The organism is Streptomyces solicavernae, from assembly GCF_029968095.1.
In the GTDB taxonomy this organism is placed as follows: Bacteria; Actinomycetota; Actinomycetes; order Streptomycetales; family Streptomycetaceae; genus Streptomyces; species Streptomyces solicavernae.
Genome location: NZ_JASCIR010000005.1, coordinates 115,041 through 230,383 on the forward strand (window position 1 = coordinate 115,041; position 115,343 = coordinate 230,383).

The 115,343-nt window shown below is 70.8% G+C and carries 90 protein-coding genes, 3 pseudogenes and 1 riboswitch (1 of these 94 only partly in view); of the genes and pseudogenes, 26 read left to right on the plus strand and 67 right to left on the minus strand.

The window, feature by feature from the left end; translation table 11 throughout:
- Window positions 1–291: 291 nt before the first annotated feature.
- From QIS99_RS08710 to QIS99_RS08725, 4 genes are read right to left on the minus strand one after another with little or no spacing between them, the layout of a single operon-like run.
- Window positions 292–1,539 carry a TIGR02679 family protein gene (locus QIS99_RS08710; protein ID WP_282512101.1) on the minus strand — a complete coding sequence of 416 codons (1,248 nt, stop codon included), beginning with the start codon at window positions 1,537–1,539 and terminating at the stop codon, window positions 292–294.
- A complete protein-coding gene (locus QIS99_RS08715) occupies window positions 1,530–5,648 on the minus strand; it encodes a TIGR02680 family protein (RefSeq protein ID WP_282512102.1) in 4,119 nt (1,372 codons plus the stop codon). The genes QIS99_RS08710 and QIS99_RS08715 overlap by 10 nt, the downstream gene beginning before the upstream one ends.
- The gene (locus QIS99_RS08720; protein WP_282512103.1) at window positions 5,645–6,880 is read right to left on the minus strand and encodes a TIGR02678 family protein; all 1,236 of its coding nucleotides are present in this window, start codon (window positions 6,878–6,880) and stop codon (window positions 5,645–5,647) included. The genes QIS99_RS08715 and QIS99_RS08720 overlap by 4 nt, the downstream gene beginning before the upstream one ends.
- On the minus strand, window positions 6,877–8,439 hold the full coding sequence (locus QIS99_RS08725) for a TIGR02677 family protein (RefSeq protein ID WP_282512104.1): 1,563 nt from the start codon (window positions 8,437–8,439) through the stop codon (window positions 6,877–6,879). Before QIS99_RS08725 ends, QIS99_RS08720 begins: the two co-directional genes overlap by 4 nt.
- A 198-nt stretch (window positions 8,440–8,637) precedes the next feature.
- On the opposite strand from QIS99_RS08725, the gene QIS99_RS08730 reads away from it, so the two are divergent.
- Complete coding sequence (locus QIS99_RS08730; protein WP_282512105.1) at window positions 8,638–11,928, plus strand: AAA domain-containing protein; 3,291 nt, start codon at window positions 8,638–8,640, stop codon at window positions 11,926–11,928.
- 194 nt (window positions 11,929–12,122) lie between these two features.
- On the opposite strand, the gene QIS99_RS08735 is transcribed toward QIS99_RS08730, so the two are convergent.
- From QIS99_RS08735 to QIS99_RS08750, 4 genes are all read right to left on the minus strand, one after another.
- The gene (locus QIS99_RS08735; RefSeq protein WP_282512106.1) at window positions 12,123–12,752 is read right to left on the minus strand and encodes a HutD/Ves family protein; all 630 of its coding nucleotides are present in this window, start codon (window positions 12,750–12,752) and stop codon (window positions 12,123–12,125) included.
- Window positions 12,753–12,795: 43 nt separating this feature from the next.
- Entirely contained in the window at window positions 12,796–15,561 is a 2,766-nt protein-coding gene (locus QIS99_RS08740; RefSeq protein WP_282512107.1) for an aminotransferase class I/II-fold pyridoxal phosphate-dependent enzyme, read from the minus strand.
- Entirely contained in the window at window positions 15,554–16,768 is a 1,215-nt protein-coding gene (gene hutI, locus QIS99_RS08745) for an imidazolonepropionase (protein WP_282512108.1), read from the minus strand. Before hutI ends, QIS99_RS08740 begins: the two co-directional genes overlap by 8 nt.
- 131 nt (window positions 16,769–16,899) lie before the next feature.
- Window positions 16,900–17,025: a hypothetical protein gene (locus QIS99_RS08750; protein WP_282512109.1), complete on the minus strand. Its 126-nt coding sequence runs from the start codon at window positions 17,023–17,025 to the stop codon at window positions 16,900–16,902.
- A gap of 203 nt (window positions 17,026–17,228) precedes the next feature.
- On the opposite strand from QIS99_RS08750, the gene QIS99_RS08755 reads away from it, so the two are divergent.
- A complete protein-coding gene (locus QIS99_RS08755; protein ID WP_282512110.1) occupies window positions 17,229–17,507 on the plus strand; it encodes a hypothetical protein in 279 nt (92 codons plus the stop codon).
- Between the two features lie 87 nt (window positions 17,508–17,594).
- Here the strand turns inward: QIS99_RS08755 and QIS99_RS08760 are convergent, their stop codons facing one another.
- The 4 genes from QIS99_RS08760 to QIS99_RS08775 all read right to left on the minus strand — a co-directional run bounded on the left by QIS99_RS08760 (window position 17,595) and on the right by QIS99_RS08775 (window position 21,731).
- Entirely contained in the window at window positions 17,595–17,987 is a 393-nt protein-coding gene (locus QIS99_RS08760) for a type II toxin-antitoxin system death-on-curing family toxin (protein ID WP_282512111.1), read from the minus strand.
- Window positions 17,984–18,178, minus strand: coding sequence for a ribbon-helix-helix protein, CopG family (locus QIS99_RS08765; RefSeq protein WP_282512112.1), 195 nt, complete (start codon window positions 18,176–18,178; stop codon window positions 17,984–17,986). Before QIS99_RS08765 ends, QIS99_RS08760 begins: the two co-directional genes overlap by 4 nt.
- A 90-nt stretch (window positions 18,179–18,268) precedes the next feature.
- Window positions 18,269–19,600 (minus strand): class I SAM-dependent RNA methyltransferase, encoded by a 1,332-nt coding sequence (locus QIS99_RS08770; protein ID WP_282512113.1) that lies wholly within the window; start codon window positions 19,598–19,600, stop codon window positions 18,269–18,271.
- Between the two features lie 79 nt (window positions 19,601–19,679).
- Window positions 19,680–21,731, minus strand: a complete 2,052-nt coding sequence (locus tag QIS99_RS08775) for an APC family permease (protein WP_282512114.1) — start codon at window positions 21,729–21,731, stop codon at window positions 19,680–19,682.
- Window positions 21,732–21,969: 238 nt separating this feature from the next.
- Between QIS99_RS08775 and QIS99_RS08780 the strand changes: the two genes are divergently transcribed.
- Both QIS99_RS08780 and QIS99_RS08785 read left to right on the plus strand, forming a co-directional pair.
- Window positions 21,970–22,638 (plus strand): potassium channel family protein, encoded by a 669-nt coding sequence (locus QIS99_RS08780; protein ID WP_282512115.1) that lies wholly within the window; start codon window positions 21,970–21,972, stop codon window positions 22,636–22,638.
- A complete protein-coding gene (locus QIS99_RS08785; protein ID WP_282512116.1) occupies window positions 22,638–23,306 on the plus strand; it encodes a potassium channel family protein in 669 nt (222 codons plus the stop codon). Before QIS99_RS08780 ends, QIS99_RS08785 begins: the two co-directional genes overlap by 1 nt.
- A 129-nt stretch (window positions 23,307–23,435) precedes the next feature.
- Here QIS99_RS08785 and QIS99_RS08790 read toward each other — a convergent pair whose 3' ends face one another.
- The 7 genes from QIS99_RS08790 to QIS99_RS08820 all read right to left on the minus strand — a co-directional run bounded on the left by QIS99_RS08790 (window position 23,436) and on the right by QIS99_RS08820 (window position 30,090).
- Entirely contained in the window at window positions 23,436–24,167 is a 732-nt protein-coding gene (locus QIS99_RS08790; protein WP_282512117.1) for a DUF3159 domain-containing protein, read from the minus strand.
- Between the two features lie 3 nt (window positions 24,168–24,170).
- Window positions 24,171–24,569, minus strand: a complete 399-nt coding sequence (locus QIS99_RS08795; RefSeq protein ID WP_282512118.1) for an OB-fold nucleic acid binding domain-containing protein — start codon at window positions 24,567–24,569, stop codon at window positions 24,171–24,173.
- Between the two features lie 111 nt (window positions 24,570–24,680).
- Window positions 24,681–25,370, minus strand: coding sequence for a response regulator (locus QIS99_RS08800; RefSeq protein ID WP_282512119.1), 690 nt, complete (start codon window positions 25,368–25,370; stop codon window positions 24,681–24,683).
- A 56-nt stretch (window positions 25,371–25,426) separates the two neighbouring features.
- Window positions 25,427–27,970 carry an ATP-binding protein gene (locus tag QIS99_RS08805; RefSeq protein ID WP_282512120.1) on the minus strand — a complete coding sequence of 848 codons (2,544 nt, stop codon included), beginning with the start codon at window positions 27,968–27,970 and terminating at the stop codon, window positions 25,427–25,429.
- 215 nt (window positions 27,971–28,185) lie between these two features.
- Window positions 28,186–28,962: a DUF3710 domain-containing protein gene (locus QIS99_RS08810; protein ID WP_282512121.1), complete on the minus strand. Its 777-nt coding sequence runs from the start codon at window positions 28,960–28,962 to the stop codon at window positions 28,186–28,188.
- Between the two features lies 1 nt (window position 28,963).
- Window positions 28,964–29,509, minus strand: coding sequence for a dUTP diphosphatase (gene dut / locus QIS99_RS08815; protein ID WP_282512122.1), 546 nt, complete (start codon window positions 29,507–29,509; stop codon window positions 28,964–28,966).
- On the minus strand, window positions 29,506–30,090 hold the full coding sequence (locus tag QIS99_RS08820; protein ID WP_282512123.1) for a PaaI family thioesterase: 585 nt from the start codon (window positions 30,088–30,090) through the stop codon (window positions 29,506–29,508). The genes dut and QIS99_RS08820 overlap by 4 nt, the downstream gene beginning before the upstream one ends.
- A 57-nt stretch (window positions 30,091–30,147) precedes the next feature.
- On the opposite strand from QIS99_RS08820, the gene QIS99_RS08825 reads away from it, so the two are divergent.
- Window positions 30,148–30,609 carry a DUF3093 domain-containing protein gene (locus tag QIS99_RS08825; protein WP_282512124.1) on the plus strand — a complete coding sequence of 154 codons (462 nt, stop codon included), beginning with the start codon at window positions 30,148–30,150 and terminating at the stop codon, window positions 30,607–30,609.
- Window positions 30,610–30,711: 102 nt separating this feature from the next.
- Here QIS99_RS08825 and QIS99_RS08830 read toward each other — a convergent pair whose 3' ends face one another.
- The 4 genes from QIS99_RS08830 to QIS99_RS08845 all read right to left on the minus strand — a co-directional run bounded on the left by QIS99_RS08830 (window position 30,712) and on the right by QIS99_RS08845 (window position 34,400).
- Complete coding sequence (locus tag QIS99_RS08830) at window positions 30,712–31,788, minus strand: hypothetical protein (protein WP_282512125.1); 1,077 nt, start codon at window positions 31,786–31,788, stop codon at window positions 30,712–30,714.
- A 14-nt stretch (window positions 31,789–31,802) separates the two neighbouring features.
- Window positions 31,803–32,099, minus strand: a complete 297-nt coding sequence (locus tag QIS99_RS08835) for a DUF4193 domain-containing protein (protein WP_282512126.1) — start codon at window positions 32,097–32,099, stop codon at window positions 31,803–31,805.
- Window positions 32,100–32,491: 392 nt separating this feature from the next.
- The gene (locus QIS99_RS08840) at window positions 32,492–33,739 is read right to left on the minus strand and encodes a sensor histidine kinase (protein ID WP_282512127.1); all 1,248 of its coding nucleotides are present in this window, start codon (window positions 33,737–33,739) and stop codon (window positions 32,492–32,494) included.
- A gap of 7 nt (window positions 33,740–33,746) precedes the next feature.
- Entirely contained in the window at window positions 33,747–34,400 is a 654-nt protein-coding gene (locus QIS99_RS08845; RefSeq protein ID WP_282512128.1) for a response regulator transcription factor, read from the minus strand.
- A 307-nt stretch (window positions 34,401–34,707) separates the two neighbouring features.
- Between QIS99_RS08845 and QIS99_RS08850 the strand changes: the two genes are divergently transcribed.
- Window positions 34,708–34,869, plus strand: coding sequence for a hypothetical protein (locus QIS99_RS08850; protein ID WP_282512129.1), 162 nt, complete (start codon window positions 34,708–34,710; stop codon window positions 34,867–34,869).
- Between the two features lie 149 nt (window positions 34,870–35,018).
- On the opposite strand, the gene QIS99_RS08855 is transcribed toward QIS99_RS08850, so the two are convergent.
- Together QIS99_RS08855 and QIS99_RS08860 are read right to left on the minus strand one after the other, a co-directional pair.
- The gene (locus QIS99_RS08855; RefSeq protein WP_282512130.1) at window positions 35,019–35,837 is read right to left on the minus strand and encodes an inositol monophosphatase family protein; all 819 of its coding nucleotides are present in this window, start codon (window positions 35,835–35,837) and stop codon (window positions 35,019–35,021) included.
- Between the two features lie 13 nt (window positions 35,838–35,850).
- Complete coding sequence (locus QIS99_RS08860; RefSeq protein WP_282512131.1) at window positions 35,851–36,981, minus strand: ferrochelatase; 1,131 nt, start codon at window positions 36,979–36,981, stop codon at window positions 35,851–35,853.
- 118 nt (window positions 36,982–37,099) lie between these two features.
- On the opposite strand from QIS99_RS08860, the gene QIS99_RS08865 reads away from it, so the two are divergent.
- The gene (locus QIS99_RS08865; protein WP_282512132.1) at window positions 37,100–38,374 is read left to right on the plus strand and encodes an MFS transporter; all 1,275 of its coding nucleotides are present in this window, start codon (window positions 37,100–37,102) and stop codon (window positions 38,372–38,374) included.
- Window positions 38,301–39,662, plus strand: coding sequence for a D-arabinono-1,4-lactone oxidase (locus tag QIS99_RS08870; RefSeq protein ID WP_282512133.1), 1,362 nt, complete (start codon window positions 38,301–38,303; stop codon window positions 39,660–39,662). Before QIS99_RS08865 ends, QIS99_RS08870 begins: the two co-directional genes overlap by 74 nt.
- Window positions 39,663–39,677: 15 nt before the next feature.
- Here the strand turns inward: QIS99_RS08870 and QIS99_RS08875 are convergent, their stop codons facing one another.
- Window positions 39,678–40,931, minus strand: a complete 1,254-nt coding sequence (locus QIS99_RS08875; protein WP_282512134.1) for a hypothetical protein — start codon at window positions 40,929–40,931, stop codon at window positions 39,678–39,680.
- A gap of 527 nt (window positions 40,932–41,458) precedes the next feature.
- On the opposite strand from QIS99_RS08875, the gene sepH reads away from it, so the two are divergent.
- A complete protein-coding gene (gene sepH / locus QIS99_RS08880) occupies window positions 41,459–42,586 on the plus strand; it encodes a septation protein SepH (protein ID WP_282512135.1) in 1,128 nt (375 codons plus the stop codon).
- A 133-nt stretch (window positions 42,587–42,719) separates the two neighbouring features.
- Here sepH and QIS99_RS08885 read toward each other — a convergent pair whose 3' ends face one another.
- On the minus strand, window positions 42,720–43,571 hold the full coding sequence (locus QIS99_RS08885; protein ID WP_282512136.1) for a sulfurtransferase: 852 nt from the start codon (window positions 43,569–43,571) through the stop codon (window positions 42,720–42,722).
- 245 nt (window positions 43,572–43,816) lie between these two features.
- On the opposite strand from QIS99_RS08885, the gene QIS99_RS08890 reads away from it, so the two are divergent.
- Window positions 43,817–44,590 (plus strand): VOC family protein, encoded by a 774-nt coding sequence (locus QIS99_RS08890; RefSeq protein WP_282512137.1) that lies wholly within the window; start codon window positions 43,817–43,819, stop codon window positions 44,588–44,590.
- A gap of 59 nt (window positions 44,591–44,649) precedes the next feature.
- Here the strand turns inward: QIS99_RS08890 and QIS99_RS08895 are convergent, their stop codons facing one another.
- From QIS99_RS08895 to QIS99_RS08910, 4 genes are all read right to left on the minus strand, one after another.
- Window positions 44,650–45,300: a thymidine kinase gene (locus QIS99_RS08895; RefSeq protein WP_282512138.1), complete on the minus strand. Its 651-nt coding sequence runs from the start codon at window positions 45,298–45,300 to the stop codon at window positions 44,650–44,652.
- 58 nt (window positions 45,301–45,358) lie between these two features.
- Entirely contained in the window at window positions 45,359–46,564 is a 1,206-nt protein-coding gene (locus tag QIS99_RS08900; protein WP_282512139.1) for an alkaline phosphatase family protein, read from the minus strand.
- The gene (locus QIS99_RS08905; protein WP_282512140.1) at window positions 46,564–47,181 is read right to left on the minus strand and encodes a DUF5998 family protein; all 618 of its coding nucleotides are present in this window, start codon (window positions 47,179–47,181) and stop codon (window positions 46,564–46,566) included. Before QIS99_RS08905 ends, QIS99_RS08900 begins: the two co-directional genes overlap by 1 nt.
- 109 nt (window positions 47,182–47,290) lie before the next feature.
- Window positions 47,291–50,272, minus strand: coding sequence for a bifunctional acetate--CoA ligase family protein/GNAT family N-acetyltransferase (locus QIS99_RS08910; protein ID WP_282512141.1), 2,982 nt, complete (start codon window positions 50,270–50,272; stop codon window positions 47,291–47,293).
- A gap of 272 nt (window positions 50,273–50,544) precedes the next feature.
- On the opposite strand from QIS99_RS08910, the gene QIS99_RS08915 reads away from it, so the two are divergent.
- A complete protein-coding gene (locus QIS99_RS08915) occupies window positions 50,545–50,826 on the plus strand; it encodes an HPr family phosphocarrier protein (protein ID WP_184565564.1) in 282 nt (93 codons plus the stop codon).
- A gap of 177 nt (window positions 50,827–51,003) precedes the next feature.
- On the opposite strand, the gene QIS99_RS08920 is transcribed toward QIS99_RS08915, so the two are convergent.
- From QIS99_RS08920 to QIS99_RS08935, 4 genes are all read right to left on the minus strand, one after another.
- Window positions 51,004–51,723: a GntR family transcriptional regulator gene (locus QIS99_RS08920; RefSeq protein WP_282512142.1), complete on the minus strand. Its 720-nt coding sequence runs from the start codon at window positions 51,721–51,723 to the stop codon at window positions 51,004–51,006.
- Window positions 51,724–51,902: 179 nt separating this feature from the next.
- The gene (locus tag QIS99_RS08925) at window positions 51,903–52,697 is read right to left on the minus strand and encodes a M23 family metallopeptidase (RefSeq protein ID WP_282512143.1); all 795 of its coding nucleotides are present in this window, start codon (window positions 52,695–52,697) and stop codon (window positions 51,903–51,905) included.
- Between the two features lie 14 nt (window positions 52,698–52,711).
- Window positions 52,712–52,873, minus strand: a riboswitch (cyclic di-AMP (ydaO/yuaA leader).
- Window positions 52,874–53,116: 243 nt separating this feature from the next.
- A complete protein-coding gene (locus QIS99_RS08930; RefSeq protein WP_282512331.1) occupies window positions 53,117–54,484 on the minus strand; it encodes a M16 family metallopeptidase in 1,368 nt (455 codons plus the stop codon).
- A gap of 17 nt (window positions 54,485–54,501) precedes the next feature.
- Complete coding sequence (locus QIS99_RS08935; protein WP_282512144.1) at window positions 54,502–55,881, minus strand: M16 family metallopeptidase; 1,380 nt, start codon at window positions 55,879–55,881, stop codon at window positions 54,502–54,504.
- Between the two features lie 430 nt (window positions 55,882–56,311).
- Here QIS99_RS08935 and QIS99_RS08940 point away from each other — a divergent pair, with 430 nt between their 5' ends.
- Window positions 56,312–58,765: a DNA gyrase/topoisomerase IV subunit A gene (locus QIS99_RS08940; RefSeq protein ID WP_282512145.1), complete on the plus strand. Its 2,454-nt coding sequence runs from the start codon at window positions 56,312–56,314 to the stop codon at window positions 58,763–58,765.
- A gap of 2 nt (window positions 58,766–58,767) precedes the next feature.
- Here the strand turns inward: QIS99_RS08940 and QIS99_RS08945 are convergent, their stop codons facing one another.
- Window positions 58,768–59,868, minus strand: coding sequence for a CobW family GTP-binding protein (locus QIS99_RS08945; RefSeq protein ID WP_282512146.1), 1,101 nt, complete (start codon window positions 59,866–59,868; stop codon window positions 58,768–58,770).
- Between the two features lie 822 nt (window positions 59,869–60,690).
- Between QIS99_RS08945 and QIS99_RS08960 the strand changes: the two are divergent.
- The 3 genes and pseudogenes from QIS99_RS08960 to QIS99_RS08970 all read left to right on the plus strand — a co-directional run.
- Window positions 60,691–61,641, plus strand: a pseudogene (locus tag QIS99_RS08960) (sucrase ferredoxin); the annotation flags it as partial.
- A 353-nt stretch (window positions 61,642–61,994) separates the two neighbouring features.
- The gene (locus QIS99_RS08965; protein WP_282512333.1) at window positions 61,995–63,605 is read left to right on the plus strand and encodes an ATP-binding protein; all 1,611 of its coding nucleotides are present in this window, start codon (window positions 61,995–61,997) and stop codon (window positions 63,603–63,605) included.
- On the plus strand, window positions 63,602–64,321 hold the full coding sequence (locus QIS99_RS08970) for a response regulator (protein ID WP_282512147.1): 720 nt from the start codon (window positions 63,602–63,604) through the stop codon (window positions 64,319–64,321). The genes QIS99_RS08965 and QIS99_RS08970 overlap by 4 nt, the downstream gene beginning before the upstream one ends.
- 149 nt (window positions 64,322–64,470) lie before the next feature.
- On the opposite strand, the gene QIS99_RS08975 is transcribed toward QIS99_RS08970, so the two are convergent.
- The 3 genes from QIS99_RS08975 to QIS99_RS08985 all read right to left on the minus strand — a co-directional run bounded on the left by QIS99_RS08975 (window position 64,471) and on the right by QIS99_RS08985 (window position 69,152).
- Complete coding sequence (locus QIS99_RS08975) at window positions 64,471–66,243, minus strand: solute symporter family protein (RefSeq protein ID WP_282512149.1); 1,773 nt, start codon at window positions 66,241–66,243, stop codon at window positions 64,471–64,473.
- Window positions 66,240–66,749, minus strand: a complete 510-nt coding sequence (locus QIS99_RS08980) for a DUF485 domain-containing protein (protein WP_282512150.1) — start codon at window positions 66,747–66,749, stop codon at window positions 66,240–66,242. Before QIS99_RS08980 ends, QIS99_RS08975 begins: the two co-directional genes overlap by 4 nt.
- A gap of 282 nt (window positions 66,750–67,031) precedes the next feature.
- Complete coding sequence (locus QIS99_RS08985; RefSeq protein WP_282512152.1) at window positions 67,032–69,152, minus strand: DNA gyrase/topoisomerase IV subunit B; 2,121 nt, start codon at window positions 69,150–69,152, stop codon at window positions 67,032–67,034.
- A 468-nt stretch (window positions 69,153–69,620) separates the two neighbouring features.
- On the opposite strand from QIS99_RS08985, the gene QIS99_RS08990 reads away from it, so the two are divergent.
- Window positions 69,621–69,851 (plus strand): DUF7455 domain-containing protein, encoded by a 231-nt coding sequence (locus tag QIS99_RS08990; RefSeq protein ID WP_282512153.1) that lies wholly within the window; start codon window positions 69,621–69,623, stop codon window positions 69,849–69,851.
- Window positions 69,852–70,143: 292 nt separating this feature from the next.
- On the opposite strand, the gene QIS99_RS08995 is transcribed toward QIS99_RS08990, so the two are convergent.
- Window positions 70,144–71,004, minus strand: a complete 861-nt coding sequence (locus tag QIS99_RS08995; RefSeq protein ID WP_282512155.1) for a S1 family peptidase — start codon at window positions 71,002–71,004, stop codon at window positions 70,144–70,146.
- Window positions 71,005–71,294: 290 nt separating this feature from the next.
- Here QIS99_RS08995 and QIS99_RS09000 point away from each other — a divergent pair, with 290 nt between their 5' ends.
- Window positions 71,295–71,606, plus strand: a complete 312-nt coding sequence (locus QIS99_RS09000) for a hypothetical protein (RefSeq protein ID WP_282512157.1) — start codon at window positions 71,295–71,297, stop codon at window positions 71,604–71,606.
- A gap of 56 nt (window positions 71,607–71,662) precedes the next feature.
- Here QIS99_RS09000 and QIS99_RS09005 read toward each other — a convergent pair whose 3' ends face one another.
- Window positions 71,663–71,884 carry a hypothetical protein gene (locus QIS99_RS09005; RefSeq protein WP_282512159.1) on the minus strand — a complete coding sequence of 74 codons (222 nt, stop codon included), beginning with the start codon at window positions 71,882–71,884 and terminating at the stop codon, window positions 71,663–71,665.
- 179 nt (window positions 71,885–72,063) lie between these two features.
- Here QIS99_RS09005 and QIS99_RS09010 point away from each other — a divergent pair, with 179 nt between their 5' ends.
- From QIS99_RS09010 to QIS99_RS09020, 3 genes are all read left to right on the plus strand, one after another.
- Entirely contained in the window at window positions 72,064–72,816 is a 753-nt protein-coding gene (locus tag QIS99_RS09010; protein ID WP_282512161.1) for a DUF6879 family protein, read from the plus strand.
- Window positions 72,817–72,835: 19 nt separating this feature from the next.
- Window positions 72,836–73,693: a helix-turn-helix domain-containing protein gene (locus QIS99_RS09015; RefSeq protein ID WP_282512163.1), complete on the plus strand. Its 858-nt coding sequence runs from the start codon at window positions 72,836–72,838 to the stop codon at window positions 73,691–73,693.
- A gap of 209 nt (window positions 73,694–73,902) precedes the next feature.
- On the plus strand, window positions 73,903–74,160 hold the full coding sequence (locus QIS99_RS09020; RefSeq protein ID WP_282512165.1) for a hypothetical protein: 258 nt from the start codon (window positions 73,903–73,905) through the stop codon (window positions 74,158–74,160).
- A 688-nt stretch (window positions 74,161–74,848) separates the two neighbouring features.
- On the opposite strand, the gene QIS99_RS32310 is transcribed toward QIS99_RS09020, so the two are convergent.
- The 13 genes from QIS99_RS32310 to QIS99_RS09080 form a co-directional block, all read right to left on the minus strand.
- Window positions 74,849–75,031, minus strand: coding sequence for an HNH endonuclease (locus QIS99_RS32310; protein ID WP_408909508.1), 183 nt, complete (start codon window positions 75,029–75,031; stop codon window positions 74,849–74,851).
- 284 nt (window positions 75,032–75,315) lie between these two features.
- Window positions 75,316–76,521: a phage major capsid protein gene (locus tag QIS99_RS09025; protein WP_282512167.1), complete on the minus strand. Its 1,206-nt coding sequence runs from the start codon at window positions 76,519–76,521 to the stop codon at window positions 75,316–75,318.
- A 247-nt stretch (window positions 76,522–76,768) separates the two neighbouring features.
- Window positions 76,769–77,080, minus strand: a complete 312-nt coding sequence (locus QIS99_RS09030) for a hypothetical protein (protein ID WP_282512169.1) — start codon at window positions 77,078–77,080, stop codon at window positions 76,769–76,771.
- A 318-nt stretch (window positions 77,081–77,398) separates the two neighbouring features.
- A complete protein-coding gene (locus QIS99_RS09035; protein WP_282512171.1) occupies window positions 77,399–77,584 on the minus strand; it encodes a hypothetical protein in 186 nt (61 codons plus the stop codon).
- Between the two features lie 297 nt (window positions 77,585–77,881).
- Window positions 77,882–79,108, minus strand: coding sequence for an AAA family ATPase (locus QIS99_RS09040; protein WP_282512173.1), 1,227 nt, complete (start codon window positions 79,106–79,108; stop codon window positions 77,882–77,884).
- Between the two features lie 143 nt (window positions 79,109–79,251).
- Entirely contained in the window at window positions 79,252–79,455 is a 204-nt protein-coding gene (locus tag QIS99_RS09045; protein WP_282512175.1) for a helix-turn-helix transcriptional regulator, read from the minus strand.
- A gap of 596 nt (window positions 79,456–80,051) precedes the next feature.
- Window positions 80,052–80,327, minus strand: coding sequence for a hypothetical protein (locus tag QIS99_RS09050; protein ID WP_282512178.1), 276 nt, complete (start codon window positions 80,325–80,327; stop codon window positions 80,052–80,054).
- Window positions 80,328–80,625: 298 nt separating this feature from the next.
- Window positions 80,626–81,531: a tyrosine-type recombinase/integrase gene (locus QIS99_RS09055; RefSeq protein ID WP_282512180.1), complete on the minus strand. Its 906-nt coding sequence runs from the start codon at window positions 81,529–81,531 to the stop codon at window positions 80,626–80,628.
- A 114-nt stretch (window positions 81,532–81,645) separates the two neighbouring features.
- The gene (locus QIS99_RS09060) at window positions 81,646–83,199 is read right to left on the minus strand and encodes an RNA polymerase sigma factor (RefSeq protein ID WP_282512182.1); all 1,554 of its coding nucleotides are present in this window, start codon (window positions 83,197–83,199) and stop codon (window positions 81,646–81,648) included.
- A 673-nt stretch (window positions 83,200–83,872) separates the two neighbouring features.
- Complete coding sequence (locus QIS99_RS09065) at window positions 83,873–84,760, minus strand: FadR/GntR family transcriptional regulator (protein WP_282512184.1); 888 nt, start codon at window positions 84,758–84,760, stop codon at window positions 83,873–83,875.
- A 174-nt stretch (window positions 84,761–84,934) separates the two neighbouring features.
- On the minus strand, window positions 84,935–86,806 hold the full coding sequence (locus QIS99_RS09070) for an ABC transporter ATP-binding protein (RefSeq protein ID WP_282512186.1): 1,872 nt from the start codon (window positions 86,804–86,806) through the stop codon (window positions 84,935–84,937).
- Between the two features lie 445 nt (window positions 86,807–87,251).
- Entirely contained in the window at window positions 87,252–88,004 is a 753-nt protein-coding gene (locus QIS99_RS09075; protein ID WP_282512188.1) for an NUDIX hydrolase, read from the minus strand.
- A 96-nt stretch (window positions 88,005–88,100) separates the two neighbouring features.
- On the minus strand, window positions 88,101–89,729 hold the full coding sequence (locus QIS99_RS09080; RefSeq protein ID WP_282512190.1) for a DUF4192 domain-containing protein: 1,629 nt from the start codon (window positions 89,727–89,729) through the stop codon (window positions 88,101–88,103).
- Between the two features lie 132 nt (window positions 89,730–89,861).
- Between QIS99_RS09080 and QIS99_RS09085 the strand changes: the two genes are divergently transcribed.
- Both QIS99_RS09085 and QIS99_RS09090 read left to right on the plus strand, forming a co-directional pair.
- On the plus strand, window positions 89,862–92,033 hold the full coding sequence (locus tag QIS99_RS09085) for a RecQ family ATP-dependent DNA helicase (protein ID WP_282512192.1): 2,172 nt from the start codon (window positions 89,862–89,864) through the stop codon (window positions 92,031–92,033).
- A 221-nt stretch (window positions 92,034–92,254) separates the two neighbouring features.
- Window positions 92,255–92,809: pseudogene (locus tag QIS99_RS09090) on the plus strand (hypothetical protein); the annotation flags it as partial.
- Between the two features lie 669 nt (window positions 92,810–93,478).
- Here the strand turns inward: QIS99_RS09090 and QIS99_RS09095 are convergent.
- The 6 genes and pseudogenes from QIS99_RS09095 to QIS99_RS09120 all read right to left on the minus strand — a co-directional run bounded on the left by QIS99_RS09095 (window position 93,479) and on the right by QIS99_RS09120 (window position 98,621).
- Window positions 93,479–94,201, minus strand: coding sequence for a hypothetical protein (locus QIS99_RS09095; RefSeq protein ID WP_282512194.1), 723 nt, complete (start codon window positions 94,199–94,201; stop codon window positions 93,479–93,481).
- 70 nt (window positions 94,202–94,271) lie between these two features.
- Window positions 94,272–94,976 carry a ribonuclease HII gene (locus tag QIS99_RS09100; RefSeq protein WP_282512196.1) on the minus strand — a complete coding sequence of 235 codons (705 nt, stop codon included), beginning with the start codon at window positions 94,974–94,976 and terminating at the stop codon, window positions 94,272–94,274.
- A 435-nt stretch (window positions 94,977–95,411) separates the two neighbouring features.
- Window positions 95,412–96,317, minus strand: coding sequence for an ADP-ribosylglycohydrolase family protein (locus QIS99_RS09105; protein WP_282512197.1), 906 nt, complete (start codon window positions 96,315–96,317; stop codon window positions 95,412–95,414).
- Window positions 96,318–96,464: 147 nt separating this feature from the next.
- Window positions 96,465–97,262: pseudogene (locus QIS99_RS09110) on the minus strand (NAD(P)/FAD-dependent oxidoreductase); the annotation flags it as partial.
- 75 nt (window positions 97,263–97,337) lie between these two features.
- The gene (locus tag QIS99_RS09115; protein WP_282512198.1) at window positions 97,338–97,997 is read right to left on the minus strand and encodes a histidine phosphatase family protein; all 660 of its coding nucleotides are present in this window, start codon (window positions 97,995–97,997) and stop codon (window positions 97,338–97,340) included.
- Between the two features lie 18 nt (window positions 97,998–98,015).
- Entirely contained in the window at window positions 98,016–98,621 is a 606-nt protein-coding gene (locus tag QIS99_RS09120) for a YdbC family protein (protein WP_282512200.1), read from the minus strand.
- Between the two features lie 155 nt (window positions 98,622–98,776).
- Here QIS99_RS09120 and QIS99_RS09125 point away from each other — a divergent pair, with 155 nt between their 5' ends.
- Window positions 98,777–99,307, plus strand: a complete 531-nt coding sequence (locus QIS99_RS09125) for a TerD family protein (RefSeq protein ID WP_282512202.1) — start codon at window positions 98,777–98,779, stop codon at window positions 99,305–99,307.
- A gap of 140 nt (window positions 99,308–99,447) precedes the next feature.
- Here the strand turns inward: QIS99_RS09125 and QIS99_RS09130 are convergent, their stop codons facing one another.
- On the minus strand, window positions 99,448–102,342 hold the full coding sequence (locus QIS99_RS09130; RefSeq protein WP_282512204.1) for a vitamin B12-dependent ribonucleotide reductase: 2,895 nt from the start codon (window positions 102,340–102,342) through the stop codon (window positions 99,448–99,450).
- A 162-nt stretch (window positions 102,343–102,504) separates the two neighbouring features.
- Window positions 102,505–103,041 carry a transcriptional regulator NrdR gene (nrdR, locus tag QIS99_RS09135; protein WP_282512206.1) on the minus strand — a complete coding sequence of 179 codons (537 nt, stop codon included), beginning with the start codon at window positions 103,039–103,041 and terminating at the stop codon, window positions 102,505–102,507.
- A gap of 504 nt (window positions 103,042–103,545) precedes the next feature.
- On the opposite strand from nrdR, the gene lexA reads away from it, so the two are divergent.
- On the plus strand, window positions 103,546–104,331 hold the full coding sequence (gene lexA, locus QIS99_RS09140) for a transcriptional repressor LexA (protein ID WP_282512208.1): 786 nt from the start codon (window positions 103,546–103,548) through the stop codon (window positions 104,329–104,331).
- A 341-nt stretch (window positions 104,332–104,672) separates the two neighbouring features.
- Here lexA and QIS99_RS09145 read toward each other — a convergent pair whose 3' ends face one another.
- The 3 genes from QIS99_RS09145 to QIS99_RS09155 all read right to left on the minus strand — a co-directional run bounded on the left by QIS99_RS09145 (window position 104,673) and on the right by QIS99_RS09155 (window position 110,122).
- On the minus strand, window positions 104,673–106,661 hold the full coding sequence (locus tag QIS99_RS09145; protein WP_282512210.1) for an ATP-dependent DNA helicase: 1,989 nt from the start codon (window positions 106,659–106,661) through the stop codon (window positions 104,673–104,675).
- Between the two features lie 40 nt (window positions 106,662–106,701).
- Window positions 106,702–108,657, minus strand: a complete 1,956-nt coding sequence (locus QIS99_RS09150; protein ID WP_408909509.1) for an IucA/IucC family protein — start codon at window positions 108,655–108,657, stop codon at window positions 106,702–106,704.
- A 64-nt stretch (window positions 108,658–108,721) separates the two neighbouring features.
- The gene (locus tag QIS99_RS09155; protein ID WP_282512214.1) at window positions 108,722–110,122 is read right to left on the minus strand and encodes an aminotransferase class III-fold pyridoxal phosphate-dependent enzyme; all 1,401 of its coding nucleotides are present in this window, start codon (window positions 110,120–110,122) and stop codon (window positions 108,722–108,724) included.
- Window positions 110,123–110,630: 508 nt separating this feature from the next.
- On the opposite strand from QIS99_RS09155, the gene QIS99_RS09160 reads away from it, so the two are divergent.
- Window positions 110,631–111,866: a trypsin-like serine peptidase gene (locus QIS99_RS09160; protein WP_282512216.1), complete on the plus strand. Its 1,236-nt coding sequence runs from the start codon at window positions 110,631–110,633 to the stop codon at window positions 111,864–111,866.
- A gap of 250 nt (window positions 111,867–112,116) precedes the next feature.
- Window positions 112,117–113,316: a trypsin-like serine peptidase gene (locus tag QIS99_RS09165; RefSeq protein ID WP_282512218.1), complete on the plus strand. Its 1,200-nt coding sequence runs from the start codon at window positions 112,117–112,119 to the stop codon at window positions 113,314–113,316.
- 150 nt (window positions 113,317–113,466) lie between these two features.
- Here the strand turns inward: QIS99_RS09165 and hflX are convergent, their stop codons facing one another.
- Both hflX and QIS99_RS09175 read right to left on the minus strand, forming a co-directional pair.
- Window positions 113,467–114,984, minus strand: a complete 1,518-nt coding sequence (hflX, locus tag QIS99_RS09170) for a GTPase HflX (RefSeq protein WP_282512220.1) — start codon at window positions 114,982–114,984, stop codon at window positions 113,467–113,469.
- A 172-nt stretch (window positions 114,985–115,156) separates the two neighbouring features.
- Window positions 115,157–115,343: the final stretch of a M1 family metallopeptidase gene (locus QIS99_RS09175; protein WP_282512222.1), read on the minus strand. It continues 1,394 nt past the right edge of the window; only the last 187 of its 1,581 coding nucleotides appear in the window; the start codon falls outside the window, past its right edge; the stop codon is at window positions 115,157–115,159.

Consider the following 115,343-nt stretch of genomic DNA (forward strand, 5'->3'; position numbering starts at 1 on the left):
GAGCGTGTCCGGGTGCCGGGATCCGCTTCGGGAACCCGGCACCCGGGCTCTCCCCCGTTTCCGCCCACAGCCATCTTGACGCGCCCCATACGCCCACCGCATTGCCGGAACCCGGCAGTCTTTACGCGCTGTTGATGCCGGATACCGGCCCGCATGATTCGGCGCCGGGCCGGCACCATCCGCGCAGTCAGAAATAACTGCAGGTCAGCACCTATTTGCGGCGGTTCTGAGCGAGCTCCAGACCCATGCACCGTAAACCGAGCGGCACCGCCGGCCAGGCGATGCGCACCGTCACACCAGGTCGGACAACAGCTCGTCGAGAACCGTCTCCTCCTCGACCCGGATGCCGAGTTCCATGAGCGCTGCGGACAGCTCCGGGTCCCAGGGGGCCTCTGCCGGGCGGCCGGTGAGTGGCGGACCCGTCGGGCCTCTGAGCGCCGCGGCCCGATATTCGGCGGTCGTGAAGCGCCACGGGTGCCAGGGGACGCGGCGCAGGAGAACAGAGGCGATGCGCAGCCCGCCCCAGTCGAAATCACCGTGGTAGTGGAGCCTTGCGCCACCCTCGTGAAGGTGTTGCAGGAGGGCGAGAGCGGCGGCGGACGGCTGGCCCTGCAGACAGACCAGCGGCGAGCAGTCCCGTCCGTGGGTATCGGCCGCCGCCCCGAGCACGGCCGGGTTCTCACATACGTGAACAACCTCAGCGGTGGGGGCCGGCGGACGACGGATGAGCTGCCGCAGGGTCAGGACGGCGGGTTCCCCCGTCTCGGCCATCCAGTCCAGGGCAGGGGTGCCCCGCAGGTTCAGGGCGAGGACGGTCGAGGACAGCTCGTCGCGCAGCAGACCCGCCGACGCCCAGGCATCCCGTCGCCACTGGGCGCCGGCCCCGTCGGGGAATCCGGTCAGCGCGCGAATACCGGACAGGGTGACGGTGGCCAGAGCGGTACCGTCGTCCAGCGCGTGGGCGCTGTCCAGGACACGGGCGGCGAAGGCGGGCACGGAGACCGCCGGGTCGGCGGGCAGGGCACGCAGGACGGTCGCGCTGTGGCTGAGCAGGAGCCCGGCGGCTGTCGGGGTCCCTGCCAGACGCCGCACCAGGCCGTCCCCGCGGAGGCGCACGACCCAGGCCTTCAGGGCCGGGCGTTCCTCGGCCAGCTCGTCGACCGGGGCGAATGCCTCCTGCCAGGCGTCCTCCTCGGCCCTGCGGGCGGCTCCGAGGAGGGTGACCGGTCCGGTGAGCGCGGTGATCGCCTCGGCGAGCCCGTCCGGACTGATGCCCGACCGGCGCAGCACGGCATCCACCGCTTCCAGACGCACGGTCAGGGAACGGCCGCCCCCGGGCACGCGGCCGAGCAGCCGTTCGGCCGCGCGCCGCTGGTCCGGGGTGGGCCTGGTCAGGGTGACGGCGCCGGTGAGCGGCTGCTCGGCCGCCAGACGCCGGCGTACCCGCTCCACTAGCCAGGCGAACTCGGGAACCCCGAGCAGACGACGCAGTCGTACCGCGTCGACCGGGGCCGCTCCGGTGCCCGCTGTCAGCTCCACAAGGGCTCCGGGCTGCCGGGCACGGTCGTATCGGCCGCTGAAGTGTTCCGGACCGGGTCATCGCGACGCACCCGCCGCATGCCGTCCCACTCCCATCGCGTGACCAGTACGGCCGCCACATCGTCGATCCGGGACAGCTGGGCGATGGCGATGCCGGGCACCTGCGGGTAGCAGGCCCACTCCCGTTCGCTGGTCATCACCACGTCCAGATCGAAGGCATGCAGCAGACCGAGGCACTTGGCGCGGGAGTCGTCGTCCACGCCGGCGAACGCCTCGTCCAGGGTGACCAGCCGCGGTGCGTGGGGGCTGCTCGCGCTCGCGTAATGCGATGAGGCGGCGGCGAACAGCGGCACGGACACCGCGAGGGCGCGCTCACCGCCGGAAGCAGGACCGGTCGCGGGGACCCAGCGGCCCTGCTGGTGGCGTTCGACGCCGAACTCGTGCCAGGTGCGGTAGTCGAGTGCGGCGGTGAGGTGTTCCGTCCAGCTGCCCGAGGTGTCGTCGATCTGCTGGCGGGCGATCTGTGCCTGGAGGAACTCGCCCACCGCCGAACGGTCCTCGGAGGTCCAGGCATCGGCGGACTGGCGCAACCGCTCGCGGGCCTGTGCCAGTCCGGCGGGGGCCTTGCGGGAGGCTCGCCAGACCAGCCGCAGTTTCATGCCGGTGGAGGTGGGGCGGTCCTCCAGCTCCGTGTTCATGTCCCGGACCTGCCGTTCGGCGGCGCCGATGAGTTCCTGGAGGGTGCCCGCCACCTCGGTGACCAGATGGGTCTCCAGGATCTCGCGTTCGTGGGCGGACAGGATGCGGATGAGTTCACCGACCTCGGCGGCGAGCGCCTCCGCGAGTTCAGGTACGGCCCGTTCCCGCCCCTGGTACACGATGTCGACGACCATGCCGTCCTCCACCATGCGGGCAGAAGCGGTGTGGCCGTGCCGGGAGAGGGCATCCTGGAGGACCTTGAGCTCCTCGCCCAGCCGGCGCTGTACGCGTTGCCAGGCGCCGTCGGAATCGTCGGTGGCCGTCAGGCCGGACTCGATGGCCCTGGCCAGGGCGACGGCGGGGGTCGCGGCCCACGGCCCGTCGTCCGCGGCGGGAACCGGCAGATCGGGCAGGGCGACCGTGATGAGGCCGGTGGCGGTGAACCGCTGGAGGCCCGCGACGGCTTCCGCCCGGGCCGCAGCAGCGTCGGTCAGCCCCTTCTCCAGCTGGTCGATGCGGCCCTCGGCCTTGCCGGCCTCCCGGTCGGCCGCCGTATACCGCTGCCGAGTGGCCTTCTGGCCGGTCAGGCAGTGGCGCAGGGCTTCGGCGGTCTCCGTGAGCCGGTGCTGGAGCTCGGCGACGGCGGCGCCGACGGTGGAGCGGAGCGTCCGGTGCCGCTCGTCGGCGGCAGCCGCCGCACGCCCGGCGTCCTCGGCGCGCCGGGCGAGTTCGACAGCGCGCTCCCCCGCCCGGGTCGTCTCGCCCTGTTCGTCCTCCACCTGGCGGGCGGCCTCGGCCCGTTCCCGCAGTGCGGGCCACAGAGCGGCGAGGGCCACGGCGAGGGCACCGTGTGCGGCGTGTACGGCGGCCAGGCCGGCCCGGTCGGCGGGCAGCCCCAGATCGGCGGCGGCTGCGGTGAGTTCCGCGGCGGCCAGTTCGGCCCGCTCCGCTGCCTCGCCGAGTCCGGCGGCCCTTTCCTCGCGCCGGAGCCGGGTCGCTCGTACCGCCTCGGCGGCAGCCGTGATCCGGGCGTGGGCGTGGACGAGCGGGCCCTCGTCGGGCAGGCCGGCCAGTTCGGCGTCGAGGGTCCGGCGGCGTGCGGCCGCTGCCTCCGCTTGCTGCCGGGTCTCCTCCGACTCCTGCTTGAGCACGCCGAGTTCGGCTCTGAGGGAGGCCACGCGGGCTCGTCGGGCGGCTTCCCGTGCGCCTTCGCCGATGTACTCGGCGGCCGGCTTCGTCCAGCGGCCGGTCAGCACGCCCACGCGGAACCGTCCGTCGGCCGCCACCCAGGTGCCGGACCCGCTTTCCTCCCCAAGGCCGACGGCGGCGAGCAGCCGTGCCGCGGTGACCTCGCCCACCGCGGCGGCCTGGGCGTCGCCCCCGTCCACGGCGGGGCGCAGCAACGTGCCGAGCCCGGGGCCGGGCGCCGGCCCGGCGTCCGGCGACAGGAGTACGTCGTATCCGTCCGCGACGAGCGCGGTGCCGTCGGGCAGGACCCAGGCGTCGAGCAGCCCCGAGGCCTCCAGCGCGGCCTCCAGTCCGGCACGGTCCGCCTGAGGCAGTCCGTCGCGGAAGTCCACCAGCCGCCACAGCGGTGCGCCGGCAAGGTGCTCTCGGTGACCGGGCGTGCGGGTGTGCGGAGGCCGGGGGGCCCGGCGGCCACCCGCCTCCAGTGCGCTGAGCTCCGCACCGATCTCACCCGTGCGCGCCGTCAGGTCGGTGAGCCGCCGGGCCGCGTCCGCCGCGAGCCCGGCGAGCCGCGCCGATGCCTCGCCATGTGCCCGGGCGGCGTGGCCGCGGGCCGGATAGTGGCCGTCGCAGTGCCCGGTCCACTCCTGGAGTTCGTCGAGCAGACCCGCCACGTCGGGGCAGGCCAGCTCGGTCCATGCCCGAACGCACTCCCGTACGTCGTCAAGGAGGGCCTGCCCGGCGGCAGCGGCGGCCTCTTCCGCGCGGCCGTGCGCCTCGGTGGCCTGGTCGAGGTCGGTGTCCGCCTCGTCCAGGCGGACGGCCGCCTGGCGCCGCCCCTCGGCCGCGCGCTCGGCGCTCGCGGCGAGCTCCTGGGTGTGGGCGAGCGCGCGACGGCCCCGGTCCATGGCTTCCTCGGTTGCCCGCCGGAGATCCGTCTCGGGGAGCGGTCCGTCGCCGGGCAGTTCGATCCGGGCCGTGCCCGCCGCTTCCCGCACGGCACGGAAGGTGTCCTCGGCGAGCAGCCCGGCGGTACGCAACCGGTTCTCGGCGGCCCCGAGGCGGCCCAGCGCCCGGGTGTGGTGGCCCGCGGCCTGCTCCTGGTCGTCCAGGGCCCGGTCCCGGGCCTCGGTGGTCCGCTCCCGCGCGTGCGCCGCCTGCTCCAGCTCCCGCGCACTGCGCATCTCCGGGCCCTCGCGCAGAGCCGCGTCCTGAGCCTGCAGCCGGGCCTGAGTCTCCTCCAGCGCGCCGAGTTGTTCCTCGGCGGCCGCTCGCTCCTCCTCTGCCCGGACTCGCTGGGCCTGGGCATCGGCGAGATCCCGCTGGAGGTGCTCGTAACGGGAGTGCTCCGCGCGCGGGAGACGGGCACGGCGCCGCGTGGCGATGCGCGCGTACCGGCGATAGTGGTCCAGGAAGCCGGAGGCCGCCCGCTCGGCGGCGGAGGCGGCTGCCAGTTCCTCCTTCTCCTCGTCCAGGGACCGGAATGCCTCGGCCACATCGGCGATGACGGCCTGGTCCACGGGCGTCAGGGCCTCGGTCAGTGCCCGGGAGAGGGCAGCCTCGTTGGGGCGCTTGGACAGTTGCGGCTGGCGCAGTTGGATGAGCAGGTCGACCAGGGCTCCGTAACGTTGCTCCCCCAGCCCGAACAGCGCCTCGTCGACCGCCCTGCGGTAGGTCCTGGCCTGGTCGTACACCATGCCGTGGCCGGCGACGGCCTCGGCGAGCCGGTCCCGGGACAGCGCGGTTCCGGTGGCGTCGAGCAGGCTGAGCGCGTCTTCGGCGGGGGTGTCCCGGCCGTGGTCGACGCGCTGGTCGGTGAGCGCGTACCAGTGGCGGGCGATGCCCCGCCCCCGCACGGCCTTGAGGCCGCAGAGCAGGGTACGGAAGTACGGTACGCCGCTGGTCTCGTCGCGTCGGCCGAACTCGATCCAGGTGTACCCGAGCCGCTCCGAGTGCGGGTGCTCACCGTCGAGGAGAAGGTTCCACTCCATCCGCTTGCCGGGATCCGAGTCGGGCTCCACCCGGCGGGAGGTGAGGTCTCCGTCGAGCAGGAACGGCAGGGTCAGGGCCAGCACCTTGGACTTGCCGGTGCCGTTGTTCCCGCGCAGCAGCAGCCGGCCGTCGCGGAAGTGGAACTCCTCCACGTCGTAGTGGAACAGGTCGACCAGGCCGATGCGCAGGGGCTGCCAGCGGGATCGCTCGGGGGCGGGGAGGCGGGTCACGGATTGCCGGCCTTTCGCTGCGCGGGCATCCGCGCTGTCGTGGTTTCGATGACGACGGCCGGGCCGACCGCGTACCGGGCGAGGGCGGGAAGCGGCGCCACGCCGCGGTGCGTCCGCGAGGCGAGCTTCAGCGCGGTGAGCCGGGCCACGGCCTGCTCGACGAGTTCGGCCTCCATGCCCGGTTCCCGGGCGGACTTGGCCCAGAACCCGCCGTGCTCGGCGGCGAGTTCCCGGACACGGCCGGCCAGCTCGTCGGCGCCGACCGGTCCGTCCACGGCTGCCAGGTGCTCGGCGAGCAGCAGGGTGACATGGCCGTACGTGCCCTGTTCGGGCATCCGCAGGTCGGTCAGATCGTCGTCCGGGTCGACCATGGCGATGCCCTCGGCCCGCACCTCCGGGACGAGTCCGGTCAGTTCGGTGATGCGGGCGGTGAGGAAGCCGCGCTGGCGGGTGAGGTAGGCGAGTTCGGCGTCGTCGAGTTCGTCGTAGTAGAGCACCGGGTCGTCGAGCAGCCGTCGGGTCAGCGTGCGCCGCAGCGCCCGGAACCGCAGCTCGTCGCTGTCCAGTGCGGTCTCCGCGACGAGTTCGGCGAGCCGGTCGTCCAGCGTTTCGGCGTCCACCGTGGAGGGGCCCCGTCGGGCGGCGAGCAGTCCGGCCAGTACCCGCCGTTCCACGTCGTACAGCACGTCCCCGGCCCCGCTCACGTACGCCTCCTCGTCACCGGCGACGCGCCGCAGCACACCGAGGCCGAGCAGGAGCCGTACGACGGCGGCCAGGTCGATGCGTTCGTCGCGCCGGTCGAGGGTGAACTCGATACCCGCGGCGGTCAGATGGGGGTCGGCGGCGTCGAGGACCACCTGGTCGGCGAGCCGGCCGAGCGCGACCTGTGCCTCACCGCGTTCGAGAGCGGCGAGGGCGAGGCAGAACAGCACGTACCGGCGCCGGGTGAAGGGAGCCGCCGCCCGGCTCACCTCGCGCGCGGGGTGCGTGGGGTCGGTGAGGACACCGGGGATCTTGCGCAGGCGGGCGGACCCGGCATCCGTCAAAAGCGACCATCCGGTGTTCCGGTCGAACCATTCACGCAGTTCGGAGGCGTGGCGGCGGGCGAGTCGGAACTCCTCCGGGGCACGGCCGCGCGCCAGCAGGAGGGGCTGTTTCAACAGGGCGCGCGCCGCCTTGCGCAGATCGGCGGCGTGCTGCCCGTCGAGCACCTCGGCGAGCTGAGGGTTCACGGCTGCCCCTCCTCGCCCGTCAGGTCGATGATCTCGATGAGATGGTCGGGTCCGCGGAACACCCCGCCGGGTGTGCGGACGTGGGCCGTGGCCTGCTCGGCCAGGGCGCTGAGCCGGATCTCCATGGAGCCGTCGTTGCTCGTGGCCACGGTATGGCGCATGCCCGGCCGCCAGGTGGCCAGCGCGTCGCCGAGCAGGTGCAGGAACAGGCCGAACGCGACCGGATCGAGTTCGCCGAGCCCGGAGAGGCGGGTGATCCCGTCGGTGACGAGCCGGGCACGCGCCGCCGCGATCTCGGCTCGCTGCTTGGCGGCCACCTCGGCGAGCTGCCGTCGCCGGTCCGCCCGGTCCTCGACCTTACGCGGCTTGCCGCGCCGCTCGTAGCTGCCGGTGCGCCGCAGCTGGGGGCTGATCCGGAGCGGCTCCGCCCCGGCCCACGGCGTGCCCGCGGGAACCGGCCGCGCGGCCCGCGCGGCAAGGGTGTCCGCGTCGACGGTGAGGTGACGCGCCGGATAGAGCCCGAAGGCAGTCCGCCACAAGCGGTGCCGTGCAGCGTCATCGGGCGCCTCGGCGAACCAGCGGGCCAGCGTGCGGAAGTCCGCGGACCGGTCGGAGCGCCCGGCGCGACGCTCGTTCAGCGACCGTACGACGGCCAGCAGCTGCGGGATCGCGCCGAGCGCCCGGCCGCGCAACAGCCGCGCCTGCGATTCGCGGCCGTCCCGGCTGATGAACCAGGCGGCCAGCCCGGCCCACCGCCCCGTCCACCGCTCCAGGGCGTCCCGCTCGGCCCGCACCGACTCCTCGGGACCGGCGTCGGCGGCCTCCCGCGCGGCGGCGGCCCGCAGCAGCCCCTCGATCAGGCCGCCCTCCTCCAGCTCCAGGATCAGCCGGGCGGTCCGGCCGCCCAGCGTGATCAGGTCCTGGATGAACCGCTCCAGATACTGGATCAGCCGGTCCTTGTAGGCGAGGAAGACCTCTTCCTCCACCTCGTGCAGATCGATGGTGCGCTGCAGGGACCCCATGAAGGCCCGCGCGTTGTCGGCGAGCGCGCCGAACCGGCTCGCCAGCGCGTCCAGCGCCAGGTGCGCCTTGGCCGGATCGGGCTCGTCCTCAGCCGCGAGCACCAACAACGCCCGCAACTGCGTGACGATGTCGTGCAGGGCCACCGCCTGGAGCGCACCGCGCCGCCCGAGCGCCTCGTCGTACACGCCCAGCGCTTCCTCGGCGGCTTCGCCCGCCTGCGTGAGCTGGTAGATGAAGCGCTTCCGGTAGAAGTCCTCGACGGCGGTGACCCGGGCGGTGTCCGGGTCGGCCCGCAGGTTGCCCCACCCGACGAGGCTGTCCAGCGCCTTGGCCACCGAGTCCACCCCGTCGGGCCGCGCCTCGGCCGGCAGCGCGGCGTACACGTCCTCGGGCCGCAGATGCACGGCGAACCGCTCCTTGGCGGTGACGAAGGCCCGCATCGCGTGCCGGTAGAGCACGGCATTCGGCGCGGTGAGGTGGGCGAAGGGGCCGTACGCGCCGGGCTGCGCTTCCGGGCCGGTGGTGCTGTGGGTCATCGCGGGCCATTTTCCCCTACGGGGCGCGAGCGCAGCCAGGGACTGGAGCAGCTGGCCGGATCTCACCGGTCGGGCGGCTTGCGACCGCGTTGAGTCCACCTGCCATCGGACATTCACTGTATGTGACAACCCCCAGGTGGGTAGGGTGCGGCGCAGCAGCGGGCAGGCGACCTGACCGGGCGGATCGGGGGACGGTAGGTGGGATGGCGCGAGGAAATCGCCTCGGCTCTCGGCGAGTGGATCGCCGTCGAGGGGGGCGCGGGCAGGCAGCCACGGTGGCAGCGCGTCGGCAGGGCGGCCCGGAGCGGGGATCCCGGTCGCTACGTGGTCGATCTGCGGGGCTCCGACATCGGACCGGAACAGCTCGACTCCCTGAGGCTGGCCGGACCGGACGATGACGGCATCGAGACCAAGGGCGTCGCCGTCTCCGAAACCGTACAGAACGGCTCCCTGCTCACGCTGCGGGTACCGGAGTTCACCGAGATCGCCGACCCCTGCCTGTGGATGCTCAAGCAACCGCCCACCTTCCTGATCGAGGCCCTGCGTGACGGCATCGCGGGACTGGGCGAACATCCCCTCGCCACTGCTCTCGCGATCGCCGCGATCGGCGGCCCCTCAGCCCACGCCGTCGACCCGCCGGGCTTCCATCCCGCCCAGGCGGACGCCTACCGGGCCTGCCTCGGCGAAGGCGTCCACCTGGTGTGGGGGCCGCCGGGCACGGGGAAGACCACCGTCCTCAAGCGGGCCATCGGTGACCTGATCGCCCAGGGCCGGCGTGTGCTGCTGGTGTCGGCGACCAATATCGCCGTGGACAACGCCCTGCTGGGAGTGGTGCGGGAGAAGCGCCACGAGCCCGGCGACATCGTCCGGGTGGGACCGCCGCACCTGCGCGAGGTGGCCGAGGACCGGTCCGTGTCCCTGCCCCTGATGGTCCGGGCCCGGCTGACGGACGCAGCGGCCCGGCGCGCGGCACTCGAAGCCGAACTCGTCGCGATCGGGGACCGGGCGGGGCAGCTGGCAGCGTTGGAGAGCAGCCTTGCGGGATTCGACGCCCCGTCGTACTTCGCGGCGCTGAAGCTCATACGGATGCCCGGACAGGACATGGCAGCGACGCAAGCCCGGGTGACGGAGGCGGAGCAGCGGCTCAGCCGGGCAGTCCAGCGCCTGGCTCACCTCGCGGAGGCCATCGGGACAGCGCAGGCACGTCAGAAGGCCGCCGACGCCGCGAAGGACCAGTGGCGCGACGTCGACGACCTCTCGGAGGAGATCACCCGGGTGCGGGAAGCAGCCGGTAACAGCGAGGCCGACGCCCTGCTCGCGGACGACCACCGCCGTGCCCTGGAGCTGAGGCTGAAGGCCCTTGAGGCGAAGGGTGCCGTCGGCAGGTGGCGGCAGCGCGATGTGATCACCGCCCTCCAGGACGAGCTGGTGGACGCCCGGCGGACCGCCACCGACGCCCGTATGGCAGCCAAGGAGGCCCGCGCCACCGCAACCGCGCACATCGCCCGTACCGGTGCACGTATCAACGCACTGGCCGAGGCCATCCCGCTCACCCGGGACCAGATCGCCCGGCTCGAAGCCGACGCCGCGTCCCTCGTGGCCGAGAGCGAGCAGGCGCAGCAACGGGCGCTCGCCCTCGAACGGGAGGCGATCGGGGCGTCCGAGACCGCCGCCCGCGCCCGGCAGGCCCATGACCTGACCGAACACGCCGCCGGACGAGGCTGGCCGGCCCAGCACGACTCGGCCGAGCGACTGCGTCCCGCCGTGGCCGCCGACCGCACCCGCCGCCCGGAACTGGAGAAGCAGTACCAGCAGGCGCAGGAGGCGTACGAGCGGCTCGCCCGCAACGCCCAGGGCGAGATCATCAAGTCCGCCAAGCTGGTCGCCACCACCCTGGCCCGGTTCCGCACCAACCGAACGGTCTTCGAGGGGCCGTACGACGTGGTCCTCGTCGACGAGGCGGGTGCCGCGACCCTCCCCGAGGTCCTGCTCGCCACCGGAAAAGCGGGCCGGGCGGCCGTCCTGCTCGGGGACTTCATGCAGTTGGGGCCCGTCATCCCGCCGTCCCTCGGCAACAACGACCGCCCCGACATCAAGCGGTGGCTGCACCCGGACGTCTTCCAGCACTGCGGCATCCATGAACCCCCCGACGCCCAGGCGCACCCGTCCTGCGTCACGCTCACCGAACAGCACCGTTTCGGGCCCGCCGTCATGCGCCTGGCCAACGACCTCGCGTACGGCGGTGTCCTCACGGGCGGCCCCCAGGTGCTGCGGGAGCGGCCGGACAACGACCCCGAGATCGTCCTCATCGACACCGACGGACTGCACGAGCTGGCCCGCGCCCACCTGACCGGCAGCCGCAAGGGATGGTGGCCGGCCGGCTCCCTCATCGCCCGGGCCCTGGTGGAACTCCATCGCGAGCAGGGTGAAGAGGCCGGCATCGTCACTCCGTACGGCGTCCAGGCCGAGGCCACGCTGGAGGCGCTGCGCGACGTCGAAGGCGCGGGGCGCCCGCCGGCCGAGGTCGGTACCGCCCACCGGTTCCAGGGGCGGGAGTTCGACGTCGTCGTCTTCGACACGGTGGAGGGCAGTGGGGACAGCCGCGAGCTGTGGATGGCCCTCGCCCACCGGCAGCCGGGGGCCGACCCCTGGCACCGCAACGGCGTCCGCCTGTTCAACGTGGCGGTGACCCGGACCAAGACCCGGCTGTACGTCGTCGCCGGCGGGGCCCGCGTCAGGAACGCCAAGCCCGGAACGGCCCTGGCCCGGCTCGCCGCGCTGATCGGATCCCCGGGCGTCCGGGTCCTGAAGGCCCAGCACCTGATCGCCCCGCCGAAGGCCCCGGTCCCGTTCCGCGGCGAGTTCGGCACGGCTCTGGCGCAGGTGCTGGGCCGGCACGTGGAGGTGACCGACGTCCACGACGAGACGACCTTCTACGACACCTTCACCGAGGAGATCCACCAGGCACACCACTCCCTGTGGCTCTGGGCGCCGTGGGTCGCGAAGCGGGTCCGCTCCCTGCTGCCCGCCCTGGCTGCCGCCGCCGACCGAGGCGTACGGATCACCGTCTTCATCCGCGACGACACGGACCAGTTGCAGCGCAAGCCCGCGAGCCAGGCGCTGATCGCGGACCTGCGCGCCGTGGCCCACACCGTGATCCCGATGAACGTCATGCACCAGAAGATCGCGGTCTTCGACGAGCGGACCGTCCTGCTCGGCAGCCTGAACGCCCTGTCCCAGTACTGGACCCGGGAGGTGATGGTCGCGATGCGCGGCGCGTACTTCGCCCGCAAGCTGCTCGCGCACGAGCACGCGGAGACCTTCGCCCGCCCGCCGAAGTGCGGCCGGTGCCAGGGTACGGAGATCGAGATCCGTCGGCGGAAGAACGGCAACTGGTTCTGGCGCTGTTACGCCGCCGCGTGCAAGACCACCCCTTCAGGGCGCTCCAACGCCTGGACCCAGGAGATCCGCCTGCGGGCCGGCCGCTGAAACCTGTCCTGTCCCCGCTGCTCCTGGCTGGGCGCAGCTGCCAGGTGACCTCCATCGACTTGGGGCGTGGGCGCGTGTTCGCAGAACCGGTGGAGAGCGGCGGCATCGCCAAGTGGTCCAGCGGAACGCCCAGGAGGGGCGAGGCAAGGAAGCCCCGGCGAGCGGCAAGCCGCTGGTCGTGGACGTGGCGGAGCTCAACCCCGACCTGGACGTCGACCACCGCACGGCTCGCGCGGGCGCCCGCCTGGTGCGCCGCATCCCGGCTGATCGGCGAGCGTGACCACTGCCAGGACTCCGTCGACGCCGAAATCGTCGGAGTCCTCGTGAGAGAGCAGGACGGCGTCAAGGCGGCCGAGGCGCGCGGCGGCCCGGTGAAGGACAGCGGACCCCTCCAGGACGATTGCGAGCACCCGGGTCCCGACGGCCGGCTGCACGGGCGTGTGCGCGCGTACGATCCGGACCGAAGCGGTCATCTCGGCACGCCGGACCATCACGTTGAAGTCCACGATCGGCCCGCCGAGCAGTTCGCACTCCGTGGCGGCGTCGCCGGAGAAGGCAAAGGGCTCGTACGGGACGTCCATCACCTCTGATACCCCGTCGACCGTCAGGGCCATGCCCGGTCCCTCGACCACCGTGATGATCCTGTCGACGCCCGCGAAAGCGGAGAACGGACCGCTGTGCGCGACGTCGGCCACGCTGACACGCCACACGAAACCGCCCGTCCCCGCCCCCTCCGGGTGGGCGGCGACCTCCGACGTCACGCCACCCCCGTTCTTCCAGGGGGCAGGCGTTCTCTCGTCGGCGCGCAGAATCCGTGGTGCCATGGGGTTCCCTCTCCGGTCGATGGCTGCGCTGTCCGGACACGCCCTATCGCGCGGCCGCGCCCGCGCGACGCGCCTGCAACGCGGCCTCGGTGAAGACCCGGTATCCGGTCTCCGGGGCGTATCCGTGGATCTCTCGGGTGTCCAGGGCCTGCATGTAGGCGAGCACGTCCTTGCTGATCACCTGGCCCGGAACCAGCACCGGGAACCCGGGAGGGTAGGGGGTGACGAACGTGGCGGAGACGACCGACCGGCCCTCGGCCATCGCTTCGGTGATCTCCTCCGCCGTCAGGTACGCGCACTCCGTGTCGTCGTAGGCGAGGAAGAAGGCAGCGCGCATGTCTCCCTCGGGCGTACGGGCGCTCGGGCGGAAGGCCGGATGGAACTCGCTGAAGTCCGGCAGGGCGGCGGACAGGCTGCCGAGGCCGTTCACCACCCGGTGGTGCGCGGCGCGTTCGCGGGGGCTCATCTCCCCGACGCGCTCCTCCAGATCCTCGGCGATCTTGACGAGTACCTCGATGAGGTAGGCGACGGCGCTGCGCGTCGTGCCGATGTTGGTCATGAACAGCAGCGTGTTGCGGGTGGTCTTGTTGACCTGGACGCCGTACCGGTCCATCAGGAGCTCGTGCTTGAAGGTGTCTCCGTCGACACCCGTGAGCCCGATGTGCATCGTCGCGCGGGTGGGGTCCAGGACGAACTCGTCCTCCTCCCACGCCTCCGCCATCCGCGCCAGGCCCGTACGCAGCGGCTGCTCGACGCCGGAGGAGCGGAAGCGCCTCGGGATGAGCTCCGGTGTGGTGAGGAAGCGCAGGTAACGGCTGAGCAGCGGGTGCTGGTCGATGGCGTCCCGCAGCACCCCCGCCTGTTCGAGCTGCTTCTGCACCAGCTCGAAGCCCTCCAGGACCGCCTGCCGGCGGCCCAGGTCCATGGAGGCGAGGATCTGGTAGTTGGGCGACGTGGAGGTGTGCGTCATGTACGCCTCGTGGAAGGTCTCCGCAGCCTTGTGGCGGAAGTCCTGGTCGAAGACGTGCACCATGGAGCCCTGGCGCAGGGACGTCAGCGTCTTGTGCGTCGACTGCGTCGCGTACACCCGCACCCGGACCTTCTCCGGGTCGGGCATCAGCCGGTGTGCGAGGAGGGTCTCGTCGTCCGGGTCGTCGCCGAGCCGCTCGCGGTGGGCGGCGTACTCCTCGGCGTACCGCGGGTCGCGGTAGCGGTCGGTCAGCTCGCGGGCCGCGGCCATGGCGGTGCGGCGGCGGTAGACGGGGTGGAAGCGGGCGAAGGCGAACCACGCCTCGTCCCACAGGAACGCGAGATCCGGCTTGAGTGCCAGGCACTCCTCCATCACGCGGGAGGGGTTGTAGACGATCCCGTCGAAGGTGCAGTTGGTGAGCATGAGCAGTTTGACGCGGTGGAGGACGCCCTCCTGCTTCAGCATCAGCAGCTTCCGCTTGATCTCCTCCACCGGCACGGCTCCGTACATGCCGTACTCGTCGAGGGGATAGGCGTCGAGGTAGACGACGTGGGCGCCGGCCAGCACCAGCCCGTAGTGGTGGGACTTGTGACAGTTGCGGTCCACGAGCACGATGTCGCCCGGCCGCACCATCGCCTGCACGACGATCTTGTTGGCGGTGGACGTGCCGTTGGTGACGAAGTACGTCTGCCGGGCGCCGAACGCCTTGGCCGCCAGGTCCTGGGCCTCCCGCAGCGGGCCGGTGGGCGCGAGGAGCGAGTCGAGGCCGCCGGAGGTGGCGGAGGTCTCGGCGAGGAAGATGTTCAACCCGTAGAAGCGGGCCATCTCCGGTATCCAGTGCGAGTTGACCACCGACGTACCACGGGAGATGGGCAGGGCGTGGAAGACCCCGGTCGGCCGCTGGCTGTACGCCCGCAACGCGGTGAAGAACGGCGCGCGGAAGCGCTCGGCGATGCCGTGCAGGATCGACAGGTGCAGTTCGAGGAGTCCTTCACGGGCGTGGAAGACCCGCTGGAAACGCCGGCTGAGCCGGCCGGCGGTCGTCTCCACGGACGCCTCGGACATCAAGTAGAGGTCCAGCTCCGGGCGGAGCGCGAGCAGCCGGTCGCCCAGCGCCTGCGCCCGCTCCTCGCTGTGCCGCCAGTTCTCTCCGGGGGCGCCCGCGGAGGCGGGGTCCGCGGCGGCGCCTTCGAAGAAGCGCCGCACCACCTGCAGGTCGTGCCGGGAGCGGTCGGCGAACCGGTGGCGGATCACGACGGCCTGGAGACTGGAGTTCACCAGCGACGCGATGACCGCGTCCTCGAAACTGGGGGCCACGACGAGCTCGTACACGAACTCGTCCTCGGCACGGCGCAGTTGGTGCAGCTCCTTGCGGAGCGCGTCCTCCTCGGCCGCGTCCATGTCCCCGACGACGAGGACCTCGAAGTACGGCCTCGTCCCCGGGTCGAGGGACGCCGGATCGTCCGCCGTCTCGTCGTCACCGGAGATGCCGGGGGCTCCCCCGGGGCGCGCAGCGGGCCCAGCGGGGGACACGGTGTTCCGGTAACTGTCGCTGCCGAGCGCGCGGTTGAGGTCCTCCGCGCGCCGGGCCAGCCGCTGGTGTTCCCCGTTCTCATGCAGCCGGCGGAGCTCATCGAGCCCCGCCGTTCCGGGGAAGGCCCAGCAGGTCTCGACCGGGGCGAGCAGGGCGAGCAGGTCCGCCAGCCGCTCCGCGGTCTGCTCACGCGCGTCCGTGGCCTGGTCCGAAAGCTGGTGGGTGAGGTCCGCCAGCGAGCTCCAGGCGTCGGCGCGCAACTGCCCGACACTGTTGTGCACGCTGGCTGTCGGCAGGTCACTCACCGGGCCGCGCTCCTTCGCAGGGCCGGCCCGCCCGCCGGACCGCCGAGACCAGCGGCACCCCCGGGCGGTAGGCCAGATGCACGTGGGACGGCGCGTCCAGCACGACGAGGTCGGCCCGCGCACCCGGCGAGAGGCGGCCGACATCCGTACGGCGCAGGGCACGCGCACCGCCGGCGGTCGCCGCCCACAGCGCCTCGTCGGGCGTCATGTGCATCTCCCGTACGGCCAGCGCGATACAGAAGGCCATGGAACTGGTGTAGGACGAGCCGGGATTGCAGTTGGGGGAGAGGGCGAGGGTGGCGCCGGCGTCGAGGAGGCGACGGGCGTCGGGGTAGGGCGAGCGGGTGGAAAAGTCCGACCCCGGCAGGAGCGTGGCGACGGTACTGCCCTGCGCGAGGGCGTCCACGTCGGCGTCGGTGAGGTACGTGCAGTGGTCGGCCGAGGCCGCCCCCAGCTCCACCGCGAGCTGCACGCCCGGCCCGTAGGAGAGCTGGTTGGCGTGGACCCGGGGCACGAGGCCGCGGGCCGCAGCCGCGGTGAGGACCGCCCGCGCCTGGTCGCCGTCGAAGGCGCCCTGCTCGCAGAAGACGTCCACCCAGCGGGCGTACGGTGCGCAGGCGTCCAGCATGGGGCCGGTGACGAGGTCGACGTAGCCGCCCGGGTCGTCTGCGAACTCGGACGGCACCAGGTGCGCGCCCAGGTAGGTGACCTCGTCGGTGTGGGCCGCCGCGACGGACACGGCGCGCGCCTCGTCCGCCACCGTGAGGCCGTAGCCGGACTTGGTCTCCAGGGTGGTGGTGCCCTGCCGGAACGCCTCGCGCACATGACGTTCGACCACCCCGTGCAGGTGCTCGTCGCTGGCGGCGCGGGTGGCGTCGACGGTGGTCTGGATGCCGCCGGCGGAGTACGGGCGGCCGGACATGCGGGCGTTGAACTCGGCCGTACGATCGCCGGCGAAGACGAGGTGGGAGTGGGAGTCGACGAAACCGGGGATCACCGCCCGGCCGCCTGCGTCCACCTGCTCGTCGGCCGAAGGGGCCTTGGCGGCGGGTCCGGCCCAGGCGATGCAGCCGCCGTCGATGAGGAGCGCCGCGTCGGTGAGGAGGCCGAGCGGGCCCTCGCCGAAGGCGGGGTCGTTGGTGACCAACGAGCCGATGTTCGTCACGAGGGTGGATGCTGCGCCGGTGGGTGGGTCGTACGGTTCCATGCTGGTACTCCTGAGTGGGCGTGCAACTGAGGCCGCTTCTGGGCGAGCTGTGCGGGCGGTTGCTCCGCGCTGTGCGCGCGGGGAACCCGCACGGGGGTGGTCTCACCCCGGCCCGCCCCGAGGCGGCGTGGTCAGAACAGTGGGCCGGTGACGGACTCCGCGGCGGCGACGGCGCGTCCAGAGGTGATGGTCCCGAGGCGGGCGACGGACACGGCTTCGTCGACGGAGAGCGCGCCGACACCAACAACAACGGGCATGCTTCGATGAAACCGCAGCTGGGCGGGGGCCTGCGAGAGGGTGGAGCCGGGTAGCGTCTGGCATCCCAGACAGGTGGTCGGACTCCGTCGCTGTTTACGTTCGCCAGGGCGGCAGAGCGTCTGACCTGTGCTCCAGGACGGCTGACGCCCTCCATCAGAACCGAGCGTCGAATGATTCGCGAGCAAGTCCGAGCATCGGCCAGGTGCTGGTGGCCGGATGCCTGCTCGGTCAGGTGGCGACCTCCGACTACTGGCTGTTCCTGGCGCTGTTCATCGGCCAGGGCGTGGGCATGGCCTGTGTGTCCGGTTCGGCCACCGCCCTGCTGTACGACCTGCTCGTGCGCCGTGGCGCGACGAGCGGCTACGTCAGGATCAGGTCCCGGTTCACCATGCTCGGGACGGTCGCCTCGGGGGTCGCCATCATCCTCGGCGGCCAGCTACAGCGGTGGCGAACCCGCAGGTCAGCGACCCTTTGGAGGTAGCCCAGGAGGAACTCCCGACGCCGGGATGGCCCTGAGCCGGCACGATCACGGAATCTCCTTGCGTTTCCCACCACACGACGTCGAACGTCAGGTAACCGGGAACCAGGCCGACAGACGCTTGGCGATGGCCGGTACATCGATGTTGTCCTGCGCGACTTCCTCGACGAACGGGCCGGCAACGGAGACAGGTGGCAGGACGGTACTGGCGCTGACACCGTTGAACCGCAGGAAGACACGCATGGCGAGCCAGGCGGTGGGCTTGTTGCCGTCGATCAGCGCGTGGTTGCGGGCGACGGAGTGCAGCAGCGCCGCAGCCTTCTCGTGCAGCGTGGGATACAACTCGGCCCCGAACACGTTCGTCCGGGGCCGTTCGATCGCTGACACCAGAAGGCCCATGTCACGCACGCTGTGCTCTGTACCGTTGACCGTCCGGGCGATGGCCAGGATCTCGTCGATCTGGATGTAGCGCACGTCGGTCACTTCAAGTAGTCCAGGATCTCCGCATCGCTGTCCATCAGCTCGGCCATGACGTCATCGACCTTCAGCTCGGCCCGGTTCTGGGCATCACGGATGGCCTCAATGGCAAGTTCCTGCTTGCTGCGGCCCTCCCGACGAGCCCGCTCGGCGAGCTTCGCGTCAAGGTCGTCGGGAAGGCGGAGTGTCATCGCCATGCACACTTGATACCAGTCCGGTATCAAAAGCGGTGCGCTGCTACACCGGGGAACAGGTCGAGCAACCGACCCGGACAACAAAAACGCAGGTCAGGACGGATTGCCCGCAGGTTCGAGGATTGCCACGCACTCCACATGCGATGTCATCGGAAAAAGATCAAACGCCCGAAGCACCCGAACCCGATACCCCGCCTCCCCGAAGTACCCCAGGTCCCGCGCGAGCGCCGCCGGGTCGCAGGCCACGTAGGCGATGCGGCGGGCGCCCAGGGAGGACAGATGGCGGACCGTCTGCTTGCCGGCGCCCGCGCGGGGCGGGTCCAGGACGATCAGGTCGACGTCCGTGATGCCCGTGCGCGGCAGGACCGACTCGACCTTGCCCTGCTCGATGCGGACCCGGTCGAAGGACTCCAGGTTGTGCCGCGCGTCCTCCACGGCCCGCTTGCTGGACTCGATGCCGAGGACCGCGCCCTGGTCGCCGACCCGGTCCGCGATCGCGCCGGCGAACAGGCCGACGCCGCAGTACAGGTCGAGGGCCGTCTCGCCCTTGCGCGGCAGCAGGCCCTGCATGACGGCGAGGACCAGGGTGTCGGCGGCCTTCGGGTGGACCTGCCAGAAGCCGCCGTTGCCGACGCGGTACGTACGGCCGTCGGCGCGCTCGCGGACGAAGGGGCGCCCGTGGACGCGGTGCACGCCCCCGTCCTTCTCCCCGACCCGCATCACCGAGACGGGACGGTCGAGCTCGACGATGGGGAGGCGTTCGCCGGGGCGCGGGGTGAGGATGACCTGGCGGTCCTGGGAGCCCGTCGCGGCGATCGCGTCGACGGACGCCATGCCGGACCAGTCGCGCTCCTCGATGCCCAGCTCCGAGACGCCCTCGGCGGCGATCATGCAGTGCTCGATCGGCTCGACCTCGTGCGAGCGGTGGCGGCGCAGGCCGGCCTTGCCGGTGGCCGGGTCGACCGCGTACTGCACGCGCGTGCGCCACTGCGGCACCTCGCCGGCGGGCAGCTTGTCGCCCTCGGCGGGCATCACCGTGCCGTCCCAGCCGGCCTCTTCGGGGGTCAGGCCCGCGAGCCGCCGCAGCTGCTCGGCGAGGACCTCGCCCTTGAGGCGGCGCTGCGCGCCCGGCTTGGCGTGCTGCCAGTCGCAACCGCCGCAGCGGCCGGGTCCGGCGTACGGGCAGGGCGCCTCGATGCGGTCCTTGGCGGGGTCGAGGATCTGCACCGCGTCCGCGCGCAGGAACCGGGAGTCCTCCTCGCCCTCGGTGACCCGCGCCACGACCCGCTCGCCGGGCAGCGTGTGCCGTACGAAGAGCACCTGGCCCTCGGACGTACGGGCGACGCAGTGACCGCCGTGGGCCACGGGGCCGACCTCGACCTCGTACTCCGTCCCCACCAGTGACTTCTTCGGTTCTGCCTGCATGGCGGGGTGACTCCAGTACGTGAGGGGGAAGCGGCCGGACAACAGCCCACCAGTCTACGGCCCCGGCGGGCGTGGCCGCTCAGCCCTTCTCGCTCGGCTCCTTCGGCTGCCGCTTCTCCACCGGGCCACGGCGGACCGCGCCCGGCGCGTTCCACTCCTGCCGCCTGCGGGCCCGCTGCTTGGCGGCCTCGGAGGACTCCAGCTGGTAGGGCACGGAGGTGACCATCACGCCGGGCGTGAACAGGAGGCGGCCCTTGAGGCGCAGGGCGCTCTGGTTGTGCAGCAGGTGCTCGTACCAGTGGCCGACCACGTACTCGGGGATGATCACGCTGACCGCGTCGCGCGGGGACTCGCGGCGCAGGTTCTTCACGTACTCGATGATCGGGCGGGTGATCTCGCGGTACGGGGAGTCGAGGATCTTCAGCGGTACGGAGATGCCGCGCCGTTCCCACTCGTCCTTGAGGGCCTTGGTCTCGGCCGGGTCGACGTTGATGCTGACGGCTTCGAGGGTGTCGGAGCGCATCAGCTTGGCGTAGGCGACGGCGCGCAGGGTGGGCCGGTGGACCTTGGAGACCAGGACGACGGAGTGCACGCGGGAGGGGCGCACGCTGTCGTCGGAGGGGCCCTCGGGGGCGGCGATCTCCTCGGCGACGCGGTCGTAGTGGCGGCGGATCGCGCTCATGGTCGCGTAGAAGATCACCATGCCGAGCAGGGCGACCCAGGCGCCGTGGGTGAACTTGGTGACGAGGACGACGACCAGGACGAGCCCGGTGAAGAACGCGCCGAAGGTGTTGATGGCGCGGGAGCGGATCATGCGGCGCCGCTTGGCCGGGTCCTTCTCGCCCCGCAGGTGCCGGTTCCAGTGCCGGACCATGCCGATCTGGCTGAGCGTGAAGGAGACGAAGACGCCGACGATGTACAGCTGGATGAGGCGCGTCGAGTCGGCCCCGTAGACGACGACGAGGAGCGCGGCGGCGCCGGCGAGCAGCACGATGCCGTTGGAGAACGCGAGCCGGTCGCCGCGGGTGTGCAGCTGGCGCGGCAGATAGCGGTCCTGCGCGAGGATCGAGCCGAGCAGCGGGAAGCCGTTGTACGCGGTGTTGGCCGCGAGGAACAGGACCAGCGCGGTGGCCGCGGCGAGGATCATGAAGAGGACCGAGCCGTGTCCGAAGACGGCCTCGGCGACCTGCGAGATCACCGGGTCCTGGACGTAGTCCGCGCCGACCGGCTGCCCGTTCAGGAACAGATCGTGCGCGGGCCGTTCGGCCATCCGGACGTCGGTGGCCATGGCGAGCACGATGATGCCGCAGAACATGGTGACGGCCAGGCCGCCCATCAGGGCGAGCGTGGTGGCCGCGTTCTTCGACTTCGGCTTGCGGAAGGCGGGCACGCCGTTGCTGATCGCCTCGACGCCGGTGAGCGCCGCACAGCCGGAGGAGAAGGCGCGCAGGAGCAGGAAGACCAGCGCGAGGCCCGCGAGGCCCTCGTGCTCCGGCTTGATGACGAGGTCGGCGGTCGGCGCCTGCATCTCGTCGCCGAGGACGAAGCCGCGGAAGGCGCCCCACGCCAGCATCAGGAAGACGCCGGTCACGAAGACGTACGTGGGAATCGCGAAGAGCTTTCCGGACTCCTTGACGCCGCGCAGGTTCATCAGAGTGAGCAGCACGATCACGGCGACGGCGCAGAGCACCTTGTGCTCGACGACGAACGGGATCGCGGAGCCCAGGTTCTCGATGCCCGAGGAGATCGACACGGCGACGGTCAGGACGTAGTCGACGAGCAGCGCGCTCGCGACGGTCAGCCCGGCCTTCGGCCCGAGGTTGGTGTTGGCGACCTCGTAGTCACCGCCACCGCTCGGATAGGCCCGCACGTTCTGCCGGTACGACGCCACGACCGTGAACATCAGCACGACGACGGCGACCGCGATCCACGGGCTGAAGTGGTACGCCGAGAGCCCCGCGATGGAGAGCACAAGGAGCACTTCTCCGGGTGCGTACGCCACCGACGACAGCGGGTCGGAGGCGAAGACGGGAAGTGCGATGCGCTTGGGAAGGAGCGTTTCTCCCAGCCGGTCGCTGCGCAGTGCGCGCCCGATGAGAATCCGTTTGGGCACGTCGGTCAGTTTGGACACGGTGAGGATCGTAAGCGTTCGTAAGGGGGCCCGCCCACCCGCCTCTCGGCGGCTGTGTAGCTTGTGCGTCTGTCTGAGACCCTGTTAATCCTGAGCCTCGGGAACCCTGGGGGCCTCAACGGGCGACAGCGGCCACTGTGTTGCTGACGCATTACTAACGCCGTACTGACGCCGTACTGACGCATCCCTGATGCAGTACATACGCCACGCAGTACCTACGCCAGCCGGAAGGACGGTCGTGCACATCGTCATCATGGGCTGCGGACGAGTGGGCGCCGCACTCGCGCAGACCCTGGAGCAGCAGGGGCATACGGTCGCGGTGGTCGACCAGGACCCCACGGCCTTCCGCCGGCTCGGCTCCGGCTTCGGCGGGCGCCGCGTCACGGGCGTCGGCTTCGACCAGGACACCCTGCGCGAGGCCGGCGTCGAGGACGCGGGTGCCTTCGCCGCCGTGAGCAGCGGCGACAACTCCAACATCATCGCGGCCCGGGTGGCGCGCGAGATGTTCGGCATCGAGAACGTCGCGGCCCGTATCTACGACCCGCGCCGCGCCGAGGTCTACCAGCGCCTGGGCATCCCGACCGTCGCCACGGTCCGCTGGACCGCCGACCAGATGCTGCGCCGGCTCCTTCCGTCGGGCGCCGAGCCGCTGTGGCGTGACCCCACCGGAGGTGTGCAGCTCGCGGAGGTGCACGCGTCCAGCTCCTGGGTCGGGCACAAGATCAGCAAGCTGCAGGAGGAGACCGGCGTCCGTGTCGCGTTCCTCACCCGGCTGGGCGAGGCGGTCCTGCCGACCTCCCAGACGGTGCTGCAGGAGGGCGACCTGGTGCACGTGATGATGCGCACCGACGAGGTCCCGAAAATCGAGGCGGCGTTCGCCGAGGGCCCCGAGGAGGGCGGTCACTGATGCGCGTCGCCATTGCCGGAGCAGGCGCGGTGGGTCGTTCCATCGCGGGCGAGCTCCTGGAGAACGGGCACGAGGTGCTCCTGATCGACAAGGCCCCGACCGCCATCTCGGTGGAGCGGGTGCCGCAGGCCGAGTGGCTGCTCGCCGACGCCTGCGAGATCACGTCCCTGGACGAGGCGGCCCTGCAGCGCTGCAACGTCGTGATCGCGGCGACCGGTGACGACAAGGTCAACCTGGTCGTCTCGCTCCTGGCGAAGACGGAGTACGGGGTTCCGCGCGTCGTCGCCCGCGTGAACAACCCGAAGAACGAGTGGCTGTTCAACGAGTCCTGGGGCGTCGACGTCGCGGTGTCCACGCCGCGCCTGATGTCGGCCCTGGTCGAGGAGGCGGTGAGCGTCGGCGACCTGGTCCGGCTGCTTCGCTTCAGCCACGGCGACGCCAATCTGGTCGAGCTGACCCTGCCGCCGGAGTCCGCGCTCGCGGGCACCACGATCGGCGACATCGCATGGCCGCAGGACACGTCCCTGGTGACGATCATCCGCGGCACCCGCGTCCTGGCGCCGACCGCGGAGGACTCCCTGGAGGCGGGCGACGAGCTCCTGTTCGTCGCGGCCCAGGCCCGCGAGGAGCAGCTGGAGGACCTGCTGTCGGTCCGCAAGGAGAGCTAGCGGTCGTACGCGTACGACGAGGGCCCGGAACCTGTACGAGGTTCCGGGCCCCTGTGCTGTACGAGGTACCGGGAGCTTGACGACGAGCCCGAAGGGCGATCGACAGCACGCCGGACGACGGCGGCAACGTCAAGACGACGTGCGTTCCCGCTCGGCCCGCGCGGCCTCCTCCGCCTCCATCTCGGCGAACACGTCAATCGGCGCCGGCGCCTTCGCCAGGAAGACCCAGGTCAGCCAGACGGCGAGCAGGAACGGCGGGATCTTCAGGGCGATCAGGACCCAGCCGAGCTGCGTGGTGTCCGCCCACCAGTACAGCGGGAAGAGGACCGCGCACTTGGCAAGGAGGATGAAGCCCCAGGCGTAACTCGCCTTCGCGTACGCCTTCTTGCGGCCGGGGTTGCGGGTGCGCCAGGAAAGGTTCTCCTTGAACACCGGGCCGAGGATCAGGCCGATCAGCGGCACTCCGGCGAGCGTCGTCACGATGTACGCGAGAGCCAGGCCCAGGGTGTAGAGCATGCCCGGCAGGTAGAAGTCCTTGGCGTTGCCGGTCATCATCGCGAAGACCACGCCGAAGCCGACGCCGAAGACGCCGCTGAAGGCGTGCTTGACGGTGTCGCGTCTGGCGAGGCGGACCACGACGAGCAGCAGGGAGACACCGAGCGCGGCGGTCGCGGACATCTTCAGGTCTTTGTCGACCGTGTAGATGCTGACGAACAGCAGGCCGGGCAGGACCGTCTCGATCATGCCCCGCAGCCCTCCGAACGCCTCGAAGAGGGCGGCTTCGGTCACAGCCTTCGCGTTGCTGTCGGGGTCGGCCTGACCCGCGGTGGTGTGGTCGGTCGGCTTGTCGACAGACGTCACCGGCTACTCCCGTCCGAGCGGTCTGAGTTCGTATTTCGGGTTGAAGAGCACCCGGCGGCCCCGGCTCATCGAGATCCGGCCCGATGCGATGAGTCTGCGCCCCGGCTCGATGCCCACGATGGAGCGTCGGCCCAGCCACACCACGTCCAGGGCGGCGGAGCCGTCGAACAGCTCGGCCTCCAGGGCGGGGACGCCGGCCCGGGGGCGCAGCGTGACCGTGCGCAACGTACCAGTAACCGTGACTATCTGGCGGTCCTGGCAGTCACCGATGCGCGTACAGCCGGTGGTCTCCGAGTCCTCGCGGAGCTCCTCCGAATCCAGCTCCTCCTGGGACGAGGACAGCCGGTCCAGCATCCGGCGGAACCGGCCTGCCGGCTTTTCTGAACGAGGAACAGCACTCATACAGGAAGCGTACCGGGGCCCACCGACACCGCTTCAAGGCCGGTGACTTCAAGGCCGGTGACGAGCGGCCTGCGCCACAGCCCGCCGCGGGCCCGCCGGCAGCCCGTCGTGTCACCGTTCGAACCGATATCCCATTCCGGGCTCGGTGATGAAGTGCTTGGGGTGGGACGGGTCCGCCTCCAGCTTCCGGCGCAGCTGGGCCATGTAGACCCGCAGGTAGTTGGTCTCGGTGCCGTAGGACGGGCCCCAGACCTCCTGAAGCAGCTGCTTCTGGCTGACGAGACGGCCCGTATTGTGGACGAGCACCTCCAGGAGGTGCCACTCCGTGGGCGTCAGGCGTACGTCGCGGTCGCCGCGGTGCACCTTCTTCGCGGCCAGGTCCACGGTGAAGTCCCCGGCCTCCACGATCGCCGCGTCCTCGCCCGCACCGTCGGCGGCCGGTTCGGCCCGGCGTACGGCGGCCCGCAGCCGGGCGAGCAGCTCGTCCATGCCGAAGGGCTTGGTGACGTAGTCGTCGGCGCCGGCGTCCAGCGCCTGGACCTTCTCGTCGGAGCTGTGCCGGGCGGAGAGCACCAGGATCGGCACCCGCGTCCAGCCGCGAAGGCCCTTGATCACGTCGACGCCGTCCAGGTCGGGCAGGCCGAGGTCGAGGACGACCACGTCGGGGTGGCGGTCGGCGGCGAGCTGGAGGGCGGTGGCGCCGTCTCCGGCCGAGTCGACCTCGTACTTGCGCGCCTTCAGGTTGATCACGAGGGCGCGTACGATCTGCGGCTCGTCGTCGACCACGAGCACCCGGGTCATCTGGTCCTGCCTTTCTGCGGTGGTGCGGCTCCGGCCGCGAGGGGCGCTCGCGCGAGTCATGAGGCGACCTGCGCGGAGCGGTCGGGGGCGGCGGGTTCGTGGGCGGGGGCGGCCCGCAGGGTGAGCACCATGCTGAGGCCGCCACCCGGGGTGTCCTCGGCGTTGAGGGTGCCGCCCATGGCCTCGACGAAGCCGCGGGCGACGGCCAGGCCGAGGCCGACGCCCGCGCCGCGCGGAGCGTCGCCGTACCGCTGGAAGGGCTCGAAGATGCGGTCCTTGGCGTCGTCCGGGACGCCGGGCCCGCGGTCCACGACGCGCACCTCGACGCGGTCGCCGAGCGCGCTGCCGGAGACGGTGACGCGGCGGCCCTCGGGGCTGTACTTGACGGCGTTCTCGACGATGTTGGCGACGGCCCGCTCCAGGAGCCCCTTGTCCACCTCGACGATCGGCAGCGCCTCCGGGATGTCCAGGTCGACGCTCCCCTCGGGCACGCCGCCGAGCGCCATCGGCACGACCTCGTCCAGGTCGACGGCGCGGATCAGCGGCATCACGGTGCCGGTCTGGAGGCGTGACATGTCGAGCAGGTTGCCGACCAGGTGGTCCAGGCGGTCGGCGCCGTCCTCGATGCCTTCGAGGAGTTCGGCCCGGTCCTCCTCGGACCACTCCACGTCGTCGGAGCGCAGCGAGGTCACGGAGGCCTTGATGCCCGCGAGGGGGGTACGCAGGTCGTGGCTGACGGCGGCGAGCAGGGCGGTGCGGATGCGGTTGCCCTCGGCGAGCGCGCGGGCCCGGTCGGCCTCGTCCTGCAGGCGCTGGCGGTCGAGGACGACGGCGGCCTGCGCGGCGAAGGCGGCCAGCACGCGCCGGTCCTCGGCGGGCAGTACCCGGCCGGTCAGGGCGAGCACCATGTGACCGTTGCTGCCGCCGACCGGCATGTCGACGTCGGCGTCGTCGGGCCGGTCGAGGACGGTGGGCCCGACGCTGCCGGCGCAGGTCCAGGGGTCGCGGTCGCCGGCCCGTTCCAGGAGGGCCACGGAGTCCATGGCGAAGGTCTCCCGGACCCGCTCCAGGAGGGCGTCCAGGGTGGTCTCGCCGCGCAGCACGCTGCCCGCGAGGAACGACAGGATCTCCGACTCGGCGCGCAGCCGGGCCGCCTGGTGGGTGCGCCGCGCCGCGAGGTCCACCACCGACGCGACCGCCACGGCGACGCCCACGAACACCACGATGGCCACGATGTTGCGGTTGTCGGCGACCGTCCACAGGTGCAGCGGCGGCGTGAAGTAGTAGTTCAGGAGCAGCGAGCCGAACGCCGCCGAGGCCAGCGCCGGCAGCAGTCCCCCGAGCAGCGCCGAGGCCACCGTGAGGGACAGGAACAGCAGCATGTTGTTGGCGAGGCCGAGGTCGACGTCGATGTTGCTGAGCAGCAGCGTCAGCAGTACCGGCCCGACCACGCCGACCAGCCAGCCGGAGAGCAGCCGGGACCGGCCGAGCCGCGCGCCCCTGGCCACCGGCAGGCCCCGGCCCTTGGCGACCTCGTCGTGCGTGACGATGTGCACGTCCAGGTCGGGCCCCGAGTCCCGGGCCACGGTCGCGCCGACGCCGGGCCCGAACATGTACTGCCAGGTCTTGCGGCGGCTGGAGCCGAGGACGATCTGGGTGGCGTTGACGCCGCGCGCGAACTCCAGGAGCGAGGCGGGCACGTCGTCGCCGATGACGTGGTGGAAGGTGCCGCCCAGGTCCTCGACGAGGGTGCGCTGGACGGCGAGCTCCTTCGGGGACGCGGAGGTCAGGCCGTCGCTGCGGGCGATGTAGACGGCGAGGATCTCGCTGCCGGAGCCCTTGGCTGCCATGCGGGCGGCGCGGCGGATCAGGGTGCGGCCCTCGGGCCCGCCGGTGAGGCCGACGACGATGCGTTCGCGGGCCTGCCAGGTGGAGCGGATGTTGTGCTCGCCGCGGTACTGCTGGAGGTATTCGTCGACCCGGTCGGCGGTCCAGAGCAGCGCCAGCTCCCGCAGGGCGGTGAGGTTTCCGGGCCGGAAGTAGTTGGCGAGGGAGGCGTCGATGCGCTCCGGCCGGTAGATGTTGCCGTGCGCCATGCGCCGCCGCAGCGCCTCGGGCGACATGTCGACCAGCTCGATCTGGTCGGCCCTGCGCACCACTTCGTCGGGCAGGGTCTCGTGCTGTCGTACGCCCGTTATCGACTCGACGACATCGCCGAGTGACTCCAGGTCCTTGATGTTGACGGTGGAGATCACGTCGATGCCCGCGGCAAGGAGTGCTTCGACGTCCTGCCAGCGTTTGGCGTTGCGGGAGCCGGGGGCGTTGGCGTGCGCCAGCTCGTCGACGAGGGCGACGGCGGGGCGGCGCTCCAGGACCGCGTCGACGTCCATCTCCGTGACGCCGCGCTCGAAGGTGCGGCGCGCCACCTGCTCCAGGCCGTGCAGCACGGCCTCGGTGCGCGGCCGGTCGTGGTGCTCGACACAGGCGACCACGCAGTCCGTGCCGCGCTCCACCCGCCGGTGGGCCTCGGACAGCATCGCGTAGGTCTTGCCCACACCCGGCGCCGCGCCGAGGTATATCCGTAGCTTGCCGCGTCCCATGGCCTCATTGTCTTCCGAGTGTTCCGGCATCCGCTGCCCACGCCGGACCGACCCTACGGCCAGGTTTTCCGGACAACGGCCTCCGAGGCGGTCGTACGGGCCGCATTTGACGCGATTCTGACGCGGGGATGCGGGGGCGTATGGGTACGGGTGCGGGCGTACGGCAACGGGCCGCACCCCATGCCGGGGTGCGGCCCGTTCATGCTGCCTGTCGGCTAGCGAACCTCGGTGATCTCCGGGCCACGGGCAAGCTGGCCCATCCCGCCGGAGAACCGGGACTCCTCCTGGTTCTCCTCCTTGACGCCGCCCTCGGCCACCATCTGCGCGTCGTCCGGCAGCTTCAGGACGATCGGGTCGCGGGGCGCCATCGGGCCGTCGCCGCGGACGATCACGGTGTCCCGGAGGATCTGCTCCAGGAGTCCCGCGGCCTCGGGCTGCACCGCGCCCTGCCCGGAGATCACACCGCGCAGGAACCAGCGCGGCCCGTCGACGCCGACGAACCGCACGACCTGCACGCCGCCCTTGCCGTCCGGCAGCTGCACCGGCACCTGCGCGCGCAGCTCCCAGCCGAGGGGGCCCTCGACCTCGTCGATGACCCCGCCCTGCTGGGTGATGCCGGAGGCGATCTCCTCGCGGACCTCGCCCCAGATGCCCTCGCGCTTGGGGGCGGCGAACGCCTGCAGCTGTACGGCGCTGTCGCGCAGGACCACGGTGGCCGCGACGATCGCGTCGCCCGCGACCTCCACGCGCAGCTCCATGCCCTCGACGCCGGGCACGAAGATGCCGCCCAGGTCGACCCGGCCCTCGCCGGGCTCGCGCACCTCGGAGATGTCCCAGGGTCCGTCGGGGCGGGGGGCCGGCGGCAGGTTCGTGCGCTGCGGCTCGTCCTGCTCCGTCTCGTCCCCCGTGCTCACGCCCTCGGCGACCTGCCCGGCCTCGCCGGCCGCGCCGTCGCCGTCGGCGGCGTCACTCTTCTTGCGACGTCCGAACACGTCACTGTCCTTCCCGGTCGGATACGACCGAAGCGTATCGATTCCCGCCCTGTTGCCCACCCGTGTTGCCGTCCACAGCGGCATGCCCCCCGGTGGACCCGAAGCCCCCCTCGGCCCGCGCCGATGCGGGAAGCTCCGCGACCTCGTGGAAGCGGACCCTCTCGACCTGCTGGACGACGAGCTGGGCAATCCGGTCGAAGCGCTCGAACCGCACGGGCTCGCGCGGATCGAGGTTCACGACGATCACCTTGATCTCTCCACGGTACCCGGCATCAACCGTCCCCGGGGCATTCACCAGAGCGACACCGCAGCGCGCGGCAAGCCCCGATCGCGGGTGCACGAAGGCCGCGTACCCCTCGGGCAGTGCGACGGCCACCCCGGTGGGCAGCACCGCCCGCTCCCCCGGGGCGAGCTCGACGGCCTGCGTGGTGCACAGATCCGCCCCGGCGTCCCCGGGCTGCGCATAGCTCGGAAGCGGTACGTCCGGGTCCAGGCGCTTGAGCTGTACGTCGACGGGGATGCCGCCGGTACCGGGTGCGGGGGTCACGGGTTCACCTCGAAGGCGCGGGCACGCCGGAGCTGGTCCGGGTCGTCCATGGCGGCCTTGATCTCCTCGGGCCGGCCGTTCTCGATGAAGTGGTCGACCTTGACCTCGATGAACAGGGCGTCCGCGCGGACCGCGACCGGCCCCTCCGGACCGCCGAGCCGGCCGGTGGCCGTCGAGTAGATCTTCCGCCCGGCGACGGCGGTGACCTCGGCATCGAGGTGCAGCACCGTGCCCACCGGCACCGGCCGCACGAAGTCGGTCTCAAGCCGGCCGGTCACGGCGATCACGCGCAGCAGCCAGTTCAGGGAGCCGAGGGTCTCGTCCAGGGCGGTGGCGAGCACGCCGCCGTGCGCGAGCCCTGGGGCGCCCTGATGCTCGGGCTTGACGGTGAACTCCGCGCGGAGGGCGACCCCTTCGGCGGCGCGCGCCTCCAGGTGCAGCCCGTGCGGCTGCCCGTGCCCGCAGCCGAAGCAGTACTCGTAGTGCGCGCCGAGCAGCTCGCCGGGCGCCGGAGCATCGGGGTGCCGCACCGGCCGGGTCGCGTCGTCCGGGGGCGTCAACGAAGGTGTACGTCCACTCACAGGCGCAGACCTTACCCGCGCCGCCCGAGAACCGGGCACCGTGCCAAGCTTGACGCCATGCAGCTCTCCGCCGAAATCTACGACGAACGCCTCACCGCACCCCGTTCCTGGTGGGTCATCACCGCTCTGATCGGGCTTTCGGGCGGTCTGATTCTCCTGCCGCTCGGCCCGCTGCCGATGCTCGGCGGCCTGATCGGCGCGGCCGCTCTCGCGGCGGTGGGGGTCTCCTCGTACGGTTCGGCGCGGATCCGCGTGGTGGCGGACTCGCTGGTCGCGGGCGACGCCCGGCTGCCGCTCTCGGCGCTCGGCGCGCCGGAGGTCCTGGACCCCGAGGAGGCCCGGGCCTGGCGCTCGCACAAGGCCGACCCGCGCGCTTTCATGCTGCTGCGCAGCTATGTGCCGACGGCGGTCCGGGTGCCGGTGACGGACGAGCAGGACCCGACGCCGTACCTGTATCTGTCGACGCGGAACCCGCAGGGGCTGGCGGCGGCGCTGGCGTCGGAACCGGCGTCCGGCTGAGGACTCACGTGACGGTGAGGTCTCACGTGACGGTGAGGTCTCACGTGACGGGGAAGCTGAAGGCTCACGTGACGGGGAAATCTCACGTGACGGGGAAACGGCTCAGCTGCCGAGTTCCTTCGGCTGCTCCTCCGGCTTCGGCAGTTCGAGCGGCGGGAGGTCTTCGAGGGCGTCCCAGGGAACCTGCTGCTTGCGCAGGTCCTTGCGCACCTTCTCGGCGAGCTTGCTGGTCTCGCGGCGATTCACGACCGCGCCGACGGCGGCGCCGACCATGAACGGCATCAGGTTCGGAAGGTTCTTGACCATCCGCTTGGTGATCTGCTGGCGCAGCTCGCGCTTCAGCTGGCCGCCGAGCGCCGCGTTGATCGACATCGGCTTGGCCACGTCGATCCCGCGCTCGTCCGACCAGGAGTGCAGGTAGGCCGCGCTGCGGTCCTTGAGGTTGCCCGGCGGGCGCTGCCCGTAGACCTCGTGCAGCTCGGCGACGAGCTTCAGCTCGACCGCGGCCACACCGGTGATCTCGGCGGCCAGTTCGGCGGGCATCGCGGGCGGTACGGGCAGCATCGCGGCCGCACCCACACCCGCGCCGACGGTCGAGGTGGCGTTGCGGGCGCCCGCCACCAGCTTGTCGGCGATCTGCTCGGGCCCGAGGCCCGGGAACTGCTTGCGCAGGGTCGCCAGATCCCGCACCGGGACCCGCGGCGCGTTGTCGATGATGCGGTCGGCGAGGTAGCCGATGCCGGCCTTGGCGCTCTGGCCGCCCTTCAGCACGCCGGCCCTGGCGCTCCGGCCGCCCTTGCGTACGCCGTCCTTGATGGCGGTGAGACGTCCGGCGTCGGCCGGGGTCCCGTCCGTCGTTGTCGCCACGACGCCCGTCGTCGTCGCCACGACGCCCGTCGTCGTCGCCACGTCGCCCGTCGTCGTCGCCACGTCGCCCGTCGCTGTCGCCACGTCCGTCGCGGCCGCCCCGTCGGGAACGTCCGTCGCTTCCGTCGCATCGCGAACGTCCGTCACGGCCGTCGCGTCGGGAACGTCCGTCGCGGCCGCAGCTTCGAGCGAGGCCTGGGGGCCTCGCTCGTCGTCACGTGCGCGGTCGAGCGGGCTGCCGCCGGTGGCCGGGCCACCGGTTGCGGACCGCTTCCGGAAGAACCGCTTCCGGGGCGGGGTCGAGCCTGTCACGGCCGACCCCCGCCTCAGTCGCAGTCGCGGCAGATCGGCTGGCCGTTCTTCTCACGGGCCAGCTGGCTGCGGTGGTGTACGAGGAAGCAGCTCATGCAGGTGAACTCGTCCTGCTGCTTGGGCAGGACGCGAACGGCCAGCTCCTCGTTGGAGAGGTCCGCGCCGGGCAGTTCCATGCCCTCCGCGGCCTCGAACTCGTCTACGTCGACGGACGAGGTCGACTTGTCGTTCCGGCGGGCCTTCAGTTCTTCAAGGCTGTCCGAGTCGACGTCGTCGTCGGTCTTGCGTGGGGTGTCGTAATCCGTTGCCATTGTCGCTCTCCCCCTCTGGGTGTCTGCGGTGTCTCCAGCGCACGTAACGCGTGAGAGGCCGGACTTGTGCCCGACCCGAGGCGGAGATTTTGCCTCACATCAAGGTCTGTTACTCAATCGACACCCAACCGCACCCCTGAAGGGGCGACCGGCTTGGATGGCGATCGGGACCGTACACGGTCCGTTTGCCGCACTACACGGGTGCCACCCCGTGTACTTCCCGTGATTCAGACCCCTGAAAACCCGGATTTTCCAGGCTTTCCGGTGGTCAGAGCGATCACGGAGAGTAGATGGCCGGAGATTCGCCTCTGTGATCGATTCCACACGGATTTCCGGGGATCAGGTCCCGAAAATTCCGCTCAAAGCGAACATGACGAATCCGCAGCAGCATCTCAGACAGGCAGGGTGACTCGCATCACGAGACCACCCCCCTCGCGCGGCTCCGCGATGATACGGCCTCCGTGGGCGCGGGCCACCGAGCGGGCGATGGACAGGCCGAGGCCCACTCCCTTGTCGCTCCCGGTCCGCTCCGTACGCAGCCGCCGGAACGGCTCGAAGAGGTTGTCGATCTCGTACGCCGGGACGACGGGTCCGGTGTTCGAGACGAGCAGGACCGCCTGGCCTTCCTTCACCTCGGTCCTGACCTCGACCCAGCCTCCCTCGGGCACGTTGTACCGCACGGCGTTCTGCACCAGGTTCAAGGCGATCCGCTCAAGCAGGACGCCGTTGCCCTGCACCACCGCGAGGCCGCGCTCGCCCCGGATCTCCACGCCCTTCCCCTCGGCCTCGGCCCGCACCTGGTCGATGGCGCGCGAGGCGACCTCGGCGATGTCGACGGGCCCCCGCTCCACGATCTGGTTGTCGCTGCGGGCGAGCAGCAGCAGCCCCTCGACCAGCTGCTCGCTGCGCTCGTTGGTGGAGAGCAGCGTCTTGCCGAGCTGCTGCAGCTCGGCGGGCGCACCGGGGTCGGACAGATGCACCTCCAGGAGCGTGCGGTTGATCGCCAGGGGCGTGCGGAGCTCGTGCGAGGCGTTGGCGACGAACCGCTGCTGGGCCGTGAAGGCGCGCTCCAGGCGGTCCAGCATCTCGTCGAAGGTGTCGGCGAGCTCCTTCAACTCGTCGTCCGGGCCGTCCAGTTCGATGCGCCGGGACAGGTCCGAGCCAGCCACGCGGCGGGCGGTGCGGGTGATCCGGCCGAGCGGCGAGAGCACCCGGCCGGCCATCGCGTACCCGAAGGCGAAGGCGATCACGCTGAGGCCGAGCAGGGCGAGCAGCGAACGGCTGAGCAGGTCGTCGAGGGCCTTCTGGCGCTGGTGGTTCAGGCAGGCGTTCAGCGCGGCGTTGAACTGGTCCTGGCTGCCGGTGGCGGCGACCAGGTTGGGGCACGTCTCGCTGTAGACCTTGACCTCGCTGCCTTCCATGATCTTGAAGGGCAGCTCGTTGCCCACATGGACGGCCTGGGCCGCGAGCAGGTAGATGATCGAGAGCAGCAGGATCCCGGCGATCAGGAACATGCCGCCGTACAGCAGGGTGAGCCTTATGCGGATGGTGGGGCGCAGCCACGGGAACGGCGGCTCCGGCCGGTCCGGGGCATACGCCGGTTTCGGAGGCGCGGGGGGCGGCGCCGGGGTCGAGGCCATGGAGGGATCAGATCCGGTATCCGGAGCCGGGCACGGTGACGATGACGGCGGGTTCGCCGAGCTTGCGGCGCAGCGTCATCACGGTCACGCGCACCACGTTGGTGAACGGGTCGGTGTTCTCGTCCCAGGCCTTCTCCAGGAGCTGCTCGGCCGAGACGACGGCGCCCTCGCTGCGCATCAGCACTTCCAGTACGGCGAACTCCTTCGGCGCGAGCTGGATCTCCTTGCCGTCCCGGAAGACCTCGCGGCGGTTGGGGTCCAGCTTGATGCCGGAGCGCTCCAGGACGGGCGGGAGCGCCACCGTCGTACGCCGGCCGAGGGCGCGCACGCGCGCGGTGAGCTCGGTGAACGCGAAGGGCTTGGGGAGGTAGTCGTCGGCGCCGAGCTCCAGGCCTTCCACGCGGTCGCTGACGTCGCCGGAGGCGGTGAGCATCAGGACGCGGGTGGGCATGCCGAGCTCGACGATCTTGCGGCAGACGTCGTCCCCGTGGACGAGGGGGAGGTCGCGGTCGAGCACCACGACGTCGTAGTCGTTCACGCCGATGCGTTCCAGGGCGGCCGCGCCGTCGTACACGACGTCGACCGCCATGGCCTCCCGGCGCAGTCCGGTGGCCACCGCATCGGCGAGCAGCTGCTCGTCCTCGACGACGAGTACGCGCACGTCTTCTGTCCTTCCGCTTGGCCCTTGCCGGGCAGGCTTGATCACGAGTGGTGTGAGCCCCTCCATCCTGCCTCTTTCGGCCATAAACCGGCCGTAAGGCGGTCGCACGAACGTGGAATTCCGGGATTCGGGCGCGAGTTGAGGTTTCCGTCGAACCGAGCCTGGGGAGGACGACTCCACACCCGCGATCACTCTTTGCATGTGGCACGCCACGGCGCAGCCCCGCAGGCTGCGACAGACGTGATCGCCCCTTCCCGAGGGCACACCCCGTGCCACCGACCACGACCCACGACGAGGGGGCGCAACCATGGACGCATTCACCGCAGGGCTCCTGCACCGCATAAAGACCACCGAGTCCGACCTTTCGCAGGCTCGCGCGGACGGCGACGACTTCCTCGTGGAGGTCGAGGAGGCCGAGCTCGACGACCTGCGCCGCCTCGCGGCTGAGCACGGCGTGCAGGTCGCCTGAGACCGTTCACGCTCCGTTCACCCGTTCCGTACGCGAAGTCCGTGCGGAAGTCCGAACGAAGCCGTACGCGAAGTCCGTACGCGAAGTCCAGCCAGCGAAGAGCCCCGGCACCTCCCAGGTGCCGGGGCTCTTCGCTGTCTGCGCGGGGCTCAGTCGTGCCAGGCGCCCAGCTCGTCCAGCTTGCCCTGCAGGGTCTCGAAGAGGCCGGGCGGCGCGGCCACGGTCAGCTCGGTCGACAGCTCCTCGCCGGGCCGGCCGCCGACGAGGGCGCCCGCCTCCCGCGCGATGAGCTCTCCGGCGGCGTAGTCCCAGGGGTTGAGGCCGCGCTCGTAGTACGCGTCGAGGCGGCCGCAGGCCACGTCGCACAGGTCGATGGCCGCCGAGCCGCCGCGGCGGATGTCGCGGACCTGCGGGATCAGCTGCCGGACCACCTCGGCCTGGCGGATCCGGCGCTCCTCGCGGTAGCCGAAGCCGGTGCCGAGCAGGGCCTGGCCGAAGGCGGGCGCGGCGCCGGCCTTCAGCGGCTGCTCGCCGACGTACGCGCCCTCGCCGAGACAGGCCCGGAAGGTCTCGCCCTGCATCGGCACGTGCACGACGCCGACGACGGTCTCGCCGTCCTTGCGGGCGGCGATGGACACGGCCCAGGCGGGGCGGCCGTAGAGGTAGTTGACCGTGCCGTCGATGGGGTCGATGACCCACTGAACGCCGGTGGTGCCCTCGACGCTGGCGCCCTCCTCTCCGAGGAAGCCGTCGTCGGGCCGGTGGTCGCCGAGGTAGCCGGTGATCAGCTTCTCGGAGGCGATGTCCATCTCGGTGACTACGTCGACGGCACTGGTCTTGGTGGCGGCCACGCCGAGGTCCGCGGGGCGGCCGTCGCGCAGGAACGCGCCCGCGCGCTCGGCGGCGGCGACGGCCAGGTCGAGGAGTTCGGCCTGCAAGGCCTGCGATGCCTGCAACTGCTGGGTCACGGTGGGGAGTTCCTTACGCGTAGGGGCTGTCGGCGCCTGCGGCCGCGGGCTTCGGCGACCGGGCCGGGCAGCAGCCGAGCGGGCACAGGTCGTGGCTCGGGCCGAGCGTGCCGAGGGCGCAGGGGCGGACGTCCTCGCCGCGTTCGGTGCGGGCGCGCTCCAGGACGAGGTCGCGGACCGCGGCGGCGAAGCGCGGGTCGGCGCCGACCGTCGCGGAGCGGGCCACCGGCAGGCCGAGCTCGGCGGCCTTGGCGGTGGCCTCGGTGTCGAGGTCGTACAAAACCTCCATGTGGTCGGAGACGAAGCCGATGGGGACCATCACGACGGCGGGCACTCCGGCCGCGTGCCGCTCCTCCAGGTGGTCGCAGATGTCCGGCTCCAGCCACGGGATGTGCGGGGCGCCGGAGCGGGACTGGTAGACGAGCTGCCAGGGCCTCTCCGCGACGCCGGTCTCCTCGGCCACCGCGTCCGAGATCAGCCGGGCGACGTCCAGGTGCTGCTCGACGTACGCACCGCCCTCGCCGTGCTCCTCGACCGTGCCCGAGGTGTCCGCGGCGGCGGTCGGGATGGAGTGCGTGGTGAAGGCGAGGTGCGCGGAGTCCCGTACGTCCTCCGGGAGCCCGGCGAGGGACGCGAGGACGCCGTCGATCATGGGGCGGACGAAGCCGGGGTGGTTGAAGTAGTGCCGCAGCTTGTCGATCTTCGGCAGCTCCAGGCCCTCGGCCTCCAGGGCGGCGAGCGAGTCCGCGAGGTTCTCGCGGTACTGGCGGCAGCCGGAGTACGAGGCGTACGCGCTGGTGGCCAGGACCAGGATGCGGCGGTGGCCCTCGCCCACCAGCTCGCGCAGGGTGTCCGTCAGGTAGGGCGCCCAGTTGCGGTTGCCCCAGTAGACCGGCAGGTCCAGGCCGTGGTCGGCGAAGTCCTTGCGCAGGGCGTCGAGCAGCGCGCGGTTCTGGTCGTTGATCGGGCTGACCCCGCCGAACAGGAAGTAGTGCTGCCCCACCTCCTTGAGCCGCTCCTTGGGGATGCCGCGGCCCTTCGTCACGTTCTCCAGGAACGGCACCACGTCGTCGGGGCCCTCGGGGCCGCCGAAGGAGAGCAGCAGCAGGGCGTCGTAAGGGGTGGAGTCAAGCGCTTCTGGCATGGTTCCGATCCTGCCACCCCCGCTGAGCGCCGGAAAACGCGGTGCGTTCCGGGATTTCCCGGCCGTAAGCTGTATGGGCCATCTACACGCCTTACGTACGCCGCCAGCGGAGCCCTCCTTGCCCAGCCCCTACCGCGCCATCTTCGACGCCCCCGGCACCCGGGCGTTCTCCGCCGCCGGCTTCCTCGGCCGCCTGCCGCTCGCCATGATGGGCATCGGCATCGTCACGATGATCTCCCAGCTCACGGGCCGGTACGGGCTCGCGGGCGCCCTTTCGGCCACCGTCGCCCTGTCGGCCGCGGTGATCGGCCCGCAGATCTCCCGGCTCGTCGACCGGCACGGTCAGCGCAGGGTGCTGCGGCCCGCGACGCTGGTCGCGCTGTGCGCGGTCGCCGGGCTCCTTGTCGCGGCGAAGCTGGAGCTGGCCGACTGGACGCTGTTCCTGTTCGCGGCCGGAGTGGGCTGTGTGCCGAGCCTCGGTTCGATGGTGCGCTCGCGCTGGGTGTGGGTGTACCAGGCGGAGCCGCGCAGGCTGCACACCGCGTACTCCTTCGAGTCCGTGGTGGACGAGGTCTGCTTCATCTTCGGGCCGATCGTGTCCATCGGGCTCTCCACGGCCTGGTTTCCGGAGGCGGGGCCGCTGCTCGCCGGGCTGTTTCTGGCCGTTGGCACGTTCTGGCTGACCGGGCAGCGCCGCACCGAGCCGGTACCGCATCCGCGCGAACACCACTCGGGCGGCTCGGCGCTGAAGTCGCCCGGCCTGCAGGTCCTGGTGCTGACGTTCGTGGCGACGGGCGCGATCTTCGGGGCGATCGACGTGGTCACGGTGGCGTTCGCGGAGGCCGAGGGGCACAAGTCGGCGGCCAGCCTGGTGCTCGCGGTGTACGCGCTCGGCTCCTGCCTCGCCGGTGTGGTCTTCGGGCTCGTGCGGTTGCGGGGTCCGGCCGCCCGGCGGTGGCTGCTGGGTGTCTGTGCGATGGCCGTGAGTATGATCCCGCTTCAACTGGTCGGGAACCTTCCGTTTCTGGCCGTGGCGCTGTTTGTCGCGGGCCTGTCCATCGCGCCGACGATGGTGACCACCATGGCCCTGGTCGAGCAGCACGTACCACGCGCGAAGCTGACCGAGGGTATGACCTGGACGTCCACCGGGCTCGCGGTCGGCATCGCGCTCGGCTCGTCGGCCTCCGGCTGGGTGATCGACGCGGCCGGGGCGCGCTCGGGGTACGCGGTGCCGGGAGTCGCCGGCATCGCCGCGGTCGCGGTCGCGTTCCTGGGGTATCGCCGGCTGAAGCGGCCGGTGCCGCAGCGGGGAGGGGCCTATGAACACGCAGCACACAGCGCAGCCGAACGGCCGGAGCGGATCGACGGCACAGCGGCCGACCCCGTGGCGTAACTGGGCCGGCAACGTCGTCTCGCGCCCGGCGCGGGAGGTGACGCCCGCCTCCGTGGACGAGCTGGCCGAGGCGCTGCGTACGGCGGCGGAGCGCGGCGAGCGCGTGAAGCCGGCCGGTACGGGCCACTCCTTCACCGCGGCCGCCGCGACGGACGGCGTGCTGATCCGGCCGAACCTCCTCACCGGCATCCGGAAGATCGACCGCGAGGCCGGCACCGTCACCGTGGAGGCGGGCACTCCGCTGAAGCGACTGAACCTGGCCCTGGCCCGCGAGGGCCTGTCGCTCACGAACATGGGCGACATCATGGAGCAGACCGTCGCGGGCGCCATCAGCACCGGCACCCACGGCACCGGCCGCGAGTCGGGTTCGATATCCGCCCAGATCACGGCACTTGAGCTGGTCACCGCCGACGGCACGGTCCTGACCTGCTCGGCGAAGGGGACCCCCGAAGAACGGGCGGTCTTCGCGGCCGCCAGGATCGGCATCGGCGCGCTCGGCGTGGTCACGGCGATCACCTTCGCGGTGGAGCCGGTCTTCCTGCTCACGGCCCGCGAGGAGCCGATGACCTTCGACAAGGTCACCACCGAGTTCGATCAACTCTTCGCGGAGAACGAGCACTTCGAGTTCTACTGGTTCCCGCACACCGGCAACTGCAACACCAAGCGCAACAACCGCAGCGCGGGCCCGGAGAACCCGGTGGGCGCGCTGAGCGGCTGGTTCGAGGACGAGTTCCTCTCCAACGGTCTCTTCCAGGCGGTCAATTCACTGGGCCGCGCCTTCCCCGGCACGATCCCCGCGGTCGCGAAGATCTCCAGCAAGGCGCTCTCCGCCCGCACCTACACCGACATCCCGTACAAGGTCTTCACATCTCCGCGCCGGGTGCGCTTCCTGGAGATGGAGTACGCGGTGCCGCGCGAGGCCCTTGTGCCCGCGCTGCGCGAGCTGAAGGCCATGGTCGACCGCTCGCCGCTGCGCGTCAGCTTCCCGGTCGAGGTCCGCACGGCGCCCGCCGACGACATCACCCTGTCGACGGCCTCGGGCCGCGACAGCGCGTACATCGCGGTGCACATGTACAAGGGCACTCCGCACCGGGCGTACTTCACGGCGGCCGAGAAGATCTTCACCGCGCACGCGGGGCGCCCGCACTGGGGCAAGATCCACACGCGGGACGCGGAGTACCTCTCCTCCGTCTACCCGCGCTTCGGCGAGTTCACCGCGCTCCGCGACCGCCTGGACCCGGACCGCCTGTTCGGCAACGACTACCTGCGCCGGGTGCTCGGCGGCTGAGGCTCACTCGGTGGCTCACTCGGTGGGCGTGCCGCCCTCGTCCTGCCCGGTGCCGCTGCCCGAGGGCTCGGGGCTCGACGGCGACGGCGAGGGGTCGGTGTCGGTGTCGGACTCGGACGGGCTGGGCGCCGGCGTCGGGTCCGTCTGCCCGGACGACTGCGACGGGCTCGGCTCGGGGTCCGGCGCGGTGCTCCCGGAGTCGCCGCCCGGCCTGGCCGTGGGCCCGGTGGCCGGGGTCCGCTCGCCGCTGCCGGTGCTCCCCTCGCCGGTCGGCGCCGGCTGCGCCGGACGCTCGTCCGGGGTGCCGTGCCGCTGCTCGCCGGACGAGGACCCGCCCCACGAACCGGGCCGCAGCACCCGCGAGTCGTTGCCGCTGAAGCTGTTCCCCGAGACGAGTTCGTACGTGGAGATGCCGGCCATGGTCACGCCGAAGATCAGCGCGGCACCGAGCAACGGCCGCTTCCAGCTCTTGATCCGCCTGCCTTGGACGGGCGGGGGTGCTTCGACGGGCGGGGGTGCTTCGACGGGCCGAGGCGCCTTGACGGGCCGAGGCGCCTTGACGGGCCGAGGCGCCTTGAGGGAAGCGGCCCCGAGGAGGCGGGTCTCGTCGTCGGCACTCCCCTCCGGGCCGCCGGTGGAACTCCCCTCCGGGCCGCCGGTGTTCGCGCGCAGCAGCATCGTGGCGTCGGCCCGCGGCAGCACGGTGGTCGCGTCGGCGTCCGGCTCCGGATGGCGTACGGGCGTGAGGAGTTGGGTGCGTTCGGCGTCGACCTTGGTGAGCAGCTGCGTACGGCCGCTGTCCGTGCCTCCGACGGAGGCGAGGCGCTGCGTACCGTCCGCTTCGACGGTGCCCGTGACGGGCAGAACGGTCGTCGCGTCGCCTTCGGCGGTCACGACACCGGGGCGCCAGCTCGTGGTCACCGGGCCGGTGACGGAGCCCGTCGCGGGGTCCGCCGCCGCCGACGGGGCCCGGAACGTGGCCGGCACCGGACGCCCGTCCGCCGTGAGCGGCACCTGGCGCGCCCGCGGCTTGGCCTTCTCCGCGGCCTCGCGCACCTGCTCGCCCGTACGCGAGAAGAAGTGCTGGAAGACGGAGCCGCCACAGGTCGCGATCACGCTGACCAGGCCGGCGCCGAGGATCGTGCCGTAGACACCGAAGCTGGAAGCGAGCTTGGCGGCCACGACCGCGGCGACGGCACTGCCCGCGACCTGCGGCACGTTCAGGTCGATCTTCATGCGCTTCGACTTCGCACCGTTCGCACTGTTCACACCGTTCGCGCTGCTCGCCCCGGTCTTACCGGTATCAGCCTTCTCTTCCATCCCCGTCCCTTGACTGCCGTTTGATTGCCGTTCTCTCCTGACTGCACTCTCAAGTGACATTTGGGCGAAGCGGATAGTTCCGTTTTTGCAGATTCTGTGAAGCAAGACACCCCCGCACGCAGCGGGTTTGTGATCCACAACTCCCAACTGCCTTGCCCTGTGAGAAGTTCGGCGGCGCGGCGGTCCACCCGAGTGGTCCGAATGGAGTACTGTTGCGAGCCCTGGGTCCGGTCTCCAACCTGGGTGCCCGGGAGCGGTTTCAGCATCTCCGGGAGGGGGCTCGCTGCACAGAGTGACGAAGCGGTCACTTAGAGTTGCGAATAGGTAACCGTGCCATAACGGCGATCCAGGGCCCATGCCCGACACGCCGGGCAACTCGGCAAGGTTGTGGCAGGCTGCACCCGGGCAGGCCACACTCGACTAGCGGAAGCAGCGTTACGCACGTGACGTCGGCAGGCACCACCCGGGAGGTCCCCATGCCCGAACTGCGTGTCGTGGCTGTCAGCAACGACGGCACACGGCTGGTGCTGAAGGCTGCGGACTCGACGGAGTACACGCTTCCGATCGACGAACGGCTGCGCGCGGCAGTACGCGGCGATCGCCCACGCCTCGGCCAGATCGAGATCGAGGTGGAGAGCCATCTTCGCCCCCGCGACATCCAGGCCCGGATACGGGCCGGAGCCTCCGCCGAAGAGGTCGCCCAGTTCGCCGGCATCCCCGTCGACCGTGTCCGCCGCTTCGAGGGCCCCGTCCTCGCCGAGCGCGCGTTCATGGCCGAGCGGGCCCGCAAGACGCCCGTCCGCCGGCCCGGCGAGAACACCGGCCCGCAGCTCGGCGAGGCCGTCCAGGAACGGCTGTTGATCCGCGGCGCCGACAAGGACTCCGTCCAGTGGGACTCCTGGCGCCGGGACGACGGCACCTGGGAAGTGCTGCTCGCCTACCGCGTCGCGACCGAGGCACACACCGCGAGCTGGACGTACGACCCGCCCCGGCGGCTCGTCCAGGCCGTGGACGACGAGGCACGCTCGCTGATCGGCGAGGCCGACGACATCGCGCCGCCCGAGCCGAGCTTCCCGTTCGTGCCGCGGATCGCCCGGCTGCCCCGGGACCGGCCGCTCGACCGCGCCCTGGACCGGCAGCTCGACCGACAGCTGGACCGCCCGAGCATCCCCTCGCCCGCCCCCGAGCCGGCCGAGGAGAGCGAGGACGAGCGGGACTCGCTGACCAGCCTCCTGGAAGCCGTACCCAGCTTCCGGGGCGACCTGGTCGTGCCCGAACGCCCCGCACCGCCCGCCCCCGCCACCGGACCGTCCGCGGCACCCGCCGCGAGCGCCAACTCCGCCTCCACCTCCACGACGGAGCGACCCGCCGTCGAGGAGCCCGAGCAGGAGCCCGAGGCCGGGGAACCCCCGGCCCCGGCCGCCTCCGCCGGATCCGCGTACGCGGACGTGCTGATGCCGCGTGCCGTCGCCGGACACCGCGACCGCCTGGTCGGCACCACCGACCGGCAGGCCGAGGCCGACGGCGTCCGTCCGGGCCGCCGCGCCGCGGTGCCGAGCTGGGACGAGATCGTCTTCGGCACGCGGCGCAAGAAGCAGGACTGAGCCCGCGTACGACAACGCAAGAAGCAGGACTGAGCCCCCGTACGACAACGCATGAGGTGGGCCCGAGCCGGAACTTCGGCTCGGGCCCACCTCACGTACACGCCCTCACGAACACGCCCTCACGTACACGCCCTCACTGCGGGTCCGGTCCCGTCGCCACCGGGCGGGACTCGTCCGCGGACCAGTGAGACCACGAGCCCGGGTACAGCACCGCCGGAACGCCCGCGACCGCGAGGGCGAGCACCTCGTGGGCGGCCGAGACACCCGAGCCGCAGTAGACGCCGACCCGAGTGCCGCTCTCCGCCCCAAGTGACCTGAAACGCTCCGCCAGTTGCTCGCGCGGCAGAAAGCGGCCGTCCGGGCCGACGTTCCCCGTCGTCGGCGCCGAGACCGCGCCCGGGATGTGGCCGCCCACCCGGTCGATCGGCTCGACGTCGCCCCGGTAGCGCTCCGCGGCGCGGGCGTCCAGGAGCAGCCCGGAACGGGCGAGGGCGGCCGCGCCGTCCGCGTCCACGGCGCCCGTCTCCCCCGGCTTCGGGACGAAGTCGCCGGGTGCCGGATCGGGCGTACGCGTGGACAGCTCGCCCTCCCACGCCGCGAGGCCGCCGTCCAGGACACGCACCGAGGGGTGGCCCGTCCAGCGCAGCAGCCACCAGGCGCGCGCCGCCGCCCAGCTCTGGCCGCCGTCGTACACGACCACGTCACGGTTCGCCGACACCCCGGCCTCGCGCATCGCCGCGCCGAAGACGTCCAGGTCAGGAAGGGGGTGGCGGCCGCCGGGGCCGGGCGGAGCGGCCAGCTCCGCGTCCAGGTCCACGAAGACGGCGCCCGGCAGATGGCCGGCCGCGTACTCGGCGCGGCCGTCGAAGCCGGGCTCACCTGCGGCCTTCGGTGCGGTGAGCTGCCAGCGGACGTCGAGGAGCACCGGCGGGCGGCCGCCCGCCAGGTCGCTCGCGAGTTCGGATCCAGAGATGATGGCTGTCATGGGGCACATCCTTGCGCAAAGTCTGGTCGCCCCGCCCAGGGACGACTACCCTGCACCGCCGGCTGTTCCCGCGATCAACATCCTAGGGAAACGGTGCGGAAACGGATGAGCAGCGGCAATACGGGCATCCTCCCCACGGTCCCGTGGGCCGCGGCGCGGCCGGAGCGCAAGGTCCAAGGAGAAGGGCGCAGGCCACCGTCCGGCGCCCGGTGGATCACCCTGACGGTCCGAGGAGACGAGTCACGATGACCGAGTCCACAGCTCGGCACACCCCTGGCACGCCTTGCTGGGTGAGTCTGATGGTGCACGGCATGGCCACGACCCAGGAGTTCTACGGCGCACTGTTCGGCTGGGAGTTCCGCCCCGGCCCGGAACAGCTGGGCCCGTACGTCCGGGCGCTGCTCGACGAGCAGGAGGTCGCCGGGATCGGTCAGCTGCCGCGCGACCGGCACCTGCCCGTCGCCTGGACGCCCTACCTGGCGACGGACAACGCGGACGCCACCGCCGAGACCATCCGGCACTGCGGCGGCACCGTCGGCGTCGGGCCGCTCGACGCCGGCGAGGCGGGCCGGATGGCGATCGGCGTCGACTCGGTGGGCGCCGTCTTCGGGGTCTGGCAGGCCGCCGAGCACCACGGCGTCTCCGGCGCGGGCCGGCCCGGCACCCCGGTGTGGAACGAGCTGATCACCCGCGAGACGGCGTCGGTCGGCAAGTTCTACTCCTGCCTCTTCGAGTACCACGAGGAGCCCGTCGTCTCCGCCGACTTCGACTACGTGACCCTGCAGCTGGACGGCCGGGCGGTCGCCGGCATCCACGGCGTCGGTGAGGTACTGCCCCGCGATCACGACCCGCACTGGATGACGTACTTCGAGGTCGAGGACGCGGACCGGGCGGTCGTACGGATCACCGAACTCGGCGGTCACGTCCTGCGCGCGCCACGCGACAGCGCACACGGCCGACTCGCGACGGTCGCGGACCCGGAGGGGGCGGTGTTCAGCATCGTGCATTCGGGAGCCTGACCGGGGAACGGCCCCGCGGGGGGGGGCCGACCGGCCCGGGATTCCGCACCAGGTGGGGGTCAGGGCTGCGTGACCGGCAGGACGTCCGGTGAGACAGCCGCCGCCCGCGCCGTCGCACTCGTCAGGTGGCGGCGGTGGTGGCGGCGGCACAGGACCTCGTAGCCGACCTCCTCGGCCGGGCGGTCCACGTCTCCTACGACGACCTGCTCGCCCTCGACGACCATCGCGCCGCCGACCGTGCGGGCGTTGTGCGTGGCCCGGGCGCCGCACCAGCACATCGCCTCGACCTGCAACGTCTCTATGCGGTCGGCGAGTTCGATGAGGCGCTGCGAGCCGGGGAAGAGCTTGGTGCGGAAGTCCGTGGTGATGCCGAACGCGAAGACGTCCATGTCCAGGTCGTCCACGACCCGGGCCAGCTGGTCGATCTGTTCCGGCGCGAGGAACTGCGCCTCGTCCACGATCACGTAGTCCACCCGCTCGCCCTGCGACATCCGCTCCACCAGGTACCCGTACAGGTCGAGGCCCGGCGCCGCCTCCACGGCGTCCGTGACCAGGCCGAGCCGGGAGGAGAGCTTGCCCTCGCCCGCCCTGTCGTCCCGGGTGAAGATGATGCCCTGCAGTCCCCGCGCCGACCGGTTGTGACCGATCTGGAGGGCGAGGGTGCTCTTGCCGCAGTCCATGGTTCCGGAGAAGAACACCAGCTCGGGCATGGAGAGTTGAGGACCTTTCGGTACGTACGTGGGGGAGGCGAGGACGCGCAGGCCGTGTTCAGGTGCGGACTTCGAGGAGCGGGACCAGCTGCTCGACCGCCGTCATGGAGCCGTGGTTGCCGACCATCGCGGACTCGTTGGGCTCCCGCTCCGAGGCGATGATCAGGACGTCGTCGCGGGCGGCGGCGATCACGTCGCCGAGCCGGCCGTACACCCGCTCGTCGCAGGTCCCGGGCGGGCCGAACCAGCCAGCCGCGATGGCCTCCTCGCGGCTCGCCACCCAGAACTGCTCGCCCAGCACCTCGCGCCAGCAGGTCAGCACGTCGCCCTCGGCGCCGGGGACGGCGTAGACGTGCCGGGCGCGGCCCTCGCCGCCGAGCAGCGCGACGCCCGCGCGCAGCTCCCAGTCCTCGTCGAAGTCGATGCGGTGCTGCTCGTCGAAGGGGATGTCGATCATGCCGTGGTCGGCGGTGACGTACAGCGCGGAGCGGGGCGGCAACTGTTCGGCGAGGCGCTGCACCAGGCGGTCGACGTACATCAACTGGCCGCGCCAGGCGTCCGAGTCGACGCCGAAGCGGTGGCCCTTGCCGTCCACCTCGGAGTAGTACGTGTAGACCAACGACCGGTCCCCCGCGGCGAGTTGCCCGGCCGCGAGGTCCATGCGCTCCTCGCCGGAGAGCCTGCCGTGGAAGCTGCCGCCGCTGAGGGCGATCTTGGTGAGCGGGGTCTGCTCGAAGGCCGGGGACGACACCTGGGCGGTGTGTACTCCGGCCTCGTGGGCGGTCTGGAAGACCGTCGGATAGGGCTGCCAGATGTGCGGCGGAGTCCAGGGGTTCCAGCGCAGCTGGTTCATCAGCGCGTCGGTGTCCGGGTTGCGCACCGTGTAGCCGGGCAGGCCGTGCGCTGCGGGCGGCAGTCCGGTGCCGACCGAGGCGAGCGAGGTCGCGGTGGTCGCGGGGAAGCCGACGGTGATGGGGCGTCCGGTGCCGCCGCGGGAGCTGCCGATCAGGGAGGTCAGGAACGGGGCCTCGTCGGGGTGGGCGAGCAGCTGCTCCCAGCCCAGGCCGTCGATGAGGAACACGCAGTTCCGGTCGGCTGCGGTGAGCTCCGGGATCTGTGCGTGCGAGCCGGGCACCTGCACGCCCATGCCGGTCGCGAGCGTGGGCAGCAGATCGGCCAGCGAGCCCGTGCCGTAGGCGGGTACGGGGGCGGAGTCGACGGAGAGGAACTCCGCGAAGTCCTCCGGCCAGTAAGGCTCGGCCATCAGCGGGCCGCCGGGCCGGCGGTCGCTGCCGTGACTGTTGTGGCTGCTGTGGCCTCGGAGAGTGCCTGCGCGAAGGCCAGGGTCTGGCGCACGGTGTCCGGGCCGTCACCGGCCTCGCTGACGCGCAGGCTCAGGTCGTCGGCCGTGGTGTTGCCCGTGTATCCGTGGTCGGCCTCGCAGTTGGGGTCGCCGCAGGCCGCGGGCTCCAGGTCGATCCGGGAGACGGCGCCCCAGCCGATGGTGAGCAGCACTTCGCGGGGCAGGCTGCCGGGCTGGTACTTCTCCGGGTTCGCGACGACCCGGCTGACCACGACCGAGGAGATCCGGCCGAGCTTCACGGACTCGGTGGAGGTGGTCGCGTACGGCGTCGGCGAGGTGGTGTCGGCGGCCTGCTCGTCGGTGTGGCTGACGATGAAGCGGGTGCCGGTGAGGACGAGGACCGTGACGTGACGGCGGACCTCGTTGGCGTCGAAGGTGGTCTCCTGGTGCACCAGGTACGACGCGATGGGCTCTCCGCCGACGGCGGCCTCCACCGCCTCGGCCACGAGAGCCGGGTAGTAGCCGCTGCGCTCGATCGCCGCGCGCAGCCCCTGGGTCGTCGTACCGGTCTTCGCCATGCAGCCCATCCTACGGGGGTACGGAGTCCGCCGTGGCACCCCCGGTCCGGCCCGGGACGGGGGGCGGTGACCGGGCGGGGCCGGGCGGGAGCAGGGGGGTGGGGACGGTTCAGTAGGCGGGCAGGGTACGGGGGCCGAGGTCGTCGCGGGCCGGGGGTGGGGCGAGGCGGACGGTGGCGCTGAGTACGGCGGCGCCGCGCTGGCCGACGACCACGGGTTCGAGTGTGACGGAGACGATCTCCGGGTGGTCGTCGACCAGCAGGGAGACCCGGAGCAGCGCGTCCTCCAGGGCAGCGGTGTCCACCGGGGACGAGCCGCGCCAGCCGAAGAGGAGGGGTGCGGTTCTGATGGATCTGATGAGTCCGGCGGCGTCTCTGTCGGTGACCGGGACGAGGCGGTGCGCGGTGTCGCCGAGGAGTTCGGAGGGGGCTCCGGCCAGACCGAAGGAGAGGACGGCTCCGGCGGCCGGGTCGATCGTGGCGCGTACGACGGTGTCGACGCCGCGCGGCACCATGGCCTGCACGACCGGCCGCAGTTCCTCCGGCTTGCCGAGTGCCTCGGTCAACTCGGCGTAGGTGTCCCGCAGTTGGTCCTCGCCGGTGAGGTCGAGCCGGACTCCGCCGAGGTCGGCGCGGTGGCGCAGGTGGGGTGCGGTGGTCTTGAGGGCGACCGGGTAGCCGAGGACGCGGGCGGCGTGCACGGCGGCGTCCGGGTCGGGCGCGGGCAGGGTGCGGTGGACCCGGATGCCGTACCGGCGCAGCAGGTCGTGGGCGTCGTCGGGGGCGAGCTCGAAGCTGCGGTCGGTGTCGGCGGCGGCGAGGAGGGCGTCGATCCGCTCGGCGGCGCCGCGCTCGTCGATGTCGTCGTACTGCGGGACGCGGCCGGGGTGATCGGCGTTCTCCCGCCGCCACTGGGCGTACTTGACGGCTTCACCGAGGGCACGTGCGGCACGCTCGGCGGCGGGGTAGGCGGGGATGCTGCCGGTGGGGTTGGTGGGGTTGGTGGGTGTGGTGGGGGTCGCGTTGGTGGGGGTGCGCGCGGTGTCGGGGGTGGTGCCCGGCGCGGTCCCGGGCGCAGGGGGCGCCGGTGGTTGTGTCGTCGGGCCGGTGGCGTGTTCCGGGGGGCGGGCGGCCAGGGCGCGGGCGGCCGAGGGGGAGGCGGCCGGGGTGCGGGCCGGGGCCGCGGATGGCTGGGGGCGTGGGGTGCCCTCGGCGGGCGGGGCCGTGCGGGACGCGGCGGAGAGGGCCTCGGCGAGCTGGCCGAGCTCGACCACGACCACGACGACCGGCTTGGCGGGCCCTGCCGCGACCGCCTCACGCAACGCGGCCGCCAGGGCGGAGGGGGACTGCGGCGCCGAGTCGCCGACCCAGGGGATCGCCGTGACCACGACCGCGTCGCAGTGGTCGTCGGCGAGGGCGGCGTCGAGCGCGGTACGGAAGTCGGCGGGCGTGGCCTGCGTGGTGAGGTCGAGCGGCCGCTGCGGCCTGAGCCCTTCCGCCAGGCAGGCGTCGTACGCGAGGACGCCGACCGACTCGGAGTTGCCGAGGATCGCGACCCGGGGTCCGGCGGGCAGGGGTTGCCCGGCGAGGAGAAGGCCGGCGTCGACGAGTTCGGTGACCGTGTCCACGCGGATCACGCCGGCCTGGCGCAGCAGCGCGGAGACCGTCGCGTGCGGGATCCGGGTGGCGGGCACCGCGTGGCCGATCGGGGCGCCGGAGTGCCGGGCGCCCTTGACCACGACCACCGGTTTGACGGCGGCGGTGCGGCGGGCGAGCCGGGTGAACTTCCTCGGGTTGCCGATGGATTCGAGGTACATGAGGGCGACGTCGGTGTCCGGGTCGTCGTACCAGAACTGCAGGACGTCGTTGCCCGAGACGTCGGCCCGGTTGCCGGCGCTGACGAAGGTGGACAGGCCCGTGCCGCGGCGGTGGAGCCCGGCGAGCAGGGCGATACCGATGGCGCCGGACTGGGTGAACAGGCCGACACGTCCGGCGGCGGGCAGCGTCGGGGCGAGCGAGGCGTTGAGGCGGATCTGCTCGGCGGTGTTGATGACGCCGAAGGCGTTGGGTCCGATGATGCGCATCCCGAACGAACGGGCCTGGCGCACCAACTCCCGCTGCCGGGCCAGCCCTTCGGGCCCCGACTCGGCGTACCCGGCGGACAGCACGACCAGGCCCTGCACCCCGTGCTCCCCGCACTCGGCGACGACGTCCGGAACGCGCTCGGCCGGTACGGCGACCACGGCGAGATCGACCGGCTCGTCGACCTCCCGCACCGAGCGGTGCGCCGGCACGCCGTCGACCTCCCGCTGGTCCGGGCCGAAGGCGCTGTTCACCGCGTACGCCCGGCCGGTGAAGCCGGATTCGACCAGGCTGTGCAGGACGGTGCGGCCGATGCCGCCGGGGCGGCGGCCCGCGCCGATCACGGCGACCGAGCCGGGAGTGAGCAGACGCCGCACGGAGCGGGCCTCGGCGCGCTGCTCGCGGGCGCGCTGCACGGCGAGCGAGGCCTCGGTGGGTTCCAGGCCGAACTCCAGGCGGACGACGCCGTCTTCGAAGCTGCGCTTCTGCTCGTACCCCGCGTCCCGGAACACCTTGATCATCTTGTTGTTGGCGGGCAGCACCTCGGCGGCGAAGCGCCGGATGCCGCGCTCGCGGGCGACCGCCGCGATGTGTTCGAGCAGGGCGGAGGCGACGCCGCGCCCCTGGTGGGCGTCCTGCACCAGGAAGGCGACCTCGGCCTCGTCCGCGGGGGCGGAGGCGGGGCGGCCCTGTTCGTCGATCCGGTCGTACCGCACGGTCGCGATGAACTCGCCGCCGACGGTGACGGCGAGGCCGACGCGGTCCACGTAGTCGTGGTGGGTGAAGCGGTGTACGTCCTTGGCGGACAGGCGGGGGTAGGGGGCGAAGAAGCGGTAGTACTTCGACTCGTCGGAGACCTGTTCGTAGAAGTTGGTCAGGCGGTCCGCGTCGGCGGTGGTGATGGGCCTGATCCTGGCCGTGCCGCCGTCGCGAAGGACCACGTCCGCCTCCCAGTGGTCGGGGTAGGCGGCGTCCTCCGTGGCTTCCGCGTCTTCGGCAGGCGTCTGCATGCGGCCCAGAGTACGGCGATCCGGCCGTTCGGTCAGGGCCTGTGGATAACCCTGGCGGGGCGGTGCGGCAAGGCCTCGTCGGAGCCTTCGCGGGCCGCCGTCCGGGGGCGTCTCACCCACTGAGTACGGGTCGCGGCGCCGACCCGTGCCATGCAAGGTAGGAAGGCCGTACGACGGGCGGAGTCAGGACGTACGACCTCTCGGAGCACCCGCCGCGGTATGAGACAGTGGTCTAGACAAGTGCTTGAGCGACATCTGAAGGGCAGCATCACATGGCTGAGCGCCGCGTCAACGTCGGCTGGGCCGAGGGCCTTCACGCCCGTCCCGCCTCCATCTTCGTCCGCGCGGCCACGGCCGCCGGCGTCCCCGTGACGATCGCCAAGGCCGACGGCAACCCGGTCAACGCCGCCTCCATGCTCGCGGTGCTCGGCCTGGGCGCCCAGGGCGGCGAGGAGATCGTGCTCGCGTCCGACGCCGAGGGTGCGGACGTCGCCCTGGACCGGCTGGCGAAGCTGGTCTCGGAGGGCCTTGAGGAGCTCCCCGAAACCGTCTGAGCGCACCACTGCACGCGGAAGCCCCGCAGGCCCGAAAGGGCCGCGGGGCTTCCGCGTTTTTCGGCGGGGATGAAACGGGAATAAAAGCAGCGCGACATAGGCGACCCGAGAAAATGGGCAGCCTTGAACAGGCCGGCCAATTTAAGACCCGCACACCTCATTCGTATACGGCTTCCGTTAATTGCGGCCGCTCGCCATGTTTACGGAATGTTGCGAAGTCCTCACCGCGGCCACCCGGCCGGCCCTGCCGCCGTCCCCTCGGCCGCCGTCTGCGGGAAAGCGCAGCCGGTGCGCGGACGTGGAGTACTCGGCGTGCTGGGCGGCGAGCGCGCGGGCCCGCTCGGCGTCACCGCGGGCCACGGCGTCGACTATTGCGCCGCGCTCCGCCCAGAGCTCGACCGGCTCGGCGGCCGGCTCGACCGCGTACATCCAGGCGATCTTCTGCCGCAGCTGGGTGAGCAGGGCGGTCAGGCCCGCGCTGCCGGCGGCCTGGGCCAGCGTCTCGTGGAACCAGCCGTCCAGGGAGCGCAGATCCCCGCTGTGACCGGCGCGGGCGCGCTGCCTCCCGAGCCGCACGAGGCCGCGCAGCACCTTGAGGTGGGCCTCGGTGCGGCGCTGCGCCGCGCGGGCGGCGCCGAGCGGTTCGAGCAGCAGCCGGACCTCAAGGAGGTCGGCGGCCTCCCGCGCGGTGGGCTCCGCGACGCACGCGCCCGCGTGCCTGCGCGTGCTGACGAACCCCTCCGCCTCCAGGGTGCGCAGCGCCTCGCGGACCGGGACGCGGGAGACGCCGTACCGCCGCGCGAGGACCTCTTCGGTGAGCCGGGCGCCGCGTTCGAGGACACCCGCGACGATGTCGGCACGGACCGCCGTGCATACCGAGTGCGCCGGAATGCGCATGACCGACCTCCACCTGTGAAATTACGCGTCCAGCGACTCTATGGCAGTTCGCCGGAATTCCAGGCGGGCGGCCTTAATTCATGGATGTCTTTTGACCTGGAACGCCAAAGGCCCCGGCGGGGTGCCGAGGCCTTCGGGAAGCGGTCTGCGCGCGGGCGGTGTGCGCGCCTGCGCTCGCGTCAGACGTTCACGCCGTGCGAGCGCAGGTACGCGACCGGGTCGATGTCCGAGCCGTAGTCGGGGGACGTACGGGCCTCGAAGTGCAGGTGCGGGCCCGTGGAGTTGCCGGTCGAGCCGGAGAGGCCTATCTGCTGGCCCGGGGTGACGGCCTGGCCGACCGTGACGCCGAGGGACGAGAGGTGGCCGTACTGCGTGTATGTGCCGTCGTTCATCTTGATCACGATGTTGTTGCCGTACGCCCCGCCCCAGCCGGCCTCGACGACGGTGCCGGAGCCGACCGCACGCACGGAGGTGCCTGCGGCGGCGTGGAAGTCGACGCCGCTGTGGCTGCCGGAGGACCAGAGCGCACCGCCGGCCTGGTAGCCGGTGGAGACGTACGAGCCGGCGACCGGCGTCGTGTAGCTGTTGAGGCGCTTGCGCTCGGCCTCGCGGGCGGCGCGCTCCTTGGCCTCGCGCTCCTTCTTGGCCTTCGCCTCGGCCTTGCGCTTGGCCTCGGCCTTGCGGGCGGCCTCGGCGCGCTCCTCCGCCTTCTTCTTGGCGGCGGCCTGCTCGGCGGCCTCCTGCTGGGCGGCGGCCTGGGCATCGATGCGGTCGGCGAGGGTGTCGCCCACGGAGGCGACCTGGTTGATGCCGGTGTCTTCGAGGGCCACGGAGCTCTCGGCGGCCATCGCGGGGGCGGCCAGGCCTCCGACGACGCCCGACGTGGTGAGGGCGGCGACGCCCGCGATGGTGGCGCTCCTGCGCGTCAGACGGCTGGGGCGGCGGTGCTTCCCGGTGGCACGGGCGAAAGCCATGGAGGGGCGGTGTCCTTTCCTTCCTTCTCGCCTACCGGGTTAGCTGACGGGTTCGGAGCAGGAAGGTCTCCTACGGGCCCCCTCCGCGCGGAGAGCGCCCGATTCACCCCAGGGACTGCGTGTGGGTCCCCGGCTCCCCTGGCTCGCGCCGTACGGGGACTCGGCGATGACTGTCCGGTGCCGCGGGCGCGGCGCATAGCTGGCGAACAGCCGGACCGACGCTAAACGGGACATCTTTCAATCAACAAACGGAGCACGGCTTTTGTAGTACACGCCACAGGACAGATCCCCAACCACTCTGAAATTTCAGCTCTAATCGGACATTCCGTGGTCGTGATGGGCGGACGGCACAGGGCCCCGGCGGCGCGAGTGCGCCATCGGGGCCCTGTGCCGGTTCCGGTTGCCCGCTCCGGCCCGACTTAGCCGGTGACGACGGTCACTTCGCCGATGCCGAGCGACTTCACGGTCTCCTCGATCTGCGCGGCGTCGCCCACCAGGACCGTGACGAGCCGGTCCTCGGGGAAGGCGTTCACGACGGCCGCGGTCGCCTCGACCGTGCCGGTCTCCGACAGGCGGCGGTACAGCTGCGCCTGGAAGTCGTCCGGCAGCCCCTGCTCGACCTGGTCGGCGAGGGTGGCCGAGACCGCCGCCGCCGTCTCGTACCGCAGCGGCGCCACTCCCACGAGGTTCTGCACGGCGACGTCCCGCTCGGCGTCGTCAAGGCCCTCGGCGGCGAGGGTCCGCAGCACCTTCCACAGGTCGTCAAGTGCCGGGCCGGTGTTGGGGGTGTCCACCGAACCGCTGATCGCGAGCATCGCCGCGCCGCTGCCGTCCGGCGCCGACCGCAGCACCTGCGCGAAGGCCCGCACACCGTAGGTGTAGCCCTTTTCCTCGCGCAGCACCCGGTCCAGACGGGACGTCAGGGTGCCGCCCAGGCAGTATGTGCCGAGCACCTGTGCCGGCCACACCTGGTCGTGCCGGTCCGCACCGATACGGCCGATCAGCAGCTGCGTCTGTACGGCGCCGGGCCGGTCGACGATGAAGACACGGCCGGTGTCGTCGGCGGTGACCGGCACTGCGGGGCGCGGCTGGGTGGTGTTTCCGGTCCACTCCCCCAGGGTCTCGCCGAGCATCGCGTCCAGGTCGGCGCCCTCCAGGTCACCGACGACGACGGCGGTCGCGGTGGCCGGGCGGACGTGGGCGTCGTAGAACGCGCGCACCCCGGCCGCGTCGATGCGCTCCACGGTCTCCTCGGTGCCCTGCCGCGGCCGCGACATCCGCGTCTCGGCCGGGAACAGCTGCTTGTAGAGCTCCTTGGCCGCGCGCCGCGCCGGGTTGGCCGTCTCGTGCGGGATCTCGTCCAGGCGGTTGCGTACGAGGCGCTTGATCTCGCTCTCGTCGAAGGCGGGGGCGCGCAGGGCGTCCGCGAGCAGGGCGAGGCCCTTCGACAGCCGGGAAACCGGCACTTCGAGGGAGATGCGCAGGCCGGGGTGGTCCGCGTGCACGTCGAGGGTGGCGCCGCAGCGCTCCAGCTCGGCGGCGAACTCCTCCGCGGAGTGCTTGTCGGTGCCCTCCGTGAAGGCCCGCGCCATGATCGTGGAGACGCCGTCCAGGCCCTCGGGCTCGGTGTCGAGCGGGGCGTCGAGGACGATGTCCACGGCGACGACCTGCTGGCCGGGGCGGTGGCAGCGCAGCACGGTGAGGCCGTTGGGCAGGGTGGCGCGGTCCGGGGCGGGGAACGCCCAGGGCTTGGCGGTGCCCGCCTGCGGCTGCGGGTGGAACTCCATGGTGGCGAGCTGCTCGGTCACTTCGCCGCCTCCTCTTCCTGTACCTCGATCTCGGCGGCCTCGTTCACATCGGTGTCCGGGGCGTCGGGGGCCTGTTCCGGGGCGATCGGCTCGTAGACCAGCACCGCGCGGTTGTCGGGGCGAAGGCGCGCCTGGGCGACCTCCTTGACCTCGTCCGCGGTGACGGACAGGACCCGGCCGACCGCGGTGAGGGCGAGCTGCGGGTCCCCGAACAGGACCGCGTACTTGCAGAGTTCGTCCGCGCGGCCCGCGACCGTGCCGAGGCGGTCCAGCCACTCGCGCTCCAACTGGGCCTGGGCGCGCTCCATTTCCTCGTCCGTGGGGCCCTCTTCGGCGAACCGGGCCAGCTCCTCGTCGACGGCGGCCTCGATGTCGGGCACCTCCGCCTCGTGCGAGGTCTTCACGTCCAGCCAGCCGACCGACGGGGCACCGGACAGGCGCAGCATCCCGAACCCGGCCGTCACCGCCGTACGGTCGCGGCGGACCAGGCGGTTGTAGAGCCGCGAGGACTCGCCGCCGCCGAGGACGGTCAGGGCGACATCGGCCGCGTCGCACGCGCGCGTGCCGTCGTGCGGCAGACGGTAGGCGGACATCAGCGCGCGGGAGGGCACCTCGGCCTCGACCAGCAGGCGCTTCTCCTCGCCGATGATGTCGGGCAGCGTGCCGTCGCGCGGGGGCCGCTTGCCGTCGTGCGCGGGGATCGAGCCGAAGTACTTCTCGATCCAGGCGAGCGTCTGCTCCGGGTCGATGTCGCCGACCACCGAGAGGACGGCATTGTTCGGTGCGTAGTACGTACGGAAGAACGCGCGGGCGTCCTCCAGGGTGGCGGCGTCGAGGTCCGCCATGGAGCCGATCGGCGTGTGGTGGTACGGGTGGCCCTCCGGGTACGCGAGCGCGAAGAGCTTCTCGAAAGCCGTGCCGTACGGAACGTTGTCGTACCGCTGGCGGCGCTCGTTCTTCACCACACTGCGCTGGTTTTCCATCGACTCGTCGTCGAGGACCGTCAGCAGCGAACCCATGCGGTCGGCCTCCAGCCAGAGGGCGAGCTCCAGCTGGTGGGCGGGCATCGTCTCGAAGTAGTTGGTCCGCTCGAAGCTGGTGGTGCCGTTGAGCGAGCCGCCGGCGCCCTGCACCAGCTCGAAGTGGCCGTTGTCCTTGACCTGCTTCGAGCCCTGGAACATCAGGTGCTCGAAGAGGTGGGCCAGGCCGGTACGGCCCTTGACCTCGTGGCGTGAGCCGACGTCGTACCACAGGCAGACCGCGGCGACCGGGGTCAGGTGGTCCTCGGAGAGCACCACGCGCAGGCCGTTGGCGAGGCGGTGCTCGGTCGCTGTCAGGCCGCCGGAGCCGGCCTCGGCCGTGGCCGTGTGACCCATGGGCATGTAGATCCCTTCGATCGCGAGATGTCGTCCTTGACTGACCTGTCGGCGGCGGGCGGTGGCGGGCCGGATGAGGTCGGCCACGCGGTCGCCGGGGCAAGTGCTGTCACTGTATGCAAGCGTGCGGACATCTGGCGAAGTTCCCGTCCCGACTCTGCTCTCAGCGATCTCCGATGACGTTTCGGCGGTCTCCGGTGACGTTTCGGCGGTCTCCGATGGCGTTTCGGGGATCTTCGGCGGTCTTCGCTGGTCTTCAGGGGGCTTCACCGGTCTTCAGGGGCTTCGGCGGTCTTCCGCGGTCCCGTGAACGTGCCAGGAACGGGGATTGGACGGGTCGCGGTCCGCGTTGTCAGTGGCGCGGTCCACAATGGTCGGCGTCAGAACTGGAGATTGCCCCGCACAGGAACGTGAAGGAGCCGCAGCAGCGATGGCCCGCCGCAGCACGAAGACCCCGCCGCCCGACGACGCGTACGAGGAGAAGATCCTCGACATCGACGTCGTCGACGAGATGCAGGGCTCCTTCCTTGAGTACGCGTATTCGGTCATCTACTCCCGGGCCCTGCCGGACGCCCGGGACGGACTGAAGCCGGTGCAGCGCCGCATCGTCTACCAGATGAACGAGATGGGCCTGCGCCCCGACCGCGGCTTCGTGAAGTGCGCCCGCGTCGTCGGCGAGGTCATGGGTAAGTTGCACCCGCACGGCGACGCGTCGATCTACGACGCGATGGTCCGCATGGCGCAGCCCTTCTCCATGCGCGTGCCGCTGGTCGACGGCCACGGCAACTTCGGCTCGCTCGGCAACGACGACCCGCCGGCCGCGATGCGGTACACCGAGGCACGGATGGCCACGGCCACCTCGCTGATGACGGAGTCGATCGACGAGGACACGGTCGACTTCACGCCGAACTACGACGGCCAGGAGCACGAGCCGGTCGCGCTGCCCGCGGCGTACCCGAACCTGCTGGTCAACGGCTCGTCCGGGATCGCCGTCGGCATGGCCACGAACATGGCGCCGCACAACCTCGGCGAGGTGATCGCGGCCGCCCGCCACCTGGTCAGGCACCCGGGCGCCGACCTTGAGACGCTGATGAAGTACATCCCGGGGCCCGACCTGCCCACGGGCGGCCGCATCGTCGGCCTCTCCGGCGTCCGGGACGCGTACGAGACGGGCCGCGGCACCTTCAAGATCCGCGCGACGGCCACCGTGGAGAACGTGACGCCGCGCCGCAAGGGCCTGGTCGTCACCGAACTCCCCTTCACCGTCGGCCCCGAGAAGGTCATCTCCAAGATCAAGGACCTGGTCGGCAGCAAGAAGCTGCAGGGCATCGCCGACGTCAAGGACCTCACCGACCGCAACCACGGCCTGCGCCTGGTCATCGAGATCAAGAACGGCTTCATCCCGGAGGCCGTCCTGGAGCAGCTCTACAAACTGACGCCGATGGAGGAGTCCTTCGGCATCAACAACGTCGCACTGGTGGACGGCCAGCCGCTCACGCTCGGCCTGAAGGAGCTCCTGGAGGTCTATCTCGACCACCGGTTCGACGTCGTACGCCGCCGCAGCGAGTTCCGCCGCGGCAAGAAGCGCGACCGCCTGCACCTGGTCGAGGGCCTGCTCGTCGCGCTGCTCGACATCGACGAGGTGATCCGCCTCATCCGCTCCAGCGAGAACTCCGCGCAGGCCAAGGAGCGACTGATGGAGCGCTTCTCGCTGAGCGACATCCAGACGCAGTACATCCTGGACACCCCGCTGCGCCGCCTCACCAAGTACGACCGCATCGAGCTGGAGTCGGAGCGGGACAAGCTCAAGGCCGAGATCGAGGAGCTGACCCGCATCCTGGAGTCGGACGCGGAGCTTCGGAAGCTGGTCTCGTCCGAACTGGCCGCGGTGGCCAAGAAGTTCGGCACCGACCGGCGCACGGTCCTGCTTGAGTCCTCCGGCACCCCGGCCACGGCGGTGCCCCTTGAGGTCGCCGACGACCCGTGCCGCGTACTGCTCTCGTCGACGGGCCTGCTCGCGCGTACGGCCACCGGCGAGGTTCCCTTCGACGCCGAGGCCAAGCGCGCCAAGCACGACGTGATCGTCTCGGCGGTGCCGGCCACGCAGCGGGGCGAGGTCGGCGCGGTGATCTCCTCGGGCCGGCTGCTGCGGCTGAACGTCATCGACCTGCCGCAGCTCCCGGAGACGGTGGCCGCGCCCAGCCTCTCGGGCGGGGCGCCGGTAGCGGAGTTCCTGAACCTGGAGGCGGGCGAGGAGCTGGTCTGCCTGATGACGCTCGACGAGTCCTCGCCGGGCCTCGCGCTCGGCACGGCGCAGGGCGTGGTGAAGAGAGTCGTGCCCGACTACCCCTCCCACAAGGACGAGTTGGAGGTCATCACCCTCAAGGACGGGGACCGGATCGTCGGCGCGGCCGAGCTGCGCACCGGCGAGGAGGACCTGGTCTTCATCACGGACGACGGGCAGCTGTTGCGGTACCAGGCCTCGCAGGTCCGCCCGCAGGGCCGGCCCGCGGGCGGTATGGCGGGCGTCAAGCTGGCGCAGGGCGCGAAGGTGATCTCGTTCAACGCGGTGGACCCGGCGGTGGACGCCATGGTGTTCACGGTGGCGGGCTCGCGCGGCACGCTGGACGACTCGGTGCAGACCACGGCGAAGATCACGCCGTTCGACCAGTACCCGCGCAAGGGCCGGGCCACCGGCGGTGTGCGGTGCCAGCGGTTCCTGAAGGGCGAGGACTGCCTGTCGTTCGCCTGGGCCGGTGCGGTGCCCGCGCGTGCGGCGCAGCGCAACGGCACACCGGCGGAGCTGCCGGAGGTCGACCCGCGCCGCGACGGCTCGGGCGTCTCCCTGGCCAAGCCGGTGGCGGCGGTCTCGGGGCCGGTGTAGGGCTAGTCGGCGGGCTCGGGCTCCGGACTTCCGGTCCGGGGCTCGGGGTCGCGTTCGTCCACGTACCGCAGGACGCCCCACATGACCTCTTCGAGGCCGGCGTCCTGCGACGCCGCGTCCCGGCAGTCCTTGAGGGCGGTGTGCAGGGCGGCGCCGTCGACTCCGGAGCCGATGAGGACGAGCTGCGTGCCGCGCTCGGCGTCGCGGGGCCAGGGCTCCGGGTAGAAGCGCAGGAAGCGGCCGACGGCGTGCAGGGTGTAGCGGTTACGCGGGTCGTAGGGGCCGAAGTCGACAAATCCCTTGATCCGGTAGAGCCCTTCGGGCCGTTGGTCGAGGAAGTCGAGCAGGCGGCGGGGGTGCAGGGCGACGTCGGAGGCGAAGGAGACGCTGTCGTAGGCGGCGTGCAGGTGGGCGTGGCGGTGCTCCCCGTGGAGGCCGTCCTCATGGGGCAGGCCGTCCTCGTCGGGCAGGTCGTCGAAGGACAGCTGCCCGAAGCGCTCACCCTTCGGCTTACCGTCGAAGAGCAGCTCCGGGTCGATCCGGCCGTACGTCGACTCGACCACCGCCGCCCCGTCCGCGAACCCGTCGACGCGCGCCCGCAACCGCCGCAGGGCGTCCGCCTCGACCCGGTCGGTCTTGTTGAGGACGACGAGGTCGGCGAGCGCGAGATGACGCTCGATCTCGGGGTGCTGCTGCCGGGTGGCGTCGAACTCGGCCGCGTCGACGACCTCGACGAGTCCGCCGTACACGATGTTCGGGTTGTCGCTGGCGAGCAGCATCCGTACGAGTTCCTGCGGCTCGGCGAGGCCGCTCGCCTCGATGACGATCACGTCGAGGCCGACGGAGGGGCGGGTCAACTTCTCCAGGTACGCGTCAAGTTCACTGCCGTCGACCGCGCAGCACAGACAGCCGTTGCCGAGCGAGACGGTCGAACCCACCTGCCCGGCGACCGACATCGCGTCGATCTCGATGGCCCCGAAGTCGTTGACGACGACGCCGATGCGGTTGCCGCCGCTCTGCCTCAGGAGCTGGTTGAGGAGGGTCGTCTTCCCGGACCCCAGAAACCCGGCGAGTACGACGACGGGGATCTGCCTCTTGCCCACACTGCACCTTTCGTACGGAACTGCCCGGCCCCTGCCGAACACCGGCATGGACTCCGGCCAGGATAAGCGCGCCCCCTGGCACGCCCCTCAGTGCGCTCCCGGGCGGCACAGCAGTCATGGTCGGGCGTTCCGGGGCGCGATGTGAACGATTGCCATCGGCGCAGGCGGGCACGCATGGAGAACGGCGCCGACTCCTTGCGTCCCAGTGGGTGTCAGAGGCCTCTCCAGAAGGGCCCCACTCACCCAGCCCGCAGACCTGAGCAGGGCCCGGCCTACCGGAAAATACCTGGCCCACTTGGCCACATGAGTCTGCAGCACCGCACTCGGAAGACGCGTTGCAAGTGTCCGGCCCTCACCCTTCTCGGCATCTGCCCGATCGACCTCAGTACGACCAACTCCGGCTCGAACACCAACTCTTCAGTAGGGACCGTACCCCCGGCGAATTGCAGCGCGAGCAGTTCGACCGCCGCACGGCGCATCACCTCGCCTCACCCCTGCACGTCCAGGGAGAACAGCGCGCCCCACGTCCTCGACCAGCAACCGGCAACCGGCCGCCTCGGACACGCCCCCTTGGTCTGTGTGCACAGGACCGGGGTGCGGCCCTGCTGGGCGATGCGCCGCCGATGGCCTCGGTGAACGCCAGGAAGATCGGGTTCTGCGACTCCGGCAGCACCAGACCGACGAGCCGGGCGAACACCTTGCTCCTCGCCCACCACAGAGTTGCCCGCCGGCCTCCCTCGCGCGCCGCCTCCCCGCCCCGTCACCACCACCGCCGCGACCGCCGCCCCCGCCGCCCGCACACGTCAGGCTAGGCTCACCTACGTGAGTACGTGCGCCACCACCTCGCAAGACCTGGACGAACCCCTCGCCGGCACCGCCGCAACCGCGCGGACCTGGCTGCTCCTCGAACAGCCCGGGCCCTGGGGCGCCAAGGCCCTCACCTCCAGCCACCTGGACCCGGAACTCGGCCGCGCCCTCGAAGCCGCCGCCGAGGGCACCGGCGTACGCATCGCCCTGATCCGCCGCACCGGCCGCCACGCGGACTGCCACACCGCGGCCCGGCGCCATGTGTACGCGGCACATGTCGACCCCCGCTCCCCCAGCACCTGGCTGCACAGCGCGGTCATCGACGACCCGGCGCGGCTCCTGCAGCTGGACTTCGCCGCGCTCGGCAAGGGCGACCACCACAGCCTCGGCCAGGCCCTCGGCGCCGCCCCGCACACCGGCGCGCCCCTCGCCCTCGTCTGCACCAACGGCAAGCGGGACCGCTGCTGCGCCCTGCTGGGCCGCCCGCTCGCCGCCGAGCTGACCGCCGCGGGCGAGCCCGGCGCCTGGGAGGTCACCCACCTCGGCGGCCACCGCTTCTCGCCCACGCTGCTTGTGCTGCCCTACGGCTACGCGTATGGGCGGGCAGGCGCGGGCGAGGTGCGCCGGGTGCTGGCGGCGGCGGCCGAGGGGCGGGTCGTCGTGGACGGGTGCCGGGGCGGCTCCGCCTGGGAGCGGCCGGGGCAGGCGGCGGAGCTTGCGGTACGCCGGGCGAGCGGTGAGGACCGGGCGGGGGTGCTGTCGGTCGTCCGTACCGAAGACCCCGGTGACGACGGCCTTACGGCGGACGCCGCGCCGCGTTGGGATGTGGTCGTGGCACATGGGGACGGGCGCCGGTGGCGCGTCACGGTCGCCCAGGGCACCGCGCTGCCGCCGCGTCCGGAGAGCTGCGGCGCCGCGCTCGGCACCCCGGCCCGGATGGACGTGATCGCGGTACGGGCCGAGGCCACGCCGGGCCCGCCCGTCCCCTTCGCGCCCGAAACCGGCACCCCGGCCACCGACGGCCACCCCGACAGCCATGCGGACAGCGACAGCCATGCGGGCAGCCACCCCGACAGCCACCCCGACAGCCACGCGGACAGGGACAGCCGCGCAGACACCCACGCCGTCACCCCGGACTCCGTCACCCCAGCCGCCCTCACCCCAGACTCCGACGGCCCAGCCGCCGACGGCCCCGCTGTCCGTGACCCGGACCGGCTTTGACCGCCGACCCGCCCCACGCCGTACCGTTTCTCCATGAACGCAGCACTCCCCCCGGGCCCCGGCCTGAAGGCACCGTCACCGTGAGCGGTGGGCGCAGGATGCGCATCGGCCTGCCCCGACGGGTCTTCTCGCAGGTGCTCGTGATGCAGCTGGCGATCGCCGCCGGGGTCGCGGTGCTCGCCACCGGCCTGTTCCTGGCGCCGCTGAGCGATCAGCTCGACGACCAGGCGATGCGCCGCGCCCTCGCCATCGCGCAGACCACCGCGGCACAGCCGCAGGTCGCCGAGGACCTGACCGGCACCCGGCCGAGCCCGAGCGGGCCGGTACAGGCCGAGGCGGAGCGGATCCGCGAGGCGACCGGCGCCGAGTACATCGTGATCATGAACGAGCGCGGCGTGCGCTGGTCGCACGCCAACCCCGCCGAGATCGGCAGGCTCGTCTCCACCGACCCCAGCGAGGCGCTCGCCGGCCACGAGGTCATGGAGATCGACGACGGCACCCTCGGCCGTTCCGCCCGCGGCAAGGTCCCGCTGCGCGCGGACGGGGAGATCGTCGGCGCGGTCTCGGTCGGCATCGAGTACGACAGCGTCCGCGACCGGCTCATCTCCTCCATCCCCGGGCTCTTCGCGTACGCGGGCGGGGCCCTGGCCGTCGGGGCGCTCGCCGCCTATCTGATCTCGCGCCGAGTGCAGAAGCAGACCCGTGACCTGGCCTTCTCGGATATCTCGGCGCTGCTTGCGGAGCGCGAGGCGATGCTGCACGGCATCCGTGAGGGTGTCGTCGCGCTCGGCCGGAACGGCCGCATCCGGCTGCTCAACGACGAGGCGCAGCGGCTGCTCACGCTCGGCCCCGAGGCCATCGGCCGGCCGCTGGACGAGGCGCTCGGCGACGGCCGGACCACCGATGTGCTCGCCGGCCGGGTCACCGGAACCGATCTCCTCACGGTGCGGGGCCAGCGTGTCCTGGTCGCCAACCGCATGCCCACCGACGACGGCGGCGCCGTGGCCACCCTCCGCGACCGCACCGAACTGGAGCGCCTCGGCCGCGAGCTGGACTCCACGCGCGGCCTGATCGACGCCCTGCGCGCCAAGGACCACGAGCACGCCAACCATCTGCACACCCTGCTCGGCCTGCTCGAACTTGAGATGTACGACGACGCCGTGGAGTTCGTCGGCGAGACCGTCGGCTCGCACCGGGCCACCGCCGAGCAGGTCACGGAGAAGCTGCACGATCCGCTGCTCGCGGCGCTCCTGGTCGGCAAGGTCGCCGTCGCCGCGGAGCGCGGGGTCTCGCTGCGGATCTCGGACGACACCCGGCTGCCGGACCGGCTGATCGACCCGCAGGGCCTGGTGACGATCGCGGGCAACCTCGTCGACAACGCCCTGGACGCGGCGGTCGGCAGCCGGGCCCCGCGCGTGGAGGTCGCGCTGCGCGCCGAGGGCCGCTCGGTGCAGCTGCGGGTACGGGACTCGGGGGGCGGAGTGGCGCAGGAACAGCGGGAGTTGATCTTCACCGAGGGCTGGTCGACGAAGGAACCGCCCGCCCACGGCAAGCGCGGCATCGGCCTCGCCCTGGTGCGCCGCCTCGCCGAACGCCAGGGCGGCAGCGCTTACGTGGGCGAAGCCCCGGACGGCGGCGCGGAGTTCACCGTCGTCCTGCCGGAGGCCCTCACCGAAACCGACCTCGCGCACGCGGAGGAACGCCCATGAGCGGCAGCGGCGGCATCAACGTACTGGTGGTCGACGACGACGTGCGCGTGGCCGGGGTGAACGCCGCCTACGTCGCGAAGGTCCCGGGATTCCACGTCGCGGGCCAGGCGCACACCGGGGGCGATGCGCTGCGCCTGGTCGAGGAGTCGGCGTCCGGCGGCACGGCGATCGACCTGGTGCTGCTCGACCACTACCTGCCGGACCGCACCGGCCTTGAGTTCGTACGGCTGCTGCGCGAGCGCGGCCACCAGACCGACGTGATCATGGTGACCGCGGCGCGCGACGTGGCCACCGTCCAGGCGGCGATGCGGCATGGCGCGCTGCAGTACCTGGTCAAGCCGTTCACGTTCGCCGGCCTGCGCGCGAAGTTGGAGGCGTACGCGGGGCTGCGGCGCACCCTCGACAGCGGCGGCGAGGCCGAACAGGCCGAGGTGGACCGGATCTTCGGCGCCCTCTCGGCCACGCCCGAGCCCGAACTCCCGAAGGGCCATTCGCCGAGCACGGCGGAGCTGGTCCGGCGGGCGATGATGGCAGCCGAGGGCCCGCTCTCCGCCCAGGAACTCGCGGACCGCACGGGCCTGAGCCGTCAGACCGCCCAGCGCTACCTCAAGCTCCTGGAACGCTCGGGCCGCGTCCGCCTCTCCCTCAAGTACGGGGACACGGGGAGGCCGGAACACCGGTACGCGTGGGCGAGGTCGGGCAGCTCGGGGGACTGACACCCGGCCGACACCCGGCACTCGGCACTCCGAACCCGGCACTCGGCTCCCGGCACCCGGCTCGGCACCCGGCACCCGGCACCCGGCACCCGGCACCCGGCAGTGCGACGGGCCGATGCGCGGGCTCGCTGACTCGACCCCTCCGCGCCTCACACAGCCCCGGCCCCGGTCAGCGACCGCACCTCGGTCTCCGCGTGCCTGGCCTCGTCCGCCGACTCACCGGACGTCACCGTGCCGATCCAGCCCGCGAGGAAGCCGAGCGGGATGGAGACCAGGCCGGGGTTTCGCAGCGGGAACACCTGGAAGTCGACGCCCGGGAAGATCGCTGCCGGGCTGCCGGAGACCACCGGCGACAGCCCGACCAGGACCAGCGCGGGCACCAGACCGCCGTACACCGACCAGACCGCGCCGCGTGTGGTGAAGCCCCGCCAGAACAGCGAGTACAGCAGCACCGGCAGGTTGGCGGAGGCCGCGACGGCGAAGGCGAGGCCGACCAGGAACGCCACGTTCAGGTCACGCGCGAGCAGCCCGAGCCCGATCGCGACCGCCCCGATCCCCACCGCCGCGACCCGCGCCACGGCAACCTCACTACGCGGCTTGACCTGCCGCTCGACCGGTTCGACGGACTGCTCCGGCTCGACGGACTGCCCTGGCCCGACGAACTGGTCCGGCTCGACGGACTCCGGCTCGACGGACTGCCCCGGCTCCTCCACCGACTCGACCGTCCGCTCCGGCTCGACCGGCCGACCGGCCCCCACCGGCCGACCCGACGCGACCGGCTTGCCGCGCCCGCGCAGCGACGCGTACAGGTCGTGCGCGACGGACGCCGACGAGGCGAGCGTGATGCCCGCGACGACCGCCAGGATCGTGGCGAACGCGACGGCGGCGACGATCGCGAACAGGATCGTCCCACCGGTGGAGTCCGCGCCTCCGCCGAGGTCGAGCGAGAGCAGCGAAACCGCCGTGTTCCCGGCAGGGTTGGAGCGCCGCACCTCCGCCGAGCCGACGATCGCCGCGGCCCCGAAGCCGAGCACGACGGTCATCAGGTAGAAGGTGCCGATCAGCCCGATCGACCAGACCACCGAGCGCCGCGCGGCACGCGCCGTGGGCACGGTGTAGAACCGCGACAGGATGTGCGGCAGCCCCGCCGTGCCGAGCACCAGCGCGAGGCCCAGGCTGATGAAGTCAAGTCGTGCCGTCCAACTCCCCCCGTATTTCAGGCCGGGGCCGAGGAACTTCTCCCCGTGCCCGCTGCGCTCCGCCGCCGTACTGAGCAACTGGTTGAAGTCGCCGTGGAAGCGCACCAGGACGAGCACGGTGAGCGCGATCGCCCCGCCCATCAGCAGCACTGCCTTGACGATCTGGATCCACGTGGTGGCCCGCATCCCTCCCAACGACACATAGACGACCATGAGCGCGCCGACACCGACGACCGTCCAGCTCTGCGCCGCCCCGCTCGTCCCGCCGAGCAGTAGCGCGACCAGGCTGCCCGCCCCCACCATCTGCGCCACCAGATAGAGAACGGACACGGTCACCGAAGAAGTTCCCGCCGCGATCCGAACGGGCCGCTCTCTCATCCGCGCCGCCACGACATCGGCGAGCGTGAACCGGCCGCAGTTACGGACGAGTTCGGCCACCAGGAACAGCACGACGAGCCAGGCGACGAGGAAGCCCACGGAGTACAGCAGCCCGTCGTAACCGTAGAGCGCGATCAGGCCTGCGATGCCGAGGAAGGAGGCCGCCGACATGTAGTCACCGGCGATGGCGAAACCGTTCTCCATCGGCGTGAAGAGCCGTCCGCCCGCGTAGAACTCCTCGGCCGTGCCGTGCCGTTTGCGGCTCGCCCAGGTGGTGATGGCCAACGTGACGGCGACGAACGCGCTGAACAGGACGAGGGCCAGGGTCTGGTGATCTTCGCTCACCGCTCGACTCCCCTGGTCAACTCCTGGGTGTCCCAGCGGAGTTCGAGGGCCGCCCGGTCCCGGCGCAGCCGCGCGTGCCGGGCGTAGGCCCAGGTCAGGAGGAAGGTGGACAGGAACTGGCCGAGCCCGGCGAGCAACGCCACGTTCACCGAGCCGGCCACGGGCCGGGCCATCAGCTCGGGCGCGGTGGTCGCCACCACCACGTACGCCACGTACCAGGTGAAAAACGCGATGCAGGCCGGTACGACGAACCGCCGGTACCTGCGCCGGACTTCCTGGAACGCGGGGCTCCGTTGCACTTCGAGATAGATGTCGGCAGCGCTCACGGCGGGCTCGCCCGGCCCGTCCTGCGCCGTCCCGCGCGCGTGCGGGACGGGTGGCGCGGGCTCACCGGCTGCCTCCCACCCGGCCCATCCCGAGGCGAGTGCGTCCTGCCAGGGGTCGTCGAGCTCACCGGGACCGCTGAGCCGCACCTTCCCGGCGTCGGGATCTTCGCGCTTGTCCACCGAACTCTCCTCGTCCGCGGCCCACTTCGGCCGCGTGCCCAAGGATGGGCAGAACGTGAAGATCCCGACACTTCAATCCTCCCGCTTCACCCCATCAGGTGACCGGGGGCTTGGCGCGGGGGAAACTGCCGGGCTCGGCGCGGGGAAACTGCCGGGCTCGCCCCTCCGGCACAATCCGGGCTCGCCCCTCGGCAACACAGCGACGAGCCCGAGATCGGCCACAGGGGCGAGCCCGAGATCGCCATAGGGAGCGAGCCCGAGATCGGTCCGCGCGAGACGTACTCAGGCGTCGATGCGCGAGCGGTCCAGCGTGGCCGCGGAGCTGGTGATGAACTCCTTGCGGGGCGCCACCTCGTTGCCCATCAGAAGGTCGAAGACCTTCTCCGAGGACTCCAGGTCGCTGATGTTGATCCGGCGCAGCGTGCGGTGCCGCGGGTCCATGGTGGTCTCCGCGAGCTGGTCCGCGTCCATCTCGCCGAGGCCCTTGTACCGCTGGATCGAGTCCTTGTAGCGCACGCCCTTGCGCTCGAACTCCAGGAGCGTGGAACGCAGTTCGTTGTCCGAGTACGTGTACACGTACTTGTCCTGGCCCTTCTTGGGCTGGACCAGCTCGATGCGGTGCAGCGGCGGCACGGCGGCGAAGACCCGGCCGGCCTCCACCATCGGCCGCATGTACCGCTGGAAGAGCGTGAGCAGCAGGATGCGGATGTGCGCGCCGTCCACATCGGCATCGACCAGCAGGATGATCTTGCCGTAGCGCGCGGCGTCGAGGTCGAAGGTCCGCCCGGACCCGGCTCCTATGACCTGGATGATCGCGCCGCACTCGGCGTTCTTCAGCATGTCCGAGACGGACGCCTTCTGAACGTTGAGGATCTTGCCGCGGATCGGAAGCAGCGCCTGGAACTCGGAGTTGCGGGCGAGCTTGGCCGTGCCGAGCGCGGAGTCACCCTCGACGATGAACAGCTCGCTGCGGTCCACGTCGTCGCTGCGGCAGTCCGCGAGCTTCGCCGGCAGCGAGGAGGACTCCAAGGCCGTCTTCCGGCGCTGCGCCTCCTTGTGCTGACGGGCGGCGATCCGCGTACGCGCGGCGGCGACGGCCTTCTCCAGGACGGCCCTCGCCTGCGCCTTGGCGTCGCGCTTGGTGGAGGCCAGGAAGGTCTTGAGCTCCTTGGCGACGACGTTCGCCACGATCCGGTTGGCCGCCGAGGTGCCGAGCACCTCCTTGGTCTGCCCCTCGAACTGCGGCTCCGCGAGGCGCACGGTGACGACCGCGGTGAGGCCCTCCAGGGCGTCGTCCTTGACGATGTCGTCCTCGGCGACGCGCAGCAGCTTCTGCGTACGCAGGACCTCGTTGACCGTCTTGGTCACGGAGCGTTCGAAGCCGGTGACGTGGGTGCCGCCCTTGGGCGTCGCAATGATGTTCACGAACGACTTGATCGTGGTGTCGTACCCCGTGCCCCAGCGCAGCGCGATGTCCACGCCGAGTTCCCGGGTGACTTCGGTGGGTGTCATGTGCCCGCGGTCGTCGAGGACCGGCACGGTCTCCTTGAAGCTGCCCTGCCCGGAGAGGCGGACCACGTCGCAGATCGGCTTGTCCGTGGCGAGGAACTCGCAGAACTCGCTGATGCCGCCGTCGAAGCGGAAGGTCTCCTCGCTCTTGCCGATCCCGTCGAGGTCCCGCTCGTCGCGTACGACGATGGTCAGGCCCGGCACGAGGAACGCGGTCTGGCGGGCGCGCTGATGCAGGTTCTCCAGGGAGAGCCTGGCGTCCTTGAGGAAGATCTGGCGGTCCGCCCAGTAGCGCACGCGCGTGCCCGTACGGGTCTTGGGGATGCGCTTGCCCTTCACCAGGCCGCCCGCCGCGTCGAAGGAGGCGTCCGGGCCGTCGCCGGTGAACTGGCCGGGCACACCGCGGCGGAAGCTGATCGAGTGCGTTTTGCTGCTGCGGTCCACCTCGACGTCGAGCCGCGACGAGAGCGCGTTGACCACGGAGGCGCCCACACCGTGCAGACCGCCGGAGGCCGCGTACGAGCCGCCGCCGAACTTGCCGCCCGCGTGCAGCTTGGTCATGACGACCTCGACGCCGGAGAGGCCGGTCTTGGGCTCGACGTCCACGGGGATACCGCGGCCGTTGTCCTGCACCTCGACCGAGCCGTCCTCGTGGAGGATCACCTCGATGTGGTCGCAGTGACCGCCCAGGGCCTCGTCCACGGAGTTGTCGATGATCTCCCACAGGCAGTGCATCAGACCGCGGCTGTCGGTCGAGCCGATGTACATACCCGGACGCTTGCGAACCGCTTCGAGCCCCTCCAGGACGAGCAGGTGCCGCGCGGTGTAGTTGGAACCGTCCCGGTCTGCCCCGGAAAGCAGCTCTGTGGACGACACGGACGTCTCGGCGGTCACGCGTTTCGCTCCTCGCTGAATTTCTGTTGGGACCCCCTGGAGAGAGGGTCGGCATCGGTCGCCGCTCAGAGGGTACCGAGGCCTGGTAGAGCCGATGTAACGCCACCCTCAACTGACCGTCAGCCTAGTCCAGCGTCGTATGGATGTTCGATCCCTCGATGGGGTGATGCTCACATCACGTTCCCAAGCAGGCATGAACCATTTAGGCTCCGGGCACGTCCTCATGAACAACCGGCCGCTCGTCAGGCCGGGGAGGGCCGAGCTGGACCACAACTGAAGACGGCAAGCAAGACTCTGCAAACCCACGCGAAAACCGTAGAAGACGTAATACGGCACATTCGCCGCCAACCGGCAGCAGACAGCCGCCTCGGAAGAAAGTTTCGAGGAAAAGCCAAGATCGGGAACGTTTTCGGCCTGGTTGGATGTTGACCCTGGTACGACAGCTCGTCGAGCTAGAGAAGAGGCGACGTGACTACTGTTCTGACCCCCGCGAGCCCCCTGACGGCCGCTGATCGCTGCGACCGCTGCGGCGCCCAGGCATACCTGCGCGTCGTCCTGATGAGCGGCGGTGAACTGCTCTTCTGCGCCCACCACGGTCGCAAGTTCGAGCCGGAACTCAAGAAGATCGCCGCTGAGATACAGGACGAGACGGAGCGGCTGACCGCCGTCCCGGCAAGCGCCGACACCGAGGAACGCTGACACTTCGCATCACGACGAGCCAGCACCGGCCCAGGGCCGGCACTGCGGGCGGCCACCCTGACCAGGGTGACCGCCCGCTCTCGTACCTCTCAGGGCGCCGCACACAACTGCCGCCCACGGCGCGGCGACTGCCCGCAGCACGGCAACTGGGCTCTGCCCCGCGACCGCCTACGCCACTGCAACTTCCGCTGCACAGACGGTGACCGGCGACCGGCCGGCTCCGTTCGGTGAGTGCTGCCTGCTGCCCGACCGACCGACCGGGCAGCAGGCCCTGCCGTTACGCTTCCTGCCGCTACTCGGCGGCGCGCTCCCGCGCCGACCGCTGCGCCTCCGACACCAGCGGCAGCACCTCGGAGATCCGCGTGTAGACGCCGGGGTTGCCCGGCTGCCCGCAGCCACTCCCCCACGACACCAGGCCGATGAGCCGCCCTCGGGCCACCAACGGCCCGCCACTGTCCCCCTGGCAGGCGTCCCGGCCGCCCTCGGGCTCGCCCGCGCACAGCATGGAGTCGGCCAGGTACTTCCCGTCGACGCTGCCCGGGTAGGCCCGTTCGCAGACGCTGTCGGACAACACCCGTACGCGCGCGGCACGCAGCGTGCGCGCATAGTCACCCTCGCCGGTCGTGTCGCCCCAGCCGTACACCGAGGCCGCCGTGCCGGGTTCGTACGCGGCGCTCCCCTCGCGCGCCATGGGGACCACGGACGCCTCGGGCAGCGACTTGGCGAGGGTGAGGACCGCGACGTCTCCGGCGTTGGTGAGGCTGTCGTACTCCCCGTTCACCCACACCCGACGCACGGTGACTTCGCGCCCCTCGTCCGTCCGCAGATCGGCGCGTCCCGCGATGACCTTCAGGTCGGGCACTTCGCTCGGCGGGACCCCGAGCACGTCCTGGCTCAGGCAGTGCGCGGCCGTCAGCACGGTGCGCCGGTCCACGACGGCGCCGCCGCAGAACTGCCCCGACCGCGCACCGCCGAACCGGTCACGACTGGCGATCGCCACCACCCAGGGGTGCTCGGCGACTTGGACCGGCCGGCCGCCGACGACCACCCCGTCGGCCACGGCCGGAGCAGGCGCGGCCAACGGCAGCACCGCTGCCGCCGCAAGTGGGGCGAGTAAACCCGACAGCGCACTGACGAAGGGTCCACGGCGCATACGTTCTCCTGACACTGAGTTGCTCATTACTCGCTCAGCGTCGACCACTGACGCGCGCTCCGCACCCGCGCGTGGATGCACACAAGGGGCGTGCGCGGACCGGCGGGTCACGCACAAGGGCCCGGACTCCTCACGGAATCCGGGCCCTTGCCTCGTACGAGCGGTCTGCGACCTAGTCGAGGTAGTCGCGCAGTATGGACGTGTGAGCGCTGTGCTCGATCGGCATCAATGCAGGTCGGCAGGAAGCGCAGGCCACGAAATATCTTGGCTTGAGATGAGTGGTGATCTCCATGGGACATCTCGAAGATCCGGGCACCTGGGTTGCCTCCGACGACGCCGACCGTTTCGTGGTCGACGCACAGTGGGAGTGTCAGGATCGCAACGACGAGCGCTCCGACTCGTCGGGCTGGGTCCTCATGGAAGCACCGGAGATCTTGGTAGCAAGGGAGGCCGGGGGGGCAGTCGATTCGTACTCTCCGGAGGAAGCCCGGAAGCTCGCCGAGCGGCTCCTGGAAGCGGCCGACGAGGGTGAGCGGCGCTGGGCGGCGGCGGTCTCCGCGCTCGACCACCCGAACTGGCTCACGCCGCTCACCAGCCAGTGATCTTGAGAGCCCCGGAGTCGCATCGGCGGACGACTCCGGGGCTCTGTCGTGAGTGGTCACGCCCTGTCGTGCGCGCCACTGGCATGGGAGCGGATCTCCGAGGCGTGCCGTGCCGCGATCCTGATGTCGCCCTTCTCCCTCGCTTCGGTCATCTGGTTGTGGTTGGCCGCGCACACCCCGCAGAGAGGCACTGGGACGCAATCGAGCAGCCAGGCCTCGAACCCGATCGGAAGCTCGATGACGGGCTCGGGGGTGGTCTTGTGCTTCGTGGTAGCCATCGGGGTCTCCCAGCTCTCTGCGGGCCTGTGAACGCGACCGTAGAAAGCGGGAGTTGGGGATGGCGGGAAGTATTCTCGAATATTCTCCCGCCGTGCCCCGGGATGCCTCGACATTCGCCTGCGATCACGGACACCCTTGTCTGGCCAGGGGCTACACGAGCGGCACGAGGGGTGACTGCATGGCACGCAGGCTGCGTTTCAACGGGACGGGCAGCGGAGGTACGGGGTGCCCGTCCGTCCATGAGGACATCGACAGCGGAGACGTGATCGTCCACGGTCCGCCGCTTACCGACCCCGAGGAGATCGCCCAGCTTCAGCACCTGTCCGAGGGGGAGACAGCGGTCGTCGTGCCGCGTGAGGTGCTGGTCGACTGGACGCCCAAGGGCAAGACGCGCAAGGCGAAGATCATCGGCCTGGACCAGTTCGAGGAGCTGTTCCGGGTCTTCCAGCACACGGCCTGGCGCCTGGAGACACGCCGCCGCTATGCCAGCGACGAACAGACAGACACCTACCGCCAGTTCACCCAGACCGGCAACGTCGAGTGGGACCCGAACGACCCGTACTGCGAACTGATCCGATCTCGGATCGCCCAGGGCAAGCGGGTTGAGCGCGTACGGATCGTCGACAACCCGCCGACCACCGGGCAGCTCTACCTGCTCAACAACGCCGAGCGGAACGCATCCCTGGGCGAGGACATTCGCATCCTCCCGCGTGCGGACGCCGACCGACTCCTGATCTCCTCCGGCCATCGCGACTGGTGGCTGTTCGACAGCCGGTTCGTGGCCACCCTGCGGTTCGATGACGACGACCAGCTCGTGGACGTGGAGTTGATCACGGAGCCGGCTGAGGTGGTCCGCTGCAACGTGACCCGGGATACCGCATGGCATCACGCCGTCCCCTACCGGGAGTTCGCGGCAGGGCTGGGCGAGTAGGCAGGCAGATCGGGTACCGGTGAGCACGGACTACCAGAAGGCACGCGCAGAGCTGGGGTGCAGGCTCCGCGAGCTGCGCGAGGAGAGCCCTCACGGCCGCCTCACCGGTACGCGCCTGGCCGAGCAGTTGGGCTGGCCGCAGTCGAAGATCAGCAAGCTGGAGAACGGCAAGCAGACCCCGACGGCCGACGACATCCGCGCCTGGGCCGACGCCACCGGGCAGCCCGATGTATTCCAGGAACTGCACGGCCGGTTGAAGGGCTTCGAAAGCCACATCCGCTCATGGCGGCGGCAACTCGCAGGCGGACATCGACCCGTGCAGGAGACCTGGAACGCGCTGGTCGACGACTCCAACACCCTGACCGTGTGGGAGAACAACGCGGTCAACGGCCTGCTCCAAACCGCCGAGTACGCCCGGCACGTCTTCGAGGGATACGCGACACTCCAGAACTCGCCACGGGACGCGGACGACGCGGTCAGGGCCCGCATGAGGCGACAGGAGTGGCTGTACCAGCGGGGCAAGCAGTTGAACCTGCTGATGTGGGAGGGAGCGCTGCGGGCCCAGGTCTGCCCACGCCCCGTCATGGCCGCCCAGTTGGACCGCCTCCTGGGCGTTGTGGGCATGGATACAGTCCGCCTCGGGATCGTGCCGCAGACGGGCTCCCTACAGCTCCCGCCCGGAAATCCCTTCTGGATCTTCGATGACCGGCTGGTCATCGCCGAGGACTGGCACGCCGAGCTATGGCTGGACGATGCCGACACTGTCGCGCTGTACAAGCGGGTCTGGGAGACCTTCAGTCGGTCGGCCGTATACGGCACGGACGCCCAGCAGGTCATCCACGAGGCGCGCCAGAAACTCGGCACGCCCGCTAGTTGAGCTGGTTCTTGCCCTGCGCCATGGCGTCGGTGAAGACCTCCACCCACTCATCCTTTGTGGATACCCAATGTCACGCTGCGGATGCTGATGGACGAGATCAACACCCCCACAGCGTCGCTGACGCTGATGCGCGCTCTGCAGGCGGGCCCTGCGAGGCGGATGGCGGAACTCGACGTGCCGACAGGACATTGAGGGCACATCGTGGCCCCATGACCGAGAACCGACCGGCAGTCGACGCAGCGCAGTTCGCAGAGCTGTGCCGAATCCTCGAAAGCGTCAACGAGCGCCCGCTGTCCGAATACATCGCAGACAAAGAGAAAGGATGGACAGCGGAAAGGACATTGAGGAACGAACATCGAGAGTGGGCACTCTACATTCTCAGCGAGCTTGAATTGAGCATCCAGGCAGGCAGCGACCCTGGTAAATTCGTCAAGGCGATGGGAATTCCGTCCTCGACATTCACTTGAGCGCCCGCCTGCATTCACGGCAACGACGAAAGCCTTCCGGAAGACTCCCCTTTCCACCCAGGCAAGGCCTCCCGCATCCCACGCAGGGAACGACGCCGGTTTTCCGGGGAGACATACCGTTGGCGCGAGCATTGGCGTACCAGTCGCGGTAAGTCCTGGCACGCCGGGCCCGCACACATTCGAGCTCCCGGCAGTATTTCTGACCCTTCCGTCCATCGAAAGACTTTCGACACTCGACGCATTGCATCATGACACCCTCCGCATCTAGCTAATGCGCGACATTCGCATGAATATACGGTGCACTTGACCTGGGATTTTGCTCCATGGGCGAATATAGGGAGAGAAGCGATTCACAAGGGGCGGGGTCGTCCGGCAGTGCATAGAACGCGCCGGGGGTGCCCCCCTATCTGCATATCCATGCATGAAGTATGCATAGTGGCTATGCGAACAGACCCGCTTAAGGTATGGGTTTTATGCCCTCGCGAATTGTAGATATCGGCGACACGTGTTTGAATTGCAACGGCGAGCAAGGGGATTCCTTACAAGGGATTCCTTAACCGCGAAGGCTTCACATGGCATCACAGATAAGGGATTCCTTAGCGCCTTGCGCAGAATAAGGGATTCCTTACAGTGAATTTCAAAAAAGGGATTTTTTGAAGTGTTTCCGAAAAGTGCCTTTCAGGAAACGTTACCAATTGCGCGATACCTTGCCATTGGCATTACCTCTGCCATTGCCTTGACCTCTACTACTGTTGCACGTTCTATGTGCTTCTCTCATGTTACTGATCTCTAGTGCTAGATGAGGGTAGAGACTGAGAGGAAGTACATGGTCTACTGTCCATGACATGGCATGGGTAGGTGGTAGGTCCATATCTATAGGACCACTACACAACCAGTCTCTTCAGGCTCCGCGTCGGCAGGGGAGCGGGCAGGCCAGGCAACAGACGTTTCCTCAGCTCTACTTCACTTCGGCTTCGAGCTGCCTTGTGTGTGGTTGGTTGAGCCCGCGAGTACAAGGCCGCGAAGTGATCCCTGTCCATAACCTCGGCCTGGGTCGGGTAACACCCGTCTTCACGGCTTCCGCCAATCCCACACGGGTCGGTCAGGGAACCGGGGTCCCGATGATGTCTCAAGGGGCCCCGGTTCGAACGGGCGTTACGGGGTGACGCCGAGGATGCGCACCACCGACAGCGGGTTGGGTACCGCGACGTCGGCCCGCATGATGGCCCTCACTTCGGACTGGTCCGAGTTGAAGAGCCGCGAGTTGTCGACGTCGACGCGGGTGTCCTGCCGCAGCACGGCCAGGATCTCCGACGCCTGGTAGACGTACACCGACGACGCGTTGACGGCGGTGCCCTGGGTTTCCGCCACGGAGAGCTGAGACGACAGGTACACCGGCACCCCGTAGATGGAACGTGACACCCCGTCGGTACCGGCCCCCGCATGCTCCTGAAGCAGCGGCTTGTTCGACCCGGTCGGGGCCTCCTTCAGCTTCGTCAGCGCCTTCCAAGTGCGGGGGTGCATGACGATGGCGGTGCCGTGCGCGTTGGCCTCCTCAAGGAGTCCGAGCGCGTCGGCGAACGGGTCGAGGTGCGTGAACGCGCCGCCGTTGGTGCCCATGGAGAGGGTCTGGATTCCGGCGGTGTTCTTCAGGCCCCGGATCTCGGGTGCCGTGCCGGAGCCCTCGTAGAACCCGAGGTCGAGCTTCAGCGCCAGTGACCGGATCATCTGACGGGCGCTCACGTCGAGGACGGCGGGCACCGAGTCGGCGATGACCTCGTTGGAGAGGACCTGAAGCGCGGCCAGTTTCTTCGGGATCGCGTGGATCTCGTCGGCGGTCGCGTCGGTCGGCGTGATGACGGCGGCCTCGCTCGTCCATGCCGCGCCGGTATCGCCGGTTAGGCGCGGGATGACGAGTTCGTTCGCTTGAGTCGTCACGACGGTGAACCCGGACTGGAGCCCGACCGACTGTGCGGCGAGCCGGTCCCAGAACGTGTTGGCGTGCTGGACGGGCGTGAACGCGCCGCCGCCGGTGGTCCCGGAGGTGACCCAGCCCTTGGTCTGGACGCCGGCCCGGCGGATGCCCTCGGCGAGCCATTCGCCCGCCTTGTGGCCGTCCTTCGCGTACGGGGAGGTCCAGCCGCCGCCCTTGACGCTGCCGTTGCTGTTTGAGTCGTCGCTTCCGTCCTGACCGGAGGCGCGCACGGCGGCGTCGGCGATGGCCCTCTCACTGTCGTATTCGGCGACGAGACGGCGCATTTCGCGCTTGGCTTCGACGTCTAGAGCCTTGACGTCCACGCCGTACCGGTCCATGAACTTCTTTAGTTCGGTCTTCGCTGCTTCAAGTGCCGGGAATTGCATGACCGTTTGTCCTTTTCTGGAGTGCGTGTGTTGGTTCGCATTCCGAGGACCGCCCAGTCATCGGCTGCGGCGATAGCCGCCCAGCTACCGGGGATTGAGGGTGTGGGGGTCTCGTGGGCCCTTGGCCGTCCAGCCGGGGCAGGCTGGGGGCCGTCGTGGTCGCGACGGCCCCCAGCCTCACCATGAAGCGTTCCCAGCGCTCGAATTCGATAATACCGATTAGAGCGAGAGAACGGAATAGGGCGGGTCACATTCCAGCGAGGGCGAATTCGCGGGCATAGGCGTCCCAGAGCCTCCATTCAGGCTGCCCTATTCCTTTGAGCCTTCGGGATTCGTGCGTGAATTGCTCCGACAGGGGCTTCTCCCACGCCGGAGAGATGTAGACGTCACTGCCAGCCTCCTTGCGGGCTTTCAAGACCTGTCGCCAATTCTTGACGTACGCATCCACGCCTCGCGTGAAACGCGCCCAGTCGTCTTGTGTGAGCTGGTACCGCTTGAAGGCCGCGAGGACGAGTTCACCGGGGGCGGGTGCAGGAGGAAAGTCGGGGATCGTGGTCATGGCGGTTCCTTTCGGGTTGGGGCGTCCAGCTTGAGGGCACCCAGAGGGGTGGTCTTGGAACGTTGGCAGTTGGAACAACGGCGTCCAGCCCTGCTATCGCAGGTCTGTCTGCCAGGTCGGTTTAACTGCCAGGGGAGATCTTTGCCTCGGGCGAGCGCCCAACAGCGACCACGCGGCGGATGCCGGCGGGCTTCAGGGAGCCCTGAAGCCCAACCCCGGCCCCATTACCCTCGGCCACCCCCATTCGCCCCGCAGACGGGCGTACAGGGCCGTGGAGAGGGGTTTTCGCGGAATCACTCAGTACGCATTGGGGCGGCCTCACCCTCGGCGGCGGTTCGGGCAGGCCGGAGCGTGGGAGCCGACGAGTTCGTACTCGTGGCACCAGTTGCACTCCTCGGGCCTGGCTGTCGCCGGGTCCTCGAAGTCCGGCAGAGCGGCGGCAGCACTGGGCGGGTCGGCGTCCAGTTGGGCGACCAGCTCGGCGAGATCTATCTCCTCGCTCATGAGTCTTCCTTTCGATCCATCCACCCTCGTGTGCGGGCTCCGATAGCCCCCACGGGTGGGCGCGGTCCGCGTAGGGCCCACCCCGTAGGGGGACCAGGTGGACCACCCCGTCTGACCTGCGGTTTTGTCGAAAGTGGACCAGGAAAGTGGTCCACTTTAAGATCAACAGGCATCTGACCTGCGGTTTTCTGTGGTGGACCACCTCTTGGACCAGGTGGACCACCCCTTGGCCGGCTAGTAACTACCCTTGAAACAAAGGTGAGTTGAGGTGGTCCACCACCCTGACCTGGGCTTTTGTCACCCAGAGTGGGGGAACTTGTCCCATTCAGTGCGGTGTTCTTCGATGGCCCTGTGGATGCGCGTTTTGGGTGCTCCGATGGCTTTCTCAAGATCCCGTTCTGATGGGCGCGAGAGCTTCCCGTCGCACTCCTTCGCGATGCGCGCCCACAGTTCATCGCGTGGACTTGAGCCGATTGACCACGGCCACTTTCCGCCCCTGTTGAGCATGCTCGGAAAGTCGCGCTGGTCGCGCATGCCTCGCCAGTGGCTGATGGCGCCGTGTTCATCGATGTGGATACCGAACTCGGGCCACCGCATCCACCCCGACCATCCTGCTGGCCGCATTGGGCGTTTACCGCCGTTGGATGCGTGCGGTGAGTGTGCTTCGAGTAGTACGGCGCATCCGTGTTCGGTGCGGATGCTGTCGAGTTTCAGTGCTACTGGCCGAGCTTGCTCTTCGCTGTTCGGGTCTCCGGCAATCATCTTGTACAGGGGCCCCACGATGAGCACATCCGGTTTGTGCTTGGACACTTCATCATTGAGGATGTCGCCGCCGTCGCTGTTGAAGTCGAGTCCTTGCGGCCGGTTCACTCGCTTCATGTTGGCTCCGATCCACCGCTCGCCGGCTGCCAGCCTCAACTTCCGCATCTCCCTTCGGAAATGTGACTCGCTGTTCTCCAAGTCGTAGAACAGCACCTTCACCGGGGAAACTTGGTCGCCTGCGAAGGGGTGCATGCCGCATGCGATCCGTACTCCTATCTGACGGAGCAGCGTTGACTTTCCCTTGCCCTCGGGGCCGGTGAGCATGAGCCGGTCTCCACGCTCCAACAGCCCCGGCACGAGCCAGTCGTACTCGGGGTCCTGGGAATCCAGGAAGCTGTCCATGTCGGCCGGGTTGGGGAACAGTTCGTCCCTACAGGCCGCGCAGACCCAGAAGGACTCGACCGGATGCCAGGCCAGGTCAGCGACGGGCGGGGCTAGCGCTTCCTTGTAGAGAACACAGAGAGAACACCATTGCCGGGGCACGCTGTTCGCCCACCTGGCGCGATTCCTGGCGTACTCACGGTTCCATTCCTCGTCGGAGTCCGGCAGTGCCTGAAGGGACTGGTCGTAATCCCAGGCAAGCTCTGCCAGCTCGGCAGGGAAGGGCTGCGGTACATTGGCGTTGTTGTGGTCATTACGTGACGCTTCGGTCTGGTCCGCCGGGGCGTCTTTCTTTGTGTCTTGCATCAGGTCATCGGTCACTTCCTGCGGGTCTCAGGGGATGGGGTCACTCGTCCTCGTCGCCGTGTGCGGGCCTTTCTCTGTCGAGCCGCAGTAGTGCTGCCAGGCGGCGGAGTTGGGCGTCTGAGAGGTCGCCTATGGCTTCTGCGAGGGGGTTCGGGGCTTCACCGCCGGTCATGGTGTGCTCGGGAACGCGGCGCTATGGGGCGCGAATTGAGCCACCGCTCGACTTCTGACGGACGGAAGCGGACGCCGCCGCCTGCCTTCACGTACGCGGGGCCGGTGCCCAGCGAGTTCCACTCGTAGATCGTTTTCACGGATACGTTCAGGGCGTCGGCCAGCTCCGGAATCGTGATCATCTTTTCCATCGGAAGGGTCTTTCCGGTCTTCTCCGGTCTTCTCCGGATCTCTTGGCATAAGGAAGCCATAGGGGCGTGACAGCGAAGTCACGGGTTCAGCAGCGCCAAGGGAGATCACGAAGGCCGCCTGTGGACTAAACGCCCTGGTCAGCCTGGCTGTGCGTGAAGTTCGTGGAAGTCGGTGTCGTGCTTGAAGAGATAGACCGACCTAAAGAACACCCTGGTCAGCGGGTCTGCCCGTGGAAATGCTTGCCAGTGCAGATGATCAGACCCTTGGGGTGTGGGCAAGGTCCAGGAAGTCCTGGACCTTGCCAATGTTGAGGTTGAAGAGACGGTTCACAAGGGGCGGGGTCAACCAGATCGATCATCCCCATCTTCATCACGCGGCAGCGACGACTCCCTCGGGGTGCAGCCTCTCGGGCTGGAAGGGGTTGCCCCGGCGTCGGCCACGGTCCACGGCCCTTTCGAGAACGGCCACGACGACACGACAGGCCAGACCGCATCCCCCGCCTCCTGCCCGGCTCAGCCCTTCGTCCCACAGCACCTGGACGGCCCAGTACAGCGCGGGATGAGCCGGGGCCTTTTGCCAGGCCCCTCTTCCATGCTCACGCCGCTTCACCACCCCGGCGGGCAGCGGCCCTGGCAGCACGAGCTTGGGAGCTGGCCAGGGCTAGCCGCTTGAAGTGCGCTTTACGTGCATGTTCGGCCCGGCGCACGCGCTCATCCGCTGTGAGAACGCCATCGGGGTCGACCTCGCGCTCGAAGCGCTCGACGAGGAAGGCCCGGCGGGCGGGCTCGGTGTGGGCGGAAGGATCATTGCAGTTGGCCCACAGGGTGTGGGCGGCGATTTGTGCACGCATACGGTGCTGTTCGGGCGTCATCGCAGGACTACTCCAGGCATGAAGTGTTCCTGCGGCGGCAGTGGCACTATGCCCCGCACCGGCCCTCGCGCGGGCTGCGATCGTGCGCCAGAGACCCGTCCCCCGTCGTAGCTCCGGGGTTACCGCTCTTCCGTGGCGGACTGGACGGCCTCCAGTTCGGCCTCGCCGTCACTAAGCGGCCCCGGCCTGGAGGGACCGGACGCCCGGCAAGCAGCCTCGGGCGGATGTCTCAAGGTAAGCACAGCGCACGGCACCCCCCCAAGGGGATTCCTGCAAGATCTTTTCGTTGCACTCGCGACTAGAAGTTCCCCAGGTCCAGGCGCCGCGCCTCTTCGGCGGCCCGACGCTCGGACGACGCCCGGGTGTAGCGGTCCAACATGTCGCGGCGAGTCCAGCCCGCCACGGCCATCAACCCGCCCTCACTGCCACCGGCCGCCAGCCACCTGGTGGCCGCCGTGTGCCGCAGTATGTGGGGGTGGAAGCCATCGATCCCGGCGATGGCGGCGCGGGTGGCTAGCGCCGAGTAGAGACCGTCATACGAGAGTCCTTTGCCGCGGTCGCCGAGCCAGAGAGCGGGCGAGTCGGCAAGACGGTGCCCCTTCCGCCCCTTGCGAAGGTAGCGGTCGACGGCCTGGGCGCACTGCGCGCTGAAGAACACCGTGCGCCCCCGACCACCCTTGCCTTTGCGGATGACCGCGACGCCTGCACCCTGCTTCAGGTCGATGTCGTCGGTCGTCATGTTGACGACCTCCCCGGCACGGGCACCGGTCTCAACCATCAGCCGGACGATCGCCTCGTCACGGAGGTCGCGGAAGCCGCTTCCCCTGCACTCCTTGAGCAGCGCCTTCAACTGGTCGTCATCCAGGGACTCCACGACCTTCACGTCCAGCTTGGGCGGCCTGAGAGCCACCAGCTCATCAGCAGGAATCTCACCGTCGGCATACAGCCAGGCAGAGAAGCGCCGCACTGCGAGCTGGCGTGACCTGGCCGTCGCGGGCTCTGCCCCGCCATCCAACAGTGCCGCCGTGAAGGCGTTGACCGTGCGGCGGTCCAGTTCCGGCGGCGCGCCGGTCGCCTCGCACCAGCGTACGAACGCACGGACGCCGTCGCCGTACGTCTTCATGGTCTGGGCCGACTTCCGCTCGGCGGCCAGATGGATCATCCAGGAGTCGAGTAGGGGCGATATCGCCAGGTTTGCGCACATGCTGCAAGCATATGCGCTGTCGTGTGATATCCGGACTAGCAGCGCTGCGCTTGCAAACAGAAGCGCCCCCAACCCGCGAATACGCAGGTCAGGGGCGCCCTTCGGGTGCTTGACTTAATCCAGGTAGTCGCGCAGCACCTGAGAGCGCGACGGGTGACGAAGCTTCGACATGGTCTTGGACTCGATCTGGCGGATGCGCTCACGCGTCACGCCGTACACCTTGCCGATCTCGTCGAGGGTCTTCGGCTGACCGTCGGTGAGACCGAACCGCATGGAGACGACGCCCGCTTCGCGCTCGGACAGGGTGTCGAGCACGGAGTGCAGCTGCTCCTGGAGCAGCGTGAAGCTGACCGCGTCGGCAGGGACGACGGCCTCGGAGTCCTCGATGAGGTCACCGAACTCGCTGTCGCCGTCCTCGCCCAGCGGGGTGTGCAGGGAGATGGGCTCGCGGCCGTACTTCTGGACCTCGATGACCTTCTCGGGGGTCATGTCGAGTTCCTTGGCCAGCTCCTCCGGGGTGGGCTCGCGGCCCAGGTCCTGGAGCATCTGGCGCTGCACGCGCGCGAGCTTGTTGATGACCTCGACCATGTGCACCGGGATACGGATGGTGCGCGCCTGGTCGGCCATGGCGCGGGTGATGGCCTGACGGATCCACCACGTCGCGTATGTGGAGAACTTGTAGCCCTTGGTGTAGTCGAACTTCTCGACCGCGCGGATCAGACCGAGGTTGCCCTCCTGGATCAGGTCCAGGAAGAGCATGCCGCGGCCGGTGTAGCGCTTCGCCAGGGAGACCACCAGACGGAGGTTGGCCTCCAGGAGGTGGTTCTTGGCGCGGCGGCCGTCCTCGGCGATGATCTCCAGCTCGCGCTTGAGCTTGGGGGCGAGCTTGTCGGCGTTGGCCAGCTTGTCCTCGGCGAACAATCCGGCCTCGATGCGCTTGGCGAGCTCCACCTCCTGCTCGGCGTTGAGCAGCGGGACCTTACCGATCTGCTTGAGGTAGTCCTTGACCGGGTCGGCGGTGGCGCCGGCGACGGCGACCTGCTGGGCAGGAGCGTCGTCCTCGTCGTCGTCGGAGAGGACGAAGCCCTTGGCCTCGCCGCCACTGGTCTCCTCCTCTTCCTCGCCGGGCTTGGCCGGGGCGGCCGGGGTCTCCTCGATCGGCTCGTCGGCGACGAGCAGGTCGTCGTCCTTCTTCGTCTTCTTCGCCGCGGTCTTCTTGGCGGTGGCCTTCTTCGCTGCGGTCTTCTTGGCCGCCGTCTTCTTGGCGACGGCCTTCTTCGCGGGGGCGGCCTCTTCGGCCGTCGTCTCTGCGGCTGCGGGGACGGTCGCGGCGGTGGCCGCCGTGGCCTTCTTCGCGGTCGCCGTCTTGGCCGCCACGGTCTTGGTGGCGGTGCGCTTGGCCGGACTCTTCGCTGCGACGCTCTTGCGGGGGCGCTTCGGCGACTCCGCGGCACTGACCATCAGCGTCACACCCTCTTCCTCGAGGATCTGGTTGAGGCTGCGCAGAACGTTCTTCCACTGAGTGGCCGGAATCTGGTCAGCTTCGAAGGCCCGACGCACGTCATCGCCGGCGATCTGCCCCTCAGCCTTTCCCCGCTCGATGAGCGCCATCACAGACTCGGACTCGGCGATCTCCGGCGGGAGCGTACGGGATGTGCTGGCCGACACGAACAACCTCTCGGAACGATGGAAACGGCTTCCGGCCCCGTCCACTGTGGACCGGAGCCGATGCCGACGGCTGAGAATTGGCCGACGGCGCGGGCGGGGCGTCAGAGCTGCACAGCGCCGCAAGCGGCGGCTGTATTCCCTCCTCGGCTGTCACCTCTTAGGTCATCGCGCTACCTCGGGGAGCGTTACGCCCAATCTGCGTGGCCCGAGTCACACCCCGTAACCATCGATAACAGAAGCTATAGGACATACGCCCGCAGATACCTGCCCAACATGTGCCCAAAGCCGAGCACCGCACTCCTGTTTCACCCCGACGCGAGGTGCAGGACCGTTTCACGCAGGCGGATCGCCGGGGTCGGCCAGCGGGGGGCGCCGGGACCGGCCGGGTCCCGACGGCTCCGCCCCTGCGGGCCGTTCCCGCCGGCGACGCGCCCGCCTACGTCCCTCCCGGCCGGCCCCCGCGCTCCTCGCCCCGCCCGAATGACCAGGCGCGCACGACGGCGCACGGAACGTGAGCACGGACGGCGTACGCGATCTTCCTCCAGCCCGCCGCACGCACCTGGCGCAGGCATCACACGGGCAGTTCAGTGCGTACGGGGGCTCCGCCCTCGCGAGGGACTCAGCGCTTACGACGGACTCAGTGCTCGCGACGGACTCCCGGCTTACGACGGACTCAGTGCTCGCGGGGCGCCGGGACCACACGCTCCACATCCGGGTGGACGGTGAGCAGTTGACGCATCGCGGTCTCGGCAGCGACGCCGTCCGCGGCGCCGAGGGCCTCGACGATGCGGGCGTGGTGCGCGACGGCCGACTCGGTGGGGCGGTCACAGCCGGTGACCGGGCCTCCGGACACCTGCAGCGCGGCCGACACGATCCCGGAGAGGTGCTCCAGCATGCGGTTGCCCGCGACCTGAATGAGCAGCGAGTGGAACTCGGCGTCGGCGCGGGCGAACGTGACGGAGTCACCCTGACCGAGGGCGTGCCCCATGATCTCGACCATGTCGACCAGGCGCTGCTGGACGTCCTCGCGACCGTGACCGGCGGCGAGCCGGGCGGCCAGCGGCTCGATCGTCCAGCGGAGCTCGCTGAGTTCGCGGCGCTGGTCGTCCCGCTGCGGGCCGAAGGCGCGCCACTCGATGATGTCAGGGTCGAGCAGGTTCCAGTCGCTGACCGGTCGCACCCGCGTACCGACGTTGGGGCGGGCGCTCACCAGCCCCTTGGCTTCGAGGACGCGGAGCGATTCACGAACGACGGTGCGGGAGACCTCGAATCGCTGACCGATCTCCTCGGGTACCAGCGGGCGGTCCGCGCCCAGGTCACCGGAGACGATCATCTGGCCGAGCTGCTGGACGAGTTGGCCGTGCAGCCCGCGGCCGCGGCTGCCCGACGCGCGCCGGCCGGCGCGGTTCAGATCAGGGTCCGAACTCTCCCAGGAAGGGACGCCGACGCGACCGGCCGTGGGCGCCTCCGCGTAGGGGTAGCGGTCGAGTTCGCCCGGTCCTGCGAGGCCGGTGTCGGCGGAGCGGGCGGCGGTCATCATGGTGTGCGCAAGGGTACTCACGGATCTTTTGTCGGCTCAGCGCTCAACCGCCTTGAGGTCTTTGGTGAAAAGCACACGAAAGGGTGATCGCCTACCTCGCCGCAATTGACGCCTTATCCGACAGAAACGACTCTCCTCCCGTAATCCTGCGGCCAGTTGTGCACAAGCGTCGCGTGGGGATGTGTGGTGCTGGCACTATCTCGCTCTGCTCCGCAGCCCGGTCACCAGGTACGCGCACAGCAGCGCTGTCAGGCTGAACAGCAGTGCGCCGCCGACGGGTTGAGCGATCATGTGGACGAGCAGGGCGAGGAACTGATCGCCCTTCGCGGGCCACTGCACGAGCGTCACCTCACGCAACCGCCCCGGCAGCCCTGCCGCCGACCGCACCGAGGGCTCCGCGAGGAGCTTCGCCACGACGGGTACGAGGACGACCGGCACGGCGAGCAGCGCCGCCAGACCCGCAGTGGTGGACCGGAAAACACCCGCCGCGAGCAGCCCCGCCCAGGAGCAGGCGACGCTGAGCAGAACCCAACTCAGCGCCATACCAGGCCAGTCCACCGGCAGCCGCGTCACTTCCTCGCCGTACACGACGTGCAGCACCAGCCCGTCGGTCGCGACCGTGGCCACGGCGAGCAGCACGGCGGTACCCGCGCAGACCACGAGTTTGGCGAGCAGCAGGCCGAGTCTTCGGGGAACGGAGCCACGGTCGGCGGCCAGGGCGGGGTGCCGGAACTCGTCCCCGAACGACAGCGCGCCCAGCAGCCCCGCACCCATCGCAGCCGGGGCGAGCGGGAGTTCGTAGGGCCAGGCCGCGAGCATCCGGGGCAGCGGGGTGTGTCCGGATCGCGCCAGGTAGATCGTCAGCAGGGCCGAGACGGCAAGGACCAGGAGCGCCGTCACGTAGCCCGTGCTGATCCCGACGGCCCGCCGCACTTCGTAGCGCAGCGGCCGCAGCGGGCTTCGGGCGGGCCTGGCGGTGATGGGTGGCGGGAGCAGCGGAAGTTCCGCACTGCGTGCTTGAGTTGTGCCTGCGGTGAGCTTTCGGACTCGGGCGGCTCTGCCGGGTGCGGAGGCTGGGGCGGGGGCCTCCGGTGCGAGAGGCTCGGGCGCGGGGGGCGGGTTGTGTGTGTGGCCCACTGCCTGTGCGAGATCGGTACTTTGCGTGGGGGCGGACGGGGTCCTGTGCCGGGGCATTCCCGAGTCGCCTACCTCGTCGGCGAGTTGGTGGATCAGCACCCCGTGCTTGAAGGCCGTCTCCCCCACCTCGGCGCAGCTGCTGCCGTACACCGACAGCCTGCTGCCGTCCTCCCGGACCACTTCCAGCGAGCGCTTGCCCGCCCTCGCCTCCTTGGTCAGCAGCACACCGAGCCGTGCGGCGTGCGGGGACCGGACGGCGACGCGCGGTCGGAGCCGGGTACGGGCGAAGGCCTCGGCCTCCTGATCGGCCACCAGCCTGCCCTGTTCGAGCGTGACGACGTGGTCGGCGACTCGGGCCGCCTCCTTCGCGTCACTCGTCGTGAACAGCACGGTGCCGCCCTGCTCGGCGTGGGCGCGCAGCATGGTGTGCATCCAGCCGCCTTCACGGGCGGAGAGGCCGTCGGCGGGCGCGTCGAGTACGAGGGTGTGCGGGTCGGCGAGCAGCGCACACCCCAGGCCCAGCCTGCGGTCCATCCCCCGCGACAGCGTGCCCAGGCGCTGCTCCCGCAGGCTGACGAGGCCGACGACTTCGAGCACCTCGTCCGCTCTGGACACGGGCACGCCTGCGGCCGCGCACAGCATGCGCAGGTGACCGCGCACCGTACGCCCCGGGTGCCCCGGCACCTCGCCGAGCAGTACGCCGACTTCCCGCGCGGGCTGTGCGATGCGGTGCAGCGGCCGGCCCCTGAAGTAGGTGACGCCTCGGCCGGGTTGGAGTTCGAGCATCAGTCGCAGGACCACACTCTTGCCGGCGTCGGCGCCGCCGAGCAGGGCCGTGACCCGGCCGGTGCGCGCCTCGAAGGACACGTCGTCGACGACGGGCGGCAGGTCCCGACGGGGATTGCTGGTCAGTCCGGTTGCCTGGATCATCGCTTCTCTCGCGGAAAGTGGCGACCGCACTGCGGCCGGTGGGCAGTCCGCCTGATCGGGGACGGACAGGCCCCGTGAGTACGTCGAAAACGTCGAAAACATCGGAAACGTCGGAAACACAGAAAGCGTCGAATACGCCAGCAAGATAACCCCCAAATTCCGGCTTTTCGGTCAGACGCGAAGTCTCGGGTGTGCCCGTCACCACCCTCAGCTGATGCTGCACGCCCAGCAGTTCGCCCGTGTGTACGGTCGATTCGCACATAGCACGGCGCACTCCTCACGGCGCGACGGGCATGCGGGCGCGACGAAGGCATCGCTGCCCGGAGGCTGGGGAGTTGAGGACGGCGGGACGGGCGTGCGGCCGGACGTGCGGGCGTGCGGGCCGGGACCGGCGGGCGACGTGATCAGCGCCTGGATCCCGAGGTCAGCACCAGGGGCGCGGCAATCAGACCTCAGGTCGCAGCATCGGCGGGTTGAGCAGCGTGGCTCCGCCTGCCCTGAACAGCTGGGCGGGGCGGCCGCCCTGGCGTGTGGTGGTCCCACCCGTGGGCACCAGGAAGCCGGGTGTTCCGGTCACCTTGCGGTGGAAGTTCCGCGGGTCGAGGGCGACGCCCCATACGGCCTCGTACACCCTGCGCAGCTCACCCACGGTGAACTCGGTCGGGCAGAACGCCGTGGCGAGCGAGGAGTACTCGATCTTCGACCGCGCCCGCTCCACGCCGTCCGCAAGGATCTGTGCGTGATCGAAGGCGAGCGCTCCCGTCTCCTCGTCCTCGGGTTCCAGGAACGTCTCCACGGGCGCCCATCGCGCGCTGTGCGCGTCCCCGCCCGCCTTGGGAGCGGGCAGGTCGGGTGCGAGTGCGAGATGCGCGACGCTCACGACCCTCATGCGAGGGTCACGCTTCGGATCGCCGTACGTGGCGAGCTGTTCGAGGTGTGCACCGTTCCCCGGAGCCGGCGCAGGCGTTCCCGGGTCGTGCGCGCACAGGCCGGTCTCCTCCTCCAGCTCCCGGGCGGCCGCCATCGCCAGGTCCTCGTCCGCGCGGACGAACCCTCCGGGAAGTGCCCAACGTCCCTGGAACGGCGCTTCACCTCGCCGGACCGCCAACGCGCAGAGGGAATGCCGACGCACGGTCAGCACCACCAGGTCGACGGTGACAGCAAAAGGCGGGAAGGCCGACGGGTCGTAGGGCGACATGCCGCGATCATAGTCGTCTGCCTGACGATAAACACTCCCTTCGCTACTTCGTCAGGGATCATCCGCCCGATCGTCGGCACCGGAGGCCGATACCTTTCACTCCCGCTCGTCCCGCTGATCGCCTCCCTTGGCGCCCCCGGAACCATCCGACCTGCGTGCCGGGTCACTCTGAGAGCGCCCGTCGCTCAGCCGGGTACGGCTCTGATGCGCACCAGTCCTCTCGATCGGTTTGGCTCCCGCCGGCATGCTGAGGTTGCGCCGAAGCTGCCTGGGGAGCTGAGCGTCGAAGCTGCTGACGGGGCGAGTCCGACCCCTGCGACGGACCCTTGACCCGACAGCGGGGCGCTGCGACGGCACCGCACGTGGCCGGTGGTGGTGCGGTCGACGGGGTGACGGCTTGGAGCTCTTGGCCGTGGCCTGCTGCGGCTCGGCAGCCGACGCCGCCGACGCACGCCGGTGTGTGCGGTGCCGTTTCCCGGCACCGGGGGCCGACTCCTCGTACGGGAGAGTCAGTTGAGTGCCCGGATGTGCACCCCGATCATGCGGAGGCGTCTGTGCCGCGCTCTTCGATCGGGCCGTGCGTGTGGCCGCATCGCGGGAAGCGCGCAGTTCGTTGCGCAGGCAGCGGCGCACCTCCTCGACGTCCAGCCCTTGGTTGCACGCGCGGTGCAGGAGTTGCGCGAACGTGTAGACGGGGTCCAGGTCCAGTGCGAGCCCGAGGGCAACCCTGGCCTCGGGCTCGTCGTCCAGCGACCAGGCGACCCAGCCCGCGAGCGACAGGGGTGCCGCGGCGAACTCCATGTACGGCGCCACGCAGCGGCGCGCCAGTGCCCGCCAGAGGCGAAGCGCGAGAGCGGCCTCGTCTCCCTCCATCCACTCGGCCGCCCTGTCACGGGTCTCGCGCACCTGCAGGCCGACCAGCAGATCGGCACCTTCGCGCTCCCCGATCAGCCGGTCGTCCCGCCGGTCGGACTCCAGGGCTCCGCGCGAGGGAGGGGCGTTACCCAGCCGCTCCATGATGCGCGCCGCGGCCGCCAGGGTCTCCTCGGCGACCTGATCGCCCGCGTCGTCCATCACCACGCGCGGCACGAGTGCGGACGCCGCCGCGTCCAGCGCGCTCTTCAAGCTCGCCGCACCCGGACCACTCGGAGGTTCGAAGCGGGCCTGCATCTGGCGCAGGCTGCCGTGCATCTGCAACCCCGCGTATGTGGCGGCGGCCGCGGTGACGAAGGTGCCCGGCAGAGCCATGGGGGTGCCGGTGGGCGGGCAGCAGCGGGCGCCGGCGCAGACGTACGACCAGTAGCGGCCCGCGGAGATGCAGAGGGCTTCCTCGACCGCGATCCCGCGGCTGCGGCAGGCGGTGAGAAGCGCCTCGGCGAGCGGGCGCAGCCGCTCCATGATCCGCTGTGGCGCCTCGTCGCCGCGCGGGTCCTGGCAGAGGTAGATCACGACACAGGCCGGCCGTACGAAGCGACTCTCGCTGCCGTTCACGAAGCAGGCGACCAGCTGCTCCGCGATCGACGGCCAGTCCTCCGTCTCGTCGGGAATGCCCAGGCGCACTCGGCCGCCGAAGCCGAGGCCGATGCCGTGTTTGGCCACGAGGACCACGCTGTCGTCGGGGTGGAAGCCCATCAAGTAGGGGAGCGCATCCGCCAGTTCGGCCGGATTGCTCGGTGTCGACATCGGATTGCTCAAGCCGTCTGCGGCTCGGTGGTGATTCGTCATGTGAGGACTGTGTCGCGGATTCCTGGACTCCGGTTTCCCTGTGGATAACCCTGATCGTGGACACGTCAGAAGTTTTCCACAGGCTGACGGGCTCGTTCGCCGAATGTCAGAGCCATCGGGTTGCATGGACGCATGAGCAACGAAGAACTCCGCACGGAGGCCGACGCCGTACTCGCCCGTCTCGTCGGCGACCAGACCGGTCGCGCCCGGCTGCGCGAGGACCAGTGGCGGGCGATCGAGGCGCTCGTCGCCGACAAGCGCCGCGCCCTGGTCGTGCAGCGCACGGGCTGGGGCAAGTCCGCGGTGTACTTCGTGGCGACTGCATTGCTGCGCGCCCAGGGCGGCGGCCCCACCGTGATCGTCTCGCCGCTGCTTGCGCTGATGCGGAACCAGGTGGAGGCGGCGGCGCGCGCGGGCATCCACGCGCGCACGATCAACTCGTCCAACACCGAGGAGTGGGAGACCATCCAGGCCGAGGTGGCGGCCGGCCAGGTCGACGTCCTGCTGGTGAGCCCCGAACGCCTCAACAATCCCGACTTCCGTGACGAGGTACTCCCCCGCCTGGCCGCCGCCACCGGCCTGCTGGTGGTCGACGAGGCGCACTGCATCTCCGACTGGGGCCACGACTTCCGGCCCGACTACCGCCGCCTCCGCACCATGCTGGCCGATCTGCCGCCCGGTGTGCCCGTCCTCGCCACCACGGCGACGGCGAACGCACGCGTCACCGCGGACGTCGCCGAGCAGCTGGGCACGGGGGGAGGCGCCGGCTCGGACGCGCTCGTGCTCCGTGGCCCCCTGGACCGCGAGAGCCTGAGCCTCGGAGTGCTCGAACTCCCCGACGCGGCCGGCAGGTTGGCCTGGCTCGGCGAGCACCTGAACGAACTCCCCGGCTCGGGAATCATCTACACCCTGACGGTCGCGGCGGCCGAGGAAGTCACCGCGTTCCTGCGCCAGTGCGGGCATACCGTCTCCTCGTACACGGGAAAGACCGAGAACGCGGACCGGCAGCAGGCAGAGGAGGATCTGCTCGCCAACCGGGTGAAGGCCCTGGTCGCCACCTCCGCGCTCGGCATGGGCTTCGACAAGCCCGACCTGGGATTCGTGGTCCACCTCGGCTCCCCTTCCTCTCCCATCGCCTACTACCAGCAGGTGGGGCGAGCCGGGCGCGGAGTCGAGCACGCAGAGGTCCTCCTTCTGCCCGGCAGGGAGGACGAGGCGATCTGGCGGTACTTCGCCTCGGTGGCCTTTCCGCCGGAGTCACAAGTGCGCCTCACCCTGGACACGTTGGCGAACGCGGACAGGCCCCTGTCCCTGCCCGCACTCGAACCGCTCGTCGAACTGCGCAGGACCCGGCTGGAGACGATGCTCAAAGTCCTGGACGTGGACGGTGCGGTGCGCCGGGTCAAGGGCGGCTGGACCTCCACGGGCCGCCCATGGGCGTACGACGAGGAGCGTTACACCTGGGTTGCCCGGCAACGTGAGGCCGAGCAGCAGGCGATGCGGGACTACGCCAGGACCTCGGGGTGCCGAATGGAGTTCCTGCGGCGCCAACTGGACGACGAGGAGGCGGTGCCGTGCGGGCGTTGCGACAACTGCGTGGGCCCTCGTTTCGACACCAAGGTGTCCGCTGCCGCGCTCGATGCGGCCAAGGGCGAACTCGGCCGTGCGGGCGTCGAAGTGGAGCCGCGGAAAATGTGGCCGACCGGACTCGCCGCCGTGGGCATGGACCTCAAGGGGCGAATCCCGGCCGGCCAACTCGCCGCCACCGGACGTGCGCTGGGACGGCTCTCCGACATCGGCTGGGGCAACCGGCTGCGCCCCATGCTGGGCCCACAGTCCCCGGACGACCCGATTCCGGATGACGTGGCGCGGGCGGTGGTCGAGGTCCTGGCCGACTGGGCCAAGGGGCCGGGTGGTTGGGCCTCGGGCGAGCCCGACGCCCTGCGCAGACCGGTCGGTGTGGTGGCCATGCCGTCCCGGACACGGCCGCAGTTGATCCGGTCCCTGGCCGGTCACATCGCCTCGGTCGGCCGGATGCCGCTGCTCGGCTCCCTCGCGTACGTGCCCGGGGCCGACGGGTCGGGACCGTCGCGCAGCAACAGTGCACAGCGGCTGCGCGCTCTGGACGGCGCGTTGACCGTTCCCGTGGAGCTGGTCGAGCAACTCCGGCAGACCGGCGGCGGGCCGGTGCTGTTGGTCGACGACTTCACGGAGACCGGCTGGACGCTCGCGGTGGCGGCCCGGCTGCTCCGACAGGCCTCGGCGGAGGGGGTGTTGCCGCTGGTACTGGCCATCCAGGCGTGAGCCGCGCGTCGAACGGTGCAGCGGGGGCAGGGATATAGACGGCGCACCCGCTGATTACGGGCAACGGTGCCAACTGCTCGTTGCCTGGCGCCGGTGGGCGGGCGAGAATTGAGACCCGCTCCCCGCACGGCTCATCCGTGGTCCGGCAGTGCTGTGCCGCGGTGCGCTCCCGACCGTCCGAACCCGCCCGCAGGTGTGGGCGCGTAGCCGAAGAGAGGACCGTGACCTTCGGATTTGCTCCGTCCGCAGCGGCATCGAAGCCGGGGGCAACGCAGCCCGCTGAGATGTCCGACTCCACCAGCAATGAACTGGCCCGTGTACTGGAACCCGCCGAGTGGGCGGCGGCGGGGATTCCGCTGCTGCGCGATCCACGTGAGGTCGTCAGCGGCCTGCACCTGAGGCATCTGCCCACGCCGGAGACCGCGGTGGTGGCGGTGCTCGACCAGGACGAGCGGCTTCGAGCGAGTGCCTCGTTCTCCCGGCGCGCGACGGGCGCGGACGGCTGGGTGAACCGCAACGCCCTGCTGGCACAGCTGCGTCGGGTCATCCCGCACGACCTGCGGCGCCGCGCTCCGGCCCGTACAGCGGTGTTGCTGTACTGCCGTGAGGGGGATGCGCGGTGGACGCAGGAGGACGGCGCGTGGATGTGGGGGCTGCGGGACGCCTGCACCTTGCACGGTCTGCGGTGCGGGGCGTACATCACGCTGACGCGGGCCGGCTGGCAGGTGTTCGGGGAAGGGCGCGGCGGGCGGCGGCCGCACCTCGGCTCGTCGCCGGGGCAGGTCGAGGGCGGCTGGCGCCTCTACGAGACCGGCGAGGACGACCAGAAGATCGCCAACGACAGGAAGGAGCGGGAGCAGTGGGGACGAGAACAGTCGGGTCAGGGGCCGTTGGAGCAGGGGCCGTTGGAGCGGGAGCAGTTGAAGCAGGGGCAGTCGGGACGCCGGTTGGACCGGCCGCCGTCGATCGCGCAGAGACTGCGGCCCGGTGGTGGCAGCGCGAACGTCAACGCCAACGCCCACGCCGATGCGAGTGACAACGCAAGCACCGACGCCAACGCGAACGCCGATGCCAGGCCCGCGCAACCGTCGGCTCGGTTCGCCTCCGGCGGAGGGTCGGAGAGACTCCGCCGGGGCGCTGCCCGCTGAGCGACCCCACCCGACCTGAGGGACCCGGCCTGAGGGACCCGACCTGAAGGACCCGGCCTGACGGACCCGACCGACCCAACCCACCCAGCCCGGTCCCACGACGCGAGCGCTACGCACCCACACCCACACCCACACCCACACCGGCACCGGCACCGGCACCGGCCACCAGCACCAGCACCAGCACCAGCACCAGCACCAGCACGAATCCCCGCATGGGCCGGGGTGCCGAACAGCCGAGGGCTGCCGACGCCCCGCCCCGTCCCGCCGGGTGTCGAGGTTCCGACTGACTGTCGGGTGTCAGACCCCGGCGCCCAGGGCCGAGTTGATGCGCTGCGGGTCACCGCAGACGATCAGCAGGGCTCCGGCGCGGCTGAGCGCGAGCGGCAGCGCGGTGGCCGCTTCGTCGTCGGAGGCGCCATTGACGGCGACCACGACCACGGGGCGGTTACCCGCTCGCTCGATGTCCGCTGCGGCGGCGTAGAACACGTCGTCACGGGCATCGTGCTGGGCCCAGTAGGCGTCAGCGCCGAAGGACAGCTCATGAGCCGCCCACGGGTGCGGGTCGCCCGTCGTGATCACCAGGATCTCGCCGGGTGCACGGCCGGTGTCGAGCAGCAGGTCGACCGCTTCCTCCGCGGCGTCCAGCGCACCCTCGGCGGAGGCCGGGATCAGCTGGATCTGCGGAGTGCCGGTCGACTCGCCCGCACCGGCACGCGCGGCGGCCGGAGCCGCGGCGGGAGCAGTAGGCGCGGCGGGAGCAGCAGGCGCGGCCGGAGCCGGCTTGGCGGCAGGGCCGGGGCTGACAGGGGTGGCAGGGGTGGCAGCCGGGCCCGGCTTGGCCGGGGTGCGCTGCGCGGGAGGCGTAGGCCTGGGGGGACCCGGGCGTCCCGGTCGCGGCGGTGCCGCGGGGCGGGGGCCGGGTACGGCACGGGGGGTCGGCGCGGGGCGGCCGTTGGCCGACGTTGCGCGGGGACCCTGGGCGCTCTCGTGAATCTGAGGCTCCTCGGGAATGAGAGGCATGAGTGGTTGTCTATCAAACGCCGGTGCGCACCGCACCGGCGGGTGGCACATGAGTGCGACCGGCATGGTGTCAGAAATCGAAGCCGAGTTGCCCCTCGATTTCCGGAGTGCCGCCGCTGAGTACCGGTACGCGGTTCTTCTTGAGGTGCCGCCACTTGGGCAGCGCGTCGAGATAGGACCACGAGAGCCGGTGGTACGGGGTCGGCCCCCGCTGCTCAAGCGCCGCCTTGTGCACCGGCGAGGGGTAACCCGCGTTGGCGCCGAAGGCGAAGTCTGCGTGTTCGGCGCCCAGTTCGGCCATCATGGCGTCGCGGCTGACCTTGGCGATGACCGAGGCTGCCGCGACGGCGACGCAGGACTGGTCCCCCTTGATGACCGTACGGACCCTCCAGGGGGAGCCGAGGTAATCGTGCTTGCCGTCGAGGATCACCGCATCCGGGCGGACCGGCAAGTCTTCGAGGGCGCGCACCGCGGCGAGGCGGAGCGCTGCGGTCATGCCGAGCTGGTCGATCTCCTCCGGGGAGGAGTGTCCGAGTGCGTAGGCGGTGACCCAGTCCCTCAGCACCTCTGCCAGCTCGTCGCGTCGTTTGACGGTGAGGAGCTTGGAGTCGGTGAGCCCAGCGGGCGGCCGCCGCAGTCCGGTGACCGCCGCGCAGACGGTGACGGGACCGGCCCAGGCACCCCGCCCCACCTCGTCGACCCCGGCGACGAGCTTCGCTCCGGTGGTTGCCCGAAGGGAACGCTCGACGGTGTGGGTGGGTGCTTCGTACGGCATGGCGCCAGACAGGTTACGCCGCCTGGTGGGCGGTGCGACACCCCGGTTCCCGGAACGGGGTGAATCGGTTTTTGGCGACCGGTAGTCGGACGGCCCAGGGAACGGCCCAGGGAACATCCGAGGGTCCCCCCCCAGGACCGCCCCAGGCCCCCCCAGGACCGCCCCAGGACCGCCCCAGGACCGCCCCAGGACCGCCCCAGGACCGCCCGACGAACGGTCGGGGAACGGCCCGAGGGGGACGCCCGGAGGGGGCCACCCCCGGGCCACCCGGAGGGAGGTTCCGGATTCTCCGGAGCGGGGAGGATCCGGAAGGCGCAACCCTGCACGCAAATTGCATCAGCAAACGTCGACAAAGAGACGGGCCGATTCCCGAAAGAGGCGACCCACCGGCCGCCACCTCGCGAACAACCCGACCGAATCAGGAACGTTCAGGCGTCACTCACCCACAGGAGCCCACGAAGGCAGTGCCTCGGTTTGCTCCAGCCAAGCATCCGGGGGGACCGTCTTGGCGCCGGACGACACGACGCCGCCGACGATCGCGCAGGTCGTGTCCATGTCGCCGCCGACCTGCGCGGTCGTCCAGAAGGCCCGCTCGAAGTCGCCGAGGGAGCGGGCCGCCGACCAGAGAGCGAACGGCACGGTGTCATGGGCGGTGGTGCGTCGGCCGCAGCCGAGGACCGCGGCCACGGTGGTGGCGTCGCTGTAGTCGAGCATGTCCCGGGCCCGCCGCAGGCCCGCGCCGACCGCGCTGCGCGGGACAAGCGCGACGACTCCGTCGAGCAGGGCCGCGGGCGTGGGCGGCCCGGCCGGGTCGGCGGCGAGCGCAGCGGCCGCGGCCACTGCCATGGCCCCGACGACGGCCTCCCGGTGCTGGTGCGTCGGGTAGGCGGAGATCTCCGCCTGGTGGGTGGCCTGTTCAGGGTCGTCCGCGTACCAGGCGCCGAGGGGCGCGATCCGCATGGCCGCGCCGTTGCCCCACGAGCCCTGGCCCTTGAACAGCGCCGACGCGAGCTCGCGCCAGTCGCCGCCCTCGCGGATGAGGCGGAGGAGCCGGTTCACGGCGGGCCCGTAGCCGCGGACGAAGTCGTGGTGCGCGGCGAAGGACTCGGCGAGCGCGTCCTGATCGATGCGCCCGTGCGCAGCCAGGACGGCGAGGACGGAGCAGGCCATCTCGGTGTCGTCGGTCCACTGCCAGGTTCCTTGCGGCACTTCTCGGCGCTTGAGAAGCGGGTAGTTCGCGGGGACGAAGAACTGGGACCCCAGGGCGTCCCCCACCGCGAGACCGCGCAGGGCGGCGAGTGCGCGCTCCAGGCGCTGCTGGGAAGAGGAGTCAGCGATCATGGCTCTGCCACTCTAATGCGGCGACCCCGGGTCCAGCACCACGCCGACGGCATCCAGCCGACGGTATCCAGCCGACAGCATCCGGCCGACGACATCCGACCACCGCCCCGGGCCCAGCCCCACACAGACACGATCACGAGCCGACGGCAACGCCCCGCCCCCGCCCCCGGTGCTCAGGCCGCTGCGCCGCGCCAGGTCGGGCACGCCGAATCCGGCGGTCCAGACCGTCACGTCGCTCGGCAGCTCCCGGCCGTCGGCGAGGCGTACGGAGCGCGCGGTCACGGCCGTCACGGACGTGCCGGGGCCGTCCACCACCGTCACGCCGAGTGAGGCGAGCCGCCCGGTGACCGAGCGCCGGCCGCGGGGGTGCAGATACGGCCCGAGCACGCCGCCGCAGACCAGGGTCACCGCCCGGCCCTCCTCGGCCAGTTCGGCGGCGGTCTCCAGGCCGGTCGGCCCGGCGCCGACCACGGTCACCGGGGCGGACGCGGGGGCGGTCTCGACGACCGGCCGCAGCCGCTGTGCCTCCTCCAGCGTGGCAATCGGGTACGCGAACTCCGCCGCCCCCGGCACCTCCGGCTCGGCGCTGCCGTTGCCTACCGCGTAGATCAGGTGGTCGTAGCCGAGGCTGCCGCCGCTCGCCAGGTTCAGGCGGCGCGCGGCGGCGTCGATCCGCGTGACCGTGTCGACGACGAGCCGGACGCGCCCGGCCAGGACCTCGCCGTACTCGACCACCGCGTCATGGGATCCGCCGACCAGCTGGTGCAGGCGGATCCGGTCGACGAAGTCCGGGCGCGGGTTGATCAGAGTCACGGACACATCGGCGCGCTGCGTCAGGCGGTTGGCGGCCATCACGCCCGCGTAGCCGCCGCCGATCACGAGCACCTCGGTCGTCGCCGTAGTTGTCGTCGCCGTAGTTACGGGGCCGGGGGGGGGCCTGGCCATGGTCTCTCCTCCGTTCCAGGGGGTTCGGCCTCAAGACACCGCCCGCCCGGAGGCTGTGACAGCCACGGCGGCACCTCATGGGATCCGGTCGTACGTCTCCGGCTCCCGCCACCGTACGAACGGGCGGTCCAGGGTGTAGCGACCGTCGGCGCCGAGGAGCAGCGAGCGGACCTCGGCGTTGCCGGGGTTGGACAGGCACTCGAACTCGGCGACCGACCAGTGGAACCAGCGCATGCAGAACAGCCGCATGGTCAGGCCATGGGTGACGAGGAGGACGTTCGGCGGGTGGTCCGGTGCCTCGAAGCTGCGGTGCAGGCTCTCCAGGAACGCGCCGACGCGGTCGTACACATCGGCGCCGGACTCGCCCTGCGCGAAGCGGTAGAAGAAGTGCCCGTAGGCGTCGCGGTAGGCCTTCTGCAGGCGTACGTCGTCGCGGTCCTGCCAGTTGCCCCAGTCCTGCTCGCGCAGCCGCGGCTCCTCGCGCACCCGGATCAGGGCGGGGTCGAGGTCGAAGGCGCGCAGCGTTTCCAGGGTGCGCCGGTACGGCGAGACGTACACGCTGACGCGCTCCTGGCCGAAGAGGTCCCGCAGGTGGGCGCCGGTGGCCTCGGCCTGGCGGCGGCCGGTGTCGGTGAGGCGCAGGGCGTGGTCGGGCTCGCGCTCGTAGACGGTGTCGTCGGCATTGCCTTCCGACTCTCCGTGCCGGACGAGGACGATGCGCCGAGGACGTGCCATGCGCAAACCCTAGGTCGTCTACACGGTCCATGACGGTTCGAGCTGTACGACGTCCCCGTTCAGCGCGGCCACATCGGCCTCGGTCTGCGCCCGCAGGGTGAGCCGCTCCACGCGCTCGGCCTGGTACTTGCCGTACTCGGCGGTGGACTGCCACATGGACAGCACCAGGAACTCGTTCTCCGGCGCCGCACCGAAGAGGCCGCGGACCATGCCGGGCGAACCGGCCATCGCCGGGTTCCAGATCTTCTCCTGTACGAGCGCGAAGTGCTCGACGCGGTCCTTGCGCACCTTGCAGTGCGCGAGCCGCACCACGTCGGCGTCGGTGAAGCGCGGTTCGAAGCCCGTCTTCACGTCGAAGCGGTGGTCGAAGAGTTTGACCTGCAGGTCTCTGTACGTACCGGCCTGGGCGGCGTGCAGGCGGTCGTGCGAGCGGGCCATGAAGGAGTCGTAGAAGGCGCGGCTCTCCCAGAACGATATGAGGTGGACGGTGTCCGGCCGCCGACGGCTCCACCCGCCGCCCTGTCCTCGAAACCCCGGCTCTCCCAGAAGCCCCGCCCACTTTCGCTGCCCCCGCTCGAACCCCTGGCGGTCCACGACGGTGCAGCGAATCCACTTGACCAGCACCGCGCCATCTTATGCCGCGGAGCGTGCGCGCGGTCACTGCCTGTGGACAACCGATGCACTCCCGGGTGCCGGTTGTCAGTGGCAGGCCGTAACGTGTCTCATCGGACGTCATCATGTGAGGGAACATCAACTCGCCGTCCAGGAGGGGGAGTCCAGTGAGCAGCGTGAAGAAGGGTCTCGGCAAGGTCGAGGTGGCTCTGAGGTGGGACCCGAGCCCGATGGGTGCGCCGGAGCACGACTTGGACATCGTCGCGGCGGCGTACACGACGGGCGCCGGGTACGCCGATCCGGAGTACGTAGTGCACTTCGACAGCCGCTCCCCGGACGGCACGATCACCCTCAACCGCGACAGCCGCACGGGCCAGGGCTTCGGCTACGACGAGGTCATGACGCTGGAGTTCGACCGCCTGGCGGCGACGTACACCCGGGTCGTGGTCGGTGTGGTGATACAGCAGAACGACGGCCGGAAGACCTTCGGCGACATCCAGAACACCGGCGTCCGCATCGCCGAGGGCTACACGGAGTTGGCGACGAGCGACCTCGGCGAGGCCGCGGGCGGCACGGCGGCCACGATCGCCGAGTTCACCCGGGACCCGGAGACCGGCACGTGGGAGTTCCGCAGCACGATCCGAGGCTTCGACGCCGACCCGACGTCGTTCACGGCCCAGTTGAGCGCGCTGAGTTGAGGACGTGACCGTGACGGCGCGGGCGGAAACGCCGAGGGGCGGCGAACCGGAGACCCGGTCCACCGCCCCTGGGACGTCAGCGACTCAGTAGCTCAGCCGCTCAGCTGCTCAGCCGCTCAACTGCTCAACTGCTCAGCCGCTCAGCTGCAACCGCTGGTCGAGCCGCAGCCCTCGCAGATGTAGCAGGAGCCGGCCCGCTGCATCTTGGTGCCGCAGGAGAAGCAGAGCGGGGCGTCGGCCTGGATGCCGAGCTGCATCTCGACGAGCTCCGCGGAGGTGTGCGCCTCCTTGGGCGCCGTCGTGGCGTCCTCGGCCTGCGGCGCGGCCACCGACTTCAGCAACTCCTGGGCGCGCGGGGCGGACTGGGCCAGGGCCTCGACGTCGACCTCGTCCTCGTCGACGGACTGCTCGTACGAACCGGTCTCCAGGTGACGCTGGCGCTCCTCGGCGGAGTGGATGCCGAGCGCGGAGCGGGTCTCGAACGGCAGGAAGTCGAGGGCCAGGCGGCGGAAGATGTAGTCGACGATCGACTGCGCCATCCGCACGTCCGGGTCGTCCGTCATGCCGGCCGGCTCGAAGCGCATGTTGGTGAACTTCGAGACATACGTCTCCAGCGGGACGCCGTACTGCAGACCGACGGAGACGGCGATGGAGAAGGCGTCCATCATGCCCGCGAGGGTGGAGCCCTGCTTGGACATCTTCAGGAAGACCTCGCCGAGACCGTCGTCCGGGTAGGAGTTGGCGGTCATGTAACCCTCGGCGCCGCCGACGGTGAAGGAGGTGGTGATGCCGGGGCGGCCCTTCGGGAGGCGCTTGCGGACCGGGCGGTACTCGACGACCTTCTCGACGGCCTCGCGGATCGTCTCCTCGGCCTTCGCGGTGACCTCGGCCTTCTCCTCCTCCTTCTTCTTGGCGGAGAGGGGCTGGCCGACCTTGCAGTTGTCGCGGTAGATGGCGAGCGCCTTGACGCCCATCTTCCACGCCTCGAAGTAGACCTCTTCGACGTCCTCGACGGTGGCGGTCTCCGGGAGGTTGACCGTCTTGGAGAGGGCGCCGGAGATCCACGGCTGGATCGCCGCCATCATGCGGACGTGACCCATCGCGGAGATGGAGCGCTCGCCCATGGCGCAGTCGAAGACCTCGTAGTGCTCGGTCCTCAGGCCCGGGGCGTCGATCACATTCCCGTGCTCGGCGATGTGGGCGACGATCGCCTCGACCTGCTCCGGCTGGTAGCCGAGGCGGCGCAGCGCCTGCGGCACGGTGCCGTTGACGATCTGCATCGAGCCGCCGCCGACCAGCTTCTTGAACTTGACCAGGGCGAGGTCGGGCTCAAGACCGGTGGTGTCGCAGGACATCGCGAGACCGATGGTGCCGGTCGGCGCGATGACCGAGGCCTGCGAGTTGCGGAAGCCGTTCTTCTCGCCGAGGCGGACGACGTCCTGCCAGGCCTCCGTGGCGGCGGCCCAGACCGGGGTGTCCAGGTCGTCCATGCGGACGGCCTTGGCGTTGGCGTCGGCGTGCTGCTTCATGACGCGCTTGTGCGGCGTCGCGTTCTTGGCGTAGCCGTCGTACGGGCCGACCACGGCGGCGAGTTCGGCGGAGCGCTTGTACGACGTGCCCGTCATCAGGGAGGTGATGGCGCCGGCGAGCGCGCGGCCGCCGTCGGAGTCGTAGGCGTGGCCGGTCGCCATCAGCAGGGCGCCGAGGTTGGCGTAGCCGATGCCGAGCTGGCGGAAGGCGCGGGTGTTCTCGCCGATCTTCTGGGTCGGGAAGTCCGCGAAGCAGATGGAGATGTCCATCGCGGTGATGACCAGCTCGACGACCTTGGCGAAGCGCTCCGACTCGAAGGACTGGTTGCCCTCGCCGTCGTCCTTGAGGAACTTCATGAGGTTCAGCGAGGCGAGGTTGCACGAGGTGTTGTCCAGGTGCATGTACTCACTGCACGGGTTCGAGCCGTTGATGCGGCCGGACTCCGGGCAGGTGTGCCAGGCGTTGATGGTGTCGTCGTACTGGATGCCGGGGTCGGCGCAGGCCCAGGCGGCCTCGGCCATCTTGCGGAAGAGGGACTTGGCCTCGACCTCTTCGATGACGTCGCCGCTCATGCGGGAGCGCAGGCCGAAGTTGCCGCCGGATTCCACGGCCTTCATGAACTCGTCGTTCACGCGGACCGAGTTGTTGGCGTTCTGGTACTGGACGGACGTGATGTCGTCGCCGCCCAGGTCCATGTCGAAGCCCGCGTCACGCAGGGCGCGGATCTTCTCCTCCTCCTTCACCTTGGTGTCGATGAAGGACTCGATGTCGGGGTGGTCGACGTCGAGGATGACCATCTTGGCCGCGCGGCGGGTGGCGCCACCGGACTTGATCGTTCCGGCCGAAGCGTCGGCACCGCGCATGAAGGAGACGGGGCCCGAGGCGTTGCCGCCGGAGGAGAGCAGCTCCTTGGAGGAGCGGATGCGGGAGAGGTTCAGGCCGGCGCCGGAGCCGCCCTTGAAGATCATTCCTTCTTCCTTGTACCACTCCAGGATCGACTCCATGGAGTCGTCGACGGAGAGGATGAAGCAGGCGGAGACCTGCTGCGGCTGCGGCGTGCCCACGTTGAACCACACCGGGGAATTGAAGCTGAAGATCTGGTGCAGGAGGGCGTAGGCCAGCTCGTGCTCGAAGATCTCGGCGTCCGCGGGCGAGGCGAAGTAACCGTTCTCCTCGCCGGCCTTGCGGTACGTCTTCACGATCCGGTCGATCAGCTGCTTCAGACCGGTCTCGCGCTGCGGGGTGCCGACGGCCCCGCGGAAGTACTTGCTGGTGACGATGTTGACCGCGTTCACCGACCAGAAGCCGGGGAACTCGACGCCACGCTGCTCGAAGTTGACCGAGCCGTCGCGCCAGTTGGTCATGACGACGTCACGACGCTCCCACTCCACCTCGTCGTACGGGTGCACGCCCGGAGTGGTGTGGATGCGCTCGATACGCAGACCCTTGCTCTTGGAACCCTTGGAACGGGAACCTCGTGCCGGGCCGCTCGCCGTCTCTGTCATGCCGCCTCCCTGTATCGGGCTAAAACGCCCTGAAGTGCCACGTTCTTCCCATGGCACGGTGTGTGTCTGGTGTCGTGGGCGCCACTGAGGGCACCCATGACGGGTCTCGGTCGCCGCCGATCGGCCGGGCGCGGGTCCTGCGCGGCCCGCTCCGGCCCGCCGTCAGTCGGCGGCAGTGGCGGGCACGGGGACTTCGACAGTCCCTCCGGGCCCGCTGTCGGCCTTCCGGCCGTCGTCCTCGCCACTCGCGGAGCCACGCTGCTGCCGGAGTTCCGCTATGGCGCTCTCGAAGTCCTCAAGCGAGTCGAACGCCCGGTACACGGACGCGAATCGCAGGTAGGCGACGAGGTCGAGCTCACGCAGCGGTCCGAGTATGGCCAGGCCCACGTCGTGGGTGGTCAGCTCGGCGCTGCCGGTGGCGCGCACCGCCTCCTCGACCCGCTGGCCGAGCTGGGCGAGAGCGTCCTCGGTCACCGGTCGCCCCTGGCATGCCTTGCGCACACCATTGATGACCTTGGTACGGCTGAAAGGTTCGGTCACCCCGCTGCGCTTGATCACCATCAGCGAGCAGGTCTCCACGGTCGTGAAACGACGGGAGCAGTCCGGGCACTGGCGGCGTCTGCGGATCGACGTGCCGTCGTCGGTGGTGCGACTGTCGACGACGCGGCTGTCGGGGTGCCTGCAGAAGGGGCAGTGCATAAGTCCCAACCCTCCTTCACAGCACGACTGAATGGCCTCGGAGAGGGCCCTGAGGCCTCTCGAAGCAGCCCCAAGCATAGGCGATGACCGAGGCCCCGAAAGACCAGGGACCACAACTTCTGGGCGGCTTCGCCAATCCAACCACTAGATCTGGGGGTTGGCGTCACAATCGGCGCCATCGCGTGTCGCGGGCGCTGTACCGAGAGGGGGTCGCCGACGAGGGTACGCGAAGGGGGGGGCGGAGCCCGATCGGGGAGGCCTCGGATGGCACACTGGAAGGCACCACTGCGGGGTCCTCGACGCCGGCGGTGAAGCGTACCGTGATGAACCGAATTGCCGTTCGCCCGAGCGTCGGCGAGAAGGCCCGACGGTCGTCAGCCATACACCCAGGTGCATGATCAAGTCAGGCGGTCCGCGTTTTTTCACTCGAACGTGTGTTTGGCGCAACCTTTCGAAAGCTACTACCGTTGTCCAGCTAGGGAGAACATCTGGAGAGGGGCCGCCGTGACCACCACCGCAGACAGCGCCACCATCACCGCCCAGGACCGCACCCAGGGCCGACTTGAGCCGGTGCATGCCATGAATGACGCAGCCACGAACCCGGAGGGGGCCAAGCCGACGCGCTCGCTGCCCGGGCGACCTCCAGGCATCAGGGCGGACAGCACCGGGCTCACGGACCGCCAGCGCCGGGTCATCGAGGTGATCAGGGACTCCGTGCAACGGCGTGGATACCCGCCGTCGATGCGTGAGATCGGCCAGGCGGTCGGCCTCTCCAGCACGTCCTCCGTGGCGCACCAGCTGATGGCCCTGGAGCGCAAGGGCTTCCTGCGCCGCGACCCGCACCGCCCCAGGGCGTACGAGGTGCGCGGCTCGGACCAGCCCAGCAGCCAGCCCACGGACACCACGGGCAAGCCCGCCGCGTCGTACGTCCCGCTGGTCGGCCGGATCGCCGCCGGTGGCCCGATCCTCGCCGAGGAGTCGGTCGAGGACGTCTTCCCGCTGCCGCGCCAGCTGGTCGGTGACGGTGAGCTGTTCGTCCTCAAGGTCGTCGGTGACTCGATGATCGAGGCCGCGATCTGTGACGGGGACTGGGTCACCGTCCGCCGCCAGCCGGTCGCGGAGAACGGCGACATCGTGGCCGCGATGCTGGACGGCGAGGCCACGGTCAAGCGGTTCAAGCGTGAGGACGGGCATGTGTGGCTGCTGCCGCACAACTCCGCGTACCAGCCGATTCCCGGTGACGAGGCGACGATCCTCGGCAAGGTGGTGGCGGTGCTGCGGCGGGTGTGAAGTCGGGGGGAAACCCCCGCGCCCCCTGGATCGGGCCCCGGAACCTACTGCGCCGGTTCCGGGGTCCTGTGTTTCTGGGGGCCTGTGTTTTTCGGGGTCCTGTGTTTCCGGTGCGTTGTGCGTTGCGGTGCGTTGTGCGTTGCGGTGCGTTGCGCGTTCCGGTGCGTTGCGCGTTGCAGTGCGTTGTCGTGTGCCTGGCTCGTCGGGGCTTTTTGCGCAGTTCCCCGCGCCCCTGATCAGGGCCCTCCTGTCCGCCCGTCCGCCACTGCCGGTGTGTCGTGGCTGAGCGCGCAGTTCCCCGCGCCCCTTTCGGGGCGCCCCGCCTCGCCCGGAAACGAGCCTCAGCCCTCCGACTCCTTCGCCGCCGCGTCGATCGCCGACAGGGAGCGGCGGACCTGGTTGCGGTCCGTGGTGTACCAGAACTCGGGCAGTGAGGCCTTCAGATAGCTGCCGTAGCGGGCCGTGGCCAGGCGGGGATCCAGGACCGCGACCACGCCCCTGTCGCCCGAAGCCCGGACGAGACGGCCCGCGCCCTGGGCCATCAGCAGGGCGGCGTGCGTAGCGGCCACCGCCATGAAGCCGTTGCCACCGTTGTCCTCCACCGCCTTCTGGCGGGCGCTCATCAGCGGGTCGTCCGGGCGCGGGAACGGGATCTTGTCCATGACGACCAGCTGACAGCTGGAGCCCGGGACGTCCACGCCCTGCCAGAGCGAGAGCGTGCCGAACAGGCAGGTCTTCGGGTCCGCGGCGAAGTTCTTGATCAGCTCACCCAGGGTCTCCTCGCCCTGCAGCAGGATCGGGAACTCCGGGATACGGGACCGCAGTTCCTCGGCGGCCTGCTGGGCGGCCCGCATCGAGGAGAACAGGCCGAGCGTGCGGCCGCCGCTCGCCTGGATCAGCTCCGTCAGCTCGTCCAGCATGTCGCCGCGCGTGCCGTCACGGGACGGGCGGGCCAGGTGCTTGGCGACGTAGAGGATGCCCTGCTTGCCGTAGTCGAAGGGGGAGCCGACGTCGATGCCCTTCCAGACGGGCAGGTCCTCCGACTCGCCCTCCGTGCCGGCGATGCCCTCCGGGGCGAGGCCGAGGGAGGCGCCCACGCCGTTGAAGTCCCCGCCCAGCTTCAGCGTGGCCGAGGCGAGGACGACCGAGCGGTCCGTGAAGAGCTTCTCCCGGAGCAGGCCCGACACCGACATCGGGGCGACCCTCAGTGACGCCCCGAAGCGGTCGTGCCGCTCGTACCAGACGACGTCCCACTCCGAGCCGTTGGTGATGCGCTCCGCGACATCGTGGACGTTCTCCACCGAGGCCAGGGCCTGCTTGCGGACGGCGTCCTCGTCCTGGACGGACTTGTCGCGCGTCGCACCGATCGCCGAGATGGTGTTGCGGGCGGCGTCGCGGAGCGCGAGGAGCGCGTAACCAAGGTCCTCGGGGACCTCCTCCAGACGGCCGGGCAGGGCCAGCTCCATGATCCGCTCGAAGCCCTCGGAGGCGGTCTGCAGCTGGTCCGCGATCTTCTCGTTGACCAGCTTCGCGGAGCGGCGCACCGCCCGGTTGACCTGGCCCGGGGTGAGCTCGCCGGTGGCGACTCCGGTGACGCGGGAGACCAGTTCGTGCGCCTCGTCCACGATCAGGACCTCGTGCTGCGGCAGCACCGGCGCGCCCTCGATGGCGTCGATGGCGAGCAGCGCGTGGTTGGTGACGATCACCTCGGCGAGCTTCGCGCGCTCCCGGGCCGCCTCGGCGAAGCACTCCGCGCCGTACGCGCACTTCGAGGCGCCCAGGCACTCGCGCGAGGAGACCGAGACCTGGGACCAGGCGCGGTCGGAGACGCCGGGCGTGAGGTCGTCACGGTCGCCGGTCTCCGTCTCGTCCGACCAGTCCCGCAGGCGCAGCAGGTCCTGGCCGAGTCTGCTGGTGGGCGCGGCCGCCTCGAACTGGTCGAACAGACCCTCGTCCTCTTCCTGCGGGACGCCTTCGTGCAGGCGGTGCAGGCAGAGGTAGTTCGACCGGCCCTTGAGCATGGCGAACTGGGGGCGGCGGCGAAGGAGCGGATGCAGGGCGTCGACCGTGCGCGGAAGGTCGCGTTCCACGAGCTGGCGCTGGAGGGCGAGCGTGGCCGTGGCGACCACCACGGGCTCCCCGTGGGCGAGCGCGGGCACCAGATAGCCGAGGGACTTTCCGGTGCCCGTGCCGGCCTGGACGAGCAGGTGGGAGCCGCCGTCGATGGCCTCGGCGACGGACTCGGCCATGGTCACCTGGCCGGGGCGCTCCGTGCCGCCGACGGCTTCGACGGCGGCGTGCAGGAGTTCGGGGAGGGAGGACTTCGTCATAGCTCGACCAGCCTACGGTGCCCCACTGACAATCCCGCGTTCACGCCTGCGGCCCCAGGTGCAGCGGGTTCGGCACGGTGCCGTGGACGGCGGCGTGCGGGCGCTCGGGGCGGTCCCGGTAGCCGTCGAGGTGGAGCCGGTTCCGGTTGAGGCAGAGGCGCTCGATGCGGGGCGTGAGCAGGTCGAACAGCTCGAAGCGGTCCTTCAGCTCGGGGAATCGGGCCTGGTGGCGCAGGATCTCCTCACGCAGGAGCGCCCAGAACTCGCCCTCGGGAACGCCGAGTTGCTCGGCGCAGAGCGGGGCGAGGTAGCGGAAGACGCCGACGAACAGGCCGGAGTGGATGAACTGAGTGAGGAAGGCGGGCGGCTCCGTGAGCAGGATCTCGCGCACGTCGTCCGGCATCGAGGCGTGCTCGGGCACGGGCTGCGCGCTGACGTTGACGTCGTCGACGAAGTCCTTCACGGCGAGCCTGACCGGGACGTCCGCCTCGTCGAAGACCACGATCGCGTTCTCCCCGTGCGGCGAGAAGACCGTGCCGTAGCGGTAGAGGAAGTGCAGCAGCGGGGGCAGCAGGGCGGCGAAGAGGCGGCGCAGCCACGCGTCGGGGGCGAGTCCGGAGCGTTCGACCAGTTCGGCGGCGAAGGCCCGCCCGCGCGGGTCGGTGTGCAGCAGGGAGGCGAGCGTACGGGCGCGTTCGCCGGGGTCGAGGCTGCGGTCCAGGGGTTCGCGCCAGATCGCGCCGAGGAGCTCCTTGTACTGGTACGGGACCTCGGGGAGTGCGTCGTAGACGGGGTGGCGGACGGTGACCGAGGCGACCTCGCCGAGGAGGATCACGCGGCACTCGTCGTGCAGGAACGGGTCGGCGTCGCGCAGCGCGTGCACCCAGGCGGTGACGGCGGGCGCGGCGAGGGTGCGTTCGGTCGGAAGTCCGCGCCACACCAGGGTGTTGAGGATCGACAGCGGCAGCTTGACGGTGTGCCCCTCGGGCCGCGAGGTGTTGAGGAACGTCCGGATGGACTGCTGCGGCAGGCGCTGGTCGGGGTCCTCGGGGAGCGGCACGATGTGGCCGGCGGCGATGGAAGGGGCGAACAGCGGGAGCACGATCTCGTCCCACTGCCAGGGGTGCACGGGCAGGTAGAGGTAGCGGCGCGGATCGAGGCCACGCGCGCGGAGGGCCTGCGCGAAGGCGTCGCGGGTGGCGGCGTCCAGCTCATGCGTGTAGAGCCGCGCGGGGTCGGCGAGCTGTTCCACTCCCCGGTACGCGGCCAGCTCGTCGCTGACCGCGAGCCACGGCAGACGTGCCGGAACGCGTGCCTCCGGGGCCCAGCGTGCGGTGTCGGCGGCCGAGAAGCCGAGGCGCCCCTTGTTGAGGACGAGCCAGGGGTGGCCGGTCTGGTGGCCTTCGAGTTCCGCGTACGGGAGGTCGGCGAGCTCGGCGGCGGTCAGGGCGGTGTGGTCGAGGCGGGCGTCGGCGGCGAGGGTGCTGTGCAGTTCGCGTACGACATGGCCGAGCGTGTCCCCGTCGAGCCCGAGCAGCCGCCGGGCCCGGGCGAGGAACGCGAACGGGTCGCCGAACGGCGCTTCCGTCCCGTCCGCCTCGCGCAGGGTCAGCGCGTCCGGCTCGACCCGCCAGCTCCCGTACGCGGCACGCCGGGCGCGGAAGCGGAGCAGCGCGCCGTCGTCGAGCGTGAGCGTGTAGGCGCTGCTGTCGAGCGCGCGGGCGCCGGTGCCGCCGTCGAGCGCAGGGGGGACGGTGCCGCCGTCGAGCGCACGGGGGACGGTGCCGCCGTCGACGAGGGTGTCGGCGCCTTCCTCGGGCTCCGGGGTGAGGATCTCCTCGTGGGCGAACTCGCCGAGCAGCTTCGCGAGGAGCCGTCGGGCGGCGCGTGCCCAGTCCTCCGGGTTGAGCTCGGGCGGTACGGATGCGGCGGCGCGCGGGGCGTTCTGCACGGGGGCTCTCCCACCTCGGGTCGGCGTACGGGGTATGTGGCTCATGATCCTCGGGAGGTACGGGGGCCGGGGCGGATTCCGGCCGTCCCGCGCCGTGTCCTGCGGGGCTCTACTGCCGGGCGGATTCCGGGTGTTGGGACTTGAGTACGCAGGTCAGCGCGGACGAGAACCGGTCGAGCACCGCGTCGGCCTGGTCGTCGGTGAGGGTCAGGGGCGGCAGCAGGCGCACGACGCCCGAGCGGCGGCCGCCGGACTCGACGATGAGGCCGCGGTCCAGGCAGGCGCGCTGCACGGCGGCCGCGAGCCGGGGCGCGGGGGGCGGCGGCCCGGGGCGCGCGGCACCGCGCCGCGCGCCCTCCGGGTCGACCAGCTCGACGCCGATCATCAGGCCCCTGCCCCGCACCTCGCCGATCTGCGGCTGGTCGGCGGCGAGCGCGCGGAGCCGGGCGAGCATGCGGGCGCCGAGTGCGGCGGCGCGGTCGGCGAGGCGGTGGCGGCGGACGTGGGCGAGGGTGGCGGCGCCCGCGGCCATGGCGAGCTGGTTGCCGCGGAAGGCGCCCGCGGGCGCGGCGGGCTCCCCGGCGTCGAGGTCGTCGCGGTAGACGACGACGGCGAGCGGGAGGCTGCCGCCGATGGCCTGGGACAGCACCATCACATCGGGCACGATCCCGCTGTGCTCGACGGCCCAGAACGCGCCGGTGCGGCCGACACCGGTCTGCGCCTCGTCGGCGATCAGGGGGATCGAGCGGGCCGCGGTGACCTCCCGCATCCGGCGCAGCCACGCGTCCGGCGCGGGCAGCACGCCGCCCTCGCCCTGCACCGGCTCGACGATCATCCCGGCGGGCCGCGGCTCCCCCGCCCCCGCGTCGTCGAGCAGCGACTCGGCCCAGCGGGCGGCCAGTCCGGCGCCCTCGGGCCCGCCGACGCCGAAGGGGCAGCGGTAGTCCTGCGGGTAGGGCAGCCGCGTCACCTGTACGTCACCGGCGAGCGCGCCCTGGGCCGTGGAGCGGGCGGCGCCCGTGAACGAGAGCAGCCCACGGTGTCCGGTGGCCGTGCGGACCAGTTTCAGGGCGGTCGCCACCGCGTCCGTGCGGGCCGGGCCGCAGAACCGCACGCGGGCCCGGGCGGCCAGGGCGGGCGGCAGCGTCGCGAGGAGCTCGGCGACGAAGGCATCCTTGACGGGGGTCGCGAGGTCCAGGGCGTGCAGCGGAGCGCCCGAGTCCAGGACCTTCCGGACCGCCTCCAGAACCACGGGGTGGTGGTGGCCGAGCGCGAGGGACCCGGCGCCGGACCGGCAGTCCAAGTACCGCCGCCCGTCGGCCCCTTCGATGGTCAGGCCGCGGGCGCGGACCGGCACGATCGGCAGCGAGCGGGCGTACGTACGGGCCTTCGGCTCGCGCGGCGAGGGGCCCCGCAGGACGGCCTCGGTCCGGGCGGCCCGGCCGGCGGGCTGCCCGAACGGGGCGGCGGGCGGCGCCGGGTGCGGCGGCGCAGGCTCGGTGACGGCCACGACTGTGTGTCCTCCCGCTGTGCGTCGGTGGGTTGGGCGGTCGGCCGCCCGGAGCCGAGGGGGCACCGCCGGACGCGTGTCCCCCGTACGTACCAACGACGTCGGGTGCGGGGGATCACGCCCGGCCGGAAGATCCTTGCCAAAAGAAAACCTTCGCGTACGGAACCGGTATCAAACCGGAAGTTCCGCCTCAACTCCCCCGCGTTCCGGCCCGCGGATGACAGCCTGGGGGCCGGGCCGTGACAGAACCGTTGCGGCCCCGTCGGTCGTCCCCGATCGCACCGGCATAGTGTGGGGTGCTCGATCGTCGCGCCCGCTCCGCGCCGGTCCACAACTGCACATGTGAACTGCACCTTCCGGTCAACGGAGGCCCCTTGGCCCGCCCTTCGGGCGTTCGGCCGGGCGGTTTCGTGCGTCTGCGTGCGAGGTCGTACGCCGCACTACGAGTCGCCGGTTTCCGGGGGAAGTTCACCAAGTCCGACAGAAGAAAAATAGGGGGATTCTCGCGATGCGACCCATACGTCCGCTCTTCGCCGCTCGCCGAGGGAGTGTGCGCCGCACGTCCTCGGTGCTCGCGTTCTCGGCCGCGCTCGCCCTGACGGCCACGGCCTGCGGCCCCGGCGAGGACAACGCCGACGGCAAGCCCACCGCGTCCGCGACGGCCGACGGCGGCAGCGCCGACGGCAGCGGCGGCGGCGGGGGCAAGATCGAGATCCCGGACGACATCAAGGACCGGCTCAAGGAGCACGGGATCGACGTCGACAAGTGGCGCAACGGCGAGTGGAAGAACTGGGACAAGGACAAGTGGCTGCGCGAGGCCGAGGACTTCGTCAACCCGATCATCGAGGACTTCTGGAACCCTGACCGGATGCGGGACGCCGACAAGCGCCCCGACAAGCCGGTCGACAACGACATCTCGGGCGACCAGGGCAAGACGGACCCGACTCCGGCGCCGGTCGACGCCGAGGAGATCGCGACGCCGTACCGCGACAACTCCCCCGCCACCGGCAAGCTCGTCTTCGAGACGCCCGAGGGCTCCGCGCAGTGCTCCGCCACCGTGGTGAAGGACCCGGCCAACCCCGGCAAGTCCAACATGGTGTGGACGGCCGGCCACTGCGTGCACGCGGGCAAGGAGGGCGGCTGGTACCGCAACATCGCCTTCGTCCCGTCGTACAACAACGAGGGCAAGTCCGCCGAGCAGCTGGAGCAGGAGAAGCCGACGCGCGAGGAGATCGCGCCGTACGGCATCTGGTGGAGCGACTGGGCCAAGACGTCCGACGAATGGATCGCGCAGGGCGCCAAGACCGGCGGCGCCGGTGCTCCGTACGACTTCGCCGTGATGCACATGCAGCCCGAGAAGGGCGGCGCGAAGTCCCTGGAGGAGACCGTCGGCGCCGCGCTGCCGGTCGAGTTCAACGCCCCGGCCGTGCCGAAGATCGACGCCATCAAGGCGACGGGCTACCCGGCGGCGCCGCCGTTCGACGGTCAGCGTGAGTTCTCCTGCACCGACAAGCCCGGCCGGCTCTCACTCACCAAGACCCAGCCCACGATGTACCGCATCGGCTGCACCATGACCGGCGGTTCCTCCGGCGGCGGCTGGGTGGCCAAGGGCCAGGACGGCAAGCCGGCCCTGGTCTCCAACACCTCCATCGGCCCGGTCACCGCGGGCTGGCTCGCGGGCCCGCGCCTCGGCAAGGAGGCCAAGGCCATCTACGACCAGGTCAGCCAGAAGTTCGCCGGCTGATCTGGCGTTCCTGCCGCACCTGCCGCTGAATCCGCCGCCGCCGGCTGCCGGCGAGGGCGCCAACCCGCCCTCGCCCGAAGGCGGTTGACGGACAGCGCACCCGCGGTACGCCGCTCCCGGGCCCCTCCCGGGAGCGGCACCGTGCGGGCCCCGTGGTCCGCCGCCTCTTCCCCTTCCCAGGCACACCGCTGTCCCCAGCTCACCGCTGTCCCCAGCTCACCGCTCACACACCCATCGGGGGTTCCGAACCATGCGACCCATACGTCCGGCCCTGGCCGCGGCCTCGCTCGCCGTGGCCCTGGCGCTGACCGCCACCGCCTGCGAGTCGGGCGGCGACCCCAAGGCCGACGCCAAGCCCACCAAGTCCGACGCGCAGGAAGGCGGTTCGGGCGCGGACGAGGCCCAACTGCCCGACAACCTCGACGACATCGCCGACCGGCTCAAGGAGCACGGCATCGACGTCGACAAGTGGAAGGACGGCGAGTGGAAGAACTGGGACAAGGACAAGTGGCTGCGTGAGGCGAAGGACTTCGCCAACCCGGTCATCGAGGGCCTGTGGGACGCGGACCGGATGAAGTCCGCGAAGTCGCCCAGCCAGACCATCTCCAGCAAGGCCGCAGCGAGCAATGAGGGCGTCACCGACCCGGAGCCCCGCCCGGTCCGCGCCGAGCCGGAGCGCACGCCGTACTACAAGTACGCGGCCCCGGTCGGCAAGATCTTCTTCGACACCCCCGAGGGCACCGCGGTCTGCTCCGGCACGGTCGTGAAGGACCCGCGCAACCCCGGCAAGTCCAACCTCGTGTGGACCGCGGGTCACTGCGTGCACGCCGGCCAGAAGGGCGGCTGGTACCGGAACATCGTCTTCACCCCGGCCTACAACCACAAGGGCCTGTCCGCCCGCGCCCTGGAGAGCGCAGAACCGCAGGACCGCGCCCCGTACGGCCAGTTCTGGGCGGACTGGATCTCCACGTCCGGCGAGTGGATCAACGGCACCACGGCCGCGAGCCCCGAGGGCGGCTCGTACGAGTACGACTACGCGGTGCTGCACGTGAAGCCGGAGCGCGGCACCAAGTCCTTGGAGGAGACCGTCGGCGCCGCGCTGCCCGTGGACTTCTCCTCGCCGTCCCCCAAGTCCGTGGACGCGATGGGCGCCTGGGGCTACCCGCAGGCCCCGCCGTACGACGGTGCGCTGATGCACAAGTGCATCGACCGGCCCGGCCGGCTCTCGCTCGCCCCGGACGCGCCCACGATGTACCGCATCGGCTGCACCATGACCGCCGGTTCCTCCGGCGGCGGCTGGTTCCGTGAGACCGGCAACGGCGAGCTCGCCCTGGTCTCCAACACCTCGATCGGCCCGGCCGGTTCGAACGGCTGGCTCGCGGGCCCGCAGCTGGGCGACGGCGCGAAGCGCGTCTTCGACACGATGAGCAGGAAGTACGGCAGCCAGTAGGCGCGTACGACACGCGAAGGCCCGCCCCCTGGAAGCGCCGGTCGGGGGCGGGCCTTCGTGCGTACTCCTTGCGGCCTGTGAGCGGCCGCGGCTCAGTGCTCCGGGGGACGACCCCGCGGCTCAGTGCTCCGCGGGGGACGCCCCCTCGGCTCAGTGCTCCGCGGGGACGAACCGGGCCAGCTCCGAGGCGAGTTCGCCGTGCACCCGCGCCTTGAGCAGCGTGCCCTCCGGGAGGTGCTCCTCGGAGATCACCTCGCCCTCGGCGTGCGCGCGGGCGACGAGCCCGCCCTGCGTGTACGGGAGCAGCGCCTCGATCTCGATCTCCGGGCGGGGCAGTTCGGCGTCGATGAGCCCGAGCAGCTCCTCGATGCCGTCGCCCGTGCGGGCCGAGACCGCGATGGCGTGCCGCTCGGCGCGCAGCAGCCGCTGCAGCACCAGCGGGTCGGCCGCGTCCGCCTTGTTGACCACGACGATCTCGGGGACATCCGTCGCGCCGACGTCCCTGATCACCTCGCGCACGGCGGCCAGCTGCTCCTCCGGCACGGGGTGCGAGCCGTCGACCACGTGCAGGATCAGGTCGGAGTCGCCGACCTCCTCCATCGTGGAGCGGAACGCCTCGACCAGGTGGTGAGGCAGGTGGCGCACGAACCCGACCGTGTCGGCCAGGGTGTAGAGCCGCCCGCTCGGGGTCTCCGCGCGGCGGACGGTGGGGTCGAGGGTGGCGAACAGCGCGTTCTCCACCAGGACGCCCGCGCCCGTCAGGCGGTTGAGCAGCGAGGACTTGCCGGCGTTGGTGTAGCCGGCGATGGCGACCGAGGGCACCTTGTTCCTGCGCCGCTCCTGGCGCTTGATGTCGCGGCCGGTCTTCATCGCCGCGATCTCCCGGCGCATCTTCGCCATCTTCTCGCGGATCCGACGCCGGTCGGTCTCGATCTTGGTCTCACCGGGACCACGGGTGGCCATGCCACCGCCGGAGCCGGACGAGCCACCGCCACCCATCTGCCGGGACAGCGACTGACCCCAGCCGCGGAGCCTCGGCAGCATGTACTGCATCTGCGCGAGGGCGACCTGCGCCTTGCCCTCTCGGGACTTGGCGTGCTGGGCGAAGATGTCGAGGATCAGGGCGGTGCGGTCTACCACCTTGACCTTGACGACGTCTTCGAGGTGGATGAGCTGGCCGGGGCTGAGCTCACCGTCGCAGACCACCGTGTCGGCGCCGGTCTCCAGGACGACGTTCCGCAGCTCCTGCGCCTTGCCCGAGCCGATGTACGTGGCCGGGTCGGGCTTGTCCCGGCGCTGGATGACGCCGTCGAGCACGAGGGCGCCCGCGGTCTCGGCGAGGGCGGCGAGCTCCGCGAGGGAGTTCTCGGCGTCGTGCACGGTGCCCGAGGTCCACACGCCGACGAGCACGACCCGCTCCAGGCGGAGCTGGCGGTACTCGACCTCGGTGACGTCCTCCAGCTCGGTGGAGAGGCCCGCCACACGACGCAGAGCCGCACGCTCGGAGCGGTCCAGCTGCTCGCCGTCCCGCGCTCCGTCGATCTCGTGGCTCCAGGCGACGTCCTCTTCCATCAGGGCATCGGCCCGAAATCCTTCGGGGAGGTTCTGCGCGGTGCTCTGGTTCTGGCGGTCCTGCGCGTCCTGGGAAGGGGAAGAAGAGGAGGTCATTGGATCCTTACGTCGTTGGGAAGGGGGAGTCGCCCTGAGCGGGCGGTCCTCGTAGGAGTCAACGTGCGGACGGCCTCGGAGATTCCCGTCCGGCCGCGCCGCCGACCTGTCGATGGTCTCACGGCACGCCCCGTCTCGGCACCCGAGTTTTCCGGGGGCGGTCCGGGGGCGGTCATGCGCTGGGGCCGTGGGCTTGGGCTTGGGCTTGGGCTTGGGCGCGGGCGTGGCTGTGACTGTGGGCGTGGCTGTGGGCGTGGGCGGGTGCGACGGTGCGCGTGCCGGGCTTGCTCTCGGCGGTCGGGGCGGCGGACTTCCAGTCCGGGTGGCCGGGCATCGGTGGCGTCTTCTCGCCGTACAGC

Coding starts and splice junctions, on each gene's coding strand:
- QIS99_RS08725 (WP_282512104.1), bottom strand. CDS start 8,439: ATGACCCACAGCACCACCGGCCCGGAAGCGCAGCCCGGCGCGTACGGC.
- QIS99_RS08735 (WP_282512106.1), bottom strand. CDS start 12,752: ATGGCACCACGGATTCTGCGCGCCGACGAGAGAACGCCTGCCCCCTGG.
- hutI (WP_282512108.1), bottom strand. CDS start 16,768: ATGGAACCGTACGACCCACCCACCGGCGCAGCATCCACCCTCGTGACG.
- QIS99_RS08750 (WP_282512109.1), bottom strand. CDS start 17,025: ATGCCCGTTGTTGTTGGTGTCGGCGCGCTCTCCGTCGACGAAGCCGTG.
- QIS99_RS08765 (WP_282512112.1), bottom strand. CDS start 18,178: ATGGCGATGACACTCCGCCTTCCCGACGACCTTGACGCGAAGCTCGCC.
- QIS99_RS08770 (WP_282512113.1), bottom strand. CDS start 19,600: ATGCAGGCAGAACCGAAGAAGTCACTGGTGGGGACGGAGTACGAGGTC.
- QIS99_RS08785 (WP_282512116.1), top strand. CDS start 22,638: ATGCGCGTCGCCATTGCCGGAGCAGGCGCGGTGGGTCGTTCCATCGCG.
- QIS99_RS08795 (WP_282512118.1), bottom strand. CDS start 24,569: ATGAGTGCTGTTCCTCGTTCAGAAAAGCCGGCAGGCCGGTTCCGCCGG.
- QIS99_RS08800 (WP_282512119.1), bottom strand. CDS start 25,370: ATGACCCGGGTGCTCGTGGTCGACGACGAGCCGCAGATCGTACGCGCC.
- QIS99_RS08805 (WP_282512120.1), bottom strand. CDS start 27,970: ATGGGACGCGGCAAGCTACGGATATACCTCGGCGCGGCGCCGGGTGTG.
- QIS99_RS08825 (WP_282512124.1), top strand. CDS start 30,148: ATGCAGCTCTCCGCCGAAATCTACGACGAACGCCTCACCGCACCCCGT.
- QIS99_RS08835 (WP_282512126.1), bottom strand. CDS start 32,099: ATGGCAACGGATTACGACACCCCACGCAAGACCGACGACGACGTCGAC.
- QIS99_RS08840 (WP_282512127.1), bottom strand. CDS start 33,739: ATGGCCTCGACCCCGGCGCCGCCCCCCGCGCCTCCGAAACCGGCGTAT.
- QIS99_RS08850 (WP_282512129.1), top strand. CDS start 34,708: ATGGACGCATTCACCGCAGGGCTCCTGCACCGCATAAAGACCACCGAG.
- QIS99_RS08860 (WP_282512131.1), bottom strand. CDS start 36,981: ATGCCAGAAGCGCTTGACTCCACCCCTTACGACGCCCTGCTGCTGCTC.
- QIS99_RS08870 (WP_282512133.1), top strand. CDS start 38,301: ATGAACACGCAGCACACAGCGCAGCCGAACGGCCGGAGCGGATCGACG.
- sepH (WP_282512135.1), top strand. CDS start 41,459: ATGCCCGAACTGCGTGTCGTGGCTGTCAGCAACGACGGCACACGGCTG.
- QIS99_RS08885 (WP_282512136.1), bottom strand. CDS start 43,571: ATGACAGCCATCATCTCTGGATCCGAACTCGCGAGCGACCTGGCGGGC.
- QIS99_RS08890 (WP_282512137.1), top strand. CDS start 43,817: ATGACCGAGTCCACAGCTCGGCACACCCCTGGCACGCCTTGCTGGGTG.
- QIS99_RS08895 (WP_282512138.1), bottom strand. CDS start 45,300: ATGCCCGAGCTGGTGTTCTTCTCCGGAACCATGGACTGCGGCAAGAGC.
- QIS99_RS08900 (WP_282512139.1), bottom strand. CDS start 46,564: ATGGCCGAGCCTTACTGGCCGGAGGACTTCGCGGAGTTCCTCTCCGTC.
- QIS99_RS08905 (WP_282512140.1), bottom strand. CDS start 47,181: ATGGCGAAGACCGGTACGACGACCCAGGGGCTGCGCGCGGCGATCGAG.
- QIS99_RS08910 (WP_282512141.1), bottom strand. CDS start 50,272: ATGCAGACGCCTGCCGAAGACGCGGAAGCCACGGAGGACGCCGCCTAC.
- QIS99_RS08915 (WP_184565564.1), top strand. CDS start 50,545: ATGGCTGAGCGCCGCGTCAACGTCGGCTGGGCCGAGGGCCTTCACGCC.
- QIS99_RS08920 (WP_282512142.1), bottom strand. CDS start 51,723: ATGCGCATTCCGGCGCACTCGGTATGCACGGCGGTCCGTGCCGACATC.
- QIS99_RS08925 (WP_282512143.1), bottom strand. CDS start 52,697: ATGGCTTTCGCCCGTGCCACCGGGAAGCACCGCCGCCCCAGCCGTCTG.
- QIS99_RS08930 (WP_282512331.1), bottom strand. CDS start 54,484: ATGGAGTTCCACCCGCAGCCGCAGGCGGGCACCGCCAAGCCCTGGGCG.
- QIS99_RS08935 (WP_282512144.1), bottom strand. CDS start 55,881: ATGGGTCACACGGCCACGGCCGAGGCCGGCTCCGGCGGCCTGACAGCG.
- QIS99_RS08940 (WP_282512145.1), top strand. CDS start 56,312: ATGGCCCGCCGCAGCACGAAGACCCCGCCGCCCGACGACGCGTACGAG.
- QIS99_RS08965 (WP_282512333.1), top strand. CDS start 61,995: ATGCGCATCGGCCTGCCCCGACGGGTCTTCTCGCAGGTGCTCGTGATG.
- QIS99_RS08970 (WP_282512147.1), top strand. CDS start 63,602: ATGAGCGGCAGCGGCGGCATCAACGTACTGGTGGTCGACGACGACGTG.
- QIS99_RS08995 (WP_282512155.1), bottom strand. CDS start 71,004: ATGCGCCGTGGACCCTTCGTCAGTGCGCTGTCGGGTTTACTCGCCCCA.
- QIS99_RS09000 (WP_282512157.1), top strand. CDS start 71,295: ATGGGACATCTCGAAGATCCGGGCACCTGGGTTGCCTCCGACGACGCC.
- QIS99_RS09005 (WP_282512159.1), bottom strand. CDS start 71,884: ATGGCTACCACGAAGCACAAGACCACCCCCGAGCCCGTCATCGAGCTT.
- QIS99_RS09010 (WP_282512161.1), top strand. CDS start 72,064: ATGGCACGCAGGCTGCGTTTCAACGGGACGGGCAGCGGAGGTACGGGG.
- QIS99_RS09020 (WP_282512165.1), top strand. CDS start 73,903: ATGACCGAGAACCGACCGGCAGTCGACGCAGCGCAGTTCGCAGAGCTG.
- QIS99_RS32310 (WP_408909508.1), bottom strand. CDS start 75,031: ATGGACCTACCACCTACCCATGCCATGTCATGGACAGTAGACCATGTA.
- QIS99_RS09025 (WP_282512167.1), bottom strand. CDS start 76,521: ATGCAATTCCCGGCACTTGAAGCAGCGAAGACCGAACTAAAGAAGTTC.
- QIS99_RS09030 (WP_282512169.1), bottom strand. CDS start 77,080: ATGACCACGATCCCCGACTTTCCTCCTGCACCCGCCCCCGGTGAACTC.
- QIS99_RS09035 (WP_282512171.1), bottom strand. CDS start 77,584: ATGAGCGAGGAGATAGATCTCGCCGAGCTGGTCGCCCAACTGGACGCC.
- QIS99_RS09045 (WP_282512175.1), bottom strand. CDS start 79,455: ATGGAAAAGATGATCACGATTCCGGAGCTGGCCGACGCCCTGAACGTA.
- QIS99_RS09050 (WP_282512178.1), bottom strand. CDS start 80,327: ATGACGCCCGAACAGCACCGTATGCGTGCACAAATCGCCGCCCACACC.
- QIS99_RS09055 (WP_282512180.1), bottom strand. CDS start 81,531: ATGTGCGCAAACCTGGCGATATCGCCCCTACTCGACTCCTGGATGATC.
- QIS99_RS09070 (WP_282512186.1), bottom strand. CDS start 86,806: ATGATCCAGGCAACCGGACTGACCAGCAATCCCCGTCGGGACCTGCCG.
- QIS99_RS09075 (WP_282512188.1), bottom strand. CDS start 88,004: ATGTCGCCCTACGACCCGTCGGCCTTCCCGCCTTTTGCTGTCACCGTC.
- QIS99_RS09080 (WP_282512190.1), bottom strand. CDS start 89,729: ATGACGAATCACCACCGAGCCGCAGACGGCTTGAGCAATCCGATGTCG.
- QIS99_RS09085 (WP_282512192.1), top strand. CDS start 89,862: ATGAGCAACGAAGAACTCCGCACGGAGGCCGACGCCGTACTCGCCCGT.
- QIS99_RS09095 (WP_282512194.1), bottom strand. CDS start 94,201: ATGCCTCTCATTCCCGAGGAGCCTCAGATTCACGAGAGCGCCCAGGGT.
- QIS99_RS09100 (WP_282512196.1), bottom strand. CDS start 94,976: ATGCCGTACGAAGCACCCACCCACACCGTCGAGCGTTCCCTTCGGGCA.
- QIS99_RS09105 (WP_282512197.1), bottom strand. CDS start 96,317: ATGATCGCTGACTCCTCTTCCCAGCAGCGCCTGGAGCGCGCACTCGCC.
- QIS99_RS09115 (WP_282512198.1), bottom strand. CDS start 97,997: ATGGCACGTCCTCGGCGCATCGTCCTCGTCCGGCACGGAGAGTCGGAA.
- QIS99_RS09130 (WP_282512204.1), bottom strand. CDS start 102,342: ATGACAGAGACGGCGAGCGGCCCGGCACGAGGTTCCCGTTCCAAGGGT.
- nrdR (WP_282512206.1), bottom strand. CDS start 103,041: ATGCACTGCCCCTTCTGCAGGCACCCCGACAGCCGCGTCGTCGACAGT.
- QIS99_RS09145 (WP_282512210.1), bottom strand. CDS start 106,661: ATGACGAAGTCCTCCCTCCCCGAACTCCTGCACGCCGCCGTCGAAGCC.
- QIS99_RS09150 (WP_408909509.1), bottom strand. CDS start 108,657: ATGAGCCACATACCCCGTACGCCGACCCGAGGTGGGAGAGCCCCCGTG.
- QIS99_RS09160 (WP_282512216.1), top strand. CDS start 110,631: ATGCGACCCATACGTCCGCTCTTCGCCGCTCGCCGAGGGAGTGTGCGC.
- QIS99_RS09165 (WP_282512218.1), top strand. CDS start 112,117: ATGCGACCCATACGTCCGGCCCTGGCCGCGGCCTCGCTCGCCGTGGCC.
- hflX (WP_282512220.1), bottom strand. CDS start 114,984: ATGACCTCCTCTTCTTCCCCTTCCCAGGACGCGCAGGACCGCCAGAAC.